The 111645-nt window shown below is 63.3% G+C and carries 108 protein-coding genes and 6 tRNA genes (1 of these 114 cut by a window edge); 76 read left to right on the forward strand and 38 right to left on the reverse strand.

Features of this window, described 5'->3' with window-relative positions:
* Positions 1-219: 219 nt before the first annotated feature.
* From lysS to prfB, 3 genes are all read right to left on the reverse strand, one after another.
* Positions 220-1764, reverse strand: coding sequence for a lysine--tRNA ligase (gene lysS, locus NKG59_RS11040; RefSeq protein ID WP_253536727.1), 1545 nt, complete (start codon positions 1762-1764; stop codon positions 220-222).
* 24 nt (positions 1765-1788) lie between these two features.
* Positions 1789-2529 (reverse strand): SDR family oxidoreductase, encoded by a 741-nt coding sequence (locus NKG59_RS11045; RefSeq protein WP_253536728.1) that lies wholly within the window; start codon positions 2527-2529, stop codon positions 1789-1791.
* A gap of 25 nt (positions 2530-2554) precedes the next feature.
* A protein-coding gene (gene prfB, locus NKG59_RS11050) for a peptide chain release factor 2 (RefSeq protein WP_102064856.1) occupies positions 2555-3659 on the reverse strand; the annotation gives its coding sequence in 2 pieces (ribosomal slippage) (positions 2555-3577 and positions 3579-3659; 1104 coding nt in all).
* 180 nt (positions 3660-3839) lie between these two features.
* On the opposite strand from prfB, the gene pncB reads away from it, so the two are divergent.
* From pncB to NKG59_RS11075, 5 genes are all read left to right on the forward strand, one after another.
* Positions 3840-5009 carry a nicotinate phosphoribosyltransferase gene (gene pncB / locus NKG59_RS11055; RefSeq protein ID WP_253536729.1) on the forward strand — a complete coding sequence of 390 codons (1170 nt, stop codon included), beginning with the start codon at positions 3840-3842 and terminating at the stop codon, positions 5007-5009.
* 89 nt (positions 5010-5098) lie between these two features.
* A complete protein-coding gene (locus NKG59_RS11060) occupies positions 5099-5818 on the forward strand; it encodes a LutC/YkgG family protein (RefSeq protein ID WP_253536730.1) in 720 nt (239 codons plus the stop codon).
* Between the two features lie 141 nt (positions 5819-5959).
* On the forward strand, positions 5960-7369 hold the full coding sequence (locus NKG59_RS11065; RefSeq protein WP_253536731.1) for a sodium:proton antiporter: 1410 nt from the start codon (positions 5960-5962) through the stop codon (positions 7367-7369).
* 19 nt (positions 7370-7388) lie between these two features.
* A complete protein-coding gene (locus NKG59_RS11070; RefSeq protein ID WP_253536732.1) occupies positions 7389-8390 on the forward strand; it encodes a 2-hydroxyacid dehydrogenase in 1002 nt (333 codons plus the stop codon).
* A gap of 12 nt (positions 8391-8402) precedes the next feature.
* Positions 8403-9875, forward strand: coding sequence for a DNA recombination protein RmuC (locus NKG59_RS11075; protein WP_045204409.1), 1473 nt, complete (start codon positions 8403-8405; stop codon positions 9873-9875).
* An 84-nt stretch (positions 9876-9959) separates the two neighbouring features.
* On the opposite strand, the gene NKG59_RS11080 is transcribed toward NKG59_RS11075, so the two are convergent.
* The 5 genes from NKG59_RS11080 to NKG59_RS11100 all read right to left on the reverse strand — a co-directional run bounded on the left by NKG59_RS11080 (position 9960) and on the right by NKG59_RS11100 (position 16652).
* On the reverse strand, positions 9960-10238 hold the full coding sequence (locus NKG59_RS11080) for a hypothetical protein (protein WP_004635681.1): 279 nt from the start codon (positions 10236-10238) through the stop codon (positions 9960-9962).
* Between the two features lie 151 nt (positions 10239-10389).
* Entirely contained in the window at positions 10390-11670 is a 1281-nt protein-coding gene (gene moeA, locus NKG59_RS11085; RefSeq protein WP_253536733.1) for a molybdopterin molybdotransferase MoeA, read from the reverse strand.
* Between the two features lie 33 nt (positions 11671-11703).
* A complete protein-coding gene (gene mobA, locus NKG59_RS11090; protein ID WP_253536734.1) occupies positions 11704-12318 on the reverse strand; it encodes a molybdenum cofactor guanylyltransferase MobA in 615 nt (204 codons plus the stop codon).
* Between the two features lie 20 nt (positions 12319-12338).
* Positions 12339-13460 carry a GTP 3',8-cyclase MoaA gene (gene moaA / locus NKG59_RS11095; protein WP_253536735.1) on the reverse strand — a complete coding sequence of 374 codons (1122 nt, stop codon included), beginning with the start codon at positions 13458-13460 and terminating at the stop codon, positions 12339-12341.
* Between the two features lie 183 nt (positions 13461-13643).
* Entirely contained in the window at positions 13644-16652 is a 3009-nt protein-coding gene (locus NKG59_RS11100) for an Rne/Rng family ribonuclease (protein WP_253536736.1), read from the reverse strand.
* Positions 16653-17376: 724 nt separating this feature from the next.
* On the opposite strand from NKG59_RS11100, the gene NKG59_RS11105 reads away from it, so the two are divergent.
* From NKG59_RS11105 to NKG59_RS11120, 4 genes are read left to right on the forward strand one after another with little or no spacing between them, the layout of a single operon-like run.
* Positions 17377-18411 carry an RluA family pseudouridine synthase gene (locus NKG59_RS11105; protein WP_253536737.1) on the forward strand — a complete coding sequence of 345 codons (1035 nt, stop codon included), beginning with the start codon at positions 17377-17379 and terminating at the stop codon, positions 18409-18411.
* The gene (locus NKG59_RS11110; RefSeq protein ID WP_045204403.1) at positions 18392-19051 is read left to right on the forward strand and encodes an HAD-IA family hydrolase; all 660 of its coding nucleotides are present in this window, start codon (positions 18392-18394) and stop codon (positions 19049-19051) included. The genes NKG59_RS11105 and NKG59_RS11110 overlap by 20 nt, the downstream gene beginning before the upstream one ends.
* Positions 19044-19445, forward strand: a complete 402-nt coding sequence (locus tag NKG59_RS11115; RefSeq protein WP_045204402.1) for a Rieske (2Fe-2S) protein — start codon at positions 19044-19046, stop codon at positions 19443-19445. The genes NKG59_RS11110 and NKG59_RS11115 overlap by 8 nt, the downstream gene beginning before the upstream one ends.
* Positions 19446-19484: 39 nt before the next feature.
* Positions 19485-20597: a S49 family peptidase gene (locus tag NKG59_RS11120; RefSeq protein ID WP_253536738.1), complete on the forward strand. Its 1113-nt coding sequence runs from the start codon at positions 19485-19487 to the stop codon at positions 20595-20597.
* Positions 20598-20614: 17 nt separating this feature from the next.
* Here the strand turns inward: NKG59_RS11120 and NKG59_RS11125 are convergent, their stop codons facing one another.
* Both NKG59_RS11125 and NKG59_RS11130 read right to left on the reverse strand, forming a co-directional pair.
* Positions 20615-21346, reverse strand: coding sequence for an SAM-dependent methyltransferase (locus tag NKG59_RS11125; RefSeq protein ID WP_253536739.1), 732 nt, complete (start codon positions 21344-21346; stop codon positions 20615-20617).
* A 3-nt stretch (positions 21347-21349) separates the two neighbouring features.
* The gene (locus tag NKG59_RS11130; RefSeq protein WP_253536740.1) at positions 21350-21946 is read right to left on the reverse strand and encodes a Maf-like protein; all 597 of its coding nucleotides are present in this window, start codon (positions 21944-21946) and stop codon (positions 21350-21352) included.
* 192 nt (positions 21947-22138) lie between these two features.
* Here NKG59_RS11130 and NKG59_RS11135 point away from each other — a divergent pair, with 192 nt between their 5' ends.
* The 22 genes from NKG59_RS11135 (at position 22139) to nagZ (ending at position 41871) form a co-directional block, all read left to right on the forward strand.
* Positions 22139-22675, forward strand: coding sequence for a YceD family protein (locus NKG59_RS11135; protein WP_253536742.1), 537 nt, complete (start codon positions 22139-22141; stop codon positions 22673-22675).
* Positions 22676-22791: 116 nt separating this feature from the next.
* Positions 22792-22971: a 50S ribosomal protein L32 gene (gene rpmF, locus NKG59_RS11140; RefSeq protein ID WP_024976110.1), complete on the forward strand. Its 180-nt coding sequence runs from the start codon at positions 22792-22794 to the stop codon at positions 22969-22971.
* A 190-nt stretch (positions 22972-23161) separates the two neighbouring features.
* The gene (plsX, locus tag NKG59_RS11145) at positions 23162-24223 is read left to right on the forward strand and encodes a phosphate acyltransferase PlsX (RefSeq protein WP_045204397.1); all 1062 of its coding nucleotides are present in this window, start codon (positions 23162-23164) and stop codon (positions 24221-24223) included.
* Positions 24224-24260: 37 nt separating this feature from the next.
* A complete protein-coding gene (locus NKG59_RS11150) occupies positions 24261-25241 on the forward strand; it encodes a beta-ketoacyl-ACP synthase III (RefSeq protein WP_045204396.1) in 981 nt (326 codons plus the stop codon).
* Positions 25242-25273: 32 nt separating this feature from the next.
* Positions 25274-26203, forward strand: a complete 930-nt coding sequence (fabD, locus tag NKG59_RS11155; protein WP_253536744.1) for an ACP S-malonyltransferase — start codon at positions 25274-25276, stop codon at positions 26201-26203.
* Positions 26204-26217: 14 nt separating this feature from the next.
* Positions 26218-26967 carry a 3-oxoacyl-ACP reductase FabG gene (gene fabG / locus NKG59_RS11160; RefSeq protein WP_253536746.1) on the forward strand — a complete coding sequence of 250 codons (750 nt, stop codon included), beginning with the start codon at positions 26218-26220 and terminating at the stop codon, positions 26965-26967.
* 185 nt (positions 26968-27152) lie between these two features.
* Positions 27153-27392 carry an acyl carrier protein gene (gene acpP / locus NKG59_RS11165; RefSeq protein WP_004635650.1) on the forward strand — a complete coding sequence of 80 codons (240 nt, stop codon included), beginning with the start codon at positions 27153-27155 and terminating at the stop codon, positions 27390-27392.
* Positions 27393-27505: 113 nt separating this feature from the next.
* Positions 27506-28738 carry a beta-ketoacyl-ACP synthase II gene (fabF, locus tag NKG59_RS11170; protein ID WP_045204393.1) on the forward strand — a complete coding sequence of 411 codons (1233 nt, stop codon included), beginning with the start codon at positions 27506-27508 and terminating at the stop codon, positions 28736-28738.
* Between the two features lie 600 nt (positions 28739-29338).
* Complete coding sequence (rpoE, locus tag NKG59_RS11175; protein WP_253536754.1) at positions 29339-29938, forward strand: RNA polymerase sigma factor RpoE; 600 nt, start codon at positions 29339-29341, stop codon at positions 29936-29938.
* A gap of 107 nt (positions 29939-30045) precedes the next feature.
* Positions 30046-30678, forward strand: a complete 633-nt coding sequence (locus NKG59_RS11180) for a sigma-E factor negative regulatory protein (protein ID WP_253537483.1) — start codon at positions 30046-30048, stop codon at positions 30676-30678.
* Positions 30679-30689: 11 nt separating this feature from the next.
* Positions 30690-31787 carry a MucB/RseB C-terminal domain-containing protein gene (locus NKG59_RS11185; protein WP_045204675.1) on the forward strand — a complete coding sequence of 366 codons (1098 nt, stop codon included), beginning with the start codon at positions 30690-30692 and terminating at the stop codon, positions 31785-31787.
* 83 nt (positions 31788-31870) lie between these two features.
* Complete coding sequence (locus tag NKG59_RS11190; RefSeq protein WP_253536756.1) at positions 31871-33382, forward strand: DegQ family serine endoprotease; 1512 nt, start codon at positions 31871-31873, stop codon at positions 33380-33382.
* Positions 33379-33639, forward strand: coding sequence for a glutaredoxin family protein (locus tag NKG59_RS11195; protein ID WP_045204390.1), 261 nt, complete (start codon positions 33379-33381; stop codon positions 33637-33639). The genes NKG59_RS11190 and NKG59_RS11195 overlap by 4 nt, the downstream gene beginning before the upstream one ends.
* Before the next feature lie 231 nt (positions 33640-33870).
* Entirely contained in the window at positions 33871-35670 is a 1800-nt protein-coding gene (gene lepA / locus NKG59_RS11200) for a translation elongation factor 4 (RefSeq protein WP_045204389.1), read from the forward strand.
* A gap of 30 nt (positions 35671-35700) precedes the next feature.
* A complete protein-coding gene (gene lepB / locus NKG59_RS11205) occupies positions 35701-36594 on the forward strand; it encodes a signal peptidase I (protein WP_253536758.1) in 894 nt (297 codons plus the stop codon).
* 62 nt (positions 36595-36656) lie between these two features.
* The gene (locus tag NKG59_RS11210; protein ID WP_253536760.1) at positions 36657-37025 is read left to right on the forward strand and encodes a DUF4845 domain-containing protein; all 369 of its coding nucleotides are present in this window, start codon (positions 36657-36659) and stop codon (positions 37023-37025) included.
* Position 37026: 1 nt separating this feature from the next.
* Positions 37027-37797 carry a ribonuclease III gene (rnc, locus tag NKG59_RS11215; RefSeq protein ID WP_253536762.1) on the forward strand — a complete coding sequence of 257 codons (771 nt, stop codon included), beginning with the start codon at positions 37027-37029 and terminating at the stop codon, positions 37795-37797.
* A gap of 8 nt (positions 37798-37805) precedes the next feature.
* Positions 37806-38744: a GTPase Era gene (gene era / locus NKG59_RS11220; protein WP_253536764.1), complete on the forward strand. Its 939-nt coding sequence runs from the start codon at positions 37806-37808 to the stop codon at positions 38742-38744.
* Positions 38745-38775: 31 nt separating this feature from the next.
* Positions 38776-39597 carry a DNA repair protein RecO gene (recO, locus tag NKG59_RS11225; RefSeq protein WP_045204385.1) on the forward strand — a complete coding sequence of 274 codons (822 nt, stop codon included), beginning with the start codon at positions 38776-38778 and terminating at the stop codon, positions 39595-39597.
* Entirely contained in the window at positions 39594-40385 is a 792-nt protein-coding gene (gene pdxJ / locus NKG59_RS11230; protein ID WP_012435233.1) for a pyridoxine 5'-phosphate synthase, read from the forward strand. The genes recO and pdxJ overlap by 4 nt, the downstream gene beginning before the upstream one ends.
* Positions 40382-40825 carry a holo-ACP synthase gene (gene acpS, locus NKG59_RS11235; RefSeq protein ID WP_253536766.1) on the forward strand — a complete coding sequence of 148 codons (444 nt, stop codon included), beginning with the start codon at positions 40382-40384 and terminating at the stop codon, positions 40823-40825. The genes pdxJ and acpS overlap by 4 nt, the downstream gene beginning before the upstream one ends.
* Positions 40822-41871 carry a beta-N-acetylhexosaminidase gene (nagZ, locus tag NKG59_RS11240; RefSeq protein ID WP_253536768.1) on the forward strand — a complete coding sequence of 350 codons (1050 nt, stop codon included), beginning with the start codon at positions 40822-40824 and terminating at the stop codon, positions 41869-41871. The genes acpS and nagZ overlap by 4 nt, the downstream gene beginning before the upstream one ends.
* A 75-nt stretch (positions 41872-41946) precedes the next feature.
* Here nagZ and efp read toward each other — a convergent pair whose 3' ends face one another.
* On the reverse strand, positions 41947-42516 hold the full coding sequence (gene efp, locus NKG59_RS11245) for an elongation factor P (protein ID WP_024542043.1): 570 nt from the start codon (positions 42514-42516) through the stop codon (positions 41947-41949).
* A 122-nt stretch (positions 42517-42638) separates the two neighbouring features.
* Positions 42639-43832 carry an elongation factor P maturation arginine rhamnosyltransferase EarP gene (gene earP / locus NKG59_RS11250; RefSeq protein WP_253536770.1) on the reverse strand — a complete coding sequence of 398 codons (1194 nt, stop codon included), beginning with the start codon at positions 43830-43832 and terminating at the stop codon, positions 42639-42641.
* 91 nt (positions 43833-43923) lie between these two features.
* On the opposite strand from earP, the gene uvrC reads away from it, so the two are divergent.
* The 12 genes from uvrC to NKG59_RS11310 all read left to right on the forward strand — a co-directional run bounded on the left by uvrC (position 43924) and on the right by NKG59_RS11310 (position 55013).
* Positions 43924-45897, forward strand: coding sequence for an excinuclease ABC subunit UvrC (uvrC, locus tag NKG59_RS11255; protein ID WP_253536772.1), 1974 nt, complete (start codon positions 43924-43926; stop codon positions 45895-45897).
* A gap of 67 nt (positions 45898-45964) precedes the next feature.
* Positions 45965-46540 carry a CDP-diacylglycerol--glycerol-3-phosphate 3-phosphatidyltransferase gene (pgsA, locus tag NKG59_RS11260; RefSeq protein ID WP_004635606.1) on the forward strand — a complete coding sequence of 192 codons (576 nt, stop codon included), beginning with the start codon at positions 45965-45967 and terminating at the stop codon, positions 46538-46540.
* Positions 46541-46675: 135 nt separating this feature from the next.
* Positions 46676-46751, forward strand: a tRNA-Gly gene (locus NKG59_RS11265).
* A gap of 53 nt (positions 46752-46804) precedes the next feature.
* Positions 46805-46880, forward strand: a tRNA-Gly gene (locus NKG59_RS11270).
* A 92-nt stretch (positions 46881-46972) separates the two neighbouring features.
* A tRNA-Cys gene (locus NKG59_RS11275) sits at positions 46973-47046 on the forward strand.
* Between the two features lie 228 nt (positions 47047-47274).
* Positions 47275-48519, forward strand: coding sequence for an MFS transporter (locus tag NKG59_RS11280; RefSeq protein ID WP_420804027.1), 1245 nt, complete (start codon positions 47275-47277; stop codon positions 48517-48519).
* 395 nt (positions 48520-48914) lie between these two features.
* Positions 48915-49628, forward strand: a complete 714-nt coding sequence (locus NKG59_RS11285; RefSeq protein WP_045204378.1) for a response regulator transcription factor — start codon at positions 48915-48917, stop codon at positions 49626-49628.
* Positions 49612-51291 (forward strand): FecR family protein, encoded by a 1680-nt coding sequence (locus tag NKG59_RS11290; protein ID WP_253537485.1) that lies wholly within the window; start codon positions 49612-49614, stop codon positions 51289-51291. Before NKG59_RS11285 ends, NKG59_RS11290 begins: the two co-directional genes overlap by 17 nt.
* Positions 51284-53617 (forward strand): CHASE2 domain-containing protein, encoded by a 2334-nt coding sequence (locus NKG59_RS11295; protein ID WP_253536776.1) that lies wholly within the window; start codon positions 51284-51286, stop codon positions 53615-53617. The genes NKG59_RS11290 and NKG59_RS11295 overlap by 8 nt, the downstream gene beginning before the upstream one ends.
* Positions 53618-53793: 176 nt before the next feature.
* Positions 53794-53994, forward strand: coding sequence for a hypothetical protein (locus NKG59_RS11300; protein ID WP_253536778.1), 201 nt, complete (start codon positions 53794-53796; stop codon positions 53992-53994).
* 34 nt (positions 53995-54028) lie between these two features.
* Positions 54029-54736 carry a response regulator transcription factor gene (locus NKG59_RS11305; RefSeq protein WP_045204374.1) on the forward strand — a complete coding sequence of 236 codons (708 nt, stop codon included), beginning with the start codon at positions 54029-54031 and terminating at the stop codon, positions 54734-54736.
* A 25-nt stretch (positions 54737-54761) separates the two neighbouring features.
* Positions 54762-55013 carry a GlsB/YeaQ/YmgE family stress response membrane protein gene (locus NKG59_RS11310; protein ID WP_253536780.1) on the forward strand — a complete coding sequence of 84 codons (252 nt, stop codon included), beginning with the start codon at positions 54762-54764 and terminating at the stop codon, positions 55011-55013.
* A gap of 305 nt (positions 55014-55318) precedes the next feature.
* Here the strand turns inward: NKG59_RS11310 and NKG59_RS11315 are convergent, their stop codons facing one another.
* Entirely contained in the window at positions 55319-56074 is a 756-nt protein-coding gene (locus NKG59_RS11315) for a FadR/GntR family transcriptional regulator (protein ID WP_253536782.1), read from the reverse strand.
* Between the two features lie 87 nt (positions 56075-56161).
* Here NKG59_RS11315 and gudD point away from each other — a divergent pair, with 87 nt between their 5' ends.
* The 5 genes from gudD (at position 56162) to NKG59_RS11340 (ending at position 63578) form a co-directional block, all read left to right on the forward strand.
* A complete protein-coding gene (gene gudD / locus NKG59_RS11320; RefSeq protein WP_253536784.1) occupies positions 56162-57532 on the forward strand; it encodes a glucarate dehydratase in 1371 nt (456 codons plus the stop codon).
* Positions 57533-57619: 87 nt separating this feature from the next.
* Complete coding sequence (locus NKG59_RS11325; RefSeq protein ID WP_253536786.1) at positions 57620-58912, forward strand: MFS transporter; 1293 nt, start codon at positions 57620-57622, stop codon at positions 58910-58912.
* Between the two features lie 10 nt (positions 58913-58922).
* Positions 58923-61334: a glycoside hydrolase family 31 protein gene (locus tag NKG59_RS11330; protein WP_253536788.1), complete on the forward strand. Its 2412-nt coding sequence runs from the start codon at positions 58923-58925 to the stop codon at positions 61332-61334.
* Between the two features lie 94 nt (positions 61335-61428).
* Positions 61429-62637 carry a porin gene (locus NKG59_RS11335; RefSeq protein ID WP_253536790.1) on the forward strand — a complete coding sequence of 403 codons (1209 nt, stop codon included), beginning with the start codon at positions 61429-61431 and terminating at the stop codon, positions 62635-62637.
* Positions 62637-63578, forward strand: a complete 942-nt coding sequence (locus tag NKG59_RS11340) for an aldose 1-epimerase (protein WP_253536792.1) — start codon at positions 62637-62639, stop codon at positions 63576-63578. Before NKG59_RS11335 ends, NKG59_RS11340 begins: the two co-directional genes overlap by 1 nt.
* Positions 63579-63592: 14 nt before the next feature.
* On the opposite strand, the gene NKG59_RS11345 is transcribed toward NKG59_RS11340, so the two are convergent.
* The 3 genes from NKG59_RS11345 to NKG59_RS11355 all read right to left on the reverse strand — a co-directional run bounded on the left by NKG59_RS11345 (position 63593) and on the right by NKG59_RS11355 (position 64903).
* The gene (locus NKG59_RS11345) at positions 63593-63760 is read right to left on the reverse strand and encodes a hypothetical protein (RefSeq protein WP_253536794.1); all 168 of its coding nucleotides are present in this window, start codon (positions 63758-63760) and stop codon (positions 63593-63595) included.
* 101 nt (positions 63761-63861) lie between these two features.
* Positions 63862-63937: transfer RNA gene (locus tag NKG59_RS11350), tRNA-Lys, on the reverse strand.
* Positions 63938-63976: 39 nt separating this feature from the next.
* On the reverse strand, positions 63977-64903 hold the full coding sequence (locus NKG59_RS11355; protein WP_253536796.1) for a LysR family transcriptional regulator: 927 nt from the start codon (positions 64901-64903) through the stop codon (positions 63977-63979).
* 92 nt (positions 64904-64995) lie between these two features.
* On the opposite strand from NKG59_RS11355, the gene NKG59_RS11360 reads away from it, so the two are divergent.
* Entirely contained in the window at positions 64996-66099 is a 1104-nt protein-coding gene (locus NKG59_RS11360) for a YeiH family protein (RefSeq protein WP_253536798.1), read from the forward strand.
* Between the two features lie 149 nt (positions 66100-66248).
* The gene (locus tag NKG59_RS11365; protein WP_253536800.1) at positions 66249-66983 is read left to right on the forward strand and encodes a DUF899 domain-containing protein; all 735 of its coding nucleotides are present in this window, start codon (positions 66249-66251) and stop codon (positions 66981-66983) included.
* 42 nt (positions 66984-67025) lie between these two features.
* Here the strand turns inward: NKG59_RS11365 and NKG59_RS11370 are convergent.
* From NKG59_RS11370 to NKG59_RS11390, 5 genes are all read right to left on the reverse strand, one after another.
* Positions 67026-67116 (reverse strand) — tRNA-Leu (locus tag NKG59_RS11370).
* 81 nt (positions 67117-67197) lie between these two features.
* Positions 67198-67273: transfer RNA gene (locus NKG59_RS11375), tRNA-Asn, on the reverse strand.
* 110 nt (positions 67274-67383) lie between these two features.
* Positions 67384-67713, reverse strand: coding sequence for a ferredoxin FdxA (gene fdxA, locus NKG59_RS11380; protein ID WP_004626101.1), 330 nt, complete (start codon positions 67711-67713; stop codon positions 67384-67386).
* 178 nt (positions 67714-67891) lie between these two features.
* Positions 67892-69586 carry a single-stranded-DNA-specific exonuclease RecJ gene (recJ, locus tag NKG59_RS11385; RefSeq protein WP_253536802.1) on the reverse strand — a complete coding sequence of 565 codons (1695 nt, stop codon included), beginning with the start codon at positions 69584-69586 and terminating at the stop codon, positions 67892-67894.
* A gap of 12 nt (positions 69587-69598) precedes the next feature.
* Positions 69599-70678 (reverse strand): hypothetical protein, encoded by a 1080-nt coding sequence (locus tag NKG59_RS11390; RefSeq protein WP_253536804.1) that lies wholly within the window; start codon positions 70676-70678, stop codon positions 69599-69601.
* A gap of 71 nt (positions 70679-70749) precedes the next feature.
* Here NKG59_RS11390 and NKG59_RS11395 point away from each other — a divergent pair, with 71 nt between their 5' ends.
* From NKG59_RS11395 to ftsB, 14 genes are all read left to right on the forward strand, one after another.
* Positions 70750-72000, forward strand: a complete 1251-nt coding sequence (locus tag NKG59_RS11395) for a lipoprotein-releasing ABC transporter permease subunit (protein WP_253536806.1) — start codon at positions 70750-70752, stop codon at positions 71998-72000.
* Positions 71993-72721 (forward strand): lipoprotein-releasing ABC transporter ATP-binding protein LolD, encoded by a 729-nt coding sequence (lolD, locus tag NKG59_RS11400; protein WP_024976056.1) that lies wholly within the window; start codon positions 71993-71995, stop codon positions 72719-72721. Before NKG59_RS11395 ends, lolD begins: the two co-directional genes overlap by 8 nt.
* 84 nt (positions 72722-72805) lie before the next feature.
* On the forward strand, positions 72806-73618 hold the full coding sequence (locus tag NKG59_RS11405; protein ID WP_253536808.1) for a TatD family hydrolase: 813 nt from the start codon (positions 72806-72808) through the stop codon (positions 73616-73618).
* Positions 73619-73627: 9 nt separating this feature from the next.
* Positions 73628-76150 (forward strand): DNA internalization-related competence protein ComEC/Rec2, encoded by a 2523-nt coding sequence (locus NKG59_RS11410; protein WP_253536810.1) that lies wholly within the window; start codon positions 73628-73630, stop codon positions 76148-76150.
* 103 nt (positions 76151-76253) lie between these two features.
* The gene (locus tag NKG59_RS11415) at positions 76254-77738 is read left to right on the forward strand and encodes a circularly permuted type 2 ATP-grasp protein (protein WP_045204342.1); all 1485 of its coding nucleotides are present in this window, start codon (positions 76254-76256) and stop codon (positions 77736-77738) included.
* 65 nt (positions 77739-77803) lie between these two features.
* Positions 77804-78754, forward strand: coding sequence for an alpha-E domain-containing protein (locus tag NKG59_RS11420; protein ID WP_024976052.1), 951 nt, complete (start codon positions 77804-77806; stop codon positions 78752-78754).
* A gap of 57 nt (positions 78755-78811) precedes the next feature.
* Positions 78812-79657 carry a transglutaminase family protein gene (locus tag NKG59_RS11425; protein WP_253536812.1) on the forward strand — a complete coding sequence of 282 codons (846 nt, stop codon included), beginning with the start codon at positions 78812-78814 and terminating at the stop codon, positions 79655-79657.
* A gap of 83 nt (positions 79658-79740) precedes the next feature.
* The gene (locus tag NKG59_RS11430; RefSeq protein ID WP_253536814.1) at positions 79741-80643 is read left to right on the forward strand and encodes a proteasome-type protease; all 903 of its coding nucleotides are present in this window, start codon (positions 79741-79743) and stop codon (positions 80641-80643) included.
* An 18-nt stretch (positions 80644-80661) separates the two neighbouring features.
* A complete protein-coding gene (locus NKG59_RS11435; protein ID WP_045204339.1) occupies positions 80662-81483 on the forward strand; it encodes an alpha/beta fold hydrolase in 822 nt (273 codons plus the stop codon).
* A gap of 91 nt (positions 81484-81574) precedes the next feature.
* On the forward strand, positions 81575-83239 hold the full coding sequence (locus NKG59_RS11440) for a CTP synthase (RefSeq protein ID WP_253536816.1): 1665 nt from the start codon (positions 81575-81577) through the stop codon (positions 83237-83239).
* Between the two features lie 21 nt (positions 83240-83260).
* Positions 83261-84115, forward strand: a complete 855-nt coding sequence (kdsA, locus tag NKG59_RS11445; protein WP_253536818.1) for a 3-deoxy-8-phosphooctulonate synthase — start codon at positions 83261-83263, stop codon at positions 84113-84115.
* Positions 84116-84189: 74 nt separating this feature from the next.
* Positions 84190-84480 carry a DUF1330 domain-containing protein gene (locus NKG59_RS11450; protein WP_045204336.1) on the forward strand — a complete coding sequence of 97 codons (291 nt, stop codon included), beginning with the start codon at positions 84190-84192 and terminating at the stop codon, positions 84478-84480.
* Between the two features lie 48 nt (positions 84481-84528).
* Positions 84529-85812 carry a phosphopyruvate hydratase gene (gene eno / locus NKG59_RS11455; protein WP_045204335.1) on the forward strand — a complete coding sequence of 428 codons (1284 nt, stop codon included), beginning with the start codon at positions 84529-84531 and terminating at the stop codon, positions 85810-85812.
* Between the two features lie 91 nt (positions 85813-85903).
* Complete coding sequence (ftsB, locus tag NKG59_RS11460) at positions 85904-86239, forward strand: cell division protein FtsB (RefSeq protein WP_024976044.1); 336 nt, start codon at positions 85904-85906, stop codon at positions 86237-86239.
* Positions 86240-86296: 57 nt separating this feature from the next.
* On the opposite strand, the gene NKG59_RS11465 is transcribed toward ftsB, so the two are convergent.
* The 3 genes from NKG59_RS11465 to NKG59_RS11475 form a co-directional block, all read right to left on the reverse strand.
* A complete protein-coding gene (locus tag NKG59_RS11465; RefSeq protein ID WP_253536820.1) occupies positions 86297-86710 on the reverse strand; it encodes a hypothetical protein in 414 nt (137 codons plus the stop codon).
* A 105-nt stretch (positions 86711-86815) separates the two neighbouring features.
* Positions 86816-87829 (reverse strand): Hsp33 family molecular chaperone HslO, encoded by a 1014-nt coding sequence (gene hslO, locus NKG59_RS11470; protein ID WP_045204333.1) that lies wholly within the window; start codon positions 87827-87829, stop codon positions 86816-86818.
* Positions 87826-88353, reverse strand: coding sequence for a gamma carbonic anhydrase family protein (locus NKG59_RS11475; RefSeq protein ID WP_004626140.1), 528 nt, complete (start codon positions 88351-88353; stop codon positions 87826-87828). The genes hslO and NKG59_RS11475 overlap by 4 nt, the downstream gene beginning before the upstream one ends.
* A 115-nt stretch (positions 88354-88468) precedes the next feature.
* Between NKG59_RS11475 and NKG59_RS11480 the strand changes: the two genes are divergently transcribed.
* Positions 88469-89311, forward strand: coding sequence for a ferritin-like domain-containing protein (locus NKG59_RS11480; protein WP_253536822.1), 843 nt, complete (start codon positions 88469-88471; stop codon positions 89309-89311).
* Positions 89312-89390: 79 nt separating this feature from the next.
* Positions 89391-90308: an alpha/beta fold hydrolase gene (locus tag NKG59_RS11485; RefSeq protein ID WP_253536824.1), complete on the forward strand. Its 918-nt coding sequence runs from the start codon at positions 89391-89393 to the stop codon at positions 90306-90308.
* Positions 90309-90317: 9 nt separating this feature from the next.
* On the opposite strand, the gene NKG59_RS11490 is transcribed toward NKG59_RS11485, so the two are convergent.
* The 3 genes from NKG59_RS11490 to NKG59_RS11500 are packed head-to-tail and all read right to left on the reverse strand — an operon-like array spanning position 90318 to position 92095.
* Positions 90318-90464, reverse strand: coding sequence for a hypothetical protein (locus NKG59_RS11490; RefSeq protein ID WP_156158389.1), 147 nt, complete (start codon positions 90462-90464; stop codon positions 90318-90320).
* Complete coding sequence (locus tag NKG59_RS11495; RefSeq protein WP_253536826.1) at positions 90461-91006, reverse strand: DUF4166 domain-containing protein; 546 nt, start codon at positions 91004-91006, stop codon at positions 90461-90463. Before NKG59_RS11495 ends, NKG59_RS11490 begins: the two co-directional genes overlap by 4 nt.
* A gap of 9 nt (positions 91007-91015) precedes the next feature.
* Entirely contained in the window at positions 91016-92095 is a 1080-nt protein-coding gene (locus NKG59_RS11500; RefSeq protein WP_253536833.1) for an NAD(P)/FAD-dependent oxidoreductase, read from the reverse strand.
* A 151-nt stretch (positions 92096-92246) separates the two neighbouring features.
* Here NKG59_RS11500 and NKG59_RS11505 point away from each other — a divergent pair, with 151 nt between their 5' ends.
* From NKG59_RS11505 to NKG59_RS11540, 8 genes are all read left to right on the forward strand, one after another.
* Positions 92247-93107, forward strand: coding sequence for a 3',5'-nucleoside bisphosphate phosphatase (locus NKG59_RS11505; RefSeq protein WP_253536834.1), 861 nt, complete (start codon positions 92247-92249; stop codon positions 93105-93107).
* Between the two features lie 13 nt (positions 93108-93120).
* On the forward strand, positions 93121-93744 hold the full coding sequence (locus NKG59_RS11510) for an L-threonylcarbamoyladenylate synthase (RefSeq protein WP_024976035.1): 624 nt from the start codon (positions 93121-93123) through the stop codon (positions 93742-93744).
* A gap of 67 nt (positions 93745-93811) precedes the next feature.
* Complete coding sequence (locus NKG59_RS11515; RefSeq protein ID WP_253536835.1) at positions 93812-94477, forward strand: site-2 protease family protein; 666 nt, start codon at positions 93812-93814, stop codon at positions 94475-94477.
* A 21-nt stretch (positions 94478-94498) separates the two neighbouring features.
* Positions 94499-95701: a tryptophan--tRNA ligase gene (locus tag NKG59_RS11520; protein ID WP_253536836.1), complete on the forward strand. Its 1203-nt coding sequence runs from the start codon at positions 94499-94501 to the stop codon at positions 95699-95701.
* A gap of 10 nt (positions 95702-95711) precedes the next feature.
* Entirely contained in the window at positions 95712-96278 is a 567-nt protein-coding gene (locus NKG59_RS11525) for a class I SAM-dependent methyltransferase (RefSeq protein ID WP_253536837.1), read from the forward strand.
* 118 nt (positions 96279-96396) lie between these two features.
* Positions 96397-97281 (forward strand): 4-hydroxy-tetrahydrodipicolinate synthase, encoded by an 885-nt coding sequence (gene dapA / locus NKG59_RS11530; protein ID WP_253536838.1) that lies wholly within the window; start codon positions 96397-96399, stop codon positions 97279-97281.
* 70 nt (positions 97282-97351) lie between these two features.
* Positions 97352-98548: an outer membrane protein assembly factor BamC gene (bamC, locus tag NKG59_RS11535; RefSeq protein ID WP_253536840.1), complete on the forward strand. Its 1197-nt coding sequence runs from the start codon at positions 97352-97354 to the stop codon at positions 98546-98548.
* Between the two features lie 34 nt (positions 98549-98582).
* Positions 98583-99368, forward strand: coding sequence for an MBL fold metallo-hydrolase (locus tag NKG59_RS11540; RefSeq protein WP_253536842.1), 786 nt, complete (start codon positions 98583-98585; stop codon positions 99366-99368).
* Between the two features lie 156 nt (positions 99369-99524).
* Here NKG59_RS11540 and NKG59_RS11545 read toward each other — a convergent pair whose 3' ends face one another.
* Together NKG59_RS11545 and NKG59_RS11550 are read right to left on the reverse strand one after the other, a co-directional pair.
* The gene (locus tag NKG59_RS11545) at positions 99525-99770 is read right to left on the reverse strand and encodes a hypothetical protein (RefSeq protein ID WP_253536844.1); all 246 of its coding nucleotides are present in this window, start codon (positions 99768-99770) and stop codon (positions 99525-99527) included.
* A gap of 239 nt (positions 99771-100009) precedes the next feature.
* Positions 100010-101239, reverse strand: a complete 1230-nt coding sequence (locus tag NKG59_RS11550; RefSeq protein WP_253536846.1) for a ribosomal protein uL16 3-hydroxylase — start codon at positions 101237-101239, stop codon at positions 100010-100012.
* 11 nt (positions 101240-101250) lie between these two features.
* Between NKG59_RS11550 and NKG59_RS11555 the strand changes: the two genes are divergently transcribed.
* Entirely contained in the window at positions 101251-101775 is a 525-nt protein-coding gene (locus NKG59_RS11555; protein ID WP_004626161.1) for an FKBP-type peptidyl-prolyl cis-trans isomerase, read from the forward strand.
* Positions 101776-101823: 48 nt separating this feature from the next.
* On the opposite strand, the gene NKG59_RS11560 is transcribed toward NKG59_RS11555, so the two are convergent.
* Together NKG59_RS11560 and mutS are read right to left on the reverse strand one after the other, a co-directional pair.
* The gene (locus tag NKG59_RS11560; protein ID WP_253536847.1) at positions 101824-102900 is read right to left on the reverse strand and encodes a metallophosphoesterase; all 1077 of its coding nucleotides are present in this window, start codon (positions 102898-102900) and stop codon (positions 101824-101826) included.
* Between the two features lie 4 nt (positions 102901-102904).
* Entirely contained in the window at positions 102905-105610 is a 2706-nt protein-coding gene (gene mutS, locus NKG59_RS11565; protein WP_253536849.1) for a DNA mismatch repair protein MutS, read from the reverse strand.
* Positions 105611-105728: 118 nt separating this feature from the next.
* Here mutS and NKG59_RS11570 point away from each other — a divergent pair, with 118 nt between their 5' ends.
* A complete protein-coding gene (locus NKG59_RS11570; RefSeq protein WP_253536851.1) occupies positions 105729-107018 on the forward strand; it encodes a tyrosine-type recombinase/integrase in 1290 nt (429 codons plus the stop codon).
* Here the strand turns inward: NKG59_RS11570 and NKG59_RS11575 are convergent.
* The 7 genes in view from NKG59_RS11575 to NKG59_RS11605 are tightly spaced (at most 29 nt apart) and all read right to left on the reverse strand, a layout consistent with a single transcriptional unit that may run on beyond the window.
* Entirely contained in the window at positions 107015-107233 is a 219-nt protein-coding gene (locus NKG59_RS11575) for a helix-turn-helix transcriptional regulator (RefSeq protein WP_253536853.1), read from the reverse strand. The two genes, NKG59_RS11570 and NKG59_RS11575, sit on opposite strands and share 4 nt — an antisense overlap.
* A 29-nt stretch (positions 107234-107262) precedes the next feature.
* A complete protein-coding gene (locus tag NKG59_RS11580) occupies positions 107263-108003 on the reverse strand; it encodes a hypothetical protein (protein WP_253536855.1) in 741 nt (246 codons plus the stop codon).
* Between the two features lie 3 nt (positions 108004-108006).
* The gene (locus NKG59_RS11585) at positions 108007-108816 is read right to left on the reverse strand and encodes a PRTRC system ThiF family protein (protein ID WP_253536857.1); all 810 of its coding nucleotides are present in this window, start codon (positions 108814-108816) and stop codon (positions 108007-108009) included.
* Positions 108813-109598, reverse strand: a complete 786-nt coding sequence (locus NKG59_RS11590; protein ID WP_253536858.1) for a PRTRC system protein A — start codon at positions 109596-109598, stop codon at positions 108813-108815. The genes NKG59_RS11585 and NKG59_RS11590 overlap by 4 nt, the downstream gene beginning before the upstream one ends.
* 1 nt (position 109599) lies before the next feature.
* Entirely contained in the window at positions 109600-110325 is a 726-nt protein-coding gene (locus tag NKG59_RS11595; RefSeq protein ID WP_253536861.1) for a PRTRC system protein B, read from the reverse strand.
* A gap of 8 nt (positions 110326-110333) precedes the next feature.
* Positions 110334-111380 carry a PRTRC system protein F gene (locus NKG59_RS11600; protein WP_253536863.1) on the reverse strand — a complete coding sequence of 349 codons (1047 nt, stop codon included), beginning with the start codon at positions 111378-111380 and terminating at the stop codon, positions 110334-110336.
* A protein-coding gene (locus NKG59_RS11605; RefSeq protein ID WP_253536865.1) for a PRTRC system protein C crosses the window boundary here: on the reverse strand, positions 111377-111645 show its 3' portion. Its footprint extends 136 nt past the window's final position; only the last 269 of its 405 coding nucleotides appear in the window; its start codon lies beyond the right edge, outside the window — the gene reads right to left on this strand; its stop codon occupies positions 111377-111379. The genes NKG59_RS11600 and NKG59_RS11605 overlap by 4 nt, the downstream gene beginning before the upstream one ends.

The raw sequence follows: 111645 nt of genomic DNA on the forward strand, positions 1-111645 counted from the left end.
GATCACAGTGTGGTCCATCGCCCAAACGGATGCCGTTTTAATTTGTAAGCATCTGTACCCTTATTTTTCTATTTAAAATCAATTACTTGGCGAGATTTGATACACATTGTCAAAGCGGGGCGATGTTACAAATAGCGGGGTAGGCGCAGGATTTGCACACGCGTGGGCAACAAAAAACGCCCCCGAAGGAGCGTTTTTTGAGATGGAGGACCGAGCCGATCAGTCTTCGCGGCGCAGATGCGGGAAAAGGATCACGTCGCGGATGTTCGGGCTGTCCGTCAGCAGCATCACCAGGCGGTCAATGCCGATGCCGCAGCCGCCGGTCGGGGGCATGCCGTATTCCAACGCGCGGATGTAGTCGGCGTCATAGAACATGGCTTCTTCGTCGCCGGCGTCCTTCTGCTCGACCTGCTTGCGGAAGCGCTCAGCCTGGTCTTCCGGGTCATTCAGCTCGGAGAAGCCGTTGGCGATTTCGCGGCCGGTGATGAACAGCTCGAAGCGCTCGGTGATGCCGGGCAGCGTGTCGGAGCCGCGTGCCAGCGGCGACACTTCGACCGGATAGTCGATGATGAAGGTCGGTTCCCACAGCTGCGACTCGGCGGTTTCTTCAAACAGCACGAGCTGCAACGTGCCCACGCCGGCGTTCAGGAATTGCGGCGCGTTGGTGTCGATCTTGAACTTCTTCAGCTCGGCGCGCAGGAAGTCGACATCGGCAAGTTGCGCGTCGGTGTACTGCGGCGCGTACTTCTGGATCGCTTGGCAGATGGTCAGGCGATGGAACGGCTTGGCAAGATCCAGCTCGCGGCCTTGATAGGTGAGCGTGGCGGTGCCCGAGGCGTCGATGGCGGCCTGGCGGATCAACTGTTCGGTGAAGTCCATCAGCCAGCGGTAGTCCGTGTAGGCCGCGTAGAACTCCATCATCGTGAACTCTGGGTTGTGTCGCGGCGACACGCCCTCGTTACGGAAGTTGCGGTTGATCTCGTACACGCGCTCGAAACCGCCGACGATCAGGCGCTTGAGGTACAGCTCCGGTGCGATGCGCAGGAACATCTGCATGTCCAGCGCGTTGTGGTGCGTGATGAACGGCTTGGCTGCGGCACCGCCCGGAATCGGATGCAGCATCGGCGTCTCGACCTCCATGAAACCGTTGCCGGCCATGAAGTTGCGCAGCGAAGCCATGGCCTTGGTGCGGGCGCGGAATGTGTCGCGCGTTTCCTTCGACACGATCAGATCGACGTAGCGCTGGCGATACTTCTGTTCCTGGTCGGCCAGGCCGTAGTAGTCGCCCGGCAGCGGACGCAGGCTTTTCGAGAGCAGGCGCAGCTCCGTCACAGCCACCGACAGTTCGCCGGTCTTCGTCTTCATCAGCGTGCCGCGCGCGGCCACGATGTCGCCCAGGTCCCACTTCTTGAAGCTGGCGTAGACGTCTTCGCCCACGGCGTCGCGGCTGATGTAGAACTGGATGCGGTCGGTGGCGTCCTGCACGGTGGCAAAGCTGGCCTTGCCCATCACGCGCTTGAGCATCATGCGGCCGGCGATGGCCACCTGCACCGGTTCGGCTTCCAGTGCAGCCTGCTCCAGCTCGCGGTATTTCGCTTGCAGATCACCGGCATGGTGCGTCGGGCGGAAATCATTGGGAAACGCGACGCCCTGCTGGCGGATCTCTGCCAGCTTCTCGCGGCGCTCGGCGATGATCTTGTTGTCGTCCTGCGCCGGCACGGCGGCCGCGGTGTTCGATTCGGCCGGGTTGTTCTGTTCGGTCATGATGGTGATGAGAGAAATGTCGGTTCAGGCGATGTTGCGCAGATCGTCCAGCTCGGTCGCGCCAAAGTCGGGGCGGACGAGGTAGGCGGCGATGCGCGCGGCGGCGTCTTGCGGCGAGACCAGCTCGCCATGCGCGTGCAGATCGCGGAAGCGCTGCACGCCGGCAAAGTCGGCGCCACGGATGGTGCGTTGCATGTCAGTGTCGATCACGCCCGGGGCCAGCGCCACGGCGCGCACGCTCGCGTCGCCATCGGCGTTGATGGCACGCACGAACATGTCCAGCCCGGCCTTGCCCGTGCAATACGCGGCCCAACCGGCGATCGGCCGGCGTGCCGCACCCGACGAGATCGCCAGCACGCGGCGCTGCGCGTTCCACGCGGCGGTGCCGCGCAGCAGGGCAGCGGTCAGCGCCATCGGGCCTGCCAGGTTCAGTTGCAGGTGCGGCAGCAGCGTATCGGCACGCAGCGTGTCGATCGTGCCGATCGGCTCGACCGCGCCGGCGTTGAGCACCAACGTCACATTGGCAAAGGCGGGCAGGGCGGCAAGCGTCTTGGTCATCCACGCCTCGGCGGCATGCGCGTTAGACAGGTCGACTTGGTGCCAGTCGAGCGTCACGCCGGCGGCAGCCGCCTGCGCGCGCAATTCAGCGTTGTCGCCGCGTGCCACGCAGATGAGGCGGCGACCGGGCTGCATCAGCGCCTGGGCCAGCGCGGCGCCCAGGCCGCGCGAGGCACCGGTCAGGATGAACAGGGACGTGTCAGGCATGGCAGTCGCTCTGGTTTGGCTCGGATCAGACGCCCTGCTTCAGGCTGGCCTGGATAAAGGGATCGAGGTCGCCGTCCAGCACCTTCTGCGTGTTGGAGATTTCCACGTTGGTGCGCAGATCCTTGATGCGGCTTTGGTCGAGCACGTACGAGCGGATCTGATGGCCCCAGCCCACGTCGGTCTTCGCTGCTTCCTGTGCGTCGGCAGCGGCCTGACGTTTGCGCAGCTCGTGCTCGTACAGGCGCGACTTCAGCATCGTCATCGCTTCGGCGCGGTTGCGGTGCTGCGAGCGGTCGTTCTGGCACTGCACGACGATGCCGGTCGGGATGTGCGTAATCCGCACGGCCGAATCCGTCTTGTTGATGTGCTGACCGCCCGCGCCCGAGGCGCGATACGTGTCGACACGCAGATCCGCCGGGTTGACCTCGATCTCGATCGAATCATCGACTTCCGGATACACGAAAATCGACGAGAACGACGTGTGGCGGCCACCCGCCGAGTCGAAAGGCGATTTGCGCACCAGGCGGTGCACGCCGGTCTCGGTGCGCAGGAAGCCAAACGCGTATTCGCCCTCGACCTTGATCGACGCGCTCTTGATGCCGGCAACGTCGCCTTCGGACTCTTCCAGCACTTCGGTCTTGAAGCCCTTGCGCTCGCAGTACTTCAGGTACTGGCGCAGCAGCATCGACGCCCAGTCGCACGCTTCGGTGCCGCCGGCGCCGGCCTGGATGTCGATGAAGCAGTTGGCCGCGTCCATCGGGCCAGAGAACATGCGGCGGAATTCCATGTCTTCGACGATGGCGCGCATGCCTGCTGTGTCAGCCTCGATGGCTTCGATAGTGTCGTCGTCGCCCTCTTCGCGGGCCAGCTCGAACAGCTCGGCGCCGCCGGTGAGGTCTTCGTCGAGCTTGGTCAGCGCCAGCACGACGGTTTCAAGCGACTTCTTCTCGCGACCCAGCTCCTGGGCGCGTTTGGGATCGTTCCAGACCTCGGGGTTCTCGAGTTCCTTATCGACTTCAACTAGACGTTCAGATTTGACGTCGTAGTCAAAGATACCTCCGAAGGTCGTCGGCGCGCGACTTCAGGTCGGCCAACGTGTTCTGGATGGCATTGAGGCGTTCTGCTTCCATGGTGCAAAAATCCGGTCGGAAACCGGAAATTATAGCGGAATCAAGGGGTTTCCCGTCCGGTTGGAACCCCAAAACGGCCATTTTCCGGGCCGTGCACCGGGATTTGTGTGACTGCCGCAGGCGTGCCGCGTGGCTTCGGTTAGCATGACGGCCAGTTCATATGGCTTTTGGCGCCGTCCGATGATCATCCGCTCGCTGCTCGATACCGATCTGTACAAATTCACGATGATGCAGGTGGTGCTGCATCACTTTCCTGGCGCGCACGTCGAATACCGCTTCAAGTGCCGCAACGCGGGCATTGATCTGGTGCCGTTCATTGACGAGATTCGCGCGGAAATCCGCCATCTCTGCACCCTGCGCTTTACCGATGCGGAACTCGATTACCTGCGCGGGATGCGCTTCATCAAGAGCGATTTCGTCGATTTCCTCGGCCTGTTTCATCTCAACGAGAAGTACATCGACGTGCGTCAGGCGCCCAGCAACGATGGGCAGATCGAGATCGTCATCGCGGGGCCGTGGCTGCACACGATCATGTTCGAGGTGCCGGTCCTGGCCATCGTCAACGAGGTGTTCTTCAGCCGCACGCAGACGCACCCGCAGTGGGAGGAGGGCAAACGCCGCCTGACCGACAAGCTGGCGTCGCTCAAGCGCCCCGGCCTGGAGGAATGCCGCATTGCCGATTACGGCACCCGCCGTCGCTTCTCGCACACCTGGCACGAACATGTGCTGCTGGAGACGTGTGTGCAGCTCGGCGCCCAGTATGCGGGCACCAGCAACGTTTACTTCGCCATGAAGCACGGCATGACGCCACTTGGCACCATGGCGCATGAGTACTTGCAAGCCTGTCAGGCACTCGGTCCGCGCCTGCGCGATTCCCAGACCTTTGCGCTGGAAACCTGGGCTAAGGAATATCGCGGCGATCTCGGTATCGCGTTGTCGGATACCTACGGCTTCGACGCCTTCCTGCGCGACTTCGACATGTTTTTCTGCAAGCTCTTCGACGGCGTTCGCCATGATTCTGGCGATCCGTTCGAGTGGGGCGAGCGCATGCTCAAGCATTACGAGGACATGCGCGCCGAGCCGAAGTCCAAGGCGCTGATCTTCTCCGACAGTCTCGACATGCCCAAGGTCATCGGCCTGTATGAGCGTTTCCACGGCCGCTGCAAGCTGGCGTTTGGCGTGGGGACCAATTTGACAAACGACCTGGGCTACACGCCGCTGCAGATCGTCATCAAGATGGTCCGCTGCAACGGCCAGCCGGTGGCCAAACTGTCGGATGCACCGGAGAAGACCATGTGCGACGATCCGGCCTACCTCACATATCTGAAGCAAGTGTTCGGCGTGCAATAAGGCTCACGCCCGCGCCGAATAAGTTTCAACGGCCTGGGCGGATCGTGCTGAAAGTGGCTCGTATAATCGATCGATCTTTCGGAGCCGCCATGGAATCACAACCGGACACCCCCGTCGACCCGCTCGACACCAGCCGTGCACGCGATGCCATCTTTGCGCGCATCCGCAACGCGCAGCATCGTCCCGCGACACCAACACAGGGTGAGCGCGACGCCGTGGCGGATTACCTCGCGCGCCATCCCGCCGGCCCACGCCCGCCAGTGCCCGAGAACCTCGCCGTGCATTTCGCCGAGCAAGCACTGAAGATGGCCTCCACGCTGGATACGGTGGACGCGCTATCCGACGTGCCGGGCGCTGTGGCTCGCTATCTGTCCGGCCTTAGCCTCAAGCCGCAGGCGGTGGCCTGGACCGCCTTGCAATCGCTGGACTGGGCGGCCGCCGGCATCGACATCGAATTCCGTCCGCCCGTGCGTGAGGCGCAAGCCGATCAGGAACACGGCGATCTCGTTGGCATTACGGGTTGCTTCTGCGCGATTGCCGAGACGGGCTCGCTGATGCTGCTGTCGGCGCCGGAGAATGTCGCCTCCACGGCGCTGCTGCCCGAAACGCATATCGCCGTGGTGCCGCAGTCGCGCATCGTCGCCAATCTGGAAGACGCCTATACGCTGATGCGTGCGGAGCGGGGCGAGCTGCCGCGAGCCACCAACGTCATCAGCGGGCCTTCGCGCACGGGCGATATCGAGCAGACGATCGTGCTCGGTGCACATGGGCCGTATCGCGTACACGTGATCGTGGTGACGGCTGCCTGAGGCAACGTTCGGGGGCGCCTTGCCCCATCAAACCTCTGTGGATGTTTAGGGTCGATAGACCTCGGGCGTTTACACTGGCGTCTTTGTTTGTGTGGCGCGGCCGCGTTTGCGGTGTGCGCCCGCGATTAGGAGAACGCCTACGTGAAACGCCTCTGGCCCCTTGTCTTCCTGTGTGTCTGTGGCCTGGCGCGCGCCGCTGATGTGAGCGGCGTTGAGTTGCACCTGTTATGGGGTGTGCCGTTTGCGGGCATCCTGCTTTCGATTGCCATTGCGCCGCTCGTCGTGCCCAAACTATGGCACGAGCATTACGGCAAGATCGCGGCGGCGTGGGCGTTGGCGCTTCTGGTGCCGTTCGGGATCGTGTTCGGTTCTGACGCGGCCATCGCTTCCGTCAATCATGCCGCCCTGGCTGAATACATTCCCTTCATCGCGCTGATCGCCGCTTTGTACGTTGTTGCAGGCGGTATCTGCATTCGCGGCAATCTGCATGGCACGCCAAAGCTCAATACAGGCTTGATCGCACTCGGCACGGCCCTGGCCAGCATCATGGGGACGACCGGCGCAGCCATGCTGCTGATCCGGCCATTGCTGCGCGCCAACGAAGCGCGCCGGCATCGAGCGCAAGTCGTCGTGTTCTTCATCTTTCTGGTGGCCAATGCCGGCGGGGCGCTTACGCCGCTGGGCGATCCACCGCTATTCCTCGGCTTCCTGCAGGGCGTTGATTTCTTCTGGACCACGCAACATCTGTGGCGGCAGACGCTCACGATGTGGGTGCTGCTGCTGGCGATCTTCTTCGTCATTGATAGCTATCTCTATCACACGGGCAAGGAGGAGCTACCCAACATCACCGACGCCACGCCGGACGACGCGGGCCCGCTGCGCTTCGAGGGCAACGTCAACTTTGTACTGCTGGCAGGCATTCTCGGCCTCGTGCTGATGAGTGGGCTGTGGAAGCCCGGCATCGTCTTCTACGTGATGGGCACGGAGGTACTGTTGCAGAACGTCGTGCGCGACATCGGGCTTGTCGTCATCGCGCTGCTGTCGCTGTGGCTCACGCCCCGTAGCGCGCGCGCCGGCAACGAGTTCAACTGGGAGCCCATTCTGGAAGTCGCCAAGCTGTTTGCCGGCATCTTCATCACGATCGGGCCGGTGATCGCCATGCTCAAGGCCGGCGTGGATGGCCCGTTCGCGGGCATCGTCCATCTCGTCAACGACAGCGCGGGCCAGCCGAACAACGCGATGTACTTCTGGGCGACGGGGTTGCTGTCGTCGTTCCTCGACAATGCGCCGACGTATCTCGTGTTCTTCAACACCGCCGGCGGCGACGCGCGCATGCTGATGAGCGAGGGCGCCTCCACGCTGGCCGCCATTTCCGCCGCTGCCGTGTTCATGGGCGCAAACACTTACATTGGCAACGCGCCCAACCTGATGGTCAAGGCCATCGCCGAAAGCCGTGGCCTGCAGATGCCGAGCTTCTTTGGCTACATGCTGTGGTCCGTTTGCATTCTCGTGCCGATTTTCGTTCTGATGACCTTCGTCTTCTTCCGCTAACCGAACGTGTGCTGAACGTATGAAACCCGGAATCCTTGTCACCCGCGCGATGTTTCCCGAAGTGCTTGAGCGCTTGCGCGAGACCTTCGACGTGATCGACAACCAAGCGGACGTCGTTTATCCGCCCGAAGCGCTGGCGGAGCGTCTGCAAGGTCGCGTTGGCCTGCTGTCCAACGCCGCCGACACCATCAACGCCGATCTGATCCGCCGCGTGCCGACGCTGCGTGCGGTGTGCAACATGGCCGTCGGTTACAACAACTTTGACCTCGCGGCGATGACGCGCGCGGGCATCCTGGCCACCAACACGCCCGACATCCTGACCGAGACCACCGCCGACTTCGGCTGGGCCTTGCTGATGGCCGCCGCACGCCGTGTGTCCGAATCCGAACGCTGGCTACGTGAGGGGCATTGGAAGCGCTGGACTTACGACGCCTTCCTCGGGGCCGAGGTATATGGCAGCACGCTGGGCATTCTTGGCATGGGCCGCATCGGCCAGGCGCTGGCGCGGCGTGCAAGCGGCTTCTCGATGCGCGTGATCTATCACAACCGCAGCCGGCTTTCGCCGGAAGTCGAACAGGAGACGCGGGCCACGTACGTCAGCAAGGACGCGCTGCTGAAACAGGCGGATCATCTCGTGCTGGTGCTGCCGTATTCCAAGGAAAGCCACCACGCCATCGGCGCCGCAGAGCTGGCACAGATGAAGCCGACGGCTACGCTGGTCAACCTCGCGCGCGGCGGCATCGTGGATGACGCAGCGTTGGCGCAGGCGCTGGCGGAAAAACGCATCTTCGCGGCCGGCCTGGATGTGTACGAGGGCGAGCCGAAGGTGCATCCGGCGTTGCTGGAGGCCGAGCACGTTGCGCTCACGCCGCACATTGCCAGTGCCACCTTGGGCACGCGCCTGGGCATGGCCAACCTGGCGGCCGATAACCTGATCGCTGCGCTGGGCTTCGGCCCGCACGCGGGGCAGCCGCCCAACTTGTTGAACCCGGATGCGCTCGCGCAGCGCGCGTCCTCCTGATCGAAAACTGATATGGATTGGTTGGCTTTACTGACGTTGCTGGGCGTAGCCGTGGTGGCTGTGCTGTGCGTGTTGATCTGGCGCGGCGTGTCTCGACCGGCAGAGAACGATATGTCGCCGATGCTCGCGGCACTGCGCGATGAGCTCATGCGTGGCAACGAACGCATCGAGCGAGAACTGCGCGGTGAAATTGCTGAGACGGCCCGCATCGGCCGCAGCGACGTCACACAGCAGCTGGGGCAGTTCCAGCAGGTGCTGGCCACACAGCTCACTAGCGTCGCCACGCTGCAGAACAACCAGATCGACACGTTTGCGCAGCAGCTCACCAAGCTGACCGAGACGAACACGCAGCAGCTCGAAGCCGTGCGCCAGAATCTGCAGCAGCAAGCCCAGCAGGCACGCGAGGAGCAGGGCAACGCGCTGCGCCGCTTTGGCGAGACGATGCAGCAGCAGCTCTCCCAATTGGGTGAGGGCAACGAGCGTCGCCTGGCCGAGGTGCGCGCCACGCTGGAACAGAAGCTCAAGGACATCGAGGCGAACAACGCGACCAAGCTCGACGAGATGCGCCGCACCGTCGATGAAAAGCTTCACGCCACGCTGGAGCAGCGGCTTGGCGAATCGTTCAAGCTGGTGTCGGATCGGCTGGAACAGGTACATCGCGGCCTGGGCGAAATGCAGGCGCTGGCCCAGGGCGTGGGCGACCTGAAGAAGGTGCTGACCAATGTGAAGACGCGTGGCACCTGGGGCGAAGTTCAGCTTGAGATGCTGCTGGAGCAGATGCTCACGCCCGAGCAGTACGACAAGAACGTCGAGACCGTGCACGGCACCGGCGCGCGCGTGGAATTCGCCATCCGCCTGCCTGGCAAGACCGATGCCGATCACGATGCAACTGTCTGGCTGCCGATCGACGCCAAGTTCCCGAAAGAGCAGTACGAACGCCTGCTCGACGCGCAGGAACGGGCCGACGCCGACGCCGCTGCCGTCGCCAGCCGCGAGCTGGAAGTCGCGGTGCGCAAAGAGGCGCAGACCATCCACGAGAAGTACATCGCGCCGCCCGCCACGACCGACTTCGCCATCCTTTTCCTGCCGACCGAAGGCCTCTATGCAGAAGTGCTGCGTCGCCCTGGCCTGACCGACGAGTTGCAGCGCAAGTTCCGCGTGACGGTGGCAGGCCCGACCACGCTTACGGCCATCCTCAACAGCCTGCAAATGGGCTTCCGAACGCTGGCGCTGGAAAAGCGCTCCAGCGAAGTCTGGCAAGTGCTCGGCGCGGTGAAGAGCGAGTTCGGAAAGTTTGGTGATGTGTTGGCCGCGACCAAGAAAACGCTGGAGCGGGCCGTCAGCAACATCGAGCAGGCCGAGGTGCGGACGCGCCAGATGAACCGCAAGCTCAAGGCGGTGGAGGCGCTGCCGAGCGATTCCGCGCAGAGCGTGTTGGGGCTGGAAACCACCGTGCCGCAGGACGACGAAACCGAGGCCGAATAAGGCAACGCCGAATAGAACGTCGGCATCAGCAAAAGAAAAGGGGCGGATATTTCCGCCCCTTCTTCTTGGACCGCGCAGAAGCGATCAGGCTTCTTCCGGCACGTCGCGCAGCAGGATCTCGATACCGCCAAAGCGCTCGGCGACCCAGTTGTAGGCATGGCAGGCCAGCCACAGCGCACCAAAACCAACCAGAGCATTGAGGATCAGGCCGCTGAGCACAACAATCGTCGGCAGTTCACCGTAGCGGACGAAGCCGACGAAGAAAAACAGCCCTACGACCGGCAGCGAGAAACAGAGATACACCAGCACCAGCGCGCGTGCGGTGTGGGCCGGGTGAAGATACGCAATCTCCTTGGTCATCATGGCAGTGCTCAAGCTCAAATCCGAAACAATCAAACTGGCGCAGAGTGTAGCGAATCGACCGATGCGCCGATACCCGCAGCCCGCAGGTGACGCAAAAAACCGACAGCATGCGGTGTTGCAGACGGCACAAGAGCCGCCGTCGCCACGCCGCTCAGACGAGACCGTCGAACAGCAGAACCTGCACGGCGTCGCCGGCGTAGACCTGGCCTTGTTCGTGGGCGAGCACGACGAAACAATTTGCTTCACTCATGGAACGCAGGACGCCCGAACCTTGCTGGCCGGTCAGGCGGACTTCAAGCTGGCCGCGATCATTCAGGGTAGCGATTGCGCGCTGGTATTCCGTGCGCCCCGGGCGCTTGCGGATCGGGGCGGCGCTCACGGCCGGCACCAACGGTGCGCCCGCATCGTTGGCGCCCATCATGCGCAGCAGCGCGCCGCGTACGAAGTGATAGAACGTCACCATCACTGCCACCGGGTTGCCCGGCAAGCCAAAAAGGAACGCGCTGCGGCCATTTGACGCGATGCGCCCGAACGCCATCGGCCGGCCCGGGCGCATGGCGATCTTCCAGAACGTCACGTCGCCAAGCTTTGCCATCATCTGTTTGGTGAAGTCTGCTTCGCCGACGGAGACACCGCCCGACGTGATGATCGCATCGGCATTTTCGGCGGCGGTGCGGAAGGCGGCTTCGAGCGCTGCCGGGTCATCGCGCACGACGCCCATGTCGAGCAGCTCCACGCCCAGGCGCGAGAGCATGCCGTGCAGCGTGTAGCGGTTGGAGTCGTACACGCAGCCGGCGTCGAGCGGTTCACCAATGGAGCGCAGCTCGTCGCCGGTGGAGAAGAACGCCACGCGCAGCTTGCGGCGCACAGACACTTCGGCGATGCCGAGTGAGGCGAGCAGGCCGATATCGGCGGGGCGCAGCGTACGGCCGGCGGACAGCGCGGCGCTGCCGCGCGCGAGGTCTTCACCACGCAGACGACGGTTGTCGCCGGCGCGTACGGCATCGCGGGCAAAGCGAACGGTGTCCGCATCGCCTTGCGTGAATTCCTGTGGGATGACCGTATCGCAGCCCGCCGGCATGACGGCACCGGTCATCACGCGCACGGCTTCGCCTGCGTTGGGCGCACCATCAAAGGCGACACCCGCGTACGCCGTACCGATCACGCGCAAGGAGACTTCGCCTGCATCACCTGCAAGTTCCGCGCTGGCAAAGGCAAAGCCGTCCATTGCCGAGTTGTCGTGCGAAGGCACATCGATGGACGACAGCACGTCTTCGGCCAGCACGCGATCAAGCGCGCTGCGGATGGGCACGCGGGCCACGCCGCTCACGGGCTGCACGAAGTCGCGCATGATGGCTTGCGCTTGCGCGACGGGCAGGGCGTTCGGATCGTAATCGGACAGGCACGAAACGACAGAGGCGAGGGTGGTCATGGCGTCGATGAGGGATCGGATGGCGTTGGCGCTCTAGCGGCGCTCGGCCAGATGGTGCAGCTCTTCCAGCGTGTTGATGTTGGCGAAGGCGGTGCCGTCGTCAAACAACACGTCCACCGTCGCGTGGCGCGCGGTCCAGGTTTCGATCTTGCGACCACCACCTTGTAGATAGGCGATCAGGTCGTCGGCCAGCAGCGCATCGATCAGACAGAGTACCGGCTGCACTTGCCGACGCAGTTGACCTTGCGCATCTGGCTCCATCGTCACCGGCATGGCGATGCGCGCGTTGGCCTCGTCCATTGCCTGCGAGAGCTTGGCCGCGAGGTCGGTCGGCACGAAGGGCGAATCGCAAGGCGCGGTCAGCAGGTAGCGCGTCTGGCATTGCTCGAGCCCGGCCAGGATGCCTGCCAAGGGGCCGGCAAAGTCTGGCACCGAATCCGCCACCACCGGCACGCCAAACGATTCGTACGCGGCGAGGTTGCGGTTGGCGTTGATCAGAATATGGCCGACCTGCGGCGACAGGCGCATCAGGGTGTGCATCGCCATCGGCGCGCCGCGAAACGGCTGCAGGCCCTTGTCAACGCCGCCCATGCGGCTGCCCCGGCCGCCGGCCAGGATCAGGCCGGTGATGTCGGATGTTGGAATCATGTCGTTGGATGCTGGCGGGTTCAGCCGCCGATGTAGGACATTTCGATGCGCCGGCCGGCCGGATGGGCCTCGCCGCTGGCACGCAATTCGGAGTAGTGGTCGGCGCGGCCTTGCCAGACCGTGCGGATCGCGTTGGAGAGTTCGAGATCGGTCGCGCCGCTGCGCAATAGCGCGCGCAGGTCGAAACCTTCTGTGGCGAACAGGCAGAGATATAGCTTGCCTTCGGTCGACAGCCGGGCGCGCGTGCACTCGTGGCAAAACGCCTGCGTCACGCTGGAAATCACGCCGATTTCGCCTGTGCCATCGACGTAGCGCCAGCGCTCGGCGGTCTCGCCGCTGTAGTTGGCCGACACGGGCTCAATCGCAAACTCCGCCGAGAGCCGCTTGACGACCTCCGCCGAGGGCACGACAGAGCGCATTTCCCAGTGGTTGGTCGTGCCCACGTCCATGTATTCGATAAAGCGGACGATGATGCCGCTGCCACGGAAGTGACGCGCCATCGGCACGATTTGGTCATCGTTGTCGCCTTTTTTAACGACCATGTTGACCTTGATTGGTGCCAGTCCGACCTTGTGCGCCACTTCAATGCCATGCAGCACTTCGCCCACCGCAAAGTCGACGTCGTTCATGCGGCGGAAAGTCGCATCGTCGATGCCGTCAAGGCTGACGGTCACGCGGCTGAGGCCCGCGTCCTTGAGCGACTGCGCCTTGCGTGCGAGCAGGGCGCCGTTTGTGGTGAGCGTCAGGTCCAGCGGCTTGCCTTCGGCTGTGGTCAGGCGCGCCAGCATTTCGACCAGGCGCTCGATGTCCTTGCGCAGCAGCGGCTCGCCGCCGGTCAGGCGGATCTTCTCGACGCCGTGCTCGATAAACAACCGCGCCATGCGTTCGATCTCTTCGAACGACAGCAACTCGGAATGCCGCAGGAAGCGGTAATCCTTGTCGAAGACGTCCTTCGGCATGCAGTAGACGCAGCGGAAGTTGCAGCGGTCCGTCACCGAGATGCGCAGATCGTGCAGCCGGCGGCCGCGCGTGTCCGTCAGCCTGCCCTCTGCTGGGACGAGCACATTGGGGACATTAGGCACCGTGGCGCGATGGTGCTGGCCATCACGCAGATCGTAGAGAGGGATGACGGTTTCGGTCATGGTGTGGTGCGGTGCGTCAATCCACGAAGCGGGACTGTTGCATCCGATACAACTTCGAGTGTAGCGCAGCCCCCGTTCCGCGCGGGCGGTGGGGTTTCATACTCGATATATCGCGCACAGGAAAAAGGGCGGCCGAAGCCGCCCTCAAGTGTTTGCCCCGGCGGTTACCCGCCGGTGTGCTGCTTACTGCTGGTCTGCACCACCCGCCGGGCGGTTGGTTTCGACCAAAACCATCGGGCCGTGCTGGACCGGCGGCAGCGGCTTGCGCTCGCGCGGCACACGCGGTGCCGTAACGGTGCGCGCAGCTTCTTCCTGCGAGGCACGCAGCTTCTGATCGTCAGTGTGGACCCATGTCATGCCAGCGTTGTCCAGCACGCTTTGCAGCGTCTCGATCGGCAACGGTGAAGCCTTGGCGATCGTGCTGACCGGAGCCGGGACTTCCGCAAAGGCCGTCACGATGGCCTCTTGAGGCGCTTGCACTTCCGCGGCGGGTGCTGCGGTAGCGGTTGCAAGGGCGGGTTCCGTGGGCTGCACTTGCGGCAGGGCCGACACAGGTGCGACGGCTTCCGGAGCATGCACCGGTTCGTGTACCACCGGAGCCGGGTTCTCAACAGGTGCGAACGACGTCGTTTGCACAGGCTCGGTCACGGTCGGGGGCAGCACCGGCTCGGCATGCATTTCGGCGACGGCTTCGTCCGCGTTCTCAGCGCCTTCGTTATCGCTTTCACCTTCCGCACGGACGCCTTCCGCGCCTTCGCGGTCACGGCGATAGCGGTTGCGGCCACGACGGCCACGGCGGCGGCGCTCTTCACCTTCACCGTTGCCTTCTGCGCCAGGCGTCACGCCTTCGTCCACGACGCCTTCTGCCGGAGCAGCGGCGTCGAACAGCGGTTGCGGCACTTGCGATGCGGCGGTCTGGTCGATCAGCGCTTCGGTGGCCACGGCTGCGGCTTCCTTGGCTTGTTGGTCGCGCTCGCTGCGGCTTTCGCGCGGCTCGCGGCTTTCACGCGGCTCGCGTGGTTCACGACCCTCGCGGGCTTCACGCGGCTGGCGTTCGCGGCGTTCTTGATTGCGCTCGCGGCGGCCTTGGCCCGGGTTCTGACCCTCGCCGCGCACTTCCTGGCCTTGCTGCGGCTGACGAGCTTCAGCCGTCTCGCGAACAGCGCCTTCGACCTGGGCCGGTTGGCGGTTGCGATCGCGGTTGCCGCGCTGACCGTCACGTTGACCTTCGCGCTGGCCTTGTTGCTGACCTTCGCGGACTTCGTTGCGCTCACGGCCCTGGCGGTTGCCATCACGGCCATTTTGGCCTTGACCTTGGCGCTCGCCACGTTCGCCGCGCTGGCTACGGCCACCGCGGTCCTGACGATTGCCACGGCCTTGGCGGTTGCCTTCTTCAGCACGTTGCTTCGGGGTTTCGAGGGGCGCAGCCACCACCGGCTCGGCCGGCTTGGCGCCGAACAGCGATTTCAGCCACGAAACGAAACCACCCTGGGCGGGCACCGGAGCCGGCGCCTGCGGTGCCGGAGCGGCTTCAGTACGAGCCGGACGCTCAGCGCGCGGGACCGACACGGGTGCCGGTTGGTCCGGCGTGATGCCCTTGACAGCAGCTTCCTGGCGCGGCTTGGCAGCTTCCTTGCGGGTGCTGTAGGCGGTGTCGGCTTCCAGTTCCTTGGCGGCCTCTTCGGCCATCTTGTAGCTGGCCTTGTCGTCGTCCAGGCGCGGATCGTCGTGGCGCAGACGTTCCAGCTTGTAGTGCGGCGTCTCCAGATGCTTGTTCGGGATCAGCAGCACGTTGACCTTGAAGCGCGTCTCGATCAGGTTGATATCCGGGCGCTTCTCGTTGAGCAGGAACGCAGCCACCTCCACCGGCACCTGACAGTGGATCGCGGCGGTGTTTTCCTTCATCGCCTCTTCCTGGATGATGCGCAGCACCTGCAGGGCAGAGGATTCGGTATCGCGAATGTGGCCCGTGCCGTTACAGCGCGGGCAAGTGACGTGCGAGCCTTCCGACAGCGACGGACGCAGGCGCTGACGCGACAGCTCCATCAGGCCGAAGCGGCTGATCTTGCCCATCTGCACGCGGGCGCGGTCGTGGCGCAGCGCGTCTTTCAGGCGGGTTTCGACGTCCTTCTGGGCCTTGCTCGACTCCATGTCGATGAAGTCGATCACGATCAGGCCACCGAGGTCGCGCAGGCGGAGCTGGCGAGCGATTTCGTCGGCAGCCTCAAGGTTGGTGCGCGCGGCGGTTTCTTCGATATCGGCGCCTTTGGTGGCGCGTGCCGAGTTCACGTCAATGGCGACCAGCGCCTCGGTGTGGTCGATCACGATGGCGCCGCCCGAGGGCAGCATGACCATGCGCGAGTACGCCGATTCAATCTGGTGTTCGATCTGGAAGCGCGAGAACAGGGGAACGTCGTCGCGGTACTTCTTCACCCGATTCATGTTGTCGGGCATCACCACGCTCATGAAAGCGCGGGCCTGATCGTAGATATCGTCCGTATCGATCAGGATTTCGCCAATATCCGGCTGGAAGTAATCGCGAATCGCGCGGATCACCAGGCTGGATTCGAGATAGATCAGCAGCGGGGCCTTGTTGTCGACGGCGGCACCATCAACGGCCTTCCACAGTTGCATCAGGTAGTTCAGGTCCCACTGCAGCTCTTCGGCCGATCGGCCGATGCCGGCGGTACGCGCGATGATGCTCATGCCGTCCGGCACTTCCAGCTGCGCCATCGTCTCGCGCAGTTCCTGGCGGTCTTCTCCCTCGATGCGGCGCGACACGCCACCGCCCCGCGGGTTGTTCGGCATCAGCACCAGATAGCGGCCGGCCAGCGAAATGAACGTGGTCAGGGCTGCCCCCTTGTTGCCGCGCTCTTCCTTTTCAACCTGGACGATCAGCTCCTGGCCTTCAGACAGGGCGTCCTGGATGCGCGCGCCGCGCACGTCCACACCGTCCTTGAAATAGGCGCGGGCGACTTCCTTGAAGGGGAGAAAACCGTGCCGCTCTTCGCCGTAGTTGACGAAGCACGCTTCCAGCGACGGTTCGATGCGGGTGATGACACCCTTGTAGATATTGCCTTTGCGCTGTTCGCGCCCGGCGGTTTCGATGTCGATGTCGATCAGTTTCTGACCATCGACAATGGCGACGCGCAATTCTTCTTGCTGCGTCGCATTGAACAACATGCGTTTCATTGCAACCTCACTCCAATGCCGTGCAAGCACGGCGCTTCATGGAGCACGCAAAGGCGGAGCGGGTGGTCAACGAATTGCCGAGGTGTCGGCCAACAAAAAAGGCGCGACGGGGCACGAGTGAAAGAAATGAGGGCGTCACGGATGGCAGGGCGGAGTCCGCGGACGCGGTTGGCGTCCAGTTGCGCGTCCTGTCACTCGTGCCACGGGTCCGATGCATTTGCAGGCGGGCCGGCGGCGGCGAGTCGCGTGAAGCGACCACAAAGAGCGAATTGACGGACGGCCTGTCCGGACGAAACCCGCGGCGGGGCAAATCGGGCGGCGTGCTGCTTTTTGGAGTTTTGCCGCCGGACCGCCATGGCAACGCGGTAACCGGATGTTCAGCCGGCCGGCACCAGTCTGGTGCGGCAAGGGCTTCTTTCACCAAGCGGGCGCCGTATGGATGACCATGTGGCGCCCGCCTTTGAATTCTGTTCTACCAGCTGCTCGTTCTACGCTGGCCGACCTTGCCGACGTGATCTTTGGTTCACGTCCTGCGCGATGGGACAGCGGTGCGTGCTGCTTTCGTGCCGATTAGTCGGCCACGTGATTAGCTTTGTAACACAAGTGGGCGAGAGATCGGCGCGTTCCGGATCGAAACGGTGGCTGTGTACAATACCTGTTGTTTCGTTCCGACCGGCTGTTGCTGGCGCCTTAACGACTGTCCAGCGAGAAAATTATATTGAAAATGAATGAGTTACGCCATCCATTTGATGGCCGCATTCAACAGGCCGGACGTGGCACACTCGGCGATGCACTCGACGGCAAGTCGGTCGCCTATGTTGAAATCGGCGAGGACGCCGAAGGGCAGCGCATCGACAATTTCTTGATGCGCGTGGCCAAGGGCGTGCCCAAGAGCCATATCTACCGCATCTTGCGATCCGGCGAGGTGCGCGTTAACAAGGGCCGTATTGACGCGGAATATCGCCTGAAACTCGGTGATCTGGTCCGTATCCCGCCCCTTCGTATCGCCCAGCAGGCAGAAGCGCCGCGCGCGGTTCCTGCGGCAGAATTCACGATCCTGCACGAAGACACGCACTTGTTGGTGATCGATAAGCCTGCCGGGGTGGCCGTTCACGGCGGCTCCGGGGTGGCGTTTGGGGTGATCGAGCAATTGCGCCAATCGCGCCCGGACGCGAAGTTTCTAGAGTTGGTGCACCGGCTCGACCGCGAAACGTCGGGTGTGCTGCTGCTCGCCAAAAAGCGCTCTGCGCTGGTAGCGCTGCATGAGCAGATCCGTGAAGGTCAGTTGGACAAGCGGTACTTTGCGGCTGTGAAGGGCGTCTGGCCACACAAGCGTCAACACATCAAGTCGCCGCTTCACAAGTACACCACGCCGGAAGGCGAGCGCCGCGTGCGCGTGCAGGCCGATGGTCAGGCGTCGCACACGATCTTCAACAAGGTGGGGGTGTTTGGCCCCTACACGTTGCTGGAGGCCGAGCTGAAGACCGGGCGTACGCACCAGATTCGTGTGCATCTTGCGCACGCCGGTTTTCCTATCCTGGGCGACGACAAGTATGGCGATTTTGCCCTGAACAAGGCGCTATCCCGTGCGAATGCTTCGCCGCGACTGGCACGGATGTTCTTGCATGCGCATCGCCTGCAGCTGACGCATCCGCAAAGCGGTGAAATCGTCACGTTCAATGCGCCGTTGCCCGCCGAGTGTGCCGATTTCCTCAACGCTTTCAAGGGCCCCGATTCCGATGCCGCAGCAGCGCTTTGATCTGATCGTCTTCGATTGGGATGGCACGTTGATGGATTCGACATCGGCTATCACCCGATCGATCCAGCTTGCATGCCGGGATCTTGACCTCCCGGTCCCGGACGATACACGGGCGAGCCATGTGATCGGCCTGGGCCTGCGGGATGCCCTTGAATATGCTGTCCCGACGCTCGATCCTGCCGATTACGGCAAGCTGGCTGATCGATATCGCTTCCATTACCTCAGCCGCGACGCGCACCTTGTGCTGTTTCCCGGCGTGCGAGAAATGCTGGAGGCTCTGCGCCGCGAGAACTATCTGCTGGCTGTGGCGACGGGCAAATCCCGCGTTGGTCTGCAACGTGCGATGGAAGCGACGAATCTGACGGGCGTGTTCGACAACACGCGGTGCGCCGATGAGACGTTCTCCAAGCCGCACCCCGCGATGCTGCTCGAATTGACGCGCGATCTCGGCATGGAGGTCGAGCGCACGGTGATGATTGGCGACACGACGCACGATCTGCAGATGGCGGCCAATGCGGGCGCCGCCGGCGTAGCCGTCACATACGGCGCGCATCCTGCCGATGTGCTGGATTCGCTTACTCCGCTGTATAGCGCCAAGTCGGTTCCCGATTTACACAATTGGCTGACGCAACATGCCTGAGATGGCTGAGCAGATTCGTGTGTGCGAGAGTTCTGCGCTGGAAGATGGCGGCCTGGGCGTCCGATTTCAGGTGGACGTGCGCGGGCGGCTCGTCAGCGCGTTTGTCGTCCGTTACGCGGGCGGCGTCCACGGTTATCTGAACCAATGCGCGCACGTTCCGATGGAAATGGACTGGCAGGAAGGCCAGTTTTTTGAAAGCTCGGGTCTGTATCTAATGTGCGCGACGCATGGCGCCATTTACGAGCCAGATACGGGCCGGTGCGTCGGCGGACCTTGCCGGGGCTCGCATTTGTCCAAGCTTGAGGTGGCTGAGCGCGACGGCGCAGTCTGGTGGCAGCCGGATGCGCTATTCCGGGCGCCCGTGTCCGCGCCGGAACCAACACCTGCTGCCTAGTAGCGCAGTTTTTCTTCCCGACCGTTTTCCTCCCTGTCTATGACCGACTCGATTCCGCCGAAAGGGCCCGACGACGCCCCCACCGAGGGTGCTAGCAAACCAGAAGCGCTGGAAGTCACGCAGCACGCTGATCATCCGCTTGAAGCGGAATTGCGGAACCCGGCTGCCGGTAAGCCCGCATCGGCATCAGCGTCAGCAGCATCTGCGCAGGCCGGCGGCTGGGAGCGAGAGGTGCTCGAAAAGGCATTGATGGCAACCGTGCGTGAACAGCGGGCCGCGCGCCGCTGGCGCATCTTTTTCCGCTTCGTGACGCTAGGTCTGATCGGGGTGCTTATTTACGCATTCGCCAGTCTGGAAGGCGAAACCGTCAGCACGGGCCGCCACACGGCAGTTGTCACGCTCGATGGCGAAATTGCAGCCAACACAAACGCCAGCGCCGAAAATATCAATGCATCGTTGCAGGCTGCGTTTGCAGACGACAACACCGTCGGTGTCATCCTGAAGATCAATTCGCCCGGGGGCTCGCCGGTGCAGGCGGGCATGATCAACGATGAAATCCGCCGTCTTCGCGCCAAGTACAAAAAGATTCCGCTGTACGTCGTGGTCGAAGAAATGTGCGCGTCAGGCGGTTATTACGTGGCAGCCGCTGCCGACAAAATCTACGTCGACAAGGCCAGCATTGTCGGCTCGATCGGCGTGCTGATGGACGGCTTCGGCTTTACTGGTCTGATGGACAAGGTGGGTGTGGAGCGCCGCCTGCTCACGGCCGGTTCGAACAAGGGGATGCTTGATCCGTTCTCGCCCGTGTCGCCCCAGCAGAAACAGTATGCGCAGGAGATGCTCGATCAGGTGCATCAGCAGTTCATCGATGTGGTGAAGCAGGGGCGCGGCAACCGTCTGAAGGACGATCCGACGCTGTTCACGGGCCTGTTTTGGACGGGCGCCAAGGCCGTGGATCTTGGTCTGGCCGACGCGATCGGCAGCTCGGATTTCGTCGCTCGCAGCGTCATCAAGGCTCCGGACGTGGTCGACTACACCGTCAAGGAAAACTTCGCCTCGCGCGTGGCACGCAAGCTCGGCACGGCGATGGGCGCGGGCGCTGTGAAGGCGCTGGCCGCTACGGGCCAGCTCAAGCTGCTGATGAAGGAGTAGGAGAGGGAAGAGGCGTGCTATCGCGCCAGCAGCGAGAAGATTGCCGGCCGCTTGTGCAGGTTCATGCGGTCGGCGCGCCAATCGCTCACCGGCAGTGTGACGACCTGCTCGTCCGGGAGCGTCAGGTCCACTGCAATCGAGAGCAGCGTACTTGGCGCGCAGCCAGCCTGAATGGCCTCAAGCAATGCGCCATTCCTGTACGGCGTTTCGATGAACACCTGCGTTTGGCCCGCTGAGCGTGAAAGCTGCTCCAGCGCGCGCAGCTTGGTCTTGCGCTCCGCGGCGTCGACGGGCAGATAGCCGTTGAACGCAAAGCTCTGGCCGTTCAAGCCAGACGCCATCACCGCCAGCAGAATCGAACTCGGCCCCACCAGTGGCTTTACGCGCACGCCGCGTCGGTGCGCGAGACGCACAAGATTCGCGCCGGGATCGGCCACCGCCGGCACCCCGGCTTCCGACATCAGCCCCGCGTCTTGGCCGGCAACCACCGGCGCCAGCAGTGCTTCCAGTTCCGATTCGGGCGTTTTGACGTTCAGTTCGCGGATTGTGATTTCCTGCAGTGGGCGCGCCAGCGGCGTGGTCTCCGCCAACTTCTTCAGCAGCGCGCGTGCGGTCTTGGCATGCTCGGCGACGAAATAATCGAGTCGCGCGGTGATCTGCTGCACGCCGGCCGGAATCACGTCAGGCAGCGGGTCAGCCGCATCGCGCGAGCCCAGCGTATTTGGAATGAGGTAAAGCGTACCGGCCATGGTTCAGGCGAAGAGTGGGTAGTGAACGTTGCGCAGCATGCTGGTCAGGGCGATCAGCGGCAGGCCAACCAGCGCGGTCGGGTCGGACGACTCCACGCGTTCAAGCAGGGCGATGCCCAGACCTTCGGATTTGGCGCTTCCCGCAACGTCGTACGGGTGTTCCAGATGCAAGTAGGCGTCCAATTCCTCGTCGGAAAGATCGCGGAAGGTCGCCAGCGTGCGAATGTCCTCGCTCTGGTGTTGCCCGGTCCGGCCGTCGTACAGGCACAACGCTGAATGGAATGTGACGGTGCGTCCACGCATCCAGTGCAGTTGCGCCAGTGCGCGGGCATGGTCGCCGGGTTTGCCGACCTGCTCGCCGTCTAGCGTGGCGACCTGATCGGAGCCGATGACCAGCGCGCCGGGATGGCCTGCTGCGACCTTCTCCGCCTTTTGCCGAGCCAGGCGCAGAGCGGTCTGGTCGGCCGACTCGTTCGGGGCGGGGGTCTCGTCAATGTTCGGGACCACGATCTCAAACGGCAGGCGCAAGCGTTCGAGCAATTCCCGCCGATATGGCGAGCTGGAGGCGAGAATTAGCGGCGGACGCGATGCAGAAGTCATAAGTGCTTGAAGATGCAGTGGATTTTGAGCAAAACCTTTTGACGTCAGAGGTTTCTGCCCGCTATAATCCCGCGTTTCGCGGTTTGGCCGCGCAGTGTCGCAAACCGGGCGCCCAGGCGCAAGGTGTTGCGCGCTGCAGGGCGGTCGATCCGGTTCGCGCACCAACAGCAACGCGTTTAGCAGGTTCGATTCGTGGATTTTCGTGCATTCGATCTTTTCGCGTTCATTCGCGCAGGCGAGCCGGCAAGTGGCGCGGTCCATCTGACCGATATGCCTCGCCTGCTTGCCGAGCAAGCCGCCGATGCCCCGGTTGACGCCAACACGCAGTTCCGTTGGCAGTTGCAAGGTCTGGTGCGCGAGGAGGCTGCCGCCGGCCAGTTGCCCCGCCAGCGTCTCTTCGTGGATCTGGAAGTGGATGGTGCGGTTTGGCTGCAATGCCAGCGCTGCCTCAAAGCGTACGAGCAACCTCTGCCGGTGCACACGCGCCTTGAAGTCATGCGCTCGGAAGCCGATGCCGATGCCGCTCCGCTGGATGACGATGAGGCCGATGTCATCGTCGGCTCGCGCAGCTTTGATCTGATCACGCAGATCGAAGATGAGTTGTTGCTGACATTGCCGGTATCGCCGCGTCATGCAGCTTGCCCGGATGAGGTGTTGCCGGAAGAGGCTGAAGCTGAAAAGAAGCCATCGCCGTTCGCGGTGCTGGCCAACCTGAAGACCAAACATTAGGCGTGCGCGAATATTTGCGCGCGCTGATGGCAGTACGTTTCACACGCCTACCGGAATGGCTACGCTCCGGCTCCGTGTGATGTGATAAAATTGATCAAATTGCTTAGGAGTCAGTCATGGCTGTTCAACAAAACAAGAAGTCGCCGTCCAAGCGCGGCATGCATCGTTCGCACGATTTCCTGACGGTGGCCCCGGTCGCTGTCGAGCCGACCACCGGCGAAGTGCACCTGCGTCACCACGTGAGCCCGAACGGCTACTATCGTGGCCGCAAGGTTGTGAAGACCAAGAACGACTGATGCGATTTGCCAGTTTTCTGGCAAGCGTGTTGGGCTGGTCTGAACGCACAGGTTCATGATGCAAGCAAAAAAGCGGCAAGCCAATTTGCCGCTTTTTTGTTGAGCGAAATTCGGCAATGCGTGTACGGGTTTGTGTACCATACGCGCGCCAACGGCCGGAGCCGCACGTGAAACCGCAACTCAGACTCGCATGACCATCAAGCTTGCCATCGACTGCATGGGTGGTGATCACGGCGTTGGCGTGACAATCCCTGCAGCGATTCATTTTCTCGCCGCGCACGAAGACGTCGAAATGCTGCTCGTCGGGCAGCCCGATGCCATCGCGGCGCAGCTCAAGCGACTCCACGCTACCGCGAACCCGCGCGTCCACATCGTTCCCGCCTCCGAGGTGGTGTCGATGGACGATCCGGTCGAGGTGGCGCTGCGCAAGAAGAAAGATTCTTCGATGCGCGTGGCCATCAACCAGCTTAAGGAAGGCGCCGCTCAGGCGTGCGTTTCCGCGGGCAATACCGGCGCGTTGATGGCTGTGTCGCGTTACGTTCTCAAGACGCTTGACGGCATTGATCGTCCGGCAATCGCTACCGCCATCCCGAACGAGAAAGGTGCTGGTACCACCGTGCTGGACCTTGGTGCCAACGCCGACTGCGAGCCCGAGCACCTGCTGCAGTTCGCGCAGATGGCCTCGGCGATGGTGTCGGTCGTTGAGCAGAAGCCTCGCCCGACGGTTGGCCTGCTGAACATTGGCGAAGAGGTCATCAAGGGCAACGAGGTCGTCAAGCAGGCGGGTGAGCTGCTGCGCGCCTCTGACCTGAACTTCTTCGGCAACGTTGAAGGCAACGACATCTTCAAGGGCACGACCGACATTGTTGTCTGCGATGGCTTTGTCGGAAACGTGGCGCTCAAGAGCACCGAAGGCCTGGCCAAAATGATCGGTGAGATGCTGCGCCAGGAGTTCAGCCGCTCGTGGTTCACGAAGCTGCTCGCCGTCGTGGCGCTGCCGGTATTGACGCGTTTCAAACGACGCGTGGATCATCGGCGCTACAATGGCGCCGCGCTGCTCGGTCTGCGTGGTCTGGTCATCAAGAGCCACGGCTCGGCCGATGCCTACGCGTTCGAGTGGGCCATCAAGCGTGCCTACGACGCTGCGGCTAACGGCGTGATCGCCCGCATTGCGCAGGCGTTCGAATCGCACCATGACGCAGCGGGCGCTGCGCCGGTCTCCACTTCCACTCCGGCTGCTGACGCTGCTTGAACGCGTCGCTCCCGAGTCAGATTTCACCCCACCGCACATGACACGTTTCGCAAGGATCATCGGTACGGGCAGCTACCTGCCGCCCAAGCGGGTCACCAATGACGAACTGGCAGCCCAATTGGCCGAGAAGGGTATTGAGACGAGCGACGAATGGATCGTCTCGCGCAGCGGCATCCGGGCGCGTCATTTCGCCGAGCCTGATGTCACGTGCAGCGACCTCGCAGTAAAGGCGGCTGAGCGCGCGATCGAAGCCGCCGGCATCGATCGTTCCGAACTCGACCTGATCCTGGTGGCGACGTCCACGCCGGATTTTGTGTTCCCGAGCACAGCTTGCCTGGTGCAGCAAAAGCTCGGCATCATCAACGGCTGCCCTGCGTTCGACGTGCAGGCCGTGTGTTCCGGTTTCGTCTACGCCCTGGCGATCGCCGACAAATTTATCCGCTCGGGTGCGTACCGCAACGTGCTCGTGATTGGCTCGGAAGTTTTCTCGCGCATCATCGATTTCAGCGATCGCACCACTTGCGTGCTGTTTGGCGATGGCGCTGGCGCCGTGGTGCTGCAGGCTTCCGATGAGCCGGGCATCCTGTCGACTGCGCTGCATGCTGACGGCAGCCACGCCAACATCCTGTGCGTGCCGGGCAACGTTGCCGCAGGTGCAATTCAGGGCAGCGCCTTCCTGTACATGGATGGCCAGGCTGTCTTCAAGCTGGCCGTCACGGTGCTCGACAAGGTTGCCCGTGAAGCACTGGCGGCAGCAGAGCTTGATGCCTCGCAAGTCGACTGGTTGATTCCGCACCAGGCGAACATCCGCATCATGCAGGGCACGACCAAGAAGCTGGGTCTCTCCAACGAGCGCCTGATCGTGACCGTCGACGAGCACGGCAACACGTCGGCTGCCTCGATTCCCCTGGCGCTCGACGTTGCTGTGCGCGATGGCCGTATCCAGCGTGGTCAGCACGTGATGCTCGAAGGCGTGGGTGGCGGCTTTACCTGGGGCGCCGCGCTGCTGCGCTTCTGATCGACGAATTTCCAGAACGAACAATACGAGCCATGACATTCGCTTTCGTCTTCCCCGGCCAGGGTTCGCAATCGGTCGGCATGCTCAATGCGTTTGCCGATCATCCGGCCGTGGCGGCCACGCTGGCCGAGGCGTCCGACGCGCTGGGCCAGGACATCGGCAAACTGATCGCCGAAGGCCCGGCAGAAGAGCTGAACCTGACGACCAACACGCAGCCTGTCATGCTGACAGCAGCTGTTGCTGTCTATCGCGCATGGCAGGCTGCCGGCGGCCCGACGCCGACCGTCGTGGCCGGCCATAGCCTCGGCGAGTATTCGGCGCTGGTCGCCGCGGGTGCCATCGCGTTCAAAGACGCTGTACCGCTGGTGCGTTTCCGCGCCAAGGCGATGCAGGAAGCCGTGCCGGTGGGCGAGGGCGGTATGGCTGCGATCCTCGGCCTGTCGGACGATGACGTGCGCGCAGCATGCGCCGAAGCTTCGGTCGCGGGTGTGGTCGAAGCCGTGAACTTCAACGCACCGGCCCAGGTGGTGATCGCCGGTGCCAAGGCGGCTGTCGAGAGGGCTTGTGAAATCGCCAAGGCCAAGGGTGCCAAGCGCGCGCTGCCGCTGCCGGTGTCGGCACCGTTCCACTCGTCGCTGCTCAAGCCGGCGTCGGATCGTCTGCGCGAGTATCTCGCCAGCGTGACGGTCAATGCCCCGGTGATTCCTGTCATCAATAACGTGGACGTGGCTGTGGTGAGCGACCCGGCTGCCATCAAGGATGCGCTGGTGCGCCAGGCAGCATCGCCGGTGCGCTGGGTTGAGACGGTCCAGAAGATGAAGGCCGACGGCGTTACCCGCGTGGTCGAGTGTGGGCCTGGCAAGGTGCTGGCCGGTCTGGTCAAGCGTATCGATGGCGAGATCGTCGGTGACGCGATCTTCGATCCGGCGTCGCTGGAAGCCGTGCTGGGCCAACTCAAATAATCAACGGGATTCGTATGACCCAAGCATTGAATAATCAGGTTGCTCTCGTTACCGGTGCTTCGCGCGGCATCGGCCGTGCCATTGCGCTGGAACTGGCGCGCCAAGGTGCGACGGTGGTCGGTACGGCCACGTCGGAAGCCGGCGCGCAAGCCATCACTGCGTACTTTGCCGAAGCCGGCGTGAAGGGTTCGGGTGTGGTGCTCAACGTGAATGACGCCGCGCGCTGCGAGGCGGTCATCGACGAAACCATCAAAACGCATGGTGGCCTGAACATCCTCGTCAACAATGCTGGTATCACGCAGGACAATCTTGCGATGCGTATGAAGGACGAAGAGTGGGTGTCGGTCATCGACACGAACCTCTCGGCCGTGTTCCGCCTGTCGCGCGCCGTGTTGCGCCCGATGATGAAGGCGCGCGGTGGCCGCATCATCAACATCACCTCGGTGGTGGGCTCCGCCGGCAACCCGGGGCAGGCGAACTACGCAGCGGCCAAGGCTGGCGTGGAAGGTATGGCTCGAGCGCTGGCGCGTGAGATCGGTAGCCGGAACATCACGGTCAACTGCATCGCTCCGGGCTTTATCGATACCGACATGACCAAGGTTCTGTCGGAAGAGCAACATGCCGCGCTGAAGGCGCAGATTCCGCTGGGCCGTCTCGGCGCGCCCGAGGACATCGCCAGCGCGGTTGCCTTTCTGGCGTCACCGGCGGCGGGCTACATTACGGGCTCGACGCTGCACGTCAATGGCGGCATGTACATGGGATAAGGAAGCCGTCCCGGCGGCGGGTGTGCGGGCTTTGCGCATGTGCAAAATCCTGTGTGATCGCCGATTTAACTGGCTTTTAGCATCATGTTGAGCGCATTTTTTGCATGGATTCCAGCGCGGTTTTTCGCCGCGCAAACCTGCTAGAATGCGCGCACTTTTTGTCGAATACTTCCCTGGAGGGTTAAATGGACAACATCGACGCACGCGTTAAGAAGATCGTTGCAGAGCAACTCGGCGTGGCCGAGGCAGACATCAAGAACGAATCGTCGTTCGTGAACGATCTGGGCGCGGATTCGCTCGATACGGTTGAGCTGGTGATGGCTCTGGAAGACGAGTTCGGTATGGAAATCCCGGACGAAGAAGCCGAGAAGATCACCACGGTGCAGCAAGCCATCGATTACGCGACCGCCCACGTCAAGGCGTAAGCGTCAATCGATCTCTTGACATCGCGGGCCACAGAAAGGGCGGTTGTCCGGTTTGACCGGGTGGCGCGTTTTCTGTGGCCTTTGTCGCTGATACAGAGTTGCAGGAAAGCATAGTGAGCCGTCGTCGCGTAGTGGTAACCGGCCTGGGGCTGGTCTCTCCGGTAGGGAACTCGGTCGCCGAGGGGTGGGCCAATCTGGTCGCCGGCAAATCCGGGATCGCCACCGTCACCAAATTCGATCCGTCGAACCTAGCCGTGCATTTCGCGGGTGAGGTGAAGGGCTTCAACGCCGAGGATTACATCCCGGCCAAGGAAGCCCGCAACATGGATACCTTCATCCATTACGGCATCGCTGCCGGCGTGCAAGCGCTGAAGGACAGCGGGCTGGAAGTGACTGAAGCCAATGCGGAGCGCATCGGCGTGCTGGTTGGTTCCGGTATCGGCGGTCTGCCGATGATCGAAGAGACGCACCAGACCTACGTTGATCGTGGCCCGCGCCGGATTTCGCCGTTCTTTGTGCCGGGGTCGATCATCAACATGATCTCTGGCCATTTGAGCATCATGTTCGGCTTGAAGGGCCCGAACCTGGCAGTCGTCACCGCTTGCACGACGGGTCTGCACAGCATTGGCCTGGCCGCGCGCCTGATCCAGGCGGGTGATGCTGACGCGATGGTTGCCGGCGGTGCTGAATCGACCGTGTCGCCGCTGGGCATCGGCGGCTTTGCCGCAGCCCGAGCGCTGTCCACGCGCAACGAGGATCCGGCCACCGCGTCGCGCCCCTGGGACAAGGACCGTGATGGCTTCGTCCTGGGCGAGGGTGCGGGTGTGATGGTGCTGGAAGAGTACGAATCGGCCAAGGCACGCGGCGCCACGATCTACGCGGAAGTCGCGGGCTTCGGCATGAGCGGGGACGCGTTCCACATGACGGCGCCAAACATGGACGGCCCGCGTCGTTGCATGCTTAATGCACTGCGCGATGCAGGCATGAATGCGGATCAGGTCCATTACCTGAATGCGCACGGCACGTCTACGCCGCTGGGGGATAAGAACGAGTCGGAAGCCATCAAGGCGGCATTCGGTGATCACGCAAGCAAGGTCGTCGTGAATTCCACCAAATCCATGACCGGTCATTTGCTGGGTGGGGCGGGCGGTCTGGAGTCGGTGTTCACGGTTCTGGCGCTGCACAACCAGGTGTCGCCGCCGACCATCAACATCTTCAATCAGGATCCCGAGTGCGATCTCGATTACTGCGCCAACACCGCGCGTGACATGAAGATCGACGTGGCCGTGAAGAACAACTTCGGCTTCGGCGGGACGAACGGTACGCTGGTGTTCAAGCGCCCATAAGGCAGGGCGGCACGTAGCCTCAAGGCGCGTGCCGCTTCGTTTTTGCCTTGATTTTCCAGCACGTTGTCTTTCCAGCGCCGTATCGGCGATTGTGCGCGATCAGTCGATTTGGCATGGCTGCCCTTGTCTGCTCCGTTGTTTGCTGGGCGATCAAAGCGTGGGGCGCCGCATTGCCCTGGATTACATGGGGCGTCATCAGCGGGTTGGCGATGGCAGCTTGCCTTCCTTTGATGGTGAACCGTTCGCCGCTTGCGATGGAACTGATGTGGCGCGCTCGTCTCAAAGAAGACGGAGAGCCCGGCCAAGCTGTATGGCAAGTCCGATTGAAAGCGGCAGAAGCGGTCCAAAATGCGCCTCTGTTATGGTCGTGGCCGCTCGGAGAACGCATCTTGGTCCTTGGTGTCGCGCGTCGGGGGTGGTGTCCGCAGATTTTTGTGCTGATGCCGCCATGGTTTTCCGCCGGGACGCTACGTCGTATGCGAAGTCTGTTGCGCCTGGGGCCTCCGCGGGTGGCCTCCCAGGTGTCCGGTGTGTCGTAGGTAAAATACAACGTTTCCAAGTCACAAAAATTCAAGGCGATACACTGCAGGTGAAGAATCCGTGAGCGAACGCGAAGCCGACCAGATCCTCGTCGAGCGCGTCCAGCAAGGCGACAAGCGAGCGTTTGAGCTGCTGGTGGTCAAGTACCACCGGAAGATCATTCGGCTCGTCTCGCGCCTGATCCGTGACCCGGCCGAAGTCGAGGATGTGGCACAGGATGCCTTTATCAAGGCATACCGTGCGCTGCCCCAATTTCGAGGGGAATCCGCGTTCTATACGTGGCTGTATCGCATTGCCGTCAATACGGCCAAGAACTACCTGGCGACTCAGGGGCGGCGCCCTGAATCGTCCAGCGACATCGACACCGAAGAGGCTGAAACTTTTGCCGACGGTGAGCTACTAAGGGATATCAATACGCCGGACTCCATGCTGCACACCAAGCAGGTGGCCGAAACGGTCAACCGTGCAATGGAAGCGCTGCCCGAGGAATTGCGTACCGCAATCACACTCCGGGAGATCGAGGGTCTGAGCTATGAGGAAATCGCTGAAGCGATGGAGTGCCCGATCGGCACGGTCCGGTCCCGCATCTTCCGGGCGCGCGAGGCGATTGCCGAGAAATTGCGCCCCCTGCTGGGAACAGTGGGGGGCAAACGGTGGTAGCCAGCCGATATGACAAGCCGGCGGCCGCATGCGGCTGCGAACGGTGAAACCTCGGGAAGTCTTCTCTCGGATCGTTGATTGGACGTTGGAGTTTTTGGGGTCGGGAAATGGGTCAGGCTCAATTGCAAACGGCAGAAGCGGAGTTCGCACAACGCATCTCTGCCTTGATAGACGGTGAAGTCGAAGCGCACGAGGTGTCGTCTGCCGTCGAACTCGCCAAGGATGGCGAGGGCGCAGCGCATTGGCGCGAATATCAACTGATCGGCGATGTGCTTCGGTCGGAAGATTTGCTGAACACGCGTTCTTCTGAAGATTTTCTCAGCCGGTTCTCGGCCAAGCTCGACGCCGAGCCGCATCTGCTCGTGCCGGCAGTAGCGCAGCGTGCCAAAACTCAAGAAAGGCACCGCTTCCTGGTCAGTCCCGCTTGGGTCCGCCGGATCATGCCTACGACCGCCGTGGCTGCGGCGGTGGCGGCCGTTAGCTGGGTCGTTGTGCCGCAATTGCGCGGTCCTGCCGATGGCGCTGACGGCTCTCCCGCATTGGTCGCCAAAGCGACGCAAGCTACTGGCGCACAGGCACTAACGGTGGCGGCAACTGACAATACGCCGATGATTCGTGACGCCCGTCTGGATGAATACCTGAGCGCCCACCGGCAATCAGCGACCAACGGTATGGTGGTTCCGTATCTGCGTGCAGTGGCCAATGGGGTGGCGAACACCCAGGACTCCAATCAGGAATAATGCGGGCATCCATGTCGAAGGTGTGGCACCCCGTTGCCGGGGCAGGCGCCCGCAAGCTGCAGGCCGTTCGTCGGTCGATTTTTCTTCTTCTGTGTGTTTCGGCGCTGGCGACAGCTGCGCAGCCGCAGCCCGATCCCATGCCGCACAAGGAGGCCGCCTCCTGGCTTGCAAAAATCCATCGCGCAGCGCTCAAGCAGAACTATGTCGGCACGCTCACGTATCAGCGTGGCACCGGCATGCATTCCACCCGCATCCAGCATTACGCTGATCTTTTCAACAACGAGTACGAGCGCGTCGAAGCGCTGGACGGCAAGCAGCGGGAAATGCTGCGCCACAATGACGTCGTTCGGAACCTGATTTACGACGTCAAACTCGTTGTGACGGAGAAGCAGGAACACAAGGACAGCTTCCCCGCGCTGCTCGCCACCACCAATGGCGATGTGCTTGATCAATACGACATGCGCCACCTGCCGGCCGAGCGCGTCGCAGGCATGGATTGTGAGGTCTTTCAGCTCGATCCGAAGGACGGCTACCGTTATGCCTACCGAATCTGGGCGGAGCGTAACAGTGGTTTGCTGATGCGCGCCCAGACCATCGGTGAAGACGGCAAGGTGCTTGAACAGGTGGCCTTCTCGCAAGTTGAGTTGGGTGTGCCGTCGGAAAAGCAGAAGATCGTCACTGCGCTCAAGAACCTGAACGGCTGGAATCAGTACGAGATCGTGACCCAGCCGACTAACCTGGCCGAGCAAGGCTGGACGATCGGCAACCCTGTCAAGGGCTTCCAGAAGATCCGTGAGGTCCGCCGTCCGCTGGGCGATATTGCGCCGGCTGGCAAGAACGGTGCCGGTTTCGAAGTCCAGCAGGTCGTGTTTAGTGACGGGTTGGCAGGGCTGTCGCTCTTTATCGAGCCTGTCTCTGAAAAGCGTACGCGCCGCGAAGGCTTTATCTCGCAGGGCGCTACCCACGTGATGGTGCGACGAGTTGCCGATTTCTGGCTGACGATCGTGGGCGAAGTCCCATTTGCTACCATCAAGCAGTTTGGCGCGGCAGTCGACTACAAGCCGGTGTCTGCCAACGCGACCAACAAGCCGGCGAGCTCGCCGCAGTAGCCACAGAGCCGGCGTCTGTCTTGGATGCGCGACGTGGTCGCGCAATGCCATTTCTCTATCTGTTCTTGTTCCCGGGAGCTTTCATGCGTACCGCTCGATCCGTTCACGCCTTGCGTCTGCTGTGCGTTGCCGCCGCTGTGGCGGTTGGGAGCGCGCTGGCGCCGGCCCACGCGCAGAATGCCACGGGTAGCGTGGCCACGGGCACGTATGGCTTGCCCGATTTTGCCGATCTGGTCGAGAAGGTGAGCCCCGCTGTCGTCAACATTCGGACGACCGAAAAGGTCCGTATGCAGCAGGGTGGTCCGAACGATGACGACATGGCCGAGTTCTTCCGCCGCTTCTTCGGTGTGCCGATGCCGGGCATGCCGGGGCAGGGCCAGAAGCGTCGCAACGCGCCGCCGCAACAGGAAGAAGAGCAAAGCCGTGGTGTTGGGTCTGGCTTCATCATCTCTGGCGATGGCTACATCCTGACCAACGCGCATGTAGTGGAAGGTGCGGAAACCATCTATGTCACGCTGATCGACAAGCGCGAGTACAAGGCCAAGCTGATCGGCTTGGACAAGCGTACCGATGTGGCTCTCGTCAAGGTCGAAGCGAGCGGTCTGCCCAGCCTGAAGCAGGGCGATTCCGACAAGGTGCGCGTGGGCGAGTGGGTGCTCGCAATCGGTTCGCCGTTTGGCCTGGACAATACGGTGACCGCGGGCATTGTGTCCGCCAAGGGGCGCGATACGGGCGATTACCTGCCGTTCATCCAATCCGACGTGGCCGTCAACCCAGGTAACTCGGGCGGCCCGCTGATCAACCTGCGCGGCGAGGTGATCGGCATCAACAACCAAATTTATAGCCAAAGCGGCGGCTACATGGGCATCTCGTTCTCGATTCCGATCGACGAGGCGATGCGTGTGGCTGAGCAGTTGAAGGCGACGGGGCGCGTGACACGCGGCCGCATCGGTGTGGCAATCGATAACGTACCGAAGGACGCGGCGGAGTCGCTGGGTCTGGGCCGGGCGCGCGGCGCCTATGTCGGCAATGTCGAATCGGGCGGACCGGCGGACAAGGCCGGCATTGAGGCCGGTGACATCGTCTTGAAATACAACGGCCGCGATGTCGAGAAGGCGGGTGACCTGCAGCGCCAAGTCGGCGAAACCAAGCCGGGCACGCGCGCTACTGTGCAGGTCTGGCGAAAGGGCGCAACGCGTGATCTGACCGTGACGGTCGCTGAGTTGCAGGCCGATACCAAAGTGGCGCAGCGCACCAAGGGCGCGCAGCCTGATAACAGCCAGCAGGGTCCGGGGAAGCCGAATGCGCTGGGACTGGTAGTGGCCGACTTGTCTGACGGCGCGCGTCGCGAGTTCAAGACGAAGAGCGGCGTTGAAGTACAGGTCTCTGAAGGGCCGGCGGCGCGTGTTGGCATTCGACCGGGTGACCTGATTCTGCGCGTCGGTGATACCGATGTGTCCAGCGCCAAGCAGTTCAACGAGGTGGTCGCCAAGCTCGACAAAAACCGCATGGTTGCGGTGTTTGTGCGCCGTGGCGATGCGACCCAGGTGGTGACACTGCGCCCGAGCGCGGCCCGTTCAGGTAGCGGCCAGTGATCGAGCTGACGCTCTACGGACGCTCGTACTGTCATCTGTGCGACGACATGAAGAACGCGCTGGAGCCGCTCCGGCGCAGTTTTTCTTTTGTGCTGCACGAAGTGGACGTTGACAGCGATCCGGCGCTGGAAGCGCGGTTTGACGAGTTGGTCCCCGTGCTGATGACGGGTGCCCCAGATACACCGCCCGAAGACGCACGTGAGCTGTGTCACTACTTTCTCGATGTGCCTGCCGTGCAGGCGTGGCTCGCAGCGTAGACGGCGCTCAACTGACGCAACGCCGCTGCCGCAAAAAGAGGCGCGGGAAGCCCTCTGAAATCCGGTAAAATCGCCTGTTAGCGCCGATTTTTGCATTGCACGATTTTTGTGCCGCAACCTCGGCTTGGAATCCAATACCTCCCGCCGGCGCAGCCAACGCGCGTCGGCCATGCCGGAACCGCTCGCGCTCCCGGCAGACGCGCCCGGGATGGGCGCTTTTCGACGCATTCGATGGACAATATCCGCAATTTCTCGATCATCGCCCACATCGACCACGGCAAATCGACGCTGGCCGATCGCATCATCCAGTTGTGTGGCGGGCTCTCCGACCGCGAGATGGAAGCCCAAGTACTGGACTCGATGGACATCGAGAAGGAACGTGGCATTACCATCAAGGCGCAGACCGCCGCGTTGTCCTATAAGGCACGGGACGGCAAGGTCTATAACCTCAACCTGATCGACACCCCGGGACACGTCGACTTCAGCTACGAAGTCAGCCGCTCGCTATCCGCGTGCGAAGGTGCTCTGCTGGTGGTCGATGCTTCCCAAGGTGTGGAGGCGCAAACCGTTGCCAACTGTTACACCGCCATCGAGCTGGGTGTGGAAGTGGTGCCGGTGCTCAACAAAATCGACTTGCCTGCGGCCGATCCGGACAACGCGATCCAGGAAATTGAAGATGTCATCGGCATCGACGCGACCGACGCGACGCGCTGCTCCGCCAAGACCGGCGTAGGCGTGGCCGACGTACTGGAAGCGCTGATTGCCAAGGTGCCGGCGCCCAAGGGTGACCCGGCCGCGCCGCTGCAAGCGCTGATCATCGACTCGTGGTTCGATAACTATGTCGGCGTGGTGATGCTGGTGCGGGTGGTGAACGGCACGCTGCGCGCCAAAGATAAAATCCTGCTGATGGCAACCGGTGCGCAGCACTTGGTGGAACAGGTGGGCGTGTTCTCGCCGAAGTCGGTGCCGCGCGAATCGCTGTCCGCGGGGCAGGTGGGCTTTGTCATCGCCGGCATCAAGGAACTGAAGGCCGCCAAGGTAGGTGACACCATCACCCACGTTGCACCGCGCAAGGCCGAGGCGCCGCTGCCGGGCTTCAAGGAAGTCAAACCTCAGGTGTTTGCCGGCCTGTATCCAGTGGAAGCCAACCAGTACGAAGCGCTGCGCGAATCGCTGGAAAAGCTCAAGCTCAACGACGCGTCGCTGCAGTACGAGCCGGAAGTGTCGCAGGCGCTGGGCTTCGGCTTCCGTTGCGGCTTCCTTGGGCTGTTGCACATGGAGATCGTGCAGGAGCGCCTGGAGCGCGAGTTCGACATGGATCTGATCACCACCGCGCCCACGGTGGTCTATCAGGTGCAATTGCGTGACGGGACGATGGTGCAGGTGGAAAACCCCGCCAAGATGCCTGCGGACCCGAGCAAGATCGAGGCGATTCTCGAGCCGATCGTCACGGTCAATCTGTACATGCCGCAGGATTACGTGGGTGCCGTGATTACGCTGTGCGAGCAGAAGCGCGGCTCGCAGATCAACATGAGCTACCACGGCCGCCAGGTCCAGCTGACGTACGAAATCCCGATGGGCGAGATCGTGCTGGACTTCTTCGACCGGCTGAAATCCGTTTCGCGCGGCTATGCGTCGATGGATTACGAGTTCAAGGAATACCGCGTGTCGGACGTGGTCAAGGTCGACATCCTGATCAACGGCGACAAGGTCGATGCGCTATCCATCATCGTTCACCGTTCGAATGCCACATATCGCGGCCGTGAAGTGGCCGCCAAGATGCGCGAGATCATTCCGCGCCAGATGTACGACGTTGCGATCCAGGCAGCGATTGGCGCCAACGTGATTGCCCGCGAAAACGTCAAGGCGCTGCGCAAGAATGTGCTAGCCAAGTGCTACGGCGGTGATATCTCGCGCAAGAAAAAGCTCCTCGAAAAGCAGAAAGAGGGCAAGAAGCGCATGAAGCAGGTTGGTACCGTTGAAATTCCGCAAGAGGCCTTCTTGGCCATCCTGCGCGTCGAAGAAAAATAATCCAGACATCGCTCGGACGATCTCTTATCCATGAACTTCGCCCTGATTCTGTTTGTTCTCGTCGTCATCACCGGTATTGCGTGGGTGGCTGACAAGCTCGTGTTCCAGCGCCAGCGTCAGGCGGCTGCGGCCGCGGCACTGGCTGAATTCGACGCGCGCGCGCAGGTGCAAGCGCAGTACGGCGGCGGTGGCGACATCGGTGCCGCGCGTTTGCAACTGGTCGAAGACAAGCTACGCCAGCCCTGGTGGCTGGAGTACACCGCCAGTTTCTTCCCGGTCATCGCCGCAGTGTTCCTGCTGCGCTCGTTCGTGATCGAGCCGTTCAAGATTCCGTCGGGCTCGATGATTCCCACGCTGCAGATCGGTGATTTCATCCTCGTCAACAAGTACACGTATGGCATTCGTTTGCCCATCGTGAACAAGAAGATCGTCGAGTTGAATCAACCGCAACGCGGCGACGTGATGGTCTTTCGCTATCCGAAAGACGAGTCGATGGACTACATCAAGCGCGTGATCGGCGTGCCCGGCGACGTGGTGAAGTACGACAACAAGCGCCTGACCGTGAACGGCCAGCCGGCGACCTACGCACCGCAATCCGATTACCTCGATGGCGAGCGCTTGACGTACTCGAAGCAGTATCAGGAGACGCTCGGCAACGTCACGCACAACATCCTGAACGACGCCGATCGCCCGGCTTATGTCTCCGGTCCGGACGATTTTCCGTTCCGCGAGAACTGCACTTACAATCAGACAGGCTTCACCTGCAAGGTACCTGCAGGTCACTATTTCATGATGGGCGATAATCGCGACAACAGCGCGGACTCCCGCTATTGGGGCTTCGTGCCGGACAAGAACATCGTCGGGAAAGCGTTCTTCATCTGGATGAACCTGGGTGACCTGAAGCGGATCGGTGCTTTCCATTGATCCGATAAGTGATGCAAAAATCTCTTATGGGAGCTCGGCAATTGCAAAACGGGGGAAATGCAATGCGGATTCGTCAGGCCGGTCTGAAACGCCCGTCGCGCGGGATTACGATGTTTGGCATCCTGATCGGCATCATTGTGCTGATCACGTTTGTACTGCCGGCCATCCGGTCCGTCCCAAGCCTGATGGAATACCAGGCCATCACGCGTGCAGTGAAGCAGGCGCGTGAGCGTGCAAGCACGCGCGAAGAAGTGGCCAACGCCTTTGACAAGCAAGCCGCGATCGACGACATCACGTCGATCAAAGGTGAAGATCTCGAAGTGCTGGACGCCAGTGGGTCCATCCAGGCGGTGCGTTTCTCGTACAAGCGAGAGATCCCGTTGTATGGCCCCATCGGTCTGGTGATCACCTATTCGGGGACCCAGCGTTGACATGAATTTGGATGCACTACAGCAACGTCTTGGCTACCGCTTCAGCAAACCGGAGTTGCTGCAGCAGGCGCTCACCCATCGCAGCCACAGCGCGATGCATAACGAGCGCCTGGAATTTCTTGGCGATTCAATTCTGAATTGCGCCGTCGCCGACATGCTTTACGGCATGTTCGGCAAGCTGGACGAGGGTGATCTTTCGCGTGTACGGGCCAATCTCGTGAAGCAGCAGGCGCTGTATGAGATCGCTCAGATGTTGCTGTTGCCCGATGCCCTGCGTTTGGGCGAAGGCGAATTGAAAAGCGGTGGCTTCCGCCGGCCTTCCATCCTGGCTGATGCGCTGGAGGCGATTTTCGGGGCGGTGTTCCTCGACGGCGGCTTCGACGCTGCCCGCACGCTGATCCGCAAGCTTTATATCCCGATCCTTGAACAGGTCGACCCGCGCACGCTGGGCAAGGACGCCAAGACGCTGTTGCAGGAGTATCTCCAAGGTCACAAGATTGCGTTGCCGCTGTACACGGTGGTTGCCACTCACGGCGCGGCGCATAATCAGCAATTCGAGGTCGAGTGCTCGATTCCGAAGCTGGAGATTCGCGTCTCCGGCAGCGGGGCATCGCGGCGCGCGGCCGAACAATCGGCGGCCAAGCTGGCCTTGGATGAAGCGCATCGCCTGGTGCCGCAGCTCGTCAAGCGCAGCCGCGCCGAGCGCACCGGCAAGACGCGCAAGCAGGCTACGCCGCCCGATCCGCAGTTGTCTCTCAGGTTGAAGGAATAATCAGGTAAATGAGCGACACCCCATTGCAGCCTTCGCAGCCAGAATCTGGTGTGCCGGAGGGGTTCCGCTGCGGCATGGTCGCCATTGTTGGGCGGCCGAACGTCGGCAAATCAACGCTGATGAACGCCCTGGTGGGCCAGAAAGTCAGCATCACATCGCGCAAGGCGCAGACCACGCGCCACCGCATCACCGGCATTCAGACGACGGATGACGCTCAGTTTGTCTTCGTCGATACGCCTGGCTTTCAGACGCGTCACGCCACGGCGCTGAACCGCTCGCTGAACCGGGCAGTCACCTCCACGCTCACGTCGGTGGATGCCGTGTTGTTCGTGGTTGAAGCGGGCCGCTATGGCCCCGACGACGAGAAGGTGCTCTCGCTGCTGCCGCGTGAAACGCCCGTGATCCTGATCGTCAACAAGGTTGACCGGCTCGACGCGTACACTCGTGCCGAGATGGTCGCCGTGTTCCTGCAGGACATGGCACAGGTGTTTCCGTTTGCCGAAATCGTGCCGATGTCGGCCAAGAACCGTGACGATATCGACCGCTTGCTCGGCATCGTGCGCCCGTACCTGCCGGAAGGCGAGCCGATGTACGACCCGGAAGCGCTGACCGATCGCAGCGAGCGCTTCCTGGCCGCCGAGATCGTTCGCGAGAAGGTCTTCCGCTGGACTGGCGACGAGTTGCCGTATTCCAGCACCGTCGTCGTCGATAAGTTCGAGACAGAAGGCCGTCTGCGCCGCGTATTCGTGACCATCTTGGTTGACCGTGACGCGCACAAGGCGATGATCATTGGCGCGAAGGGTGCCAAGCTCAAGCAGATCTCCACTGAAGCCCGCATGGACATGGAAAAACTGTTCGACGGCAAGGTGTATCTGGAGGTCTGGATCAAGGTCAAGAGCGGTTGGGCCGACAACGAAGCCGGCCTGCGCGCCTACGGCTACGAGTAACCGCCCAGCCGGGCCACTCCACACACGCTTGATGGCGGGACGATCCGATCCGATTCCGGACGAAGCCGCGGAATGGCTCGCCGAGGAAAGCGTAGCCGGCGCCGCGCCGCGCAAGAGCTTTCCTGCAGGGCGTTCCGAAACGCGCGTTGCTGCGCAGCCGGCCTTCGTGCTGCACAGTTACCCGTATCGGGAAACCAGCCTCATCATCGACGTCTTCACGCCGGACTATGGGCGCATGGCCCTGGTGGCCAAGGGCGCCAAGCGGCCGCATTCGGCCCTGCGCGCGGTGCTGCAAACGTTCCAGCCGCTGTCGCTTTCCTGGAGCGGGCGAGGGGATGTGCGCACGCTGACCCGTGCCGAGTGGGTGGGCGGCATGCTGCCTCTGGGCGGGGAGGGGCTGCTTTCCGGCTTCTATCTGAACGAACTGCTCGTCAAGTTCGTTGCCCGCGAAGACGGCCACCCAGTACTTTTCGCGCATTACGTCGAAACGCTCAACAAGCTGGCTCATGGTGAACCTGCCGCCTTCACGCTGCGTGCGTTCGAACGTGTGCTGCTACGTGAGACTGGCTTCGCTGCACGGCTCGACCGCTGCATCGACGGTGAGCCGGTGCAAGCCGACGCCGAGTATGTCTATCACCCGGAGCGCGGCATCCGACGGACACTGCCGAGCGATCCATCGTCCTGGCCCGTTTTGCGGGGCCAGACGCTGATCGACATGGAGCACGACGATTACGCCTCACGCCCAACGACCGCGCAGCAAAGCCGCAGCCTGATGCGTTTCCTGCTGCATTATCATTTGCATGGCACGCCGCTTTCGACGCGCCAGATCCTGATCGACTTGCAGAAACTATGATCTTTCATGCCTCGCCGGGAATCATCGACCTGGGCATCAACATCGACCACGTCGCCACGCTGCGCAACGCGCGCGGCACCACTTACCCGGATCCGATCGCCGCGGCGCTGCTGGCTGAAGAAGCCGGCGCCGACCTTATCACCCTGCACCTGCGCGAAGATCGTCGCCACATCAAGGACGCCGATGTGCGTGCGCTGCGGCCGCAGCTGCGCACGCGCATGAACCTGGAGTGCGCCGTCACGCAGGAGATGCTCGACATCGCGTGCGACATCGGCCCGCAGGATGTCTGCCTCGTGCCCGAGCGCCGTCAGGAAGTCACCACCGAGGGCGGTCTGGATGTGGTGGGCGGTTTCGCCAAGGTGCAGGCTGCCTGCAAGCAACTGGCTGATGCGGGCATCCGCGTGTCGCTGTTCATCGATCCGGATGCGGCACAGATCGAGGCGGCGGCCGCCGCCGGCGCTCCGGTCATCGAACTGCACACGGGCCGCTATGCCGAAGCGACCGATGATGCCGAATTGCGGGCTGAACTCGTCCGCATTGAAACCGCGGTGGAGGAGGGAATCCGCTGGGGCGTGCGCGTGAACGCCGGCCACGGCCTCCACTACACGAACGTGCAGCCGATTGCGGCCATCGCCGGCATTCACGAACTCAACATTGGCCACGCCGTCGTTGCGCATGCGGTGTTTGCCGGGTGGCAGAACGCGGTGCGCGAGATGAAGGCGATCATGGTCGCGGCCCGGCTGTCGTCAACCACGCCGGCGGCTGCACATCCGGGCGTGCCTGTATGAATGAACGGCCCGCAGCCGCCTCGGTGTCCGGTGCGATTTACGGCATCGGCACCGACATCATCCAGATCGAGCGCGTCGAAGGCGTGATGCAGCGGACCAACGGCCGCTTTGCTGAAAAGGTGCTGGGCCCCGATGAGCTGCGTGTCTACCATGCCCGGAAGGCGCGCTCAGAGCGGCGTGGCCTTGCGTTTCTTGCCACACGTTTTGCCGCCAAGGAAGCCGTGTCGAAAGCCATTGGCCTGGGAATGCGCTGGCCGATGACGTGGCGGGCGGTACAGACGCTGAACTTGCCATCCGGCCAGCCAGTCGTGCGCTATAGCGGTGAACTGGCCGACTGGATTGCGCAGCACGGCCTTCATATCCAGATCAGTGTGACGGACGAACGAGACTACGCGGTCGCCTTCGCCGTCGCCGAGTTGCAAACGAAATCCTCCGCATGACTCAAACCAAGAAGCAGAAGTACCCCGGCCCGATCGTTCTGGATGTTGCCGGCCTGGAACTCGGCCCCGACGATGTTCGACGCATTGCCCATCCGTTGACGGGTGGCGTGATCCTATTTGCGCGCAACTTTGAATCGCGCGCGCAATTGACGGCGCTCACGCAGGCTATTCGCGCGATTCGTAACGATGTGCTGATTTGCATCGACCACGAGGGCGGCCGCGTGCAGCGCGCCAAGACCGATGGTTTCACGCACCTGCCGGCCATGGGCGCGCTGGGCAAGCTTTGGGACACCGACGTGCTCGCCGCCACGCGCGCTGCCACCGCTTGCGGCTACGTGCTGGCCGCTGAACTGCGCGCGTGCGATATCGACCTGAGTTTCACGCCCGTGCTCGATCTCGACTACGGCAGCAGCAGCGTGATCGGCGATCGCGCCTTCCATCGCGACCCGCGCGTGGTAACGATGCTGGCCAACCACCTGACGCTGGGCTTGCGCCTAGCTGGCATGTCCAACTGCGGCAAGCATTTCCCCGGCCACGGCTACGTCCAGGCTGATTCGCACATCGCCGTGCCGGTGGACGAGCGCCCGCTAGAGGCCATCCTCGCTGACGACGCGCAGCCCTATGGGTGGATGGGAATTGGCCTCCAGTCGGTGATGCCGGCACACGTGATTTATTCAGCGGTCGATCCAAATCCAGCGGGCTTCTCCCGCTTCTGGCTGCAGGACATGCTCCGCGCGCATTTCAACTTTGACGGCGTGATCTTCAGCGATGACCTGAGCATGGAAGGCGCGAGCGTTGCCGGCACGGTCGTCGACGGTGCGCGAGCGGCGCTCACGGCCGGCTGCGACATGGTGCTGATCTGCAATGCGCCGGAAAAGGCCGATCAACTGCTCGGCGAGTTGGATGTGCCGATGGGCAAGGCGTCGCAGCGGCGCGTGCGGCGGTTGTTTGGTGGTCGGGCCGTGAAGGACTGGACGAAGCTGCAGCAGCAATCGGCTTATAAGCAGGCGCTGCGTACGTTACGCGAGGCAAAACTCATCAAGTAGCCTCGAAACGCCAAGAAGTCTGCTCGAAAAAGAAAAGGCTCCCGAGGGAGCCTTTCTTCTTGCTGCGACGCCAGCTTACTTGGCGCGGCTGCGGTACTCGTCGGTACGCGTGTCGATTTCGATCTTCTCGCCGATGTTGCAGAACAGCGGGACCATGATCGTGAATTCTTCGTTGTCGTTGATGCGAGCCGCCTTCAGAACCTTGCCCGACGACGTGTCGCCCTTGACGGCCGGTTCGGTGTAGACGATTTCGCGGACAACCGTCGTCGGCAGTTCCACCGAGATGGCGTTCTCGTTGTAGAACGTCACTTCGACCTTCATGCCGTCTTGCAGGTAGTTCAGCGCGCTGCCCATGGCGGCGGGCTCAACGTTGTACTGCTCGTACGTGACCGGATCCATGAACACGTACATCGTGCCGTCGAAGTAGGAGTACTCGGCTTCCTTCTTCTCCAGGATGACTTGGTCCATCTTGTCGTCGGCGTTGAACACCGACTCGCCGCCTGCGCCCGTCAGCAGGTTCTTGTACTTCATTTTGACGACGGCGCCCGAACGGCCCGAACGGCTGTACTCGGTCTTGAGAACGACCATTGCGTCGTTGCCGATCATGAACACGTTGCCAGCGCGGAGTTCCTGCGCGATTTTCAAAGCCATTTCACATTTCCTGAGAGTAAGAGGGTTCGATGCGCGCCAAGCAACGAAGCACCGCGCGATACCCTCCGGGCCGCGCGAACCAGGTCAGAGCCGGGGGTCGCATACAGATCAGCCCGCTATTTTACCTGTTTTTGGCAAAATGCCACCAAATTCGCGGCGAGATCGCCTAGTTGCATCAAGCTTTGTTCCCAGGTGACGGCCCGTGCGCGCAGACGCGCTGCCATAGATGCAAAGTCCGCCCAGTTGAGTGATGCCGGCGCACCATTCCACGCGTGCCAGAAGGCGACAAGTGCCTTGGCATCTGCCTCCGCCAGGGCAGCGGTATAGCGCGTCAGAAAGGCGTCCAGCTTCGTGAGGTGCACGTCGTCGCTCTGGGGGTAGATGTGCCAAACAAAAGGCTTCAGCGCCCATTGGGCGCGCACGAATGAGTCTTCTCCGCGCACGAAGTTGATATCGCAAGCCCAGAGGAGCGGGTCGTAATGCTCCTGTGGCACGAATGGCACGACTGCCACGTTCAGGTTGCCGCGCGTCCACCGAGCGCCTGTCTGGGCGCCACTGGCGTCACCCAACAGCTCGGCGACCTGCTTGGCAACCAAGCCTTCCGGGACTAGGCAAACCACCGGCTGTGGCGATGCCTCCCATTGAGCGACCAGCGTTGGCAGTGCCGGGTTGGCATAGGCGAACAGGCTCACGCGCAGGGCGTCAGGGCAGTCGCGCATCAGGTCGTCGACCCCGAGGCGGTGCCACAACGCATGGTGGGCGGCGGGGCTTGCTTCGAACGTCTTGCGTTGGGCGCCAAGATGCGATTCCCGAAGTACGCCGCCGGTGTTGCGGGCGAAGCCGGGGAAAAAGAAGTGTTTGACGAGCGGCAGCCGCAGATGTGGCGACTGCATCGCGTGATGCTCGGAGACCCACTTCTCGGCGCTCAGGTATTCGAGGTTGATCCAAACCGGCGGCGATCCTTGGGATGCCCGCTCGGCCATGAGCTTCAGCATGGGCTCCGGGACGGCGCATGCGAAGGCGCCGATCACCACGTCGTGCAGCGCGGGGTGCGCGTCGGCAGCGAGTAGGCTGGCGACCTGCGCATCGTCAGCCCAGTGGCGAATATCCACCCCCGAGATGCGCTGCGCATCGGCTTTTGCGTCAACAGTGGGGCAGATTTTTTCGAACGAGCGAAGATCGTCGACCCACAGGCGGACGGTATGGCCGTGCTCTTGCGCAAGCTGGCGAGCCAGGCGCCAGCAGACGCCAATGTCGCCGTAGTTGTCGACGACGCGGCAGAAGAGGTCCCAGGATGTGATGGTGCGCATGCAGGAAGGCCAGCCGGGCAACGAAGAAGATGGGCCGACATTGTAGTCGGCGGCTTGTTCTACACTGACGGCCTCTGATCCAGCGAACGCCATGTCGTCCGACCCCACGCAACCCCAGCCTTCCGAGACGCCCGAGAGCGTCGAGCCCAGCGCGCCTGCAAATGTGCCCGAGTTCGACGCGAAAGCGCACATCGCGCGCCTGCCGAACCTGCCGGGCGTGTATCGCTACTTTGATGCCCAGGGCAACGTTCTCTATGTGGGCAAGGCACGCGACCTGAAGAAGCGTGTGTCGAGCTACTTCAACAAATCGCTGCTTTCGCCGCGCATCGCGATGATGGTGGCGAAGATCGCGCGCATCGACACCACGGTCGTGCGCAGCGAGGCCGAAGCGCTGCTGCTAGAGAACAACCTCATCAAGGCGCTGGCGCCGCGCTACAACATCCTGTTTCGCGACGACAAGTCGTATCCGTATCTGAAGCTCACGCAGCACGCGTATCCGCGCATGGCGTATTACCGAGGTGCGACCGATCGCAAGCATCAGTACTTCGGGCCATTCCCGAGTGCGCATGCCGTGCGCGAGAGCATGCAGATCCTCCAGAAGGTGTTCCAGCTCCGCACGTGCGAAGACACGGTCTTCAACAACCGCACGCGGCCGTGCCTGCTGCATCAGATCCATCGCTGCAGCGGCCCGTGCGTGCAGGCGATCAGCGCAGAGGATTACGCACGCGACGTCGCCAACGCGGCCGGTTTCCTGCAAGGCAGGCAGGACGAGGTCATGCAGACGTTGCAGGACAAGATGCAGCGCTACGCTGAATCGCTGGAGTTCGAGCAGGCCGCCATCGTGCGCGACCAGATCGGCGCATTGTCGACGGTGCTCAAGCAGCAGTCTGTGGAGGAGGTCGGCCACGCCAGCGACATCGACATCCTGGCGGTTGCCATCAGGGGCGGCCACGCCTGCGTGAACCTCGCGATGGTGCGCGGCGGGCGCCATCTGGGCGACAAGGCTTACTTCCCCGCGCATGTTGAAGAGGGCGCCGCCATTGTCGGCGTGGATGTGGAAGCCGACGGTGAGACTGCGGCAGAAACATCACGCGATGCCGAACGCATGGCCAGCGACATCCTCGAAGCCTTCGTCGCGCAGCACTATCTCGATCAGTTTGTGCCGCCGGTGCTGGTGGTCAGCCATCAGATTCACGCAACCGAGTTGATCGACGCGCTGGCCGAGCAGGCCGGGCGCCGCGTTTCGGTTGTGCGCCAGCCGCAGGGCGGGCGCCGCGCGTGGCTGGAAATGGCGGAGAAGGGCGCCGAGCTGTCGCTGATGCGCCGGCTTTCCGAGCAAGGCAGCCAGCAGGCCCGCACACTTGCGCTGGCCGAGACCATCGGCATTGATCTCGAAGACCTCGCCGCGCTGCGGGTCGAGTGCTTCGACATCAGCCACACCGCTGGCGAAGCCACGCAGGCTTCGTGCGTGGTCTTTCACAGCCACGCCATGCAAAACAGCGAATACCGCCGCTACAACATCCAGGACATCACCCCCGGCGACGACTACGCGGCCATGCGGCAAGTCCTCACGCGCCGCTACCAGAAGATCGTCGAGCAGGCTGGAGAAGACGCTCCCAACATGCCGAGCATCGTGCTGATCGACGGCGGTAAGGGACAGGTGGAAGTCGCGCGCCAGGTCTTTGAGGAGCTGGGGCTGGATATCGGATTGCTCGTCGGCGTAGCCAAGGGCGAGGGGCGCAAGGTCGGCCTGGAAACGCTCATCTTCGCCGATGGCCGTCCGTCACTGGAGCTGGGGCAGGGCAGCGCTGCACTGATGCTTGTCGCGCAGATTCGCGACGAAGCGCACCGCTTTGCCATCACCGGTATGCGTGCCAAGCGGGCCAAGACGCGCAACACGTCGCGGCTGGAAGAGATCGAAGGCATCGGCGCCAAGCGCCGGCAGCGGTTGCTGGCGCGCTTTGGCGGTCTGCGCGGCGTGATGGCGGCGAGCGTCGACGAGCTGGCCACGGTGGAAGGTATCTCGCAGACCCTGGCCGAAGAAATCTACCGTCAGTTGCATTGATCGGCGACAATGCCCCATCTTGTCGCGTTGGTTTGCGCTTGCGCGGCGGTTGTCCTCTCGATTTGCCATGCCTTTCAACTTCCCGATCCTCCTGACCTGGTTGCGTGTGGCCATGATCCCGCTGGTGGTGGGCGTGTTCTACGTGCCGGACACCTGGATGGCACTGCCTGCCAAGAACCTGACGGCGGCGGTGTTTTTCATCGTCGCAAGCCTCACCGATTGGTTCGACGGCTTTCTTGCCCGCCGCTGGAACCAGACCTCCGCCTTCGGGGCCTTCCTCGATCCGGTGGCCGACAAGCTGATGGTGGCCGCAGCGCTGCTGGTGCTGCTGTCATTGGGCCGCGTGTCCGACGTCATCGCACTCGTCATCATTGGCCGTGAGATCACCATCTCCGCCCTGCGTGAGTGGATGGCGCAAATTGGCGCGTCGAAGAGCGTGGCCGTCAACTTCCTCGGCAAGCTGAAGACGACCTTCCAGATGATCGCGATTCCGTTGCTGCTGTTCGAGGGCCGCCTGTTCGGCATGATCGACGCGCAGGTGTGGGGCACGTGGCTGATTTACGTGGCGGCGGTGCTCACGCTGTGGTCGATGGCGTACTACATGAAGCTCGCCTGGCCACAGATTCGCGAGCGCGCAAAATGAGCCTGTAAAAACTCTTGCGCAAAACTGTTGACGAGAGCGATCTTTCTTTGCCATAATTTCGTTCTCGCGTTGCAGTGATGTGACGCAAACGGTCTGGGAGCACAAAGGTTGTACGGCAGTGCTGATAGCCAAAATGCGGGAATAGCTCAGTTGGTAGAGCGCAACCTTGCCAAGGTTGAGGTCGCGAGTTCGAGCCTCGTTTCCCGCTCCAGTTTGAAATGTGTGGCCGTGTTGATGTGATGGCACGGCAGCATAACCGGTTACGCGGGAATAGCTCAGTTGGTAGAGCGCAACCTTGCCAAGGTTGAGGTCGCGAGTTCGAGCCTCGTTTCCCGCTCCAATCCCGAAGGGAAGCCTTGCTTCCCTTTTTCTTTATCGGCACGGCAAGCACGCGATTCTCCATGAATTGCTACAATGCGGTGCTGAGCCCCTGGCGGGGTAGCAAAGTGGTTATGCAGCGGCCTGCAAAGCCGTGTACGCCGGTTCGATTCCGGCCTCCGCCTCCAGAATGCAAGAAGAAAGCCCCGACTGATTCGGGGCTTTTTGTTTTTGCATCGTGCGCGATGCGCGTGTTTCGGGCTTAGCGTTCCTCGCCGTGCATTCTTCTGTTTGGACAACGCACCACCTCTGCGTCGATGCGGCCGCCACCGGCGTCGCCAGCCAATCCCTTCAGCTAAGTGGTTGCATAAGAAAACTAGGTTGCATAGACTCAAGTGGTTTAAAATTAAAACCATATGAGGCAACAGATGCCCTCTGATTGTGTTGCCGAGCATTCGTCTACCGAGCGTGCCGGTCCCTCCCGGGCGTTGCCGCACGCGTGGGTTGCAATGCTGGCGCTTTGCGCAGCGGCTAGCGTATCGAATGTCTACTTTGTCCAGCCGTTGCTCGAACCATTGGCCCGTGAGTTTGCGCTCAGCGATGCATGGGCGGGCGGTATCATCGGCGCGACACAAGCTGGCTGTGCACTTGCCCTGGCGCTCGTCGTGCCATTAGGGGATCGCTGGCCGCGCAAGCCGCTGCTGTTGGTGCAGCTCGTCTTGCTCACGCTGGCGTTGCTCGCGGTAGCGCTTGCACCGGTGCGCTGGTGGTTGTTGCTCGGCATGTTCTCCGTTGGTTTGCTTGGCACAGCGATGACGCAAGGACTGATCGCCTGCGCTGCCGCGTTGGCGCCATCGACAGAGCGCGGGCGTGTGGTGGGTGCGGTACAGGGCGGGGTCGTGATCGGTCTTTTGCTGGCGCGTGCCATTGCTGGCTGGATCGCGGATGCCGCTGGCTGGCGTGCCGTCTATATGGTGTCAGCCGGCCTCTCGGCAGCGATGCTCTTTATGCTATGGCGCTCGTTGCCTGCGCCGCCGACTGCGCTTTCGCCCATGAGATACACGGCGCTCCTGCGCTCGATGTGGCAACTTCTGATGACCGAACGTGTGTTGCAGGCGCGCGGCCTGATCGGTTTGTTGATGTTCGCGGCGTTCAATGTCTTCTGGAGCGCGATGGCGCTGGCTTTGAGCGCTCCTCCCTATGCGCTCTCACCAGCGGCCATCGGTGCATTCGGTTTGGTCGGTGCGATTGGTGCGGTGGCTGCCGCGCGAGCCGGGCATCTGGCGGACCGTGGTTGGGCGCAGACGGCTACGGGCGTCGCGCTGGGTTTGTTGCTGCTCGCGTGGTGGCCGCTCGGTCTCGGATTGCAGCATCTGGCGTGGCTGATCGCTGGCGTGATCCTGTTGGACGTGGGCGGCCAAGCCGTGCACGTGCTGAATCAGAGTCTGATTTTCCGCTTGCAGCCGGAAGCGCACAGCCGGCTGGTTGGGGCGTACATGCTCTTTTACGCGGCAGGAAGCGGGCTGGGGGCGATGGCTTCGACTGCGGTGTATGCGTCGGCGGGGTGGTCGGGAGTGTGTGTCCTGGGGGCGGTGCTCAGCTTGGCGGCGCTTGGATTCTGGGCGGCGACCGCGGCTTGGACGCGCGGGCAAGAGCGCTAGCGGACGGTTTGGCAACGAGGATCCTGGGCAGCGTATACCCGGTAGCCTCACCAGCCCGGGGGCCCGCTCCTATACTTCCTGAGACCTCGCACCTTGTAATGGCGTGATAAAAAATGATAGAACGCCATGGAAACCCGGCTCTGCGCTTAGCTTTTCACAATTGTTTGCAATATGACAGGGGCGGCCTTTTAGCATGAGCTGGGCTCAAGCCGGTGTGCGACACATGCTGGCGGGGCGTGGGTAAGGTCTTGCGCGGCGGGCACGTGCCGCGCCAATGGTGGCTGGTGGATCGAACAACGATGCGCCGGTCCGGGACCCCGATCACAACGACGAACGGAGTGACCCGGCATTTCGCATAGCGATGCCGGACCCGTTACGGGGAAAGGGCAGTCCAGATGGCGATACGAATTGCCTCGGTAGAAGACAACCAGGCGCAGTCCGATTTGATCCGAGAGATCCTGGTTTCGTCCGGATACGAATGCGAGTGTTTCAGTAACGGAGACGCCTTCGTCAAGGCGCTGCGGGATCGGACCTTCGACCTGCTGCTGCTCGACTGGCAGTTGCCCGATATCAGCGGCATTCAACTTGTGAGTTGGGTGCGGCAGACGGTCGGCCCGGCCCTGCCGGTGCTGTTTCTGACCAACCGATCGCTCGAAGACGACGTGGTGCGCGGGCTGGCCGCCGGCGCCGACGATTACGTCGTCAAGCCGGTGCGCCGCGCCGAGTTGGTGGCGCGCGTCGGTGCGCTGCTACGTCGCGCCGCGCCGCGCACGAGCGAATCGCTCGAACGCATTCGCGTCGGTCCGTACGCGGTGGACCCGGTCGGGCGCGTGCTGACGTTGAATGGCTCGCAGGTTGAACTGTCACCGCGCGAGTTTGATCTTGGGCTGTACCTGTTCCGCAATGTCGGCAAGCTGGTGCCGCGAGAACTGATTGAGCAGGCAGTCTGGGGTCGCAGCATTGGCCCGGATTCGCGCACGCTCGCCACGCATATTTCAAAGCTTCGGCTCAAACTCGATCTCAATCAGAAGAATGGCGTGCGGCTGGTCTCGGTGTATTCGCATGGCTATCGCCTCGAAACCACGCAGGAAGATGGTGAAGCAAGCTGACGCAATCTGGGGTGGTTTGATTGGGCGCGCCGCGTTTGTCGGCGCGTTCGTTCTTTTTGGCGGCGTGTGGCAGGCGGCGACGGCTCAGCCTTCCGGCGCCGATGGCACCGATTTCCTCTATCGCGTGCAACAGGGCGACACGCTGATCAACCTCGCAGCGCGTTACATGGACAGCGTCGAAGGCTGGCGCTTGCTGCAGCAGCGCAACCATGTGGCAGATCCGTATCGGTTGAAGCCCGGCTCTGTCCTTCGGATTCCGTTCGATCGCATTCCGGTGGTGCCGGCGACGGCGCAGGTGGTGTTTGCCCGCGATGCAACGACCGGCGGCAAGCCGCTGCAAGCGGGCATGAAGCTCGCAGAAGCGTCGCAGATTGATACCGGCGACAAAGGCGCCGTGACGCTGGCATTTGATGACGGCACGCGCGTTACGGTGCCGCCGGGCAGCCACGTGGCGCTGTCGCGTGTGCGAGCGTTTGCGCGTGCCGGGCTGATCGATGTGCGTGTGCACGTAAAGCAGGGCGAGGCCGACTCCAATGTCTCGCCTAGAAAGACCGGCGTGGGCCGGTACGAGATTTCCACGCCGGCGCTGGTGACGGGCGTGCGCGGTACGCGTTTCCGCGTGCAGGCCAGCGAAGCCGTATCGACGAGTTCCGTGCTCGAAGGCGAGGTGGCCACGACCGCCGGTCACCAGAGGCAGGCGGTCAAGGCCGGTTTTGGCGTGCAGGCATCGGATGGGCACCTCAAGCGCGCAGCGCTGCCTGCTGCGCCCAAGCTCGACGCCATCCCCCAGCTTGTGCAGACGCCGTGCCTGCGCGCGACGTGGCAGCCGGTCAAGGGCGCGGTCGGCTATCGCGCAGCCGTGGCGCGCGATGCCGCGCTGACCGAACTCAGCGCTTACCAATCGAGCAAGACGCCCGCGGTAACGCTCTGCGGCGATGAGGACGGCGACTACACGCTCGTCGTGCAAAGCATCGATGTGCTCGGGCTGACAAGCGAGTCGGCCACGCGGCCTTTCACCGTGCGCCTGCACCCGGAAGCGCCCTATACGATCCAGCCCGCCAGCGGCCGGACCTACCGCAGCGGCGACGTGGCATTCGCATGGGCTGCCGTGTCCGATGCCGGCAGCTACGACATGGAAGTCGCCGGCACAGAAACCTTCGCCACCCCTGCCGTCCAGCAGCATGGCAAAGATGTGCGTCTGATCAAGCCATTGACGGCCGGCACATGGTGGTGGCGTGTGCGCTCCGTGACCGCAGACGGCAAAACGGGCCCGTGGAGCGATGCGCTGCGTTTTCGCGTGCTCGACATTCCGCCGGATGCCGTGCCGACAGCCGCAGTGGAAGCCGGCAATGATGGCAAGCTGCACGCCCACTGGCCTGCGCTGTCGCCCGAGCTGGCGGCATCTGGCGCGCGCACGCGTGTGCAACTGGCGGGCGACACAAGCTTCGCCAAGCCCATCGCCGACATCGTGAGCGAAGGCAATGAGGCCACCATTCCGCGGCCGCCGTCCGGCGTGTATTACATCCGCACTGGCGTAGACCTGGGCGATGCGGCATCGGTGGTCTACGCCAAGCCGCAGCGCATTGACGTCGGCACCTTCGTCGGCGATTCCGCTCGCAGCCCGGTGCAGAGCGGCGGCAGCAATCTCCTTCTCAATGACTGAACCCGTACCCGCCAAATCAGACGTGCGCAGCCTTGGGCGGCGCGCGCTGGTGGAGTGGGGCGTGCTGGTGGTGCTGGCTGCGCTGCTCACGTTGGGTGCGGTGCGCTGGAGCGTGGTCGCGCGGCTTGATGCGGCTCTGTACGACACCGTCATCACGCTGCATGGGCATGCGCCGCGCGACGATATCGTCATCGTTGCCATTGATGACCAAAGTCTTGACGCGGTCGGGCGCTGGCCGTGGCCGCGCGCCCGGCTGGCCGATCTGCTTGCGCGCGTGGGGCAGGCGCGGCCACGCGCCATCGGCGTCGATATTCTGCTGATCGAACCCGATCTTGCGCAGCCCGAAGGGGATCGTGCATTGACCGCCGCCATCGAGCAGGCCGGACACGTCATCCTGCCCGCGCTGCCCGAGCACACGGAGCACGGGCGCGTGTATCACTATCCGTTTCTCGGTATCAACGCGTCCGTCGCGCATATCAATGCCGCCCCCGATGCGGACAGCGTCGTGCGTGGCATGTATCTGGCCGAGGGTCCGCGTGCGCATGTGCTGGACCATCTTGCCGTGCAGCTCGCGCGACAGGCGCTCCAACCGCCGGCCTCCATACCGGCGCTGCCTGATGTGGAGACCGATGCCGGCGGCTGGACGCGGCGGGCGCATATCCGCCTGAATTTTGCGGGGCCGGCCGGTACGTACCGGCATGTGCCGGCGGTGGACGTGCTTAACGGCCACGTGCCGCCCGAGGCGCTCGCAGGCAAGCTGGTGCTGATCGGGGCGACGGCATCGGGTGTGTCCGATATCTTTGCGACGCCGCCCGCGCGCACGATGAGCGGCGTTGAAGTGCTGGCCAATGCCACGCAGACCGTACTCGACGGCAGCGCCATCCTGCCGGTGCCACCGGGCGTGTTCTGGGCGATGACGCTGCTTCCCTTGCTGATGACCGCGTTTGCGGTGCGTTGGCTTACGCCAAGGATGGCGCTTGCCGTGGCGGTGGCGGGTGCCGCCATGTTGTTGTTGAGCGCGATTGTCGCGCTGGTGTTCGGCAATCGCTGGCTGCCGCCGTTTGCTGCGTTGGTAGGCCCGCTGGTGCTGTATCCGCTGTGGAGCTGGCGCCAGCAGGAAGCCGCGTTGCGCTTCCTGCGTGATGAGATGCAGCGCTTGGCGCGCGAGCCAGGCCTGCTGGCCGATGCCGCGCCGCTCGCCCGCACAGGCCGCACCCTTGGCGCGCACATGGATGCCGTCGCCTCGCTCACGGACAAGCTGCGCGGGCTGCGCCGCTTCCTGGCGGATGCGCTGGAGAGCCTGCCCGATGCCACTGTCATCTGCACGCATGACGGCACGATCCGCCTGGCGAATGGCCGCAGCGCAGACCTCGCCGGCCAGTTGCAGACGCCCGGCCAAAACCGCGCGGCCGCATTGCGCGACCTGCCGACGCTGCTTGCGCGTGCGTTTCCCGACCCCGCCGCAGGCGGGCACTACTGGACCCGCTGGCTGGCCGACCCCGCCGGGCTCGAACCTGTCGAGCTGCAAACGCACGACGGCCGCTCGATGTTGATGCACGCTGCCGCGTTGCGGGACGAAGCAGGCCGCCCCGTCGACATCATCGTTAGTTTTGCCGACATCACCCCCGTGCGTCAGGCCGAGCGCCATCGCGAAGAAGCGCTGCGCTTCATCTCACACGACATGCGTTCGCCGCAGAGCGCCATCCTGGCGCTGATCGAACTGCAGCGCGACACATCGCGCGCATTGGATCGCGACGTGCTGCTCTCGCGCATCGGGCAGCTGTCATCGCGCACGCTGGAGCTGGCCGACGCCTTCATCGACCTGGCGCGAGCCGAATCGCAAACACTCAAGCTGGTGGATGTGGACCTGGTGGGCCTGGTGCTCGATGCCGCTGACGAGGTCTGGCCGCTCGCGAATCGTCACCAGGTGGAAGTGCGCGTGGTAGCCGACATCGAAGCGGCCGTGCGGGGCGAACCGCGTTTGCTGGTGCGCGCGCTGGTGAACCTGCTTAACAACGCCATCAAGTTCAGCGCGGCGGGTTCTGTCGTCACCGTGTCGGTCAAACAAGACGAGGCGATGTTCTCGGTGGCCGTGGCCGACCAGGGGGCCGGTATTGCCCTGGCTGATCAGCCGCGCTTATTCCAGCCGTTTCATCGCTTGCATGAGGACATGGCTAACGCGCCGTCCGGCAGCGGGCTGGGCCTCGTTTTCGTGAAGACGGTGGTCGACCGGCACGGCGGCCGCATTGCTGTGCAGAGCGCGCCGGGGCTCGGCTCCACCTTCACGCTGTCACTGCCGCGCAGCGCGCATCGCCACGACGCCTGAGGCCATCGCGGTCTCGTGTGGCCTTTGCCACATTTCCTTTTCAATCATTTGCATTTCGGCACTGCGGCGGCCCTACAGTTCGTTGGCCGACCCGCACAGCATGCACCGGTGACACACCGGTCGAGAGACGACGGCACCTTGGAAAACCGAGCACAGACACGCCCGAGGCGCCGCGTATGTTGAGCCAGACTGCAACCGATGTTTTGAGCGAATGCGATTACGAACGCGTTCTCGCCCAACTGCATCAAGCCCTGCGCGGCGACGGGAACCCGCCGCAGGTCGAACGCTTCTGGCTGGCTGGTCGGCATGTATCCATGTGGCGCGGCGGTGGTCGCGACGACGGCACTGAACAACACCATCGTCGCACCACCGCTTGACCGCGCCGCACGCAGTCAACCTCGAAACCGAGCCATGAAAATCGGTCTGATCGACACGCACCTCGCTCGCCAGCAGGCGATCCACTCCGCGCTGCAGCCCACGCGCTTCGAATGTGTGCCGCTGTTTCTCTCCCGCCAAGTTTTTGAAGCCATTGATGTGCACGGCATCAACCTGCTGATGGTCGGCGCGCATGCGCACGACATGCCAGGCCTGTCGCTGGTGCGCACCGTGCGCGAGCGTGTGGGCCCCGGTATGGCAATCGTCTACCTGGCCGACGGCCAGGCCGATACCGAAACCGCAGACGCGCTCAATCACGGCGCAGACCTCTGTTTCCAAGGTGATATCCGTCCGCCTGAGTTGCTCGCGCGGCTTGATGCCTTGATCCGCCGCTTTGCCGTGAGCCGTGCTGTGAGAGCGTCGGAGATTCAGCTGGGGCCGTATACGCTGGACCGGCAAAATCGTTCCATCCGGCTGCGCGATGTTTCGGTGTCGGTGCATGCGCGTGAATTTGAGCTGGCGCTGCTGCTGTTCGCAAATGCGGGGCGCGTTCTCTCGCGCGCCGACATCGAACTGGCGCTCTGGGGCCGCGAGCTGAGCCCGTATTCACGCACGCTCGATACGCATGTCTCGCGCTTGCGCAAGAAGTTGCGGCTTGGCACGGAGAACGGCCTGCGCCTGCGCGCCATCTACGGGCAGGGCTTCTGCCTGGAGCGCGTGATGGAAGCGGTGGCAACGCACTGACCGCCTTGACCACGGAGCCACGGCCATGCAATTGCTCTGCATCACCATCCTCATCGGCTTTCTGGCCGGGCTTGTGGCCCGGTGGACCACGCCAGGGCGAGGCGTCAGCGGCTTCCTCCTCACGATCATGATCGGCATTGCCGGCGCGCTGGCAGCCGCTTTTCTCGGCCAGTTGATGCGCTGGTATGAGCCGGGCCAGTCGGCGGGATTTGTCGGTTCGGTGGTGGGCGCTGTCATTCTGCTGGCGGGCTATCACCTGATGGCTCGCGACCGCTGACTGAGGCGCTTGAAAACAGAAAAGCCCCGCGAGTCGGGGCTTTTTTCTTGGTCGGGCAGACGGATCGAGTGGCGGCTGCCAAAAAGAAACGCCCTGATACTCGGGACAGCAGCATCAGGGCCAAGAAGGCCGCGGCTCTCTCTTCCGCGACCGGAGCGCACCCACGAGGGGTCGGTGCAAGCTCAGGTTACGTGGCTGAGAGCGGGGGAATGCAAATCTTTATCAACGGCGCCAACACGTTGGGGCGGGAGATGGTTGGTGCTGGGTAATAAGACGTCGTACAACTGTACGGTCTTCGGACCAACTCAGCCTGCCGTTGCCGCTGCTTGCGCGCCGGCCGCTTCGTGCGCGCGCCGCAGGCGTTCGCGGCTGTTTGACAGGTGCATGCGCATGGCTGCGCGCGCCGCTTCGGGGTCTTTGCGGGCGATGGCTTCAAAGACGCTGTGGTGCTCGCGGTTGACTGTGGCACGCAGTTCCGGAGCGTTCAGGTAACCCACCTGCTCCAGTCCCATCCGCGTGCGCGGGATGAGCGTTTTGCCGAGCTGGGCGAGGGCGCCAACAAAGTGTTCATTGCCCGTGGCGCGCGCGATGCTCAGGTGAAATTGCAGGTCGGAGGTGGCGCTGTCGTTGCCGTCTGCCTGGTCCTGCTCGATGGCTTCGAGTGCCATGCGCAGGGCGTCGATCTCGGCCGGAGAGATGCGCTGCGCGGCCAGGCCCGCACACTCCGTTTCAATGGCGACGCGCAGTTCCAGCATGCTCAGGATCTCGTGCATTGTGGACGCGTCGCCCAGCGGGATGCTGTTGTCTGTGCGCGGCGGCAGGACGAAGCTGCCGATGCCGTGACGCGTTTCGATCAGTCCCTTGGCCTGCAGGCGCGAAATGGCTTCGCGTATCACCGTGCGGCTCACGCCCAGCGCTTCCATCAATGCGGATTCTGTCGGCAGCTTGTCGCCAACGCGCAGGGATTCGTTCGCGATACGCCCCTTGATGTGGTCCACCACGACGTCCGCCAGGCTTTGGGTGCGGCGCACAAGCGTTGCGGGCGAATTGGGGGCGGGCATGCGGTCTCCGGATGGGGGCGGGTTTACCAGGGGTAGTTCGGCAGGAATGTGTCAATTATAGTCCCGTTCCATGTTGTACGACGACTGATGACATACGTGATGACCATGAATCACCCGACCGCCAAAACCCCAGTGCACACACCGCGCGTTACGCGCCTCCAGGTCATTCCGGTGGCTGGCCGAGACAGCATGTTGCTGAACCTGAGCGGCGCACACGGCCCATTCTTCACCCGCAACATCGTCATTCTGGAAGACTCCGAGGGGCATACCGGCGTGGGCGAGGTGCCGGGCGGCGAGTCCATCCGCAAGACCATTGAGGACGCGACGCCCCTGGTTGTCGGACAACCGATCGGCGCGTACAACAACGTGCTCAACAGCGTGCGCCGTCAATTTGCCGATCGCGACGCCAGCGGCCGCGGGTTGCAGACCTTCGATCTGCGCACCACCGTGCATGCGGTGACGGCGCTGGAAAGCGCGCTGCTCGACTTGCTCGGCCAGCACCTGGGCGTGCCCGTGGCAGCGCTGCTGGGGCAAGGGCAGCAGCGCGCCAAGGTGCCGGTGCTCGGCTACCTGTTCTTCGTGGGCGATCGCAAACGCACCGACCTCGACTACGCAGACGGCAGCGACGCCACTGACGACTGGACCCGCGTGCGCCACGAAGAAGCGCTCACGCCGGAAACGGTGGTGCGCCTGGCCAAGGCGGCCCATGCGCGCTACGGCTTCAAGGATTTCAAGCTCAAGGGTGGCGTGCTGAGCGGCGATGACGAAATGGTCGTCACGACGGCATTGGCCGAGGCGTTTCCTGAGGCGCGTGTCACGCTGGACCCGAACGGCGCGTGGTCGCTGGCAGAGGCTATTCGCCTGTGCCGCGACAAGCACGACGTGCTCGCCTACGCCGAAGACCCGTGCGGCGCCGAGGGCGGTTACTCGGGCCGCGAGGTGATGGCCGAGTTCCGCCGTGCCACCGGTTTGCCGACGGCCACCAACATGATCGCCACCGACTGGCGCCAGATGGGGCACGCCATTCAGTTGCACTCGGTCGACATTCCGCTGGCCGATCCGCATTTCTGGACGATGCAGGGTTCGGTGCGCGTGGCGCAGATGTGCGACGACTGGGGCCTGACCTGGGGCTCGCACTCCAACAACCACTTCGACATTTCGCTGGCGATGTTCACGCACGTGGCCGCAGCCGCGCCGGGCAACATCACGGCCATCGACACGCACTGGATCTGGCAAGACGGCCAGCGCCTGACGCGCGAGCCGTTCCAGATCGTGGGCGGCGAGATTGACGTACCGGCGGCACCGGGCCTGGGCGTCACGCTCGACATGGAGCAACTGGAGAAGGCCCACGCGCTTTACAAGCAGCACGGCCTGGGCGCACGCGACGACGCGATCGCCATGCGGCAGCTGATTCCCAACTGGCAGTTCGACAACAAGCGCCCCTGCATGGTGCGTTGACCGCTACGGCGGAACCCGAGGCGGCGCACGTCGTAGCAGGCCGCCGCGTACATCGGTAACCAATAAAAAAATATCGGAGACAACACCGTGAAGACCATCAAGGGCTTGCGCTGGTGGATCATCGTGCTGGTGTGCCTGGGCACGATCGTCAACTATCTGGCGCGTAACTCGCTGGGCGTCCTTGCGCCCACACTCAAAGACGAGCTGGGGATGAGCACCCAGCAGTATTCCTACGTGGTGGCGGCCTTTCAGGTCGGCTACACGATCATGCAGCCGGTCTGCGGCTTTATCGTCGACCTCGTTGGCTTGCGTATCGGCTTTGCTTTGTTTGGTGTGTTGTGGTCGTTTGCCGGCGTGCTGCATGCGGGCGCAAGCGGGTGGCTGTCGCTGGCGGGTTTTCGCGCCTTGATGGGGTTGACCGAAGCCGCTGCCATTCCGTCGGGCATGAAGGCCGTGGCGGAATGGTTTCCGGACAAGGAGAAATCCGTTGCCGTCGGATGGTTCAATTCGGGTACGTCGCTCGGTGCGATGTTGGCGCCGCCGCTGGTGATCTTCCTGCATCTGCGTTACGGCTGGCAGTCGGCATTTGTGGTGACCGGCGCCCTCGGCTTCTTGTGGGCCGCGCTGTGGTTCGCGTTCTACCGTTCGCCGAAGGACCATGCCGCGCTGTCCGACGCCGAGCGCGAAAAGATCATCAGCGGGCAGCTCCGTCCCGTCAGTGCCGAGCGTGGCAAGCGCCCGGTCAAGGATGTCGTGACGTCGCGCCGCTTCTGGGCGATTGCGCTGGCGCGCTTCTTTGCCGAACCGGCGTGGCAGACGTTCAGTTTCTGGATTCCGCTTTATTTCGTGAACGAACGCCATCTCGATCTGAAGGCGATCGCCATGTTCGCGTGGCTGCCGTTCCTGGCGGCTGACCTGGGCGGGCTGGCGGGCGGCTACCTGTCGCCGTTCCTGATCAAGCGTTTTCGCATTCCGCTGGTGTGGTCGCGAGTGTGTGGGGTCGTGCTGGGTGCGTTCATGATGATTGGTCCGGCGTGCGTCGGGCTCGTGGCGTCTCCCTATACGGCGATTGCGTTGTTCTGCGTGGGCGGCTTTGCGCACCAGATGATTTCCGGCCTGGTCAACACGCTGTCTGCGGACGTGTTCGACCCGGAAGAGGTCGGCACCGCGAGCGGCTTTGCCGGCATGGCAGCGTGGATCGGCGGCCTGGGCTTCTCGCTGCTGGTGGGCGCGCTGGCTGACAAGGTCGGCTACGGCCCGCTGTTCGGCCTGCTCGGCGCGTTCGATCTGATTGGCGCGGTGCTGCTGATCGTGCTGATTCGCGGGCAATCGCAGGAAGAGCGCGCCGCGCGTCAGTTGAGTCTCTCTGCTTCACACTGAGTTGAAACCGATGTCCATGTTGCATCCCCCCCGATTCGAACTCCAGGCGCACGAAGGCAACCGGCTGCGCCTGGCCAGCAGCGCCGGCGCTGCCATTGAACTCTTCGTGCTGGAAGAAGACATCATTCGCGTGCTGGTGCTGCCACAGGGCGACCTGCGCGGCCCGGCCACGTGGTCAATTGCCCCCGGCGGTGACGACACGCCGCTCGAAGGGCGCGACCGCCGAGACCTCGCCGGCTTCTCGCTCCCGGCATTCCAGTTGCAGACCGATGCAGACACGCTGCGCGTGGAAACGAGCAAGATCCGCCTGAGCGTTGCGCTCTCCGGTGGTTTTTGCACATGGCAGATCCGCGGGGCGGGCGAATGGCAGACCGTGCTGAGCGATCGCCCCACGCAGGCCTACAACTTTGGCTACTGGGACGAGCAGGTCTACCACTACGTGCGCCGCGAACCCGGCGAGATGTACTTTGGCCTGGGCGAGCGCGCCGGTGACATGAACCGTGCCCACCAGCGCTACGAGATGCGCAACATCGATGCGATGGGCTACAGCGCGCGCACGACCGATCCGCTGTACAAGCACATCCCGTTCTACGTGACGTGGCAACCGGAAAACAGCACCGGCTTCGGGCTGTTCTACGACACGCTGTCCGACTGCAGCTTCGACATGGGCCGCGAGCTGGACAACTATCACGGCCTCTATCGCTACTTTGTGGCGCCGCATGGCGATCTCGATTACTACTTCATCGCCTCGCCCGACACGCCGCTCGATGCCACACGCCGCTTTACGTGGATGACCGGCCGCCCCGCGTGGATGCCGAAGTGGGGGCTTGGTTACTCCGGCTCGACCATGACGTACACGGACGCGCCCAACGCGCAGGAACAAATGGCCGAGTTCATCGAGGGATGCCGTGAGCACGACATCCTGTGCGATTCGTTCCACCTTTCGTCGGGCTATACGTCGATCGGCCCAAAGCGCTACGTCTTCAACTGGAACACTGACAAGTTCCCAGATGCGCGCGGCTTCGTCCAGAGCTATCTGGATGCCGGCATTCGCCTGTGCCCGAACATCAAGCCGTGCCTGTTGCGCGACCACCCGAAGTTTGAAGAAGCCAAAGAAGCCGGCCTGCTGATTTGCGATGCAAAGGGCGAGCCGGCGTGGGTGCAATTCTGGGATGAGGTTGGCGCGTATCTCGACTTCACTAATCCGAAAACGCTCGATTGGTGGAGGGCCAACGTCAAGAGCACGCTGCTCGAGTACGGCATGGCGTCGACCTGGAACGACAACAACGAGTTCGAAGTCTGGACGCCCGACGCTTTCGCGCATGGGTTCGGCAAGAAGGCGCCCATCCGCGAAGCCAAGGTGCTGCACACGATGCTGATGATGCGCGCCTCGCGCGAAGCGCAGCTTGAGTTCGCGCCGCACCGTCGGCCGTTCTTGGTGTCGCGCTCGGGCGGTGTCGGCATGCAGCGCTACGTGCAGACGTGGTCCGGCGACAACTACACCTCGTGGGAAACGCTGCGCTACAACCTGAAGATGGGTTTGGGGCTCGCGCTGTCGGGTGTCTCGAACATTGGCCACGACATCGGCGGGTTTGCGGGCCCGGCGCCGTCGCCGGAGCTGCTGGTGCGCTGGGTGGCGTTTGGCGTGTTCATGCCGCGCTTCTCCATCCATTCGTGGAACGATGACAAGACCGTCAACGAGCCGTGGATGTATCCGCAGGTCACCTCGCAAATCGCCTCACTGATCAAGCTGCGCTACCGGCTGATCCCGTATCTGTACGAACTGCTGTGGCAATCCACGCAGGCCTATGAGCCTGTGCTGCGCCCGACGTTTGCCGAGTTTCCGAACGACCGCCGCTGCTACGCCGAGTGCGATGACATGATGCTCGGCTCGTCGCTGCTGGTGGCACCGACCGTGGACGAAGGGCAGACCGAGCGCACCGTCTATTTGCCAGCCGGCGCACGCTGGGTTTCGTACTGGAGTGGCGAGGCCTTCGACGGCGGACAGACCATCACGCTGCCATCGCCTTGGGACCAACCGGTCATGCTGATTCGCGAAGGCGGTGTGATCGCGCTGAACGTGGCGGAGCAGCATTTCGATCAGCGCGCCGATCAACGCGGCTTCGTTGTTGTTCCGATGCACGGCGTTGGCGAGGCCGTTGGCGGCTGCATTGAAGACGATGGCGAAACCGAAGCGTGGCGCAGCGGCGAGCAGGGCCGCTGGAGCGTGCGTGCGGTGTCTGACGCCCAGGCCATCACGCTGCACGTATCGCGCGAAGGCAAGATGCCGACGCACGCCGACACGGTTGAGATTCGCCTGCCCGCGGGTGATGCACGGCAAGTGCAGACGCCGCATGCTCGCGTGTTGGAAACCGATGTTGCAGGCGGCTGGCGCCGCTTGACGTTGCAATTGCTGGCCTAGTGCCGCATCCTCGCCGCGCATCACGTGCGGGGTCCGCAGAGGCCCCGTGATGCGCGGTGTTCCCTTGGTGCAGGAGATTTCCGAGATAACAACGATGAAAACCACACGAGCCAAACGTTCCCGTTCCCTCACGCCGGTCTATGCGTCGGTTGCGCTGCTTTGCGCGGGCGCTTCGATGCACGCCGCAGCGCAAACGTCAGTCACGCTGTATGGCGTGGTTGACAATGCCTTTGCCTATTCGAGCAACCAGGGCGGCCACTCCAACGCCTACATCAATTCGGGTGCCTTGCTGGCCAGCAAGTTCGGCCTGTACGGCACGGAAGACCTGGGCGGCGGCAACACGGCGCTGTTCCGGCTGGAGAGCGGCTTCAATGCCGACACGGGGCAGCAAGCCCAGGCCGGCTATATCTTCAACCGCCAGGCCTACGTCGGCCTGAGCAACACGAACTACGGCCAGATCACGCTGGGCCGTGCGTACACGCCGTACTTCCAGTACGTCGCGTCGCTGGGCCCGACCAACGTGCTGACGGGTGCCACTGGCGCGCACCCGGGCGACGTGGACGCGTTGGATACCACGCTGCGATTCAACAACTCCATCACTTACACCACGCCGGTGTGGGGTGGTCTGCAAGCCGGCGTGCAATACGGCTTTGGCGAGCAAGCCGGCAGCATTTCGAACGGCAGCAGCGTGAGCACCGCGTTGCGCTACGACTACCAAGCCTTTTCGTGGGGCGTGGGCTATACGCGTCTGAAGAACGTGTCGACCGGCACGACGGCCGGCAATTTCAGCAACGTCGGGACGTTCGCCAACAACTCGCCGGTCAACTCCGGCTACGCCACGGCAGACTCGGCCCAGCTCATCGCTACGGCCGCGCGCTATACGTTCGGTAAGCTGATGGTGGGTCTGAACTACTCGAACGTTCAGTACAAGCCGGGCGCGCTGTCGCTGTTCACGCAGTCGGCCACGTTCAATACGGTGGGCGCGATTGCCACCTACGATCTGACGCCCGCATTGCGGCTCGCTTTTGGCTACAGCTACACGGCTGAGAAGGCGCGCAACGGCATCAGCTCGCCGGCCAAGTACAACCAGTTCTCGATGGAGCAGTTGTATTCGCTGTCCAAGCGCACCGCGTTCTATGCGATTCAGGCGTACCAGCGCGCCAACGGCCAGACGCTGCGCGCTTCTGGGGCGAGCACGTCAATCGTGGATGCGGTGGCGTCGGTGGGCGACTCGCAGAACGGCACGCCGTCGAACGGGCGCAGCCAGTTTGTGGGCATGGTTGGCATTCGGCATTCGTTCTGATGGATAGCAAGCCCAAAACTTGGCTTGCGCCGGGGCCAATACATACGCTGCAGGCCGGCGCGCTGACGATGGATGTCGCGCCGGCGGCAGGTGGCCGCATTGCCTCGTTGGCTTCGGCCGGCGAGGGCGGCCAGCGGGTCGACTGGCTGGCGCCGATGTCGACGGAGTGCCTGCGTGATGGCTTCGACGGGCTGGCATGGCCCAAGGCCGGGTGCTATCCGCTGCTGCCGTTCTCCAACCGCATCCGTGACGGACGCTTCTATTGGGACGGCCGCGAGGTCCGTCTCGCGCCGCATCCGGGCCAGGCGCATGCCATGCACGGGCTGGCGCACGCGCGTGCATGGACAGTGAAGCAGGTCACAGCGTCGTCGATCGAACTTGGTTTGCGCTATGTGCCCGAGGCAGACAACTGGCCCTGGCCGTTCACAGCCACACAAACGCTGGTGCTGAGCGAATCCGGTCTGGATGCCGTCATGACGCTGCGCAACGATGGCGACAGCAGCATGCCGGCAGGTGGCGGCTTTCATCCGTACTTCGCGCGCAGGTCCGATACGCGCGTGCAGTTCGATGCTGCAACGATGTGGCCGACCGACGCCGGTGAAGTTGCCGTCCGTCGCGAGCCGATCACGCCGCGGGAAGATTTCCGTCACCCCCGCGCATTGCCGGATGCAGCGCTCAGTGTCTACTACAGCGAATGGCAGCAGCGTGCCGTGGTGTTGTGCGCGGGTGGTGTGCTGACGCTCAGCGCCGATGACCCGCTCGACCACTTCATCCTGCACGCGCCGCACGCGCAGCCGTATTTCTGCCTGGAGCCCATTTCGCACGTGGCCGACGCGATCAACTTGGCGGCCAAGGGATGGGAAGGCACGGGCCTGCGCGTTTTGGCGCCCGGCGAGACGCTGCAGATGCGCATGCAACTGCGCATCGAAACAACGGCCTGAAATGCGACGCCGCGTTAGCGGCGCTCACCGGGCCACGGCGCTGCTTTGCCGAACCACTCCGTCAGGAAGTCGATAAACGCGCTGACCTTGGCCGATAGGTTGGCGCTCTCCGGATACACCGCGAAGATGTCTGCCGCGGGCGGCGGGGGAGAGGAGTCTGCGGAACGATCGGCCGACGCCATGAGCGTCGGCCGTTTTGTTTTCCGCGCACTGAAGCGAAAGCGCGTCGCAAATCGCGCAAATGAAAAAGGCCCGACAGTTGCCTGTCGGGCCTTTCATATTCTGGTGGGGCGTGAGTGACTCGAACACTCGACCTACGGATTAAGAGTCCGCTGCTCTACCAACTGAGCTAACGCCCCGCGAAGAAACGAGACTATATCAACCTTTTTCGGATCGCGCTAGTCCTTTGCGCGAATTTTTTTCGAATCGGTTGTGTGGCCGCGTAGCACGTCGATGAATTGCGTGAGTCCGTGCGTCGGATGCTTGTCGCGATGGCGCACGATCAGCAGCGGTCGGGCGATGCGCGGCAGGCCGCTGTTGACCTCGACCAGGCGGCCATCGCGCAACGCATCGGCCACCACGTGACGCGACAGGCAACTGATGCCGTAGCCGGCGGCTACCGTGCGCTGAATGGCTTCGGAGTGGCCAAGTTCGAGCGCCACATGCAGCGGCCCGACCACCGAAGCAATGCGGCTATCAATCAGTTCGCGCGTGCCGGAGCCGGGTTCGCGCATCAGCCAGCCCGCTTCGCGCAGCGCTGCGTGTGAGACAGGCCCTGTTCCTTGGGTGAGCGGGTGCCCGGGCGCGGCCACGATCACCATCTCATCGTCGATCCACGTTTCGATCTCCAGTGCCTCGCCGCGACAGGTGCCTTCAATCAAGCCGATGTCGACCTCGAAACGCTGCACGGCATCGACCACGTCCTGCGTATTGCCGATCAGCACGTCGAGTTGGCTGTCGGGTGCGATCTCGTGCCGGAAGCCCGCCAGCAGGGCGGGCAGCACGTAGTTGCCGATCGTGCTGCTGGCTGCGAGCTTCAGGCGCACGTTTGGCTGGGCGGTTGCGTGTTCCAGCGCATCGGCGTGATCAAGCAGCGCCTGCGCTTGCGGCAGAAGCTGTCGGCCCAGTGCATTCAGATGCAGACGGCGCGCATGCCGGTCAAATAGCGGATGTCCGAGTGTGGATTCCAGCTCCGCCAGCGCTGCGCTGACGGCCGATTGCGACAGGCCAAGAGCTTCTCCGGCCGCGGTGGTCGTTTCACTGTGTGCGATGGCGGCGAAGACGGCCCATTGCCGCAGCGTGACGCGAGGCGCCTTGTTATCCATAAAAGTGGTTGAAATTACTAAAATTACCTGTTTTACATGTTATCACGATCTGCATATCGTTATGCGTATAGCGAATAAGCAAGGCGAATGTGATGACGATTGCACAGAAGCAGTTGGCGCCCCAGGGCGTGACAGCGGGATTTGACGGGCGAACGCTCGCCAGCGTGGCGGTGTTGTTCGGGTGTGCGGGGATTGCGGTGGCGCTCGGGGCAATGCCCTGGGCGGGGCACCTGGGCCTGAGCGCACTGACGCTCGCCATCCTGCTCGGCATGGCTGTCGGTCATGTACCGGGGCACCAGCGTTGGCTGACGCCAGGGGCAATCCAGTTTGCGCGCCATACACTGCTGCGCGCTGGCGTGATTCTCTACGGCGCCCGGCTGACGCTGGCGCAGATCCAAGATCTCGGTACTTCGGGCGTGGTGATTCCGCTGGTGGTATTGGCAGCGACGATGCTGGCCGGCACGTGGATCGGCACGCGTTGGTTTCGCCTCACGCGCTCACAAGCCGTGCTGGTGGCGGCGGGCAGTGCGGTATGTGGGGCGGCGGCTGTGCTGGCCGTTGCGCCAGCGGTGAAGGCATCCCCGCGCGAAACGGCCGTGGCGATCGCCAGCGTGGTGCTGTTCGGCACGATCGGCATCTTTCTGTATCCGTGGCTGTACGCGCTTGTTACGCATGCCGGTGTGGCCATCACGCCAGAGCACTTTGGCGTCTACATCGGTTCGACGATGCACGAGGTCGCCCAGGTGATTGCCGCGGCGCGTCCGCTGGGCGACGACGCCACCAACGCGGCGGTCGTGAGCAAGATGGTGCGTGTGCTGGCGCTGGCCCCGTTGCTCGTGGTGCTGGCGTGCACAACACCCGGTGAAGCTCAGGGGCCCGCTTCGACGTCTCCTGAGAATTCGCTTCGCAAAGCCGCCGGCCACGCCTGGAAAGCGATGCCCTGGTTTGCGGTTGGGCTGCTGATCGTGACGCTGCTGAATTCCGCTGGTGCGATTCCCGCCGCATGGCATGCCCCCATCGACGCCGTCGACACCGCCATGCTGGCCTGCGCGATGTTTGCCATCGGCACGCAAACGCATGTGCCGATGCTGCTGAAGTCCGGTGTGCGTCCGCTCCTGTGCGCTGCTGTTTTGTGGGTGGGGCTGGTGGGCGGCGGCGCGCTTATCAACGTGGGCGTGCGCTTGCTGGTGGGCTGATCTGGCACCTGAAGTTGCATGTGCAGAGGCGGCTGATTCTCTTCGATGGCGCGCAAGTCGCATCCGGTTGGCGACTTGCGCGCCGCGGCTTTTCATTCGAGTGAGGCCGCCTAGTATGAAGTCCTGAGTCTTAGGACAGAGGGGCAATCATGCAAACGCATCCCGTAGTTTCAAGAGACGAATGGCTCATCAAACGCCGAGCGTTGCTGGCGCGCGAGAAAGAGGCCATCCACCTGCGCGACGCCATCAACGCCGAGCGTCTGGCGCTGCCCTGGGTCAAGGTCGATACGGAATACGTATTTGAATCATCGGAAGGCAAGAAGACGCTGGCCGAGCTGTTCGACGGCCGTAGCCAGTTGGTGGTCTACCACTTCATGTTCGGGCCCGACTGGGATGCGGGCTGCCCAGGGTGCTCCTTCTTCTCCGATCATGTTGGTGGAATGCTCACGCATCTGAACCACCATGACGTGACGTTCGTCGCCGTGTCTCGCGCGCCAATGGACAAAATCGCGGCTTACAAGAAGCGCATGGGCTGGCAATTCCCGTGGGTATCGTCGTTCGACACGACGTTCAATCACGACTATCGCGTGAGCTTCTCGCAAGACGAACTCGCTAGCGGCTCGGTCGACTACAACTACGCCGCTACGCCCCGCGAAGAAGCCCATGACGAGCTGCCTGGATTGAGCGCGTTTTACAAGGACGAGGCGGGCGATGTCTTCCACACGTACTCGACGTATGCGCGGGGTTTGGAAGACATGGTTGGTACGCTGCTGCTGCTCGATCGCGCGCCGCTCGGCCGTAACGAGACGGGCCCGTTGTCATGGGTGCGCCGGCACGATGAATACGAAGATGCACCGAAGGCGCACGCGTGCTGCGCATCGTAAGGCGCTGGAGCGGAAAGAAGGGAGGGGAGGCGAAGAAAGGATTGGTGCCCGAGGCCGGGATCGAACCGGCACGCGCCGATTAGGGCGCAGCGGATTTTAAGTCCGCGGTGTCTACCAATTTCACCACTCGGGCTGGGGCGACGGTGCAAGACAATACACGAGACCGATGCCGAAAATGAAAACGCCCCGCACGAAGCGAGGCGTTTTGTTATTTTGGCTCCCCGACCTGGGCTCGAACCAGGGACCTACGGATTAACAGTCCGGCGCTCTACCGACTGAGCTATCGGGGAATCGCTGCAACAGCGAAGAAATGAATTCTAGCTAGTTTCCGATCTGCCCGTCAACACCTTTTTTGCGATGCACTACAAAAAGGGAGGGTAGGCAAGTTCACTCAACTAGTTCAGCCGCGGTCGAGGTACTGCTCCTTGTCCTTCACGTCCTTCCAGTCGTCGGCGTCGGGCAGGGGTTGCTTGGTCTTGGTGATGGACGGCCAGCCGGCTTGAGCCAGCTCGACATTGATGGCGATCCACTTCTGCTGATCAGCGGGCACGTCTTCTTCGGCATAGATGGCGTTGACTGGGCATTCGGCCACGCAGACGGCGCAGTCGATGCACTCGTCCGGATCAATCGTCAGGAAGTTCGGGCCTTCACGGAAGCAGTCGACGGGGCAGACGTCCACGCAGTCGGTGTACTTGCAGCGGACACAGCTTTCGGTAACGACGTGAGTCATTTCGCTTGGAAGTTGAAGCTAGGAATTCGTGGGGCGCGCGGTCATGGATGCTTGTGCGTTCCCATGCCGGCAGTCCCGCATTGTAACGCACCGGCCGTGCCCGACCGCAGCGTCATCCGTGCGTCGTCAGACAGTTTTTGCATGTGTTTATGCGTTGGCGCAAGGTTTGACCAATCCGCTATTGCGCATGCTCGATCACCATCTGAACGCGCGTGATGCCGTTGAAGGTGTTGTTGTCGAGCCGGTAGGCCACATACGCTGAGGCGCCCAGCGGCTCGGCGTGGTTGAACCAGATCGCGTCGAAATGCTGCTTGCCGCGGCCAAGCTTGAGTTTCAGGTGCTTCTCTTTCAGGACGGCCTGCGACAGCACATCGAATTCGCCGCAGAAGCTTGGCGCCGGAAAGCCCTGACCCCAAACCTGGGTTTCGAGCAGCTCGACGAACTGCGGTGTGAAGCATTCCGGGTCCGCCTCGCCGTCGGTTTCGAGCACGCGGGAGAGCAGCGCCTCGGTCAGCCATTCGCGGCCGACGGCCTCGAAGGTCGAGACGAATGCATCGAAACCGTCTTCGCGCAGCGTGAGTCCTGCCGCCATGGCGTGGCCACCGAACTTCACGATCAGCCCCGGGCTGCGCTTGTGTACGGCGTCCAGCGCATCGCGCAGGTGGAAGCCGGGAATCGAACGGCCCGAGCCCTTGATGACCCCATCATCACCGGGCGCAAAGGTGAAGACGGGGCGGTGGAATTTGTCCTTGATGCGCGAGGCGACGATGCCGATCACGCCCTGGTGCCATGTCTCGTTGTAGACCGCGATGGTGTGGCGGCCAGCGCCGTCCAGCGCATTCATGCTGTCGAGAATGGCGAGCGCTTCCTGCTGCATGCCGGCTTCGATCTCGCGGCGCTCGCGGTTCATGCCGTCGAGCTCGGCGGCGATGGACATGGCGCGGTCGTAGTCATCGGTGAGCAGGCATTCGATGCCCAGTGACATGTCGGCCAAGCGCCCGGCGGCGTTCAGACGCGGGCCTAGGCCGAAGCCGAGATCGAACGTCGACGCGCGACGCGCCTCGCGGCCGGCCACGCGGAACAGCGCGGCGATGCCCGGGCACATCCGCCCGGCGCGCATGCGCTTGAGGCCTTGCGCGACCAGCAGGCGGTTGTTGGCGTCGAGCTTGACCACGTCGGCCACGGTGCCGAGTGCCACCAGATCGAGCAGCGCATCAAGGCGCGGCTGATCCTGCGGCGTGAACACGCCGCGCTTGCGCAATTCCGCCCGCAGCGCCAGCAGCACGTAGAACATCACGCCAACGCCCGCCAGATTCTTGCTCGGGAAGCCGCAGCCCGGCTGGTTCGGGTTGACGATCACGCGCGCCTCAGGCAATTGCGCCCCGGGCATGTGGTGGTCTGTCACGACAACGTCGATGCCCAGCGCATTGGCCGCAGCCACGCCCGCCACATCGGCGATGCCGTTATCGACGGTGACCAGCACGTCCGGCTTCTCGCGCGCGGCCAGTGCCACGATTTCGGGCGACAGGCCGTAGCCGTACTCAAAGCGGTTCGGGACGATGTAGCTGACCTGCGCGCCCAGCATGCGCAAGCCGCGCACGCCGACGGCGCAGGCGGTGGCGCCGTCGCAGTCGTAGTCGGCAATGATCAGCAGGCGCTTGCCGGCGGCGATGGCGTCGGCGAGGTAGCGCGCTGCGTCGTCAATGCCCTTGAGTTGCGCGGGGGGCAGGAGGTCGGTCAGCTCGGTCGACAGTTCGTCGGGCCGGGCGACGCCCCGGGCGGCGAGGATGCGTGCGAGCACAGGATGAATGCCGTGGCCTGCCAGCGTGGTGGCGGCGTCAGCGGAATGCGAACGGACAGCGATGCGGGTCATGCAGGATCAGGCTCAAGCGGCCATGGAAAGCGGGGAGAGCGCATCACGCAAGGTGCGTGGACGACTGAAGCGGCGCAGCCAGCCGAACGGGCCGTTGGCGAGTTCGCGGCGGGTGACGCGGTAGTGAGCGTAGTGCGAGTCGCCGGTCAACACGAGCGAGACGGCGTCGATGCGGCCGTCGGCCAGCGCATCGGCGGCGGGGGTGAACCAGTCGCGGTCGTACGCGCGCAGGGTTTCGATCCAGTCGTACCAGTTGGCGGAGAGATACGGCTTGCCGGCGTCGCCCAGCAGCGCGGCGGCACTCGTGTCGTCGAACGGCACGGCGGCCAGCGTTTCCGCGCACAGTTCAGTGGCGTTGCCGGCGTGACACAAGCCGGCGAAGAACGGATCGGCGCCGATCATGCGTTCTGCAATCGGGCGGGCATCGACCAGCGCGCCCTGGCCGAACAGCCAGACCGAATTGACCGGCAGCAGGCCACGCGCCTCGCGCGCTTGGTTGACGGGGTGGTCGTACCACGTCATCTGAATTTCGTTCTGGAACTTGCGCCAGGCGCGTTCCTGCTCGCCCTTGTGCATCCAGATGTCGATGTTGTGGCCGGTGGCGCGCTGCGGCGCGGCGGCAATCAGGTCGCCAAAGGGCGAATCGGCGACGTACCAGCGCGCGGCGTGCGTGGAATCGAGCGTGATGCCCATTTCGGCGACCAGGGGGGCGATGGCAGTGCGCAGGGCGTCGGCGTCGGCGGCGTCCAGGCGCAGTTGGGCTGGGTCGAGCATCACCAGGTGGTCCCGGGCGGCGTGGATGTGGACCGGCTGCAGGCACGCCCAGGTGCGCGTGTCGGCGCTGCCGCCGTCCGCCAGGCGCATGTACGGCGCCGACGGCAGCGGAGAAATGGGTAGCCCGGCATGCGCAGCCAGCCAGCGCTCGTGCGGCAGCGTGGGCAGGTAGGCATCGTCGTGGCGCTCGCGTTCTGCCTCGCGCGCACGCGCAAGCAACCTTTCGAGGCCCGGCAAGGTCAATTGACGGTAAGCGTCGTCCGCCACCTCGGCAGCGGGCGCGCAAAACGGGACAATCAGGGTGAGTTCAGGAATCATGGCTCCGAGATTGTAAACTTCCGGCTCGTCGGCCAGTGAGCCGGACAAATCACACCCACGGGGAATCCCCTTTGAAACTTCCATACGAATGGCAGATCGGCTGGCGGTATACGCGCGCAAGCAAGCGCGCCAGCCGCAACAGCTTCATCTCTTTCATCTCGCTCATCTCCATGCTCGGCATTGCGCTGGGGGTGGCGGCGCTGATCATCGTGCTCTCCGTCATGAACGGCTTCCAGAAGGAAGTGCGGGACCGCATGCTGTCGGTGCTGGCGCATATCGAGGTCATGGCGCCGAACAGTCTGCCGGACTGGCAGCGTACCGCCAATGAGGCGATGCAGAACAAGGAAGTCATCGGCGCGGCACCATACGTGGGCGCGCAGGCCATGATCACGCGCGACGAGGCGGTGCGCGGCGTGCTGCTGCGCGGGGTGTCGCCAGCGGACGAGCCGAAGGTGTCGGACATTGCCAAGGACTTCAAGACGGGCACGATCGACGACCTGAAACCCGGCGAATTCGGCATCGCCCTTGGCAGCCAGCTGGCCAACGGCCTGGGCGTGCACCAGGGGGACAAGGTCACGCTGGTGGCGCCGCAGGGCACCATCACCCCGGCGGGCGTGTTGCCGCGCCTGAAGCAGTTCACGGTGACGGGCATCTTCGAATCGGGCCACTACGAGTTCGACAGCTCGCTGGCGCTGATCAATATGGAAGACGCCGAGCGCCTGTTCCGCCTGGATGGCCCGACCGGCGTGCGCCTGAAGCTGGTGGACATGGACCGCGCCCCACAGGTGGCCGAAGCCCTGTCGCGCACGCTGACCGGCGAGCTGTACATCCGCGATTGGTCGCGCCAGAACCGCAACTGGTTTGCCGCCGTGAAGACCGAGAAGAAGATGATGTTCATCATCCTCACGCTGATCATCGCCGTGGCGGCGTTCAACCTTGTGTCTACGCTGGTGATGACGGTGACGGACAAGCAGGCTGACATTGCCATCCTGCGCACCATGGGCGCACAGCCGGCCTCGATCATGAAGATCTTCATTGTGCAAGGCGTGGCGATCGGGTTTATCGGCACATTGCTCGGGGTGGGCTTCGGCACGCTCATCGCTTACAACATCGACGTGATCGTGCCGTTCATCGAGCGTCTCTTCCACGTGCAATTCCTGCCGCGTGACATCTACTTCATCAGCGAACTGCCCTCGGACCCCCGCGTGAACGACATTGCGACCATTGGCATCATTTCCTTCATCCTGGCGTCGGTGGCGACGCTCTATCCGAGCTGGCACGCCTCGCGCGTGAATCCGGCGGAGGCGCTGCGCTATGAGTGAGGCCGTCATGACTTCCATGGAAGCGCCGGCCGCAGCGCCGCAGGGCGTGGTGGTGCAGGCCGAAGGGCTGTCTAAGTCGTTCCACCAGGGCGGCTTGAATGTCGACGTGCTCAAGGGCGTGGACATCCGCATTGGCGTGGGCGAGAAGGTCGCCATCGTCGGCGCGTCGGGCTCCGGCAAGAGCACTTTGCTGCATGTGCTGGGCGGGCTGGATGAGCCGACGTCGGGCCGCGTCTCGCTGCTCGGCAAGCCTTTCACCGCAATGAAAGAGCGCGAGCGCAACACCCTGCGTAATCGGGCGCTGGGCTTTGTCTATCAGTTCCACCATCTGTTGCCGGAATTCACCGCGCTGGACAACGTCGCGATGCCGCTGCGCATTCGTGGCGTGGAAGAGGCGCAGGCGCGCCACACCGCACAGGCGATGCTCGAACGCGTGGGTCTGGGCCCGCGCACGGCGCACCGCCCGGGCGAGCTGTCCGGCGGCGAGCGCCAACGCGTGGCGATTGCGCGCGCGCTGGTCGGGTCTCCGGCTTGCGTGCTGGCGGATGAGCCCACCGGCAACCTCGACGATCACACGGCCGGTGAAGTGTTCGACCTGATGCTGGAACTCACGCGCACGCTGGGCACCAGCTTTGTCATCGTCACGCACGATATCGAACTGGCTGGCCGCTGCGACCGCATTTTCCGCCTGCGGGAAGGCCATTTGCACCAAGAGCGCTGAGCCGGGCGGCTCAATCGGAAAAGGCGGATTCCTGAACGCCGCGCTTTCAGGTACGTTGCCGCCTTTTCCAACGCAGAACGGACTATGTGGATCGACACCCATTGCCACCTCGACGCCAGCGACTTTGATACCGACCGTGATGCGGTCGTCGCGCAGGCGCATGCGGCGGGCGTCAACCACATCGTCGTGCCGGCGGTCGCGCGCTGGAATTTCGATACGGTGCGGGCGTTGGCACATCGGCATGCCGGGTGCAGCTATGCGCTCGGCATCCATCCGATCTACGCAGGGCAGGCCAGTGACGATGACCTGCTCGAACTGCGCCGCCAGGTCGCCGCGTCAATGGATGACCCGCGCTTTGTGGCCGTCGGCGAGATCGGCCTCGATTTCTTCATTCCCGGCTACGACGTTGAGCGGCAGAACGCCGTGTTCCGTGCGCAACTGCGCATCGCTCGTGAATTCGACCTGCCTGTGCTGATGCACGTGCGCAAGTCGCAGGACCAGGTGCATAGCGCCGCCGCCAAGGCGGGCGTACGCGGAATTGCCCATGCGTTCAACGGCAGCCCGGAACAGGCGCATCGCTTTGTCGATGCCGGTTTCAAACTGGGATTCGGCGGCGTCTTTACCTTCTCGCGCGCCAATCGCGTGCGTCGGCTGGCGCAGGAATTGCCGATCGAGTCGATCGTGCTCGAAACCGACGCGCCCGACTTGGCACCCGCCTGGCTGGCCGACGACCAGTTCGGCGAGCAGGGTCGCGTGCGCAATGTTCCGACAGAAGTCGCGCGCATTGCCGACGCGATGGCGCAATTGCGCGGCATCCCCCTCGAGGCGTTGGCCGAGCAGGCGCGCCGCAACAGCATTGAAGCCATTCCTCGCCTGGCAGCGCTGTTGCCAGTCTGACGGCCGCGCGTGCGTCTGTGGTTGATCGGCTTTGTTGCCGGCTGCATGGCATTGCAGATGCAGGCGACGCTCGCGCCGGTGTGGCAGCCGCTGGGCTTGCTGGTGCTCTGTCTGCTGCTGGCGGCTTTTCTGCGGCGTCGGCCAATGCTGTTTCCCGCGTTGCTGGTCGCCAGCACCATCGCAGCGGGTTTTGGCTGGAGCGATTGGCGCGCACAGCACCGCATGGCCGTGGCGCTCAGTCCTGCGTGGGAAGGCAAGGACATCATCGCAACGGGGGTGGTTGCCGAGCTGCCGCAGAATGGCGACGACGCCACGCGTTTTCTCTTCCACATCGAATCCAGCAATGCGGGTGATGCCGTGCCGCCACGTGTGCGCCTGTCCTGGTATGGCACGCGGAACTGGGGCAACGTGGGCGAGGAGGGCGCAAAGCCCGACCGACGTGCCGGCATCCCCGATCTGCAACCCGGCCAGCGCTGGCAACTGACCCTGCGCGTCAAGCGCCCGCACAGCCTGACCAACCCCGGCGGCTTCGATGGCGAATACGCGATGCTGGCCGACAACATTCGGGCCGTCGGCTATGTGCGTACGGGCAAGCGCGCACAGAACATCGCGCTGGATGAGGTGGGCACCGGTTTCGGCGTTGACGTAGAGCGCTGGCGTGCCAGCGTGCGGCGCCACATCCTCGCGACGTTGCCCGATGCACGCTACGCGGCCGTCATCGTTGCGCTCGTGGTGGGCGACCAAAGCGGCATCGCGCGCGACGACTGGGACCTGTTCCGCCGCACCGGCATCAGCCATCTCGTCAGCATTTCAGGGCTGCACATTACGATGATCGCCGGGCTGTTTGCCGCGTTGTGGATGGCGTTGTGGCGCCGGTCGTTCGGGCTGGCGCGCTGGCTGCACACGCCATTGCCGCTACGCATGCCCGCCCTGCGCGCAGGCGCCATTGCGGCCATGCTGGCGGCATTCGGCTACTGCCTGCTTGCGGGGATGGGTGTGCCGGCGCAACGCACGCTGCTGATGCTGTCCACCGTGGCCATCGCAAGGTTGACCGATCGGAATGTGCCGGCCAGCCTGTCGCTGTGCTGGGCGGCCGCCGTGGTGGCGGTGGTGGACCCGTGGGCGGTCATGTCGGCCGGGTTCTGGCTGTCATTTGGCGCGGTGGCGATCATCTTCATCGCCGCGCAGATGGCGGTCGACGGCCGTCGCAATGGCAAAGCAGACGGCTGGATGGAACGCGCCCAGCGTGCATTGGTGGGCGGTACGCGGATTCAGCTTGCAGTCACATTCGGGCTGCTGCCATTGACCTTGCTGTTGTTCCAGCAGACGTCGGTGGTTTCCGCGGTGGCCAATGGGCTGGCGATTCCCACGGTGAGTTTCGTGACGACACCGCTGGCGCTGATTGGCGCGGCGCTCCCTGACCCGCTAGCGCAGCCGGTGCTGATGTTGGCCGAGGCGAGCTTTCGCTGGCTGGCCATTTGGCTTGAATGGCTGGCACAGCCGTACTGGTCGGTGTGGGTTGCGCCGGTCGCGCCCGTGTGGGCGTTGCCGCTGTCGATGGTTGGCGTGGCGCTATTGCTGTTGCCTGGCGGCATGCGCGCATGGGCATGGCGCGCTCAAGGTGCCTTGCTCCTCTTGCCGCTCGTGCTGGCGCGTGTGCCGGCTCCACCGCCCGGCGAATTCCGGCTTGTCGCGTTCGATATCGGCCAAGGTGCCGCGGCATTGGTCGAAACTGCCAACCATCGCCTCCTGTTCGACACCGGCCCGCGCTACGGCGATCACACGGATGCTGCCGCCCGCGTCATCACTCCTTACCTGCGCAGCCACGGCGTCGAATCGCTTGACACGCTTGTCGTCAGCCACGAAGACAGCGACCACGCCGGTGGCACCGAAACGGTGATCGACGCGGTGCCAGTGCGCACCATGTTGGCGTCTTTGCCTCAACGGCACGCCTTGCGCAGCGTGGCCTATGAAAACGGCATCCGCTTTACCGATTGTTTGGCTGGGCAAGCATGGACGTGGGATGGCGTTGTCTTTGAGGTGCTGCACCCGCTGCGCCTGCCCGCTGAAAGCGAGCGCGTGTCCAGCAACGCGCGCAGTTGTGTGGTGCGTATCGCAAATGGCCGCTACGCAGCGTTGCTGACGGGCGATATCGAAGCCGCCCAGGAAAGCGCCCTCATCGTTGCCGAAACGCCCGAGCGACTGATGGCAGACATCTTGCTTGTGCCGCATCACGGCAGCAAGACAAGCTCCAGCGGCGCGTTCTTGGACGCAGTTTCTCCGCAGGTGGCGGTTTTCCAGGTCGGCTACCGCAACCGGTACGGACATCCGCATCCGCAGGTCTGGCAGCGCTACGTGGCGCGCGACATCGACGGTTTGCGCACGGACAGGACCGGTGCCGTCGTCATCGAGACCGACGGCGATGTGCTGGACGTCCAGACTGCGCGTACCATGCGGCCGCGGTACTGGTCTTCCGCGCAGGAAGTGGAACCCCTGGCAACGGCCACCGGCGCCTTCGACGCCCAGCCGTAAACTTGGAGGCATAACGGGTTGGCCCCATTGTGGGGGTCAAAACCGCTGTGCTATAAAAACCACGTGCCGCGTACATCGCGCGGCGCCGTCAGGGGAGAAAAGCATGGCAGTCCGGTTCTACGATGAAATGCTCAGCTGGCATGATGGGGACCGCAACCCCCATGCCGCCGAACCGGCCCCGGCAGCTCTCGTCCAGCAGGGCGAGGTACGCGGCCACTACGGACGTTTCGCCGAATGGCTGGGCGCGCAGTCCGCCACGACGCTGCAGAACAAGCGCGCCGAGGCAGACCTGATCTTCCGTCGCGTCGGTATCACTTTTGCCGTGTACGGCGACAAGGACGAATCGAACAGCGGCACCGAGCGCACGATTCCGTTCGACATCATTCCGCGCATCTTCCCGGCCAGCGAGTGGGCGAAGCTCGAACGCGGCCTGCGGCAACGCGTTGATGCGCTCAACCGCTTTCTGCACGACATCTATCACGAGCAGAACATCTTGCGTGCTGGCGTTATCCCGCCCGATCAGATCTACAACAACGCCCAATACCGCCCCGACATGCTCGGCGTGGACGTGCCGCGCGACATCTACGCGCACGTGGCCGGCATCGACATCGTGCGCGCCGGCGAAGGCGAGTTCTACGTGCTGGAAGACAACCTGCGCGTGCCCTCGGGTGTGTCGTACATGCTGGAAAACCGCAAGATGATGATGCGGCTGTTTCCGGAGTTGTTTGCGCGCAATCGTGTGGCGCCCGTCGCGCATTACCCGGACATGCTGCTCGACATGCTGCGCAGCGTGTCGCCCCAGAACATTGCTGACCCGACGGTGGTGGTGCTCACGCCGGGCATGTACAACTCGGCGTATTTCGAGCATGCGTTTCTTGCGCAACAGATGGGCGTTGAGCTGGTGGAGGGGCACGACCTTTTCGTGCAGGACGATCACCTTTATATGCGCACCACGCAGGGTCCGCAGCGCATCGACGTCATTTATCGCCGGGTGGACGACGATTTCCTCGATCCGCTGGTGTTCCGGCCGGATTCTTCCCTGGGCGCGGCAGGGCTGCTGTCGGTCTATCGCGCGGGCAACGTCACGATCTGCAATGCCATCGGCACCGGCGTGGCGGATGACAAGTCGATCTATCCGTATGTGCCGGACATGATCCGCTTCTACCTTGGCGAGGAGCCGATCCTCAATAACGTGCCGACGTACATGTGCCGCCGGCCGGACGACCTGCAATACGTGCTCGACCACATGGGCGAACTGGTGGTCAAGGAAACGCACGGTGCAGGCGGCTACGGCATGCTTGTCGGTCCGGCTGCAACGCAGGAAGAGATCGCCGCTTTCCGTGAGGTGGTGAAGGCTCGCCCGGAACAATACATTGCCCAGCCCACGCTGGCGTTGTCGACTTGCCCAACGTATGTGGAAGCCGGCATCGCACCGCGCCATATCGATCTGCGACCGTTCGTGCTGTCCGGAAAGGATGTGCGCATGGTGCCCGGTGGCCTCACGCGTGTGGCGTTGCGGGCGGGCTCGCTGGTGGTCAACTCGTCGCAGGGAGGCGGGACGAAGGATACGTGGGTGCTGGAGCGCTGAACGCTCGCGCATTGTCGCAACTGGCAGTCGAACAATCGCATATCGAATACGTAGAAGGGAACGCCATGCTCAGCCGCACCGCAGACCACCTTTTCTGGATGGCGCGCTACACCGAACGCGCCGAGAACACCGCCCGCATGCTCGACGTGAACTACCAGACCTCGCTGCTGCCGCAATCGGCAGAAGTGGCCGAGCAGGGCTGGTGGGCAATGCTCGACATCTGCGAACTGACGCAGGTCTTTGACGAACGCTATGGCCTGCTCTCGCGCGACGATGTGATCGATTTCATGGTGCGCGACATGACCAACCCGTCGTCGATCATGAGTTGCCTGCGCGGCGCGCGTGAGAACGCCCGGGCGGTACGCGGCTCCATCACGACCGAGGTTTGGGAGACCATCAACACGACATGGCTGGATGTGCAGCGCCTGATTGCCGAAGGCATGCTGCGCGATGATCCGTCGCAATTCTTTGAATGGGTGAAGTTCCGCTCGCATCTATCGCGCGGCGTGCAGGTCGGCACCATGCTGACGGACGACGCGTTCCATTTCATGCGCCTGGGCACGTTCCTGGAACGCGCAGACAACACTGCACGGCTGCTGGACGTGAAGTTTCAGTCCACACCCACGCGCGATGAAACCGCGGCGGAGCAGGGCGACTTCTACCATTGGGCCGCCACGCTGCGCTCGGTGTCGGGCTTCGAGGTCTACCGCAAGATCTATCGCAACGTCATCACGCCGACGCGCGTGGCGGAGTTGCTGATTCTGCGTAGCGACATGCCGCGTTCGCTGCTGGCCAGCATGGACGAGGTGGTTGAGATTCTTGCGACTGTGCGCAACAGTCAATCGGCAGAGACCGAACGTCGCGCTGGTAAACTGCACGCCGACCTGCGGTACGCCCGCATCGAAGATATTTTTGCGGTTGGCCTGCATGCCTGGCTGACCAACTTCCTGGAGCGGATCGGCGACTTGGGCAACGGCATCAGCCAGGATTTCCTGGTGCCGCTCGAGGTGGCGTGACGTGCAGGACAATGTGCATACATCGGGGCGCCGCTTTCGGGTGGTGCCCGTGTCATCGTGAAATACCAAATTCGACACACGACGGTCTACCGTTATGCCGAGCCGCTGCGCCACAGCGTGCATGAGCTGCGGTTGACGCCTCGCAGCGGCGAGCTGCAGCAGGTGGACAGCTGGCAGATCCACGCGCCTGGCAACCTCACGCGCGCCACGGACGGTTTCGGCAACGTGGTCCATCACTTCACCCTCGGCAACCGTACGGATGACGTCATCATCGACGCGCGTGGCATTGTCGAGGTGTTTCCTGCGGGCGCGCCTGGCAGCCAACGGTTTGTCGATGCGCCCGGGCAAGGGCGCTATCGCGTGTCGCCGCTGTATTTTCTGAGTGCCACGCCGCTGACTTCCGCGCCGCCCGAGATGATCAACTTTGCGCGCGAGCACGCGCTGGTGCAAGGCGACGCGGCATCTGCAGTGCGCCTTGCGCAAGCCATCGCCACGCGCGTGAGCTACAAGCCGAACACCACCCACGTCGGCACCACCGCTGCGGAGGCGTTCGGCCTGGGCACGGGTGTATGTCAGGACCAGGCGCAGGTGATGGTCGCCTGCTGCCGGGCACTGGGCGTGCCGGCGCGCTATGTCAGCGGCTATTTCCACGCCGTGGGCGAAGAGGACCTCGCAAGCCACGCCTGGGCCGACGTTTGCCTCGACGCCGAATCGCACACGTGGTGCAGCATCGACGTCACCCACCAGTGCTTCACCGATGCCCGCCACATCCGGCTGGCAGTCGGGCGCGATTACCAGTCCGCGGCACCGGTTCGCGGCGTGCGGCAGGGCGGGGGTGCCGAGACGCTGGATGTCAGCATTTCCATCGAGCCATTGCCCGCCGAGGCTGCCCGAGTGAATTGAACACCTCTTCCAAGCGCGCGGATGGGTTGCGTTCGGCGCGCTAGAATGCCTTCAACCCACCGTTTCCGTTTGTTGCTTCGCCCATGACTTATTGCGTCGCCATGCGCCTGGACGCAGGCCTTGTGTTCCTGTCCGACTCCCGCACGAATGCGGGCGTGGATGCCATTTCCACGTTCCGCAAAATGACCGTCTTCGAGCGCGAAGGCGATCGTGTCATGGTGCTGCTGACGGCCGGCAATCTGGCGATCAGTCAGGCGGTGCGCCAAGTGCTGACCGAAGCGCGTGGCAAGCCGCGCTCGCTGTGGACGGCGCGGGACATGTTCGAGGCCGCCACGATCGTTGGCGAGGCCGTGCGGGACGTCTACGACCGCGATGCCGCCGCGCTGGCCAAGGCCAAAATCGACTTCAACGTCAGCATCGTCTTCGGCGGGCAGATCGGCGCTGAGCGGCCGCGCCTGTTCAACGTCTACGCGGCAGGCAACTTCATTGAGGCCACGCCCGAGAACTGCTACTTCCAGATCGGCGAGGCCAAGTACGGCAAGCCGATCATCGATCGCGTGGTCAGCCCCGGACTGCCGCTGGACGAAGCCGCAAAGTGCGCGCTGATCTCGATGGATTCGACACTGAAATCGAATATTTCCGTGGGTTTGCCGCTGGATTTACTGGTCTATGAGACCGACTCCCTGCGTGTGACGCGCTTTGTCGCCATCGACGAAGAGAACCCATATTTCACGATGATTCGCGGCACATGGGGCAAGCGCCTGCGCCAGGTGTTTGCCGAGATCGACGATCCGGATTGGGGAACTGGCACTTCGCCTTCGCACCCGTTACGCCGCGAGGGCCATTCCTCCGCGGAGGTCGGGCCCGTGCGTATTGCACCGCCCGCCGCCGACGCGCCAGCCGTGCCGGAGCGCGCGCCCGGTCCTGCGTTGGAGCAGGTATCCACGATCCAGCGCGTGGCCGGCGGATCGCAGAAGTCGCACTGAACGGCATAGGGATCTGCGATGCGTGATGTGATGCTTTTTTCGCATGCCAACGGTTTTCCCGTGGGAACGTATCGCAAGATGCTGGGCGTGCTGGGTGACGAATTCGACATCCGCGCCGTGGAGCGTTTTGGGCATGATCCGCGTTTTCCAGTGACCCGTTCGTGGCCCGGTCTGGTGAAGGAGCTGCTCGCCGAAATCGACGCGCAGGCCGAGCCGGTCTGGCTGGTGGGTCATTCGCTGGGCGGCTTCTTGAGTTTGATGGCGGCGCTGCGCCGGCCCGAGCGCGTGCGTGGCGTCGTGATGCTAGATTCGCCGATCATTGCCGGATGGCGCGCCAAGCTGCTGCGCGTGGCGCAATGGCTGGACATCGACGAGAGCCAATCGCCTGCTGCAGCGACGAAGAACCGGCGCCATCTGTGGCCCGATCTCGACTCCGTCTGGAGCCACTTCAAGGCCAAGCGCAAGTTCGATCGTTGGGACGAAGAGGTGTTGCGCGACTATGTCGAGCATGGCACCGAGCCCACGGGCCGTGACCGCGAGCGCACACTGCGCTTCTCGCGCGAAATCGAATACCAAATCTATCGGACATTGCCGACCAACATGGGGCGCAAGGTCGCTGGCGGCACGGCGTTCCCGGTCAGCTTTGTGGCTGGCACGCGTTCGCGCGAGATTCGCCAGGTCGGACTAGGTGCAACCCGGCGCATCGTCGGCAGCAGGCTGCGCTGGATCGAGGGCAGCCATCTTTATCCGATGGAAAAGCCGCTGGAAACAGCTGAGTTGATCCGCGAGTTGATCAACGAAATGCGCGCCAATGCAGGCGCCATGCGGCACGCCGCATAGGCGAGGCTGCTCGGGGGCAAATTCCACTGTTCGGTCACGGATCGGAGAGGGGACCTTTGCTATAATCCGGCTTTCCCCGGCAAGCTAGGTCATGACCAAGTTCGTATTCGTTACCGGTGGCGTAGTGTCCTCACTCGGCAAGGGCATCGCCGCCGCCTCGCTCGCGGCCATTCTCGAGTCGCGCGGCCTCAAAGTCACCCTCCTCAAACTCGATCCTTACATCAACGTCGACCCGGGCACGATGAGCCCGTTCCAGCACGGCGAAGTGTTTGTGACCGAGGACGGCGCAGAAACTGACCTCGATCTTGGTCACTACGAGCGCTTTGTCTCGGCCAAGATGCGCAAGGCGAACAACTTCACCACGGGCCAGATTTACGAATCCGTGATCCGCAAGGAGCGTCGCGGCGAATATCTCGGCAAGACGGTGCAAGTCATTCCGCATATCACCAACGAAATCCAGGCGTTCATCGAGCGCGGTGCTGCGGCATCGCACGACGGCAAGGCCGATGTGGCGATCGTGGAAATCGGCGGTACGGTGGGCGATATCGAATCGCTGCCGTTCCTGGAAGCCGCGCGTCAGATGAGCCTGCGCCTGGGGCGTAACCAGGTGGCGTTCGCACACCTGACGCTGGTGCCGTTCATTGCCAGCGCTGGCGAGCTGAAAACCAAGCCGACCCAGCACTCGGTGCAGAAGCTACGCGAAATCGGCGTGCAGCCGACCGCGCTGCTGTGCCGCGCCGACCGCCCGATTCCCGACGACGAGCGCGCGAAGATTTCGCTCTTCGCCAACATGCCGCAGGACGCGGTCATCTCGGTGTGGGATGTCGACACCATCTACAAGATCCCGCAGATGCTCAACGAGCAGGGGCTGGATCGCATCATCTGCGAAGAGCTGCGCATCGAAGCGCCGCCGGCAGACCTTTCGGTGTGGGCGCATATGGTGCACACGCTGGAAAATCCGCAGCACGAGATCACCATTGGCATGGTCGGCAAGTACGTTGACCTGACCGAGTCGTACAAGTCGCTGATCGAGGCGCTGCGCCACGCCGGCCTGCATACCTCGACGCGCGTCAATATCGAGTACATCGATTCCGAAGAGTTGGAATCGGGCCATACACAGGTGCTGGACGCGCTGGACGCGATTCTGGTGCCGGGCGGCTTCGGCAAGCGTGGTACGGAAGGCAAGATCCGAGCAATTCAGTACGCCCGCGAAAAGTGCGTGCCGTACCTGGGCATCTGCCTGGGGATGCAGTTGGCCGTGATCGAGTTCGCCCGCCATCTGGCCGGCATGAAAGACGCCAACAGCACTGAATTCAACGACGAGACCGAACACCCGGTGGTCGCGCTCATCACCGAATGGCTGGATCGCGATGGCCGTGTGGAAAAGCGCTCGGCCGACTCCGACCTGGGCGGCACCATGCGTCTGGGCTCGCAGCGCGTGCCGGTGCAATCCGGCACCAAGGCAGCGGCAATCTATGGCGCGGAAGTCAACGAGCGCCATCGTCACCGCTACGAGGTGAACAACCACTACGTGCCGCAGCTGGAAAAGGCCGGGATGATCATCTCCGCGCGCACGCCGTCGGAAAACCTGCCGGAAATGATGGAGCTGCCGGCGTCGATGCACCCGTGGTTCGTCGGCGTGCAATTCCACCCGGAATTCACCTCGACGCCGCGTGACGGCCACCCGCTGTTCAAGGCCTACGTGGAAGCCGCGCTGGCGCATCACCAGCAGAACACGCAACGCGCTGTCGCCTAAGCGCCGGCACACGGGAACATCATGAAACTCTGCGATTTCGAAGTCGGCCTCGACAAACCGTTCTTCCTGATTGCCGGCACCTGCGTGATCGAGTCCGAGCAGATGGCGATCGACACCGCCGGCACGCTCAAGGAGATCACGGGCGCGCTGGGCATTCCGTTCATCTACAAGTCGTCGTTTGACAAGGCGAATCGCTCGTCGGACGCCTCGTTCCGCGGTCTGGGCATGGAAGAGGGGTTGCGCATTCTGGCGGAAGTGCGCCGCCAGGTGGGCGTGCCGGTGCTGACCGACATCCACGAGATCGACGAGATCAAGCCCGTGGCCGAAGTCGTGGACGTGCTCCAGACGCCGGCGTTCCTGTGCCGCCAGACCGATTTCATCCGTGCCTGTGCGCAGAGTGGCAAGCCGGTCAATATCAAGAAGGGCCAGTTCCTTGCGCCGCACGACATGAAGAATGTCATCGACAAGGCGCGTCACGCGGCCCGCGAGGCCGGCCTGCCGGAAGACAACTTCATGGCCTGCGAGCGCGGCGCCTCGTTTGGTTACAACAACCTCGTGTCGGATATGCGCTCGCTGGCAATCATGCGCGAGACGGGGGCGCCGGTGGTGTTCGACGCCACGCATTCGGTGCAATTGCCGGGAGGCCAGGGCACCAGCTCGGGCGGCCAGCGCGAGTTCGTGCCGGTGCTGGCCCGTGCGGCCATCGCCGTGGGCGTGTCGGGCGTTTTCATGGAAACGCATCCTGATCCCGCATGCGCAAAATCAGACGGCCCGAATGCCGTGCCGCTGCGCCGCATGAAAGACTTGCTGTCGGTTCTGAAAGAACTGGATGTGCTCACCAAGCGCAGCGGTTTCCTGGAAAATCAGTTCGACTGATTGACTGATCCCAACCCGACCGGCGGCAGCGTATGCTGCCGTCGTCGTTTGTTGCAGCTTCTGGAGAGAGACACATGGCCGCTGGCTACATCCTCGCGTACGTGGACGTGACAGACCCCGTGCAATACGAACAATACAAAGTGCTGTCGACCAAGGCCATGCAAGCTCATGGCGCGGAGCCGCTGGTGCGCGGCGGCAAGACCGAATCGCTGGAAGGCGAGTGGAACCCCACACGTATCGTCGTACTGAAATTCCCCAGCTACGATGCCGCAAAAGCGTTCCATGACAGCGAAGAATATCGTGCCGCGCGTGATGCGCGCGCCAAGGCCGCCAAGATGAACATGATCGTGGTCGAGGGCGTCTGAGCCCGCCGACCGCTGCCTTACCTGCTTTAGAAAACCAAGAGGGATTACATGAGTGCCATCGTAGATATCATCGGTCGCGAAGTGCTGGACTCGCGCGGCAATCCGACTGTCGAATGCGACGTGCTGCTGGAATCGGGCGTAATGGGCCGTGCCGCAGTGCCGTCGGGCGCATCCACCGGCTCGCGCGAAGCCATTGAACTGCGTGACGGCGACAAGTCGCGCTACCTGGGCAAGGGCGTGCTCAAGGCCGTCGAGCACATCAACACCGAAATCTCCGAGGCCATCATGGGCCTGGACGCGTCGGAACAGGCTTTCCTGGACCGCACCCTGATCGATCTGGACGGTACTGAGAACAAGAGCCGCCTGGGCGCCAACGCCATGCTGGCCGTGTCGATGGCCGTGGCCAAGGCCGCAGCCGAAGAGGCCGGCCTGCCGCTGTATCGCTACTTCGGCGGTTCGGGTGCGATGCAGATGCCGGTTCCGATGATGAACATCGTCAACGGCGGCGCACACGCCAACAACAGCCTGGACATCCAGGAATTCATGGTGATGCCGGTCGGCCAGTCGAGCTTCCGCGAAGCCCTGCGCTGCGGCGCCGAGATCTTCCACGCGCTGAAGAAGATCCTGGCTGACAAGGGCATGAGCACGGCCGTGGGCGACGAAGGCGGCTTCGCACCGAACTTCGCCAGCAACGAAGAGTGCCTGAACACGATCCTGTCGGCCATCGAGCAAGCTGGCTACAAGGCCGGTGAAGACGTGCTGCTGGCGCTGGACTGCGCCGCTTCCGAGTTCTACAAGGACGGCAAATACCACCTTGAAGGCGAAGGCCTGCAGTTGTCGTCGGAAGATTTCGCCAACTACCTGGCAAATCTGGCTGACAAGTTCCCGATCGTGTCGATTGAAGATGGCATGCATGAAAGCGACTGGGCCGGTTGGAAGACGCTGACCGAGAAGCTCGGCAAGAAGGTCCAACTGGTGGGCGACGATTTGTTCGTCACCAACACCAAGATCCTGAAGGAAGGCATCGAGAAGGGCATCGCCAACTCGATCCTCATCAAGATCAACCAGATCGGTACGCTGACCGAGACGTTCGCAGCCATCGAGATGGCCAAGCGCGCCGGCTATACCGCTGTGATTTCGCACCGCTCGGGCGAAACCGAAGACAGCACGATCGCCGACATCGCCGTTGGCACGAACGCTGGCCAGATCAAGACCGGCTCGCTGTCGCGTTCGGACCGCATGGCCAAGTACAACCAGCTGCTGCGTATCGAAGAAGACCTTGGTGACATTGCCAGCTACCCGGGCAAGTCGGCGTTCTATAACCTGCGATAATCCCTCGCAGTTTCGCTCCGCATGACTGTGCGACCGCCGCTCTGGCGGTCGCATGGTATTTGGGGCCCGAGTACCGCCAACGCTTGTCTCTATGCGCCTGATTACGCTGTTCCTGCTGCTGTTGCTGCTTGCTATCCAGTACCCGCTTTGGCTGGGCAAGGGCGGCTGGCTGCGCGTGTGGGACATGCAGAAGCAGGTGACGGCGCAGAATCAGCGCAACGCTGAACTGAAGCAGCGCAACACCAAGCTCGAAGGCGAAGTGAAGGATTTGAAGGAAGGCACGGGCGCCATTGAAGAGCGCGCGCGCTATGAGCTGGGGATGGTGAAGGACGACGAAGGCTTCGTGCAGTTCGTCGCGCCAGCCCCGAAAACCAGCGAAACTCCGCCACCGCCGCCCCCTCCGGCGGGCCAGCAGGCGCATCACTGAGCCAGCTATGCGAACGCATCCTGCAGATGCGCTCGTCTTCAGGACAATTTCCGGGATTTACCAGTAGTACGGATAGCCCCAGACGGGTGCCCCGTAGCTGACGCCCCAGCCGCCACGGTGCCGCCATCCGCTGCCGTAGTACACCGAATAGCCTCCGTAGTACGGATACGGCGCGTAGTACGGCGTGACCGCATAGGCGCGCGCTTCGGCATCGCGTCTGATGGCTTGATCCGATTCGCGCAGCGCCTTGGCATTCAGCGCATCCAGCTTCTTGCGGTCTTCCGCCGACAACGGTGCGGGTGCCGCAGCCTGCGTATCGTCCGACAGCCGGGCGGTGTAGGGCGTACCGCCCGGGCCGCGCGGCACGGCTACGCAGGCCGACGCCAGCAGCGCCGCCGCAATCGGCAACGCCAGCGCGCCAGCGCGAGAGAAGTTCAACGATCGCAAAGACGGGGATGTGAGCTCAGACATGAGGCGCTCCGCAGCAAGCGGCAGAAGAAGAGACTGACGACTTAGAGCGTGGGCGGCGCCGATAAGTGCCGGGCGCCACGCGCACTTCATACTATGTCGCCGTGTTCAATGACGCTGTTCGGACGCGCCCTGGATGCCTTGCGCGACGGTCTCCTGTGCAAAGAGCTGCGCACAATCCACAGCGTCGAAGCTGTAGTGCTGGCCGCAGAATTCGCAATCGATTTCCACCTTGCCGCGTTCTTCCAGAATGCTGTCGACCTCGGGTTGGCCCAGCGTGCGTAGCATGGACCCCACACGCAGTCGGGAGCACGAGCAGCGGAAACGCGGGGTTTGCGGCTCGAACATGCGAATGCCGGCCGCTTCCATTTCTTCCCAGTACAGGCGCTTGATGAGCGTGTCGATCGGCTGCTCGAGCAGTTCGTCGCGGCGCAGCGTTTTGCCGAGCTGGCAAACGCGTTCCCACGTGTCGAGGTCTTGCTCCTGCACGTCCTGGTGCAGCGGCTGGCCCGTCTCGCCAACTTGCGCAGGCACGTGGGTCGTGCGGCCTTCCATGGCACCGCCATACGAAGGCAAGCGTTGCAGCAACATGCCCGACGCGACCTTGCCGTCGGCGGCCAGCCACAGGCGCGTGTCGAGCTGCTCGGAGCTTTGCATGTAGTGCTCAAGCACTTCGGTGATGCTGGCAAGCGGCCCGTTTTCGTCCGACAGGGGCACGATGCCTTGATACGGCTGCTGGCCCGGCAACTTGTCTTGCGGATCAAGCGTGATGGCGAAGCGTCCCTTGCCGTGCACGTTGACCATGGTGGCCAACGTGGCGTCGTCGGCAATCTCGACGCCTTCGGCAATCTTGGCGGTGGCGCGCATCGACAGGTCGGAGTTGCACTCCACGACCATCATGTGCACCGGGCCGTCGCCGTGCAGTTGCATGACCAGCGCACCGTTGAACTTCAGATTGGCAGACAACAGCGCGGCCGCAGCCATCATCTCGCCCAGCAGCGTGCTGACCGGGGCAGGGTAGCGGCGGCGGCTCAGCACCTCTTGCCACGTTCCTTCCAGGCGCACCAGTTCACCGCGCACGGGCGCGGCGTCGAATACAAATTTCTTCAGCTCGTCAGTCATCCATCGATCCGTTTCAGTTGCTGCTTGTACATCGCCTGTCGCACCGCATACGTTTCGGTGTTCAGGTGCATCTTGGCGATGTCGTCTTCCGTCAGCTTGCGCACAGCCTTGGCGGGCGCACCCAGAATGAGCGTGCCATCTTCGAAGACCTTGCCTTCGGTGACGATCGCGCCCGCGCCCACCAGGCAGTTCTTGCCGATCACCGCGCGATTGAGCACCACCGCCTGGATGCCGATCAGCGAGCCTTCGCCGATTGTGCAACCGTGCAGCATGGCCTGGTGGCCGATCGTCACGCGGTCGCCGATGTTCAGCGGGCAGCCCGGGTCGGTGTGCAGCACCGAGCCTTCCTGCACGTTGCTGGCCTCGCCCACGGTAATCGGCTCGTTGTCGCCACGGATGACGGCGCCGGGCCACACGCTCGCGCGTGCTTTCAGCTCCACGCGGCCGATGACGGTGGCTTCCGGGGCCACATAGGCGTTTGCGTCAATGGTCGGTGCAACATCGCCGAGTTGGTAGAGGGCCATGCGATCGGTCTCCAGAATCTGCGTAGATGGGGAAAATGGGCGCGTCTTCAAGCTTGCCGGGCGAGGCAGGCCGATGCGTCGAATTAAAATGGCGGAAAGTCCAAATTGTACGCTGATGACCGCTTCGCAGCCCTGCCCCAAAACGCCCTCCGACACGCTGCGCCACGCTGCCTTGGCCGCGCTGTGTCTCACAGATCCTGTCAGCAAGGTGGACGCCACGCTGCGTCTGGGCGAGCGCGCCAAGTGCGCCGACGACGCGAGTTGGGGCATAGATGAGTCCATGGTGGCGCCGGAGGGCGGTGTCCCCGGCCGACCAGACGCGCCGGTGCTCGTGCCACCTTCCGAGGTTCCGCGGCGCCGTGCGATCGATACGCCACGTGGCCGGGGCGCGCTGCTGCACGCGCTCGCGCACATCGAATTCAACGCCATCAACCTTGCGCTCGACGCCGTGTGGCGTTTTGCGGGGATGCCCGTGGCGTTCTATCAGGACTGGGCGCGCGTGGCCGCCGAAGAGGCCACGCACTTTTCGCTGCTTGCCGCCCATCTGGCAACGCTCGATTGCCGCTACGGCGATCACCCCGCCCACGACGGCTTGTGGCAGATGACGGAGAAAACCGCCGCCGATCCGCTCGCGCGCATGGCGCTGGTGCCGCGCACGTTGGAGGCGCGGGGGCTCGATGCCTCGCCGCCGATTCGTGCCAAGCTGGCCCAGGCAGGCGATATGGTGGCCGCTGGCATCCTCGACATCATCCTGCGTGACGAGATCGGCCACGTGGCGGTCGGCAACCATTGGTACCGCTGGCTGTGCGAGCGCGCCGGCCTGGACCCCGTGCCAACGTATCGCAAGCTGGCCGAGCAGTACGGTGCACCGCGTTTGCGCGGGCCATTCAACCTGGAGGCGCGCCGGCAGGCCGGTTTCGACGACGACGAAATTGCCGCGCTGGAAGCCTCGTTCTAAGCGCCACGGCGTTGCCCATCCGCCGCTATAATCCTCGGAAAAAGAACGATCGTTCGATTTCTATTGGCTAACGGAAACCATGGACTCCACCACACAGCCTGCCGCGCGCCAGGCCTCCCGCTCGACATATCTGCCCGTGCGCGGCCTGCGCTATCACATCCGCGAATGGGGCGAACCCGGGGCGCCCATCCTGTTCCTGTTTCATGGATGGATGGATGTGTCGGCGTCGTTCCAGTTTCTGGTCGATGCGCTGCGCGAGCGCTGGCATATCGTGGCGCCCGATTGGCGCGGCTACGGCCAGACCGCCCGGCCCACCGAGGGCCCCGGCGTCGAGAGCTATTGGTTTGCCGATTACGTGGCCGACCTCGAAGCCATCATCGATCACTACCAGCCGGAAGGGCAGGTGACGCTGGTCGGGCACAGCCTGGGCGCCAACGTGGTTTGCCTGTACGCGGGTATCCGGCCCGAGCGCGTGCGGCGCGTGGTGGATCTGGAGGGCTTCGGCATGTCGGCGTCGAAGGCATCGCAGGCTCCGCGCCGTTATGCGCGTTGGCTCGACGAGCTGAAGGACAAGCCGCGCCTGAACACCTACGCCACCGTTGAAGACGTCGCCGCGCGCCTGCAGAAGACCAACCCGCGTCTGCCGGCCGACAAGGCGGCATTTCTGGCGCAGCACTGGTCGAGCCAAAACGCCGAAGGGCGCTGGGAGATCCTTGGCGATCCTGCGCACAAAATCATCAATCCGCAGCTTTACCGGCTGGATGAGGTGATGGAAATCTGGCGCCGTGTTACCGCGCCCGTGCTGCACGTCGAGGCCGTCGATTCACCCACGCTGAAGGCCATCGCAGGCGATGTGCCGCTGGCCGAGTTCAAGACGCGCTTTGCTGCGTTTCCTGATTTCCGAGAGGTGCTGATTGCAGACGCGGGGCACATGCTGCATCACGACCAGCCGGAACAGGTGGCCGCGCTGATTGAAGAGTTCTGCTTGCAGCGCTGAGCGGCAGGCTCATTCAAGAAACCGCAGTGCTGCGCCGGGCGGCGGCAGGATGCGCGGGACGGCGGCGCTTTCACGCCACGCACGGCCGTCTCGCACGAAGAGCACGGTAGATGGGGTGCTGCACAGCAGGCAGCGCGCGTCGAAGACAACGATCATTCGCGCTCCATCGTCGTCAGGTCTAGATAACCTCGATACGCCGCGACTACCCCCAAGAAGGGCAAGCTGGCGCGTACGTTGAAATGGAAGCGGTCACCCTCGCCGGATTCCTCTGCCAACACGGCCGGCCGCAGCCAGGCTGGGCAGGGGATGCCGAGGAAGCGCAAGCCTACCAGGCGCATTTGCAACACACCGTGCTCTGCTTCGAGCCCAAAGAACAGACGCACCGCACCGAGCCGCTCCGTGATTCGACCCTGACGCAGCGACAACGTTGAGCGCATCGTGTGGTGCGGGAAATGGCGCGTCCAGGTTTCTTCCGTGGCTGCGGCGTTGAGCGTGATTCGGATCGGGCCACGTGTCGATGTGCGCGGCGTGCGGATGCACCAGGCAAGCCCGCGTGCGAGGCGCGAGGCGGGCGGCTCTGTTTCAACTTCGCCGTGCAGCGTCACTGCGCCGGTCATTCGGTGAAACGTCTGCACCGCCGGCGCCAGTTGCGCGTATCGCGTGCCGAGCACGGTTTCGTAGAGCGATGGCGCGCGCATGCGGGTGACTTACTCCGCAGCCACATGCAGCTTCGTCTGCAGCCCCGCGTCGTTGCTCGAATGCGTATGCACGAGCGTCTTGTCCGGATTCGCGTAGCGGTACGCGCGGCGCAGCGCCATCGCCACCTCATGGAAGCCCGACAGAATCAGCTTCTGCTTGTTCGGATACAGCGCGATGTCGCCGGCCGCGAACACACCCGGGCGCGAGGTCTCGTAAGCCGTTGTTTCCACCGTGATGCGGCCCGCGCGCATCTCCACGCCCCAGTTGACAATCGGGCCGGGCTCGGAGACCAAGCCATACAGCGCGATCAGTTCATCGCAGGGCAGCACGGTTTCGCCATCGCGCCCGCGGATGGCCGCGCCGGTGAGTGTGCCGTCCGGCGTGCTGTCCAGGCGCGAAAGCATGCCCAGCACAAAATCCATTTCGCCGGCGGTGACGGCGGCGCGCATTTCAGCGACGCTTGCATCGGCTGCGCGGAAGCCCTCTCGCCGATGGACCAGCGTCACGCGTGCGGCCACTTTGCGCAGCGCGAGCGCCCAGTCAAGCGCGGAATCTCCGCCGCCGGCGATGATGACGCGTTTGCCCGCGAAGCGCGCGGTGTCGCGCACGGCATAGTGCAGATGGCGACCTTCCAGCGCGGCCGCTTCAGGCAAAGCCACACGTTGTGGGGTGAACGCGCCGTTGCCTGCCGTGATGAGCACGGCGGCGCAGTCGAACACGTCGCCGGCGCTGGTGGTGATGCGAAAGCGCTGGCCGTGCTCGCTTTCCAGCGTTTCCACGGTTTCGGCGCGGCGACCGCAGAGAATGGGGTAGTTGAACGGCGCGCACTGGGCCATCAGCCGGTCGACGAGTTCCTGCGCCGTACACGAAACCAGCGCAGGGATGTCGTAGATCGGTTTTTCCGGGTACAGCTCGGTGCATTGGCCGCCCGGGCGGTCCAATGCGTCCACCAGCACACACGACATGCCCAGCACGCCGGCCTGAAAGGCTGCAAATAGGCCCACTGGCCCCGCACCCACAATGAGCACGTCGATGCGTTGCTGCAAGGGCTGAGGGATATCGGCGGGGGATGTGGCGGCGGAAGTCATGGCAAAGCGTCGAGGACGAAGCAATGCGGCCACTATAGCCTGCAGCAAGCGCCGCGCCGCGAACACCGCCACGGGCAGTCGGGTCTTCCGAATGCCGATCTTTAGTGGGGTGAGGTCCCCCGGTTGCGCGCCGCAGCAGTAAAATGGCGGAATGCCAAACCTCTCCGCCGCCTCCGCCCGAAATGCCGATCTGCACTGCCATTCCACGGTGTCGGATGGCATGCTCGCGCCGCACGAAGTGGCCGCCCGTGCTGCTGCTCACGGCGTGACGCTCTGGGCGTTGACCGACCACGACGAAGTGGGCGGGCAGGCCGCCGCGCGCGAGGCCGCAGCGGCGCTGGGCATGGATTACCTCTCGGGCGTAGAGATTTCGGTTACCTGGGCGGGACGCACGCTGCACATCGTCGGCCTTGGCATCGATCCGGATAACGCTGATCTGGTACAGGGGCTGGAACGCACACGTTCCGGCCGCGGCGCGCGTGCTGAAGACATCAGCGCCGCGCTGGCCAAGCTCGGCATCGAAGGCGCCTACGAAGGTGCGTTGCGCTACGCCGGCAATCCCGACATGGTTTCGCGCACCCATTTCGCCCGCTTCCTGGTCGAGCACGGGCACTGCCGCGACATCCACGACGTGTTTGATCGCTACCTGGGCGACGGAAAGCCGGGCTACGTGCCGCATCGCTGGGCGCGCTTGGCCGATGCGATCAATTGGATCAAGGGCGCGGGTGGGGTCGCGGTGATGGCGCATCCAGGGCGCTACACCCTGTCGCTGGTCGAGCGCGGTGCGCTGTTTGATGAATTCAAGGCGCTAGGCGGCGAGGGCGTCGAGGTCGTCACCGGCAGCCATACGCCCGACCAATACGCGCTGTACGCCGACGTGGCCCGCCGTTACGGCCTGCTGGCGTCGCGCGGTTCAGACTTCCACGGCCCGGGCGAGGGCCGCGTCGAACTCGGCACGCTGCCGCCGCTGCCCGACAATCTGACGCCGGTGTGGAGCCGGTGGATGTCCTGAGCGCGCGGCTGCCATGTCCCAGTTCTTCCAGATTCACCCGACCACGCCGCAAGGGCGCTTGATTCGCCAGGCCGTGGAGATCATCCGCGCTGGCGGCCTTGTCGCGCTGCCCACCGATTCCTGCTACGCGCTCGCCTGCCATCTGGACGACAAATCAGCCGTCGAACGCCTGCGCCGCGTGCGCGGCATCGACGAGAAGCACCATCTCACGCTGATGTGCCGCGACCTTTCCGAGCTGGCCACGTTTGCGCGCGTCGACAACAAGCAGTACCGCGTGCTGAAGGCGGCGACGCCGGGGCCGTTCGTCTTCCTGCTGGAGGCCACCAAGGAAGTGCCGCGCCGGCTTTCGCACCCGTCGCGCAAGACCATCGGTCTGCGCGTGCCGGAACACGCGATTCCGCTGGCGCTGATGGCGGAGTTGGGTGAGCCGCTGCTCTCGGCCACGCTGCAACTGCCCGGTGACGACGAGCCGCTCAACGAGGCCGAGACCATTCGCGATCGGCTCGAAAAGCAGCTCGAACTCGTCATCGACGGCGGCCCGGCCCCGGCCGAACCCACCACCGTCATCGACCTGACGAGCGGCGAGCCCGAACTTGTGCGCCAAGGCCGGGGCGATCCGGCCCGCGTGGGCCTGTAGGCGAGCCCTTGGCGCGCGCTACGGGTGGCACCGTGCCGCGGCGCGCGCTTGCTACAATAGCCCGCCTATGGACCCCACATTGATCCAGAACATCGCGGTTTACGCGATTCCCGTCCTGTTTGCCATCACGCTGCATGAGGCGGCGCATGGCTATGTCGCCAAGCATTTCGGCGACGATACAGCCTATGTCATGGGCCGCGTCAGCATCAATCCGCTGCGGCACATCGATCCCATCGGCACGATTGCGATGCCGCTGCTGCTGTATTTCGCAACCAAAGGCGCTTTCGTGTTCGGCTATGCCAAGCCGGTGCCGGTGCGCTTCGGCCGTCTGCGTGATCCGCGCTGGCATGGCATGTGGGTGGCGCTGGCAGGGCCGGCCACCAACTTTGGCCAGGCGATCTTCTGGGGCGTGCTGGCGGTTGTGTTCGCGATGGGCGGGGTGAACGAGCCGTTCCTGATCGGCATGGCGCGCGCTGGCATTCTCGTCAATATGGTGATGGCGGCGTTCAACATGTTTCCGCTGCCGCCGCTCGATGGCGGGCGCGTGCTGGCAGCACTCTTGCCACCTCGGATGGCGCTCGGTCTGTCGCGTATCGAACCGTTCGGCTTCTTCATCGTGATGGCGTTGATCATTTCCAACGTCATCACCAATGTCTGGATGCGCCCAATCATGGCGCTGCTGTTTCAACTGCTGCAGTGGATTCTGAGTCCGCTGCAGATGCTGTTTTCCTGAGTCTTCAACTCCATTTCCCACATGTTTCCTGACCGCGTTCTCTCCGGCATGCGTCCGACCGGTGCTCTGCACCTGGGGCATTACCACGGCGTCTTGAAAAACTGGGTCCGGCTGCAGGCCGAGTACCCGTGCTTCTTCTTCGTCGCCGACTGGCATGCGCTGACCACGCACTACGAGTCACCCGAGGTGATCGCGGAATCGGTGTGGGAAATGTTGATCGACTGGCTCGCTGCCGGCGTCGATCCGACGCAGTCCACGCTGTTCATCCAGAGCCGTGTGCCCGAGCACGCCGAGCTGTTCCTGTTGCTCTCGATGGGCACACCGCTGGGCTGGCTTGAACGCGTGCCGACGTACAAGGACCAGATCGAGAAGCTCAAGGAGAAGGATCTCTCCACCTACGGCTTCCTCGGCTACCCTCTGCTGCAAGCCGCAGACATCTTGATCTACCGCGCCGGCTTCGTCCCCGTGGGCGAAGACCAGGTGCCGCACGTCGAGATGACGCGCGAAGTTGCCCGCCGCTTCAACTACCTCTATGGCCGCGAACTGGGCTTCGAAGAGAAAGCGCTGGAAGCGGCCAAGAAGCTCGGCGGCAAGCGCGCCAAGCTGTATCTGGAACTCCGCACCGCGTATCAGGAACGTGGTGAAGACGAGGCTTTGGAGCAGGCTCGCGCACTGCTGGCCGAGTCGCAGAGCCTCTCGATGGGCGACCGCGAACGCTTGTTCGGCTACCTGGAAGGTGCCCGCAAGATCATCCTGCCCGAGCCGCAGGTCCTGCTGACCGAGGCGTCACGCATGCCCGGCCTCGACGGCCAGAAGATGTCCAAGTCCTACGGCAACACGATTCGCATGCGCGAGGACAAGGAAACCGTGGAGAAAAAGGTCCGCACCATGCCGACCGACCCGGCTCGCGTGCGCCGCACCGATCCGGGCGATCCGGACAAGTGCCCGGTCTGGCAACTGCACCAGGTCTACTCCGACGCCGACACGAAAGAGTGGGTGCAGAAGGGCTGCCGCAGCGCCGGCATCGGCTGCCTGGAATGCAAGCAGCCCGTGATCGAGGGCATTCTGCGCGAACAACAGCCGATGCTCGAACGCGCCCAGAAATACATGGACGATCCGTCATTGCTGCGCGCCATCATCGCAGATGGCTGTGATAACGCGCGTAAGGTCACGCAAGAGACCATGCGCGAGGTGCGCGAGGCGATGGGTCTGACGTATAGCTGATGGGCCGTTGATGTCTGCTGTCGCCTTGGATCCGCACACGCTTGCTGCGCCGTCACCGTGGGTGGCGCGTTGGGCGGCTGAACTGCCGGCCGGCGCCTCCGTACTGGATGTGGCTTGCGGCAGCGGCCGGCACGCACGTTGGCTTGCTGCACGCGGTCTGCAAGTGACGGGCATTGACCGTGACGCGGCAGCGCTTTCGGGCCTCGCGGGCGTCGCCCAAACCATCGTCGCTGACATCGAAGGGAACCCGTGGCCGTTGCCCGCCGGGGCCACTTTCGATGCCGTCGTCGTCACGAATTATTTGCACCGACCGCTCTGGCCGCGTTTGCTGGCATCCGTCGCGCCGGGCGGCCGGCTGATCTACGAAACCTTCGCCGTCGGAAACGAAACCGTCGGGAAGCCGTCCAATCCGGCATTCCTGCTGGCGCCGGGCGAATTGCTCGATGCCGTGCGCGGCCAACTGCGGGTGATCGGCTATGAGGACGGTTTTCTCGCATCGCCGCGAGAAGCTTACGTGCAGCGGGTTTGCGCGGTTCGCGAGCCGGCCGGGTCGGTTGCGCCGCGCTACGCACTTTGAAGTTGCTGAGGACGGCGGCTTACCCGTCTCTTGGCGGGTCTCAGATGTGGCGAATCCGTTCTGACGATCCGGTACAATCCGACTGTTTACGTTCACGCTTTTGTCTGCTTTCGAAACCATGATCCAGATTTCCGGCAGTCTCGTCGCCATCGTCACGCCCATGCACGAGGACGGCAGCCTTGATTTTCCGTCCCTGCGCAAGCTCATCGACTGGCACATCGCCGAAGGCACCGACGGCATCGTGATCGTCGGCACCAGCGGCGAATCGCCGACCGTGTCGGTGGAAGAGCACCGTGAGCTGATCCGCGTGGCGGTTGAACAGGCCAATAAGCGCATCCCCATCATTGCCGGCACCGGCGGTAACTCCACCACCGAGGCCGTCGAGCTGACGGCCTATGCCAAACAGGTGGGCGCTGATGCGTCCCTGCAGGTCGTGCCGTACTACAACAAGCCGACGCAGGAAGGGATGTACCTGCACTTCCGCAAGGTAGCCGAGTCGGTGGATCTGCCGGTCATTCTGTACAACGTGCCGGGCCGCACGGTGGCCGATATGACGGTCGAAACCATGCTGCGCCTGGCCGAAGTGCCGGGCATCATCGGCGTGAAGGAAGCCACTGGCAACATCGACCGCGCTGCGCACCTCATCAAGGGCGCACCGGCCTCGTTCAAGATTTATAGCGGGGATGACCCGACGGCCATCGCGCTGATGCTGCTGGGCGGCCACGGCAATATTTCCGTGACAGCCAACGTGGCGCCGCGTGCCATGCACGAACTGTGCGCAGCTGCCATGCGTGGTGACGTGGAAACGGCTCGCCGCATTCACATGCAATTGCTGTCGGTGCACAAGAACCTGTTCGTCGAGTCGAATCCGATTCCCGTCAAGTGGGCTCTCCAGGCCATGGGCAAGATGGAAGGCGGCATCCGCCTGCCGTTGACGCCGCTGGCACCCCAGTATCACGAGGTTGTGCGCGCATCCCTGAAGGATGCCGGGCTGCTCTCCTGATTGTTTCAAGGCCCCTCCAGACGCTTCTGGGCCCTTAAGCCATCGTTCTCATCTGAAGGATCGCAAGTCAATGAAACTGCACCAAACCCGTCGCGGGGCTGTGGCGACGTCCGCTCAACTGTTGCTGGCCGCTCTGTCGGTTGCCCTGATTTCCGGTTGCGATACCGTCAATGAGGCGATGCAGCCGGACCGCATCGATTACAAATCGCAGGCCAAGAAGGGCCCGACGCTTGAAGTCCCGCCCGACCTGACCGGCATCCAGGCCGACCGCCGCTATGCTGCGCCGGATACGGGCACCACCACGCTGTCGGCCTACACGTCGACGGCGCCCAAGGTGACGACGCCTGGCTCGGGCACCGACAACGTGCTGCCCGCCGTGTCCGACATGCGCATCGAGCGTGATGGCAATCAGCGCTGGCTGGTCGTGAAGACCACGCCAGATGCTCTGTGGCCGCAATTGCGCACCTTCTGGCAAGAACTGGGCTTCCTGCTGGTGATCGATTCGCCCGAGACCGGCATCATGGAAACCGACTGGGCCGAAAACCGCGCGAAGATCCCGCAGGACATCATCCGTCGCACCGTCGGCAAGGTGTTCGATGGCCTGTACTCGACGTCGGAGCGCGACAAGTTCCGCACCCGCATCGAGAAGGGGCCGAATGGTTCGGTCGAGGTCTACATCTCGCACCGCGGCGCCCAGGAACAACTGGTCGGTTCGTCCAAGGACCAGACTGTGTGGACACCGCGTCCGGCCGATCCCGAACTCGAGGCCGAATTCCTCTCCCGCCTGATGCAGCGTCTGGGCGCCAGCAAGGAAGCCGCGCAGCAGAAGCTTGCGCAAACGCAGGCTGCGCATCCGGTGCAAGACGGCACGAAGGCTGAACCGGCCCCGCGTACCGGCCCGTCGCTGCTGACGCAATCGAATGGCCAGCCGGTCCTGCAGGTGCCGGAGCCCTTTGATCGCGCCTGGCGTACCGTGGGCCTGGCGCTGGACCGTGTGAACTTCACCGTGGATGATCGCGACCGCTCGCAAGGCGTGTACTTTGTCCGCTACGCTGATACGCGTGCCGAAGCCAACGCGCCGGGCTTCTTCTCGCGCCTGTTCTCGGGCACGAAGATCGAAGACCTCAAGCGCGCCAAGCGTTACCGCGTGGTTGTGAAGGACGCAGGCACGTCGTCGACGGTGCTTGTGCAGAACGACGATGGCTCCGCGCAGACCGGCGACATCGGCAAGCGCATCCTGTCGCTGCTCGACGAGCAACTGCGGTAATCAGCATCATGCAGTACGGCTGCCTGGGTGGGCGATGACACTGAGATTCGCCAGCCTTGGCAGCGGCAGTGAAGGGAATGCGCTGCTCGTCGAATCCGCGAGCGGAGCAACGTGCACGCGCATCCTTCTGGATTGCGGATTTGGTATCCGCGAGACCGTTCGACGGCTCGAACGCTTGGACTGTGCGCCGGAATCCCTCAACGCCATCCTCGTTACGCACGAGCATAGCGATCACGTTGGCAGCGCCTATGCGGTTGCTGCCAAATTCAATATCCCCGTCTGGACCAGCCACGGCACGTATCGAGCCACGGAAAACCTGCGCGGCGCTGACCGTGCGGCCGTGCGTTTCTGCCGCGCCGACGATATGTTCTGTGTTGGCGATCTGCAAATCTTGCCGTACACCGTACCGCATGACGCGCGGGAGCCGCTGCAGTTTGTTTTCAATGACGGTGCACGGCGCCTAGGTGTGCTGACCGATGCCGGCATGTCGACGGAATACCTCTGCACCCATCTGACGGGCATGCACGCCCTCGTGCTCGAATGCAATCACGACCGGGAGATGCTGGCCAACTCAGCCTATCCCTGGTCATTGAAGCGTCGTATCGGTGGGGATTTTGGCCACCTGGCCAATGACATTGCCGCCGCGATCCTTACCCGCGTGCGCCACGACGCCTTGCATACGGTCGTGGCGGCGCATCTGTCCAAGCAAAACAACACGCCGCTATTGGCCGCTGAGGCGCTCGCAGTGCCGCTGGGGGCCAGTGTTGAAGACGTGCCGATTGCGGATCAGGAAGAGGGCTTGCTCTGGCGCACCGTATGAATGCAGCAGGACCGATCGAAGCAGCTTGTAAGATTCAGAAACAACTTTGAATGGCAGAGGGGCAGCGCGATTGCTGCCCGGATGCTCCAGCGCCAGATTGCGCCCATAAAAAAAGCCGACTCGAGAGTCGGCCTTTTTGTCTCGCGAGAAACGCGATTATTGCTTAGCAGCCGGGGCCGAAGCGTCAGCAGCCGGAGCCGATGCAGCAGCGTCCGAAGCAGCCGGAGCAGCAGCGGCGTCCGAAGCAGCCGGAGCAGCAGCGGCGTCCGAAGCAGCCGGAGCAGCAGCGGCCGGAGCCGAAGCTTCCGGAGCAGCAGCCGGAGCAGCGGCTTCTTCCTTCTTACCGCAAGCAGCCAGAGCCACAGCAGCCATCAGCGAGGCGATCAGGAGAGACTTTTTCATTTTTTCGATCCTTAAACTGAATATTGGAAAGCGGACAACAGAAAGGCGATGAATAATTACCGGTAATTATCGCTCAGGTACTACACCTTCTTCTATGCTGGCAGCCAAGTCGCACGAGGGCTGCTCGGCCTGCAAGCTAGCGTCGGATTATAGCGACCTTTACCTACCATGTGTAGCGGAGTCGGGGCTGACGCACGTGCGATTCAGACGCTTTTGTAACGATCTGTTTCAGCGCGGAATTATCGCTGTCCCGGTCCAGCCAGCCTCAGCCAGCCTTCTTCGTACCATGCATGCAGCGTATCCATCAGATCCGGCAAGCCGGCCGCCGCATCGACGGAAGCAGCGCTCGCACGACGTGCGTCCGCCAACGCGGAAAGCCACGCAAGCAACGTTCCCGAAGGCTCGAACGTATCGCCGTTGATCCAGAATCGGTGCGCGTCATACAGCGCCTGCGTGCGCGCGTCGAGCACGATGCCTTCCTTGCGCGCGCGCGCTGTGAAGCGGGCGAGCGGCAAACGGGGTTGCGTTATGAAGTCGACGTGATCCTTGGGCTCGGAAAGGTACGCGCCGAGGAATTCACCAACGAGTTCAGGCGTCCAGCGCAACGCGTTGAGTTTCTGGGCGAGGGCTTTGACCATGGCAGCCGGTAGTTCGCCGGGGCGAGCCGTGGGTTTCTGTTCGGGGTCGGCGTAACGGCCTTCGAAGTTGGGGTCGTCTTCCAGCGTTTGCGACAGGAAGCCCAGGAAGTGGCCGGCCAGCTCGCGGTACGAGGGTGAGCGGAAACCAATCGAGTACGTCATGCAGTCGCCCTCGGCCACGCCATCGTGTGCGTAGTGCGGGGGCAGATACAGCATGTCGCCGGGCTCGAGCACAAACTCCTCTTCCGGCTGGAAGTTGGCCAGGATTTTGAGCGGCAGATCGGGGACGAGCGTGAGATCGTCCTGGGCGGAAATGCGCCAGCGGCGTTTGCCGTGCGCCTGCAGCAGGAACACGTCGTACGAATCGAAGTGAGGGCCGACGCCGCCGCCGTCAGTGGCGAAGCTGATCATCACGTCATCGAGCCGCGCGTCGGGAATGAATCGGAAACGCTGCATGAGCGCTTCAACCGCGGGCTCGACGAGGTTTGCGCCTTGCACAAGCACCGACCAGTTGCGCGTCTTGCGTGAAGGCAGCGGGCGTTCGTCGAAGGGGCCGTGGTTGAACGACCAGCGCCCGCGCGATTGCGCGATCAGGCGGGACTCGACATCGGGGCGCTCCGCCAGGGCAAGGACACGTTCCGGCGATAGCGGAAAGTGCAGTGCACGCATCTCTTCCGGGGATAGTGCCTGCCGGATCAGCAGAGGTTTTTTCTGCCAGTGCGTGCGCATGAAATCGCGCGGCGACAGCCCGCCGAGGAGTTGCGCTGGGCGCTCTAGCGGAAGAGCGGGTTGGACGCCGCCATCGGCAGCGTATAATGGGACTTCGTTCATGGAGTGCGCAATTGAAAATCGCGAAGAATACGGTGGTGTCGGTGGCTTACAAACTGTCCGACGCGCAGGGCAACGTCATCGAGGAATCCGATGAGCCGATGGTGTATTTGCACGGCGGCTATGATGGCACGTTCCCCAAAATCGAGGAAGCGCTGGACGGCCAGGAGCAAGGCTTTGAGACCAAACTGCAGCTCGAGCCGGACGACGCTTTCGGTGACTACGATCAAGAGCTGATCAAGATCGAGCCGCGTGATCGCTTTCCGGAACCGCTCGAAGTTGGCATGCAGTTCGAGGGAGTGCCTGAAGATGGCGATGAGGAAGACGCCATCGTCTACACCGTCACCGACGTGGCGGAAGACAAGGTCGTGCTGGATGGCAACCACCCGCTGGCCGGCATGGCGCTGCGCTTTGACCTGAAGGTCACGGAAGTTCGTGAAGCCACCGCTGAAGAAATCGAGCACGGCCACGTGCACGGTGAAAACGGCCTTGAAGTGGTGGACGAGGACGAAGACGACAAGCCGCACACGCTGCACTGATCGGCAAGTCCATCGAGATGCAAGAACGGGAGCTTCGGCTCCCGTTTTTTATTGCACCGGCGCTGGCGCGATTTCCGGCGCCGGGGCAGGGGTGTTGTCGAGGCGACGGCTGCGGAGATGAAACAGCGGCGAGTGGCCTGGTGTGACGGACACTTCCAGCCAGCGATCAAGCACTGGCGAACCGTAGGTCCGGGCGCGCATGACGTGCGAGTCCGGGCGGCCGTTTTCGTCCTTGAGCGGGCGGTCGAGCATGAAAGTCTGGCCGGCGCCGTGGATGAGTAGGACGGCGCCGTCGTACTCGCGCGTGAGCGTTCGCAACTGGCGCTTGAGTGCCAGGTAGCCGTCATGCGAGCGGCGCCGCAGCAAGCCGTCGAATAGGTTGAGCGCGTGGCGCCGCTCCCAGCCGTCTTCGAAAAGCGGATCGGCCTGCATCATGATGACCACGCCGGCCATCTTGCGTTGACGCGCGACGGCAAAGGCGCGCGCTAACCACTGGCGATTGGCTTCGAGGCGATCTTCGTATTCGCCGTTGCGTCCGCCTGCGATCTTGTAGTTGTTGTTGTCGCCGGGCACGTTGAGGGTGACGAACAGCACGTCGTTCATCGCCCAACGCGTATTTTCGCGGTAGCTGCGGAACTTGGCCTGATCGGACTGGCGCATGACGGTCATGGTGCGCTGGCCGAGCGTGTTGTCGTCCGGGTAGAACAGCTCGCGCAGGCGCAACAGGCGCTCCACCGGGTCGAAGCCCCCGGCGGCGGCGCGTTGGCAGTCGCTCCAGTCGTGGTCGCCCGGGATGTAGATGACGGGGGCGATCAGGCTGTCGAGCAGGTCATGACGGGCTTCGAGCAGCGTGTCGGAGCACGATTCATCGCGGCCCTTGAGGTTGCCCAGGTGGACGACAAAGGCGGGGTGTTCGGCGTCGATGGCGTCCAGCAGCGTGCGCGCGGGAGCGACATCTTCGGCGCGCTCGGGCACGTTGCCGATCACCGTAAAGGTGAAGGTAGCCGGCCCGTCAGTCGTAGGCTTCGCGCCTTTGGCCGCCGCCGGTACAGCCGTCGGCAGCAGCATCGCCAAGGTCATGGCAATGCAGCGGAGCGTGCGAGAAACTGAGCCGGGCCGGGTCATCGGATCAGGCGGATGGGCTCGCCAGCGCCTTGAGGCGATACAACGCATCGAGCGCTTCACGCGGCGTCATGTCGTCGGGATCGATCCCGGCGAGCGCATCCGTCAGCGCGTTGGCGGTCGCTTCGGTGTTGGCATCGTCTTCGTCGTCGACGGGCGCATCGGCGGCGAGTGCGAACAGATCGAGCTGAGGTGTGGCGCCGGTGTCGGCGGAATGCTGCTCCAGCCAGGCGAGCCGTTTGCGTGCGGCGCGAATGACCGGCTGCGGCACCCCTGCCAACTGCGCGACCTGCAGGCCGTAACTCTGGCTTGCCGGACCGTCCTGCACGGCATGCAGGAAAACAATGCCGTCACCATGTTCGACGGCGGAGAGGTGCACGTTGGCAGCCTGCGCAAATTCTTGCGGCAGTTGCGTCAACTCGAAATAGTGCGTGGCGAACAGCGTGTGGCTGCGATTGTGCGACAGCAGATGGCGCGCAATCGCCCAGGCGAGCGCCAGGCCATCGAACGTGCTCGTGCCGCGGCCGATTTCGTCCATCAGCACCAAGCTGCTGGGTGTGGCGCGGTGCAGGATGGCAGCGGCTTCGGTCATCTCGACCATGAAGGTGGAGCGCCCGCCCGCCAGGTCGTCGGCCGCGCCGATGCGCGTGAAGATGCGGTCGATCGGTCCGATGACCGCAGCTTCCGCCGGCACAAATGCGCCCACGTAGGCGAGCAGCACGACCAGTGCGGTCTGCCGCATGAAGGTCGATTTACCACCCATGTTCGGGCCCGTGATCAGCAGTAGCTTGCGCGCCTCCTGCAGCACGCAGTCGTTGGCGACGAACTGTTCGACTTGCTGTTCGACCACCGGATGGCGGGCGCGCGTCAGTTCAATGCCGGGCGCATCCGTCAGCATGGGGCGCGACCACGACAGCGCATGCGCACGCTCTGCGAGCGTTGCGAGCACATCGGCCTGCGCCAGTGCGGCGGCAATGCGCTTGAACTCGGCCAGATGCGGCAGCAGCTTTTGCAGCAATTCTTCGTAGAGAAGTTTTTCGCGCGACAGTGCGCGGTCCTGCGCTGACAAGGCCTTGTCTTCAAACGCCTTCAACTCGGGCGTGATGTAGCGCTCGGCATTCTTCAGCGTCTGGCGGCGGCGGTAATCGTCGGGCACCTTGGCAGCCTGGCCGTTGGTGACTTCGATATAGAAGCCGTGCACGCGGTTGTACTCGACCCGAAGATTGGCGATGCCGGTACGCTCACGCTCGCGGGCTTCCAGATCGACGAGGAACTGCCCGCAGTTCTCAGAGATGTCGCGCAGCTCATCGAGATCAGCATCGTATCCGCGTGCGATGACGCCGCCGTCGCGCACCATCGCGGCCGGCTCTGCCATCACCGCGCTCTGGAGCAGGGCGTGAGCATCTTCGGGCAGGGTGAGCGCGGCGTACAGCTCGGCTAGCAGCGGCGCGGCATCGCTTTGCGGCAGCTCTTCGCGAATCTCAGGCAGGCGTGCGAGCGTGTCGCGCAACGAAGACAGATCCCGGGGGCGCGCCGACAGCAGCGCAAGTCGCCCGGTAATGCGCTCCACATCGGACAGCGTGCGCAGCGTCGCACGCAACGTTTGCCAATCGCTGCCGAGCAGTACTTCGATCGCTTGCTGCCGTGCTTGCGGCACTGCGCGATCCCGCAGCGGATGATGCAGCCAGTGGCGCAGCAGGCGGCTGCCCATGCTGGTCGCGCAGGTGTCCAGCAGCGAGAACAGCGTCGGCGATTCCTGCCCACGCAGTGTCTCGGTCAGCTCTAGGTTGCGGCGCGTGGCGGTGTCCAGGCCGATGAATTCGCTCTCATGCTCGACGGTCAGGCCGATCACGTGACGCAGCGATTGGCCTTGCGTGGCCGCGGCGTAATTCAGCAGCGCCCCGGCAGCAGCCAGCGCGGCCGTCAACGTTTCCGCACCAAAGGCAACGAGGCTTGCCACGCCGAGTTGTTCGCGCAGGCGGCGGGTGCCGGCTTCCACGTCGAAGTGCCAATCGGGCAGGCGCGTGCGGGCAACATCCACCTGGATGGTGTTGAGCGTCGCATCGTCGGCCAGCACTTCGGCGGGGCGGATGCGTTCGAGTTCGCGGTCGAGTTGGTCGGGGTTGCATTCCATCACGCGCAGTTCGCCGCCGACGAGGTTGAGCCAGGCCAGACCAATCAGCGGTGCTGTGCCACGCTTGCCCGGCAGGTGCGCGATGGCCAGCAGATGGTTGTTGACCTTGTCGGAGAGCAGCGCGGCGTCCGTCAACGTGCCGGGTGTGACGACGCGTACGACCTTGCGCTCGACCGGTCCCTTGGTCGTGGCCGGGTCCCCGATCTGCTCGCAGATGGCAACCGATTCGCCCAGCTTGACCAGCTTGGCGAGGTATTGCTCGGCAGCGTGGAACGGGATGCCCGCCATGCGGATCGGATGCCCATTCGAACTGCCGCGCGCGGTGAGCGTGATATCGAGCAGGCGCGAGGCTTTTTCGGCATCTTCGAAGAAGAGCTCGTAGAAGTCGCCCATGCGATAGAAGACAAGCGTGTTCGGATGCCCCGATTTCAGCCGTAAATATTGCTGCATCATCGGGGTGTGCTTGCTCAGGTCCTGTTCCGCAAAGTCTTGAGTTTTCTGGCTGGCGGACGGTAGAGCCTTGTCCTGTAAGGCTTCGTGGGTCGACACCGAGTTTTCTTGGGTAACGTCTACACTCATCTTCGCTCGCCTACACTTGGCGTTTTGGCGTAACTTTTTCGCGTATGATGATCCGATTCTTACGCCAGGCTCTTAGGGCTGGGTATCGGCAAAACCTACGCTGAGGGAAAGCTACGCCATGTATTTCGATGCACGTGCCGCCAAGCTATTGAAACCTGGGCAGCATCTGACTCTCGACTCGCAACCGGGGCTGCGTCTCGTCTGCAGTGCCACGCGGCGCACTTGGATCTACCGCTACAAATCTCCCGTCGACGCGCGCATGCGCCAAGTAAAGATCGGCGAGTGGCCGGCGATGTCTCCGGCTGCGGCAATCGTCGAATGGGAAAAGCTACGCCAGGCGCGCGACAGCGGGCGCGACATTGCGAACGAACGGCGCAATAGCCGCACAACGGCGCGTGCCGTCTCAAACGGCGAAATTGTACCGGACCAGATTCCATACACTGTTCGACGCATGTGTGACGATTACCTGGTCGGGCACGTCGAGCGCCATCGCGCGCTGAAGGGTGCAAAAGAGATTCGGCGTATGTTCGACACGATGCTTGAGCCGATTGCACACATGCTGCCCGAGCAGGTTACCCGATCTGTTGCGTTTGACCTGATCAATTCGTACGCCCATATCCCCACCCAGGCAGGGAAGCTCCGTACTGAATTGGGGGCGGCCTGGACGTATGGCCATGACTCTGGGCGGCTGAGTGAGGGAGTGCCTAACTGGTGGCGCGAAATCATGCGCGGCCGCCTTCGCAGTGTCGGTCGACGCATCCAGGGCAAGACTATGGGCACGGCGAAGCGCGTGCTAACAGATGTCGAGGTGGGCGAACTTATTCGCTGGTTGCCCAATTTCCCCGCCTTGGTCGACGACGTATTGACGCTCTACCTCTGGACGTGCGCGCGCGGCGCCGAAATCGTCGGCATGGAGGCGGAGGAGATTTCGGAGGAGGCGGACGGCCTGTGGTGGACGGTGCCGCACGTCAAGACAAAGAACGTAAAGCACGAGGGAGCTACCGACCTACGTGTGCCGCTGGTTGGGCGGGCCGAAGCGGTCGTGCGAAGGCGCTTGGCGGTGGCCGGCAAGGGGTACCTCTTTCCGTCACAGACAACCGGTCACACCGAGCAAAAGGTAATCAGCCACGCGGTGTGGAATCGCATGTCCTACTGCAAGTCACACCCGCAGCGCGAGCGTGCGAGATTACCTGTCGAATACTGGGCTCCGCACGATTTACGTCGCACCGGGCGGACGATGTTGGCAGCGCTTGGGTGCCCGATGGAAGTTGGCGAATCTATTCTCGGGCATATGCTGCCCGGCGTCGAAGGTGTGTATAACCGACACACCTACGACAGGGAGCGGCGAGAGTGGCTATTGCAGCTTTCCGCGCACCTTGAGAAGTGCGCGGCTACACCGAAACGCTAGTCACGTCGGCTGGTGTTCTTGGGTGGAAGAAGGTCCGAAACTGGACGTGCCTCCGCCCACTCTTGAACCTCACGCAAGAGCCATCCAACGCGACGGGCAGAGATCTTTCGAGGTTTTGGGAATGAGTCTTCACGAACGAGCTGCTGAACGCTAGTCTCTGAAAGAGCGACAGCAGCGGCGACAGACGGCAAGTCGAGATAAATAACGAGGCTCATAGTGCAAAGGCGCGGCTAGCAGCCAAAGGCTAGTAGGGCACGAACATCAAATGGGGATAGAAATGTCGTTCGTTGAACGTCATCAAGAATGGATTGCAGCATTGGTCGCAGGACTCCTTAGTGGCGTCGCATTTGCCACCACGTGGAGGTTCGAGCCAGCGAAAGACGCCTGGGACGTCGCGACTGCGATTGGCACCGTGGGTGCCACTGTTGCCGCAGTGGTAATCGCGGCTGCAGGTGGCTGGACAAGGCGTCGAGAGCAACGGGAGGCTGCCCACCTTGCCGCGGCGCGTGTCAGCGTTTTCATAAAGCAATCGATCGATGCTGTAACCGCGGCGCAGGCGTGGCTTGCCTTCTATACTGAAGTGGCACACGTCCATGGAAATGGCTTCGTGACCTTCTCCCGAAATTTGGACGATGCGCGATTGGAGATCGCCCCGAGCGATTTTCACGCCCTTGTGCCGCTGCCGCACAGATGCGCGCACCGCCTCGCGCGTGCGAGCGCTTTGCTCAATGTCTTGCGTAGCGACATCGAGCGCCGGCAACACTTCTTCGGCAAACTGCCATTTCAAGTTGACGAGTACGTAGATCAACGAACTGCGAGTGTCGCATCTTGGAGGGGCACGGTTGCATCTATCCTTGATCTGCTCTTGGTCGCCTACAGGGAATGTGCCGATGCCACGCAACTGGGGGCTCCTCTTCCAGACGCAGTTGAGGTTTATTGCGTGCCGGTCGACATTGAGTGAACGGTATTGGGATGGTGTCGCCATGATTCACTCTCCGGCCTTGGAGCTTGTGGACGTCGCGAGGGGGCGCATCGCGCCGGTTTTGAGGTTCACAAAGGCTCCATGCCAGGTCAGCCGTCCATGCCTAAAAAACTCCCAAAGAATGGCCAGCGCCGGCGTGACGACGGATTGATTGACGAACAACTCTTGCCGCGCGAGCGCCTCGGCGAGGCCGCACGATGGCATGTCGTCCTCCGGCTCCCTGGTGTCGACGAGTTCCGGAAATAGTGCGTAAGGGTAGGGCAGCGCCACGCTGCCCACGGGATTGAAGCGACCGCTGTGCACCTCGTTGGCTTCTACGTCTTCAATCACGGTCCGCGGCGTTTGCCCAAACACTACCTGGCCGTCGCTTGCACGGTTGCCCAGGTCTAGTACGTAGGTATTCAGACGGTTGGATAGGTACGCATCGACCGCCTTGCGGGCGGCTTTGCTGTCCACGCAGACGATAAAGATGGCCGGCCGAGCAGCGGGATACGCGTCTTGCTTTCGTTCGAACTTGCGCGGGTGCGCACGCCAGTCCAGCCCGAAGAAATGGTTGACGCGTTGGGTGTGCACGCACGCCTTGTATTGCCCAACGTCGGCCGGGCTGAACAGCTGCCGGCCGATATTCGCCTCGCTCACTGTGTCGGGGTCAAAGACTTCCACGTCGAGGCCGGGGTGGCCCAACGCCCGAATGGCGTGGTCGAGCCGGGCCAGGCCCGTCAGCATTTGCGACCCGTTCCCCCCGCAGCCGATTAGCACAATGTGCACGCACTCAGAGAGCATGCGTGCCGGCGTGATGTGGACTGCGGCCGTCATGCGCCATCCCCGATAACTGCGGCGACCGGCACATTTAGCGGCAGGAACATCCCGAGCGCGCACAGGCGGAATTGAATGGACGGGGCCTTGCCATCTACCAAGTTCCCCACTACGCAGGAGATCTTGACCTCGCCAGCGTCATCCTCGTTGTCGGTGGGGCTGAAGAACGCGGCTTCATGGCCGTGGCTGTGTAAGTCGAGAACCAGAGATTCGTGCGGCGCAAGAGCGGGGCGCTCGTAGGAAATGGCGCCGGGGGAGGTCTTGGTGATACTCAGATCGCGGTACCGCAGGTCGCCGGTGGCGCTGTCCCAGATCACCCAGGCGGCATGCTCGTTCGGTGCCGCCTCGCTTGCTGCCTTGATGAAGTTGCGCACAAGTTGGAAAGTTGCGCCCAGACGATCGAATACGAGCTTCACGGTGGGCTTTACCGTGCCATACGGCGGACGCACGGTCTGGCCGTTGAGCGGCGCCACCGGCTGGATCAAGTGCAGCCACGGACGCCGCACTTCAACGAACAGCCCTTCCGCCGTAGCCAGGAAGCGGTGGCCAACGTCCTGCAGCTCCTGGAACTCCGCGAATTTCGGCACGGCCACTGTCGGTGCGCTGTCCCACAGCTTGGAGTCGAGCTCGTATTTCTCGTCGGCCTGGTCGGCGGCGATCGGGTTGCGCAGCGCCTTGGCGACCTTGTCAGCGGCGGCTTTCGCGAAATCGTCCAGAGCGCCAGCGATGAGCTTTAGGCCTTCCTGAGAGGAGGCGTGGAATTGTTGGATGATGGCTTGCATGTCAGGCTCCGGAGGAAATGCGCGTAATGGCCTGCTCCAGCGTTTCCTTTTGTGGCAGCAGGGCGGTTTGAGGGAATTCGGTAATTTCGGGGTGATCGAGCAGGTGCGCCCATAGCGCGCGGCCTCCGCCCTTGTAGCGCGTGATGCGCGCGTGGTTCGGGTGGGTGAAGCGGCTGCGGAAGAAGGCTGCCTCGTACGTGCGCATTGCATCCGGCGTCGGTTTGTCCGGCAGCGACACGTTGCCAGTGCAGATTTCGCCGGTTTTCCAAACGTTGAAGTAGGGCGCGACGCGCAGCGCCGTGCGCGGCTCGGGGCGCTCGCTTTTGTCTAGGGCGAACACGTACCAGTGCAGCTCGCGCACGATGAATACGAGCGCCGGGTGCGCGGTCACGCCATGACGCTGGCCGATCGGTGCGTCGGACTGGAACCATGTGGTTCGGCTGCCGGCGGGGCACCACCAGGCCAGGGTGTTGGGCGCGACGTACAGCAGGCGCGAATCGACAAAGCCGCGATACGCAGTCTGTGCCTGCGCCGCTTCGACAAACCGGCTGAGTTCGGCCAGCTCGAGCGCGCGCCCGGGCAGTAGATGCGGGCCGGTGGGCAGCAGCTCGACGTCGTGGACGGTCGCGTACACCGTGCTATCGGGCGAGGCGCCGTCGTAAAGCATCACGGCGTGGCGCAGCTTGAGCTCGCCGGTGTTGCCGGTCGCAATGGTGACTTGGCTCATGGGTGCCCTCACTGCACGCGGATCTGCTGGCGCAGCGGATTCTGCGTGGCCAGCAGGTCGAGGAGGTTTTCGACGCGGCGCGCGAGCCCGCCGTTGGCCCGCATCTTCTGCAGCCAGTCGGCGGAGTCGGTGCTGTCGAGCGGGAAGATCTTGACCGTCGCGGCGTCCGTGTATTCGGCTTGGGACACCTGTTGAATGAAATCGTCGGCCAGCCGGATCGTCAGGTCATTCGGGTGCCATTGCAGGACGACAGTCCAGCAAATGGAGTCACTGTCGGCGTCAAGCGTTCCGCAGTCGGCGTAGCCGCCCGCGGCATTAGTTGCGCAGGCGTGCTGCCAAATCGCGTCGACGGCCGCAATGACCTGCTCGGCCAGGCGGTCCTTGCGCGCGGCGAGGCGCACTTGCCGATCGGTCAGTACACGCTCGGGGTGCACCGCCCATTCCGGCACATGCTCGAAGAAGTCGAGCCGCGTGGGGCCTTCGTAGGCTTCCTCGGCCTGCTCTCGCGTCTCGAATTCCCCTTCCGCGAAGAGCCATTCGATGGCCTCTTCTTCGTCATTGCAGCCATGCCAGTGGACCCAGCTTGCCTGATAGAACGACTCTCGCGGCGTGAGCACGTTGGGCAGGAAGCGCAGCGCGTCATACAGCACGGCCAGCACGGTTTGCCCTAGGCCTTTGCGCACGGCCTCGAGGCGCTCGAATGCGGTCCCGATGAAGAGTTGCGGCGCGGCGAGCGGGTGATCTTCCTCGGCGCCGATGAACAGCCAGAGGTGTTCTGGCGGCTCGGGCCGCGTGCTCCAGCTGCTGAAGGTCGACCGCACGTGCAGGTTCCAAACGAGCAGCCGTGCGCCGGCCGTAACGTCGTTCCAGTGGCGCTGCAACGTGCGCTTGAGCAAGGCGGCCGGGCTCGCTGGCTTCGGCTGTGCGTCCTGCAGCGTCAGGGCGCCGCCGTCCAGCAGGGCGAGCAGCGCGGGCGTGTGCCACGCTTCATCGCGGTTCTTGTAGGCGAAGCGGGTCGGCACGCCGTCCAGGCGTGGGAGGGCGAGGGCGCTCATGCCAGCACCTGCAGCGACGCGGAGGTCGCCACCAGCGCCGCATTGCGCGTGCGGCCGTGTGAGCTGCGGTAACGCTGCGTGGTCTCGCGGAGAATCTTTGCTACAGGCTGATTCAGGTGGCTGCTTGCGATGAGGTTGTCGCGCGGCGCGTTGCAGAGCGTGCCGTTCGTAATCTTCTCGCGCAGGGCAGCCAGATCGTTGCCCTTGGTGCCGACGGCGCGGCGGAACGAATACACCTGCTGTTCCCCTTCGATGGCCGGGCCGT

This window comes from Ralstonia chuxiongensis (assembly GCF_024158925.1).
Classification (GTDB): domain Bacteria; phylum Pseudomonadota; class Gammaproteobacteria; order Burkholderiales; family Burkholderiaceae; genus Ralstonia; species Ralstonia chuxiongensis.

What these genes read in the sequence shown, in the direction of transcription:
- NKG59_RS11550 (WP_253536846.1), bottom strand. Translation starts at nt 101,239, where the DNA reads ATGAACGAAGTCCCATTATACGCTGCCGATGGCGGCGTCCAACCCGCT.
- NKG59_RS11130 (WP_253536740.1), bottom strand. Translation starts at nt 21,946, where the DNA reads ATGACTTCTGCATCGCGTCCGCCGCTAATTCTCGCCTCCAGCTCGCCA.
- NKG59_RS11335 (WP_253536790.1), top strand. Translation starts at nt 61,429, where the DNA reads ATGAAAACCACACGAGCCAAACGTTCCCGTTCCCTCACGCCGGTCTAT.
- NKG59_RS11365 (WP_253536800.1), top strand. Translation starts at nt 66,249, where the DNA reads ATGCAAACGCATCCCGTAGTTTCAAGAGACGAATGGCTCATCAAACGC.
- moeA (WP_253536733.1), bottom strand. Translation starts at nt 11,670, where the DNA reads ATGACCACCCTCGCCTCTGTCGTTTCGTGCCTGTCCGATTACGATCCG.
- NKG59_RS11110 (WP_045204403.1), top strand. Translation starts at nt 18,392, where the DNA reads ATGCCGCAGCAGCGCTTTGATCTGATCGTCTTCGATTGGGATGGCACG.
- NKG59_RS11505 (WP_253536834.1), top strand. Translation starts at nt 92,247, where the DNA reads ATGCCAAACCTCTCCGCCGCCTCCGCCCGAAATGCCGATCTGCACTGC.
- uvrC (WP_253536772.1), top strand. Translation starts at nt 43,924, where the DNA reads ATGTCGTCCGACCCCACGCAACCCCAGCCTTCCGAGACGCCCGAGAGC.
- recO (WP_045204385.1), top strand. Translation starts at nt 38,776, where the DNA reads ATGGCGGGACGATCCGATCCGATTCCGGACGAAGCCGCGGAATGGCTC.
- NKG59_RS11585 (WP_253536857.1), bottom strand. Translation starts at nt 108,816, where the DNA reads ATGACGGCCGCAGTCCACATCACGCCGGCACGCATGCTCTCTGAGTGC.
- NKG59_RS11520 (WP_253536836.1), top strand. Translation starts at nt 94,499, where the DNA reads ATGTTTCCTGACCGCGTTCTCTCCGGCATGCGTCCGACCGGTGCTCTG.
- NKG59_RS11580 (WP_253536855.1), bottom strand. Translation starts at nt 108,003, where the DNA reads ATGGCGACACCATCCCAATACCGTTCACTCAATGTCGACCGGCACGCA.
- NKG59_RS11070 (WP_253536732.1), top strand. Translation starts at nt 7,389, where the DNA reads ATGAAACCCGGAATCCTTGTCACCCGCGCGATGTTTCCCGAAGTGCTT.
- NKG59_RS11105 (WP_253536737.1), top strand. Translation starts at nt 17,377, where the DNA reads ATGAATGAGTTACGCCATCCATTTGATGGCCGCATTCAACAGGCCGGA.
- lysS (WP_253536727.1), bottom strand. Translation starts at nt 1,764, where the DNA reads ATGACCGAACAGAACAACCCGGCCGAATCGAACACCGCGGCCGCCGTG.
- NKG59_RS11295 (WP_253536776.1), top strand. Translation starts at nt 51,284, where the DNA reads ATGACTGAACCCGTACCCGCCAAATCAGACGTGCGCAGCCTTGGGCGG.
- NKG59_RS11575 (WP_253536853.1), bottom strand. Translation starts at nt 107,233, where the DNA reads ATGAGCCTCGTTATTTATCTCGACTTGCCGTCTGTCGCCGCTGCTGTC.
- NKG59_RS11060 (WP_253536730.1), top strand. Translation starts at nt 5,099, where the DNA reads ATGGAATCACAACCGGACACCCCCGTCGACCCGCTCGACACCAGCCGT.
- acpS (WP_253536766.1), top strand. Translation starts at nt 40,382, where the DNA reads ATGAATGAACGGCCCGCAGCCGCCTCGGTGTCCGGTGCGATTTACGGC.
- moaA (WP_253536735.1), bottom strand. Translation starts at nt 13,460, where the DNA reads ATGACCGAAACCGTCATCCCTCTCTACGATCTGCGTGATGGCCAGCAC.
- ftsB (WP_024976044.1), top strand. Translation starts at nt 85,904, where the DNA reads ATGCGCCTGATTACGCTGTTCCTGCTGCTGTTGCTGCTTGCTATCCAG.
- NKG59_RS11340 (WP_253536792.1), top strand. Translation starts at nt 62,637, where the DNA reads ATGGATAGCAAGCCCAAAACTTGGCTTGCGCCGGGGCCAATACATACG.
- NKG59_RS11390 (WP_253536804.1), bottom strand. Translation starts at nt 70,678, where the DNA reads ATGATTCCTGAACTCACCCTGATTGTCCCGTTTTGCGCGCCCGCTGCC.
- NKG59_RS11045 (WP_253536728.1), bottom strand. Translation starts at nt 2,529, where the DNA reads ATGCCTGACACGTCCCTGTTCATCCTGACCGGTGCCTCGCGCGGCCTG.
- NKG59_RS11595 (WP_253536861.1), bottom strand. Translation starts at nt 110,325, where the DNA reads ATGAGCCAAGTCACCATTGCGACCGGCAACACCGGCGAGCTCAAGCTG.
- NKG59_RS11475 (WP_004626140.1), bottom strand. Translation starts at nt 88,353, where the DNA reads ATGGCCCTCTACCAACTCGGCGATGTTGCACCGACCATTGACGCAAAC.
- lepA (WP_045204389.1), top strand. Translation starts at nt 33,871, where the DNA reads ATGGACAATATCCGCAATTTCTCGATCATCGCCCACATCGACCACGGC.
- NKG59_RS11590 (WP_253536858.1), bottom strand. Translation starts at nt 109,598, where the DNA reads ATGCAAGCCATCATCCAACAATTCCACGCCTCCTCTCAGGAAGGCCTA.
- NKG59_RS11480 (WP_253536822.1), top strand. Translation starts at nt 88,469, where the DNA reads ATGACCGCTTCGCAGCCCTGCCCCAAAACGCCCTCCGACACGCTGCGC.
- mobA (WP_253536734.1), bottom strand. Translation starts at nt 12,318, where the DNA reads ATGATTCCAACATCCGACATCACCGGCCTGATCCTGGCCGGCGGCCGG.
- NKG59_RS11525 (WP_253536837.1), top strand. Translation starts at nt 95,712, where the DNA reads ATGTCTGCTGTCGCCTTGGATCCGCACACGCTTGCTGCGCCGTCACCG.
- NKG59_RS11465 (WP_253536820.1), bottom strand. Translation starts at nt 86,710, where the DNA reads ATGTCTGAGCTCACATCCCCGTCTTTGCGATCGTTGAACTTCTCTCGC.
- NKG59_RS11600 (WP_253536863.1), bottom strand. Translation starts at nt 111,380, where the DNA reads ATGAGCGCCCTCGCCCTCCCACGCCTGGACGGCGTGCCGACCCGCTTC.
- NKG59_RS11510 (WP_024976035.1), top strand. Translation starts at nt 93,121, where the DNA reads ATGTCCCAGTTCTTCCAGATTCACCCGACCACGCCGCAAGGGCGCTTG.
- NKG59_RS11420 (WP_024976052.1), top strand. Translation starts at nt 77,804, where the DNA reads ATGCTCAGCCGCACCGCAGACCACCTTTTCTGGATGGCGCGCTACACC.
- NKG59_RS11560 (WP_253536847.1), bottom strand. Translation starts at nt 102,900, where the DNA reads ATGACCCGGCCCGGCTCAGTTTCTCGCACGCTCCGCTGCATTGCCATG.
- NKG59_RS11440 (WP_253536816.1), top strand. Translation starts at nt 81,575, where the DNA reads ATGACCAAGTTCGTATTCGTTACCGGTGGCGTAGTGTCCTCACTCGGC.
- NKG59_RS11515 (WP_253536835.1), top strand. Translation starts at nt 93,812, where the DNA reads ATGGACCCCACATTGATCCAGAACATCGCGGTTTACGCGATTCCCGTC.
- hslO (WP_045204333.1), bottom strand. Translation starts at nt 87,829, where the DNA reads ATGACTGACGAGCTGAAGAAATTTGTATTCGACGCCGCGCCCGTGCGC.
- fabG (WP_253536746.1), top strand. Translation starts at nt 26,218, where the DNA reads ATGACCCAAGCATTGAATAATCAGGTTGCTCTCGTTACCGGTGCTTCG.
- NKG59_RS11570 (WP_253536851.1), top strand. Translation starts at nt 105,729, where the DNA reads ATGTATTTCGATGCACGTGCCGCCAAGCTATTGAAACCTGGGCAGCAT.
- era (WP_253536764.1), top strand. Translation starts at nt 37,806, where the DNA reads ATGAGCGACACCCCATTGCAGCCTTCGCAGCCAGAATCTGGTGTGCCG.
- acpP (WP_004635650.1), top strand. Translation starts at nt 27,153, where the DNA reads ATGGACAACATCGACGCACGCGTTAAGAAGATCGTTGCAGAGCAACTC.
- NKG59_RS11285 (WP_045204378.1), top strand. Translation starts at nt 48,915, where the DNA reads ATGGCGATACGAATTGCCTCGGTAGAAGACAACCAGGCGCAGTCCGAT.
- NKG59_RS11355 (WP_253536796.1), bottom strand. Translation starts at nt 64,903, where the DNA reads ATGGATAACAAGGCGCCTCGCGTCACGCTGCGGCAATGGGCCGTCTTC.
- kdsA (WP_253536818.1), top strand. Translation starts at nt 83,261, where the DNA reads ATGAAACTCTGCGATTTCGAAGTCGGCCTCGACAAACCGTTCTTCCTG.
- nagZ (WP_253536768.1), top strand. Translation starts at nt 40,822, where the DNA reads ATGACTCAAACCAAGAAGCAGAAGTACCCCGGCCCGATCGTTCTGGAT.
- gudD (WP_253536784.1), top strand. Translation starts at nt 56,162, where the DNA reads ATGACATACGTGATGACCATGAATCACCCGACCGCCAAAACCCCAGTG.
- NKG59_RS11310 (WP_253536780.1), top strand. Translation starts at nt 54,762, where the DNA reads ATGCAATTGCTCTGCATCACCATCCTCATCGGCTTTCTGGCCGGGCTT.
- NKG59_RS11545 (WP_253536844.1), bottom strand. Translation starts at nt 99,770, where the DNA reads ATGAAAAAGTCTCTCCTGATCGCCTCGCTGATGGCTGCTGTGGCTCTG.
- NKG59_RS11115 (WP_045204402.1), top strand. Translation starts at nt 19,044, where the DNA reads ATGCCTGAGATGGCTGAGCAGATTCGTGTGTGCGAGAGTTCTGCGCTG.
- rpmF (WP_024976110.1), top strand. Translation starts at nt 22,792, where the DNA reads ATGGCTGTTCAACAAAACAAGAAGTCGCCGTCCAAGCGCGGCATGCAT.
- mutS (WP_253536849.1), bottom strand. Translation starts at nt 105,610, where the DNA reads ATGAGTGTAGACGTTACCCAAGAAAACTCGGTGTCGACCCACGAAGCC.
- NKG59_RS11415 (WP_045204342.1), top strand. Translation starts at nt 76,254, where the DNA reads ATGGCAGTCCGGTTCTACGATGAAATGCTCAGCTGGCATGATGGGGAC.
- NKG59_RS11300 (WP_253536778.1), top strand. Translation starts at nt 53,794, where the DNA reads ATGTTGAGCCAGACTGCAACCGATGTTTTGAGCGAATGCGATTACGAA.
- NKG59_RS11185 (WP_045204675.1), top strand. Translation starts at nt 30,690, where the DNA reads ATGTCGAAGGTGTGGCACCCCGTTGCCGGGGCAGGCGCCCGCAAGCTG.
- NKG59_RS11315 (WP_253536782.1), bottom strand. Translation starts at nt 56,074, where the DNA reads ATGCCCGCCCCCAATTCGCCCGCAACGCTTGTGCGCCGCACCCAAAGC.
- NKG59_RS11500 (WP_253536833.1), bottom strand. Translation starts at nt 92,095, where the DNA reads ATGACTTCCGCCGCCACATCCCCCGCCGATATCCCTCAGCCCTTGCAG.
- NKG59_RS11360 (WP_253536798.1), top strand. Translation starts at nt 64,996, where the DNA reads ATGACGATTGCACAGAAGCAGTTGGCGCCCCAGGGCGTGACAGCGGGA.
- NKG59_RS11210 (WP_253536760.1), top strand. Translation starts at nt 36,657, where the DNA reads ATGCGGATTCGTCAGGCCGGTCTGAAACGCCCGTCGCGCGGGATTACG.
- NKG59_RS11485 (WP_253536824.1), top strand. Translation starts at nt 89,391, where the DNA reads ATGGACTCCACCACACAGCCTGCCGCGCGCCAGGCCTCCCGCTCGACA.
- NKG59_RS11180 (WP_253537483.1), top strand. Translation starts at nt 30,046, where the DNA reads ATGGGTCAGGCTCAATTGCAAACGGCAGAAGCGGAGTTCGCACAACGC.
- NKG59_RS11345 (WP_253536794.1), bottom strand. Translation starts at nt 63,760, where the DNA reads ATGGCGTCGGCCGATCGTTCCGCAGACTCCTCTCCCCCGCCGCCCGCG.
- NKG59_RS11120 (WP_253536738.1), top strand. Translation starts at nt 19,485, where the DNA reads ATGACCGACTCGATTCCGCCGAAAGGGCCCGACGACGCCCCCACCGAG.
- earP (WP_253536770.1), bottom strand. Translation starts at nt 43,832, where the DNA reads ATGCGCACCATCACATCCTGGGACCTCTTCTGCCGCGTCGTCGACAAC.
- NKG59_RS11075 (WP_045204409.1), top strand. Translation starts at nt 8,403, where the DNA reads ATGGATTGGTTGGCTTTACTGACGTTGCTGGGCGTAGCCGTGGTGGCT.
- NKG59_RS11405 (WP_253536808.1), top strand. Translation starts at nt 72,806, where the DNA reads ATGTGGATCGACACCCATTGCCACCTCGACGCCAGCGACTTTGATACC.
- lepB (WP_253536758.1), top strand. Translation starts at nt 35,701, where the DNA reads ATGAACTTCGCCCTGATTCTGTTTGTTCTCGTCGTCATCACCGGTATT.
- dapA (WP_253536838.1), top strand. Translation starts at nt 96,397, where the DNA reads ATGATCCAGATTTCCGGCAGTCTCGTCGCCATCGTCACGCCCATGCAC.
- pdxJ (WP_012435233.1), top strand. Translation starts at nt 39,594, where the DNA reads ATGATCTTTCATGCCTCGCCGGGAATCATCGACCTGGGCATCAACATC.
- plsX (WP_045204397.1), top strand. Translation starts at nt 23,162, where the DNA reads ATGACCATCAAGCTTGCCATCGACTGCATGGGTGGTGATCACGGCGTT.
- lolD (WP_024976056.1), top strand. Translation starts at nt 71,993, where the DNA reads ATGAGTGAGGCCGTCATGACTTCCATGGAAGCGCCGGCCGCAGCGCCG.
- NKG59_RS11540 (WP_253536842.1), top strand. Translation starts at nt 98,583, where the DNA reads ATGACACTGAGATTCGCCAGCCTTGGCAGCGGCAGTGAAGGGAATGCG.
- NKG59_RS11430 (WP_253536814.1), top strand. Translation starts at nt 79,741, where the DNA reads ATGACTTATTGCGTCGCCATGCGCCTGGACGCAGGCCTTGTGTTCCTG.
- NKG59_RS11190 (WP_253536756.1), top strand. Translation starts at nt 31,871, where the DNA reads ATGCGTACCGCTCGATCCGTTCACGCCTTGCGTCTGCTGTGCGTTGCC.
- fabD (WP_253536744.1), top strand. Translation starts at nt 25,274, where the DNA reads ATGACATTCGCTTTCGTCTTCCCCGGCCAGGGTTCGCAATCGGTCGGC.
- NKG59_RS11150 (WP_045204396.1), top strand. Translation starts at nt 24,261, where the DNA reads ATGACACGTTTCGCAAGGATCATCGGTACGGGCAGCTACCTGCCGCCC.
- bamC (WP_253536840.1), top strand. Translation starts at nt 97,352, where the DNA reads ATGAAACTGCACCAAACCCGTCGCGGGGCTGTGGCGACGTCCGCTCAA.
- NKG59_RS11495 (WP_253536826.1), bottom strand. Translation starts at nt 91,006, where the DNA reads ATGCGCGCGCCATCGCTCTACGAAACCGTGCTCGGCACGCGATACGCG.
- NKG59_RS11305 (WP_045204374.1), top strand. Translation starts at nt 54,029, where the DNA reads ATGAAAATCGGTCTGATCGACACGCACCTCGCTCGCCAGCAGGCGATC.
- fdxA (WP_004626101.1), bottom strand. Translation starts at nt 67,713, where the DNA reads ATGACTCACGTCGTTACCGAAAGCTGTGTCCGCTGCAAGTACACCGAC.
- eno (WP_045204335.1), top strand. Translation starts at nt 84,529, where the DNA reads ATGAGTGCCATCGTAGATATCATCGGTCGCGAAGTGCTGGACTCGCGC.
- NKG59_RS11290 (WP_253537485.1), top strand. Translation starts at nt 49,612, where the DNA reads ATGGTGAAGCAAGCTGACGCAATCTGGGGTGGTTTGATTGGGCGCGCC.
- NKG59_RS11435 (WP_045204339.1), top strand. Translation starts at nt 80,662, where the DNA reads ATGCGTGATGTGATGCTTTTTTCGCATGCCAACGGTTTTCCCGTGGGA.
- pncB (WP_253536729.1), top strand. Translation starts at nt 3,840, where the DNA reads ATGATCATCCGCTCGCTGCTCGATACCGATCTGTACAAATTCACGATG.
- NKG59_RS11450 (WP_045204336.1), top strand. Translation starts at nt 84,190, where the DNA reads ATGGCCGCTGGCTACATCCTCGCGTACGTGGACGTGACAGACCCCGTG.
- NKG59_RS11490 (WP_156158389.1), bottom strand. Translation starts at nt 90,464, where the DNA reads ATGATCGTTGTCTTCGACGCGCGCTGCCTGCTGTGCAGCACCCCATCT.
- recJ (WP_253536802.1), bottom strand. Translation starts at nt 69,586, where the DNA reads ATGACCCGCATCGCTGTCCGTTCGCATTCCGCTGACGCCGCCACCACG.
- NKG59_RS11080 (WP_004635681.1), bottom strand. Translation starts at nt 10,238, where the DNA reads ATGATGACCAAGGAGATTGCGTATCTTCACCCGGCCCACACCGCACGC.
- pgsA (WP_004635606.1), top strand. Translation starts at nt 45,965, where the DNA reads ATGCCTTTCAACTTCCCGATCCTCCTGACCTGGTTGCGTGTGGCCATG.
- NKG59_RS11125 (WP_253536739.1), bottom strand. Translation starts at nt 21,346, where the DNA reads ATGGCCGGTACGCTTTACCTCATTCCAAATACGCTGGGCTCGCGCGAT.
- NKG59_RS11100 (WP_253536736.1), bottom strand. Translation starts at nt 16,652, where the DNA reads ATGAAACGCATGTTGTTCAATGCGACGCAGCAAGAAGAATTGCGCGTC.
- NKG59_RS11280 (WP_420804027.1), top strand. Translation starts at nt 47,275, where the DNA reads ATGAGGCAACAGATGCCCTCTGATTGTGTTGCCGAGCATTCGTCTACC.
- rnc (WP_253536762.1), top strand. Translation starts at nt 37,027, where the DNA reads ATGAATTTGGATGCACTACAGCAACGTCTTGGCTACCGCTTCAGCAAA.
- NKG59_RS11330 (WP_253536788.1), top strand. Translation starts at nt 58,923, where the DNA reads ATGTCCATGTTGCATCCCCCCCGATTCGAACTCCAGGCGCACGAAGGC.